Annotated in this window: 107 protein-coding genes, 6 tRNA genes and 1 riboswitch (2 of these 114 cut by a window edge); of the genes, 38 read left to right on the plus strand and 75 right to left on the minus strand. The window is 66.2% G+C overall.

The features are described 5' to 3' along the window. Positions 1-280: the 3' portion of an alpha/beta fold hydrolase gene (locus ASG79_RS10210; RefSeq protein WP_082581720.1), read on the plus strand. The gene continues 668 nt to the left of window position 1, outside the view; only the last 280 of its 948 coding nucleotides appear in the window; its start codon lies off the left edge, out of view; its stop codon occupies positions 278-280. Positions 281-311: 31 nt separating this feature from the next. Here the strand turns inward: ASG79_RS10210 and ASG79_RS23065 are convergent, their stop codons facing one another. Continuing rightward, the gene (locus tag ASG79_RS23065; RefSeq protein WP_186447719.1) at positions 312-464 is read right to left on the minus strand and encodes a hypothetical protein; all 153 of its coding nucleotides are present in this window, start codon (positions 462-464) and stop codon (positions 312-314) included. Between the two features lie 30 nt (positions 465-494). On the opposite strand from ASG79_RS23065, the gene ASG79_RS10215 reads away from it, so the two are divergent. The 4 genes from ASG79_RS10215 to ASG79_RS10230 all read left to right on the plus strand — a co-directional run bounded on the left by ASG79_RS10215 (position 495) and on the right by ASG79_RS10230 (position 2,941). Next, positions 495-1,199: a DUF2087 domain-containing protein gene (locus ASG79_RS10215; protein ID WP_235509781.1), complete on the plus strand. Its 705-nt coding sequence runs from the start codon at positions 495-497 to the stop codon at positions 1,197-1,199. A gap of 72 nt (positions 1,200-1,271) precedes the next feature. Further along, on the plus strand, positions 1,272-1,550 hold the full coding sequence (locus ASG79_RS10220; RefSeq protein ID WP_056390581.1) for a YciI family protein: 279 nt from the start codon (positions 1,272-1,274) through the stop codon (positions 1,548-1,550). 69 nt (positions 1,551-1,619) lie between these two features. Continuing rightward, entirely contained in the window at positions 1,620-2,219 is a 600-nt protein-coding gene (locus ASG79_RS10225; protein WP_018769411.1) for a TMEM175 family protein, read from the plus strand. A 158-nt stretch (positions 2,220-2,377) separates the two neighbouring features. Beyond that, the gene (locus ASG79_RS10230; protein ID WP_056390585.1) at positions 2,378-2,941 is read left to right on the plus strand and encodes a hypothetical protein; all 564 of its coding nucleotides are present in this window, start codon (positions 2,378-2,380) and stop codon (positions 2,939-2,941) included. 97 nt (positions 2,942-3,038) lie between these two features. Here ASG79_RS10230 and ASG79_RS10235 read toward each other — a convergent pair whose 3' ends face one another. Then, on the minus strand, positions 3,039-3,254 hold the full coding sequence (locus tag ASG79_RS10235) for a hypothetical protein (protein ID WP_018769413.1): 216 nt from the start codon (positions 3,252-3,254) through the stop codon (positions 3,039-3,041). A gap of 262 nt (positions 3,255-3,516) precedes the next feature. On the opposite strand from ASG79_RS10235, the gene ASG79_RS10240 reads away from it, so the two are divergent. Beyond that, positions 3,517-3,690, plus strand: a complete 174-nt coding sequence (locus ASG79_RS10240) for a CsbD family protein (protein ID WP_018769414.1) — start codon at positions 3,517-3,519, stop codon at positions 3,688-3,690. Between the two features lie 283 nt (positions 3,691-3,973). Next, positions 3,974-4,150, plus strand: coding sequence for a hypothetical protein (locus tag ASG79_RS23505; RefSeq protein ID WP_018769415.1), 177 nt, complete (start codon positions 3,974-3,976; stop codon positions 4,148-4,150). Positions 4,151-4,276: 126 nt separating this feature from the next. Here ASG79_RS23505 and ASG79_RS10245 read toward each other — a convergent pair whose 3' ends face one another. The 5 genes from ASG79_RS10245 to ASG79_RS10265 form a co-directional block, all read right to left on the minus strand. Then, positions 4,277-5,014 carry a PspA/IM30 family protein gene (locus ASG79_RS10245; protein ID WP_056390588.1) on the minus strand — a complete coding sequence of 246 codons (738 nt, stop codon included), beginning with the start codon at positions 5,012-5,014 and terminating at the stop codon, positions 4,277-4,279. A gap of 93 nt (positions 5,015-5,107) precedes the next feature. After that, positions 5,108-6,340, minus strand: coding sequence for an ABC transporter permease (locus ASG79_RS10250; protein WP_056390591.1), 1,233 nt, complete (start codon positions 6,338-6,340; stop codon positions 5,108-5,110). An 8-nt stretch (positions 6,341-6,348) separates the two neighbouring features. Further along, a complete protein-coding gene (locus ASG79_RS10255; RefSeq protein WP_026265790.1) occupies positions 6,349-7,281 on the minus strand; it encodes an ABC transporter ATP-binding protein in 933 nt (310 codons plus the stop codon). A 68-nt stretch (positions 7,282-7,349) separates the two neighbouring features. Beyond that, positions 7,350-8,159, minus strand: a complete 810-nt coding sequence (locus tag ASG79_RS10260; RefSeq protein WP_018769419.1) for an IclR family transcriptional regulator — start codon at positions 8,157-8,159, stop codon at positions 7,350-7,352. A 37-nt stretch (positions 8,160-8,196) separates the two neighbouring features. Continuing rightward, positions 8,197-9,042: an NAD-dependent epimerase/dehydratase family protein gene (locus ASG79_RS10265; protein WP_235509783.1), complete on the minus strand. Its 846-nt coding sequence runs from the start codon at positions 9,040-9,042 to the stop codon at positions 8,197-8,199. Between the two features lie 87 nt (positions 9,043-9,129). Here ASG79_RS10265 and ASG79_RS10270 point away from each other — a divergent pair, with 87 nt between their 5' ends. Genes ASG79_RS10270 through ASG79_RS10290 form a run of 5 tightly spaced genes read left to right on the plus strand, consistent with a single transcriptional unit; the run spans position 9,130 to position 14,824 of the window. Beyond that, a complete protein-coding gene (locus ASG79_RS10270) occupies positions 9,130-10,461 on the plus strand; it encodes an ABC transporter substrate-binding protein (protein ID WP_056390595.1) in 1,332 nt (443 codons plus the stop codon). Then, entirely contained in the window at positions 10,458-11,408 is a 951-nt protein-coding gene (locus tag ASG79_RS10275; RefSeq protein ID WP_056390598.1) for a carbohydrate ABC transporter permease, read from the plus strand. Before ASG79_RS10270 ends, ASG79_RS10275 begins: the two co-directional genes overlap by 4 nt. Continuing rightward, complete coding sequence (locus ASG79_RS10280) at positions 11,405-12,316, plus strand: carbohydrate ABC transporter permease (protein WP_018769423.1); 912 nt, start codon at positions 11,405-11,407, stop codon at positions 12,314-12,316. Before ASG79_RS10275 ends, ASG79_RS10280 begins: the two co-directional genes overlap by 4 nt. Before the next feature lie 40 nt (positions 12,317-12,356). Beyond that, positions 12,357-13,646, plus strand: coding sequence for a glucarate dehydratase family protein (locus ASG79_RS10285; RefSeq protein WP_056390601.1), 1,290 nt, complete (start codon positions 12,357-12,359; stop codon positions 13,644-13,646). Between the two features lie 11 nt (positions 13,647-13,657). Next, the gene (locus ASG79_RS10290) at positions 13,658-14,824 is read left to right on the plus strand and encodes a hypothetical protein (protein ID WP_018769425.1); all 1,167 of its coding nucleotides are present in this window, start codon (positions 13,658-13,660) and stop codon (positions 14,822-14,824) included. Positions 14,825-14,847: 23 nt separating this feature from the next. On the opposite strand, the gene ASG79_RS10295 is transcribed toward ASG79_RS10290, so the two are convergent. Next, positions 14,848-15,723 (minus strand): hypothetical protein, encoded by an 876-nt coding sequence (locus ASG79_RS10295; protein ID WP_056390603.1) that lies wholly within the window; start codon positions 15,721-15,723, stop codon positions 14,848-14,850. Beyond that, a complete protein-coding gene (locus ASG79_RS10300) occupies positions 15,707-17,458 on the minus strand; it encodes an FAD-dependent oxidoreductase (protein ID WP_056390606.1) in 1,752 nt (583 codons plus the stop codon). Before ASG79_RS10300 ends, ASG79_RS10295 begins: the two co-directional genes overlap by 17 nt. Positions 17,459-17,692: 234 nt before the next feature. On the opposite strand from ASG79_RS10300, the gene ASG79_RS23070 reads away from it, so the two are divergent. Beyond that, the gene (locus ASG79_RS23070; protein ID WP_082581721.1) at positions 17,693-18,067 is read left to right on the plus strand and encodes a UBP-type zinc finger domain-containing protein; all 375 of its coding nucleotides are present in this window, start codon (positions 17,693-17,695) and stop codon (positions 18,065-18,067) included. Between the two features lie 173 nt (positions 18,068-18,240). After that, entirely contained in the window at positions 18,241-18,795 is a 555-nt protein-coding gene (locus ASG79_RS10305; protein ID WP_056390609.1) for a DUF3090 domain-containing protein, read from the plus strand. A gap of 31 nt (positions 18,796-18,826) precedes the next feature. On the opposite strand, the gene ASG79_RS23725 is transcribed toward ASG79_RS10305, so the two are convergent. Beyond that, positions 18,827-19,225 (minus strand): DUF4259 domain-containing protein, encoded by a 399-nt coding sequence (locus ASG79_RS23725; protein WP_056390613.1) that lies wholly within the window; start codon positions 19,223-19,225, stop codon positions 18,827-18,829. A gap of 174 nt (positions 19,226-19,399) precedes the next feature. On the opposite strand from ASG79_RS23725, the gene ASG79_RS10315 reads away from it, so the two are divergent. Beyond that, entirely contained in the window at positions 19,400-20,902 is a 1,503-nt protein-coding gene (locus ASG79_RS10315; protein WP_056390619.1) for an HNH endonuclease signature motif containing protein, read from the plus strand. 76 nt (positions 20,903-20,978) lie between these two features. Here ASG79_RS10315 and nrdF read toward each other — a convergent pair whose 3' ends face one another. The 8 genes from nrdF to ASG79_RS10355 form a co-directional block, all read right to left on the minus strand. Then, entirely contained in the window at positions 20,979-21,953 is a 975-nt protein-coding gene (gene nrdF, locus ASG79_RS10320; protein ID WP_018769429.1) for a class 1b ribonucleoside-diphosphate reductase subunit beta, read from the minus strand. A gap of 91 nt (positions 21,954-22,044) precedes the next feature. After that, a complete protein-coding gene (gene nrdE / locus ASG79_RS10325; protein WP_018769430.1) occupies positions 22,045-24,165 on the minus strand; it encodes a class 1b ribonucleoside-diphosphate reductase subunit alpha in 2,121 nt (706 codons plus the stop codon). 20 nt (positions 24,166-24,185) lie between these two features. Beyond that, a complete protein-coding gene (gene nrdI / locus ASG79_RS10330) occupies positions 24,186-24,656 on the minus strand; it encodes a class Ib ribonucleoside-diphosphate reductase assembly flavoprotein NrdI (protein ID WP_056390622.1) in 471 nt (156 codons plus the stop codon). A 127-nt stretch (positions 24,657-24,783) separates the two neighbouring features. Next, positions 24,784-25,029 carry a glutaredoxin-like protein NrdH gene (gene nrdH / locus ASG79_RS10335; RefSeq protein ID WP_013601222.1) on the minus strand — a complete coding sequence of 82 codons (246 nt, stop codon included), beginning with the start codon at positions 25,027-25,029 and terminating at the stop codon, positions 24,784-24,786. Between the two features lie 366 nt (positions 25,030-25,395). Next, the gene (locus tag ASG79_RS10340; protein ID WP_056390624.1) at positions 25,396-25,929 is read right to left on the minus strand and encodes a TspO/MBR family protein; all 534 of its coding nucleotides are present in this window, start codon (positions 25,927-25,929) and stop codon (positions 25,396-25,398) included. A gap of 36 nt (positions 25,930-25,965) precedes the next feature. Further along, positions 25,966-27,342 carry a class I SAM-dependent methyltransferase gene (locus ASG79_RS10345; RefSeq protein ID WP_200953160.1) on the minus strand — a complete coding sequence of 459 codons (1,377 nt, stop codon included), beginning with the start codon at positions 27,340-27,342 and terminating at the stop codon, positions 25,966-25,968. Continuing rightward, positions 27,339-28,070, minus strand: coding sequence for a DUF1365 domain-containing protein (locus tag ASG79_RS10350; protein WP_056390628.1), 732 nt, complete (start codon positions 28,068-28,070; stop codon positions 27,339-27,341). The genes ASG79_RS10345 and ASG79_RS10350 overlap by 4 nt, the downstream gene beginning before the upstream one ends. Continuing rightward, a complete protein-coding gene (locus tag ASG79_RS10355) occupies positions 28,067-29,464 on the minus strand; it encodes an NAD(P)/FAD-dependent oxidoreductase (RefSeq protein WP_026265794.1) in 1,398 nt (465 codons plus the stop codon). Before ASG79_RS10355 ends, ASG79_RS10350 begins: the two co-directional genes overlap by 4 nt. 96 nt (positions 29,465-29,560) lie before the next feature. On the opposite strand from ASG79_RS10355, the gene ASG79_RS10360 reads away from it, so the two are divergent. Genes ASG79_RS10360 through ASG79_RS10370 form a run of 3 tightly spaced genes read left to right on the plus strand, consistent with a single transcriptional unit; the run spans position 29,561 to position 31,795 of the window. After that, positions 29,561-30,478 (plus strand): LysR family transcriptional regulator, encoded by a 918-nt coding sequence (locus ASG79_RS10360; RefSeq protein WP_026265795.1) that lies wholly within the window; start codon positions 29,561-29,563, stop codon positions 30,476-30,478. 45 nt (positions 30,479-30,523) lie between these two features. After that, positions 30,524-31,030, plus strand: coding sequence for a DUF2004 domain-containing protein (locus tag ASG79_RS10365; RefSeq protein ID WP_018769437.1), 507 nt, complete (start codon positions 30,524-30,526; stop codon positions 31,028-31,030). 48 nt (positions 31,031-31,078) lie between these two features. Continuing rightward, positions 31,079-31,795: a hypothetical protein gene (locus ASG79_RS10370; protein ID WP_018769438.1), complete on the plus strand. Its 717-nt coding sequence runs from the start codon at positions 31,079-31,081 to the stop codon at positions 31,793-31,795. Positions 31,796-31,822: 27 nt separating this feature from the next. Here the strand turns inward: ASG79_RS10370 and metE are convergent, their stop codons facing one another. The 7 genes from metE to ASG79_RS10405 form a co-directional block, all read right to left on the minus strand. Next, on the minus strand, positions 31,823-34,162 hold the full coding sequence (gene metE, locus ASG79_RS10375; RefSeq protein WP_056390631.1) for a 5-methyltetrahydropteroyltriglutamate--homocysteine S-methyltransferase: 2,340 nt from the start codon (positions 34,160-34,162) through the stop codon (positions 31,823-31,825). Positions 34,163-34,269: 107 nt separating this feature from the next. Next, positions 34,270-35,235, minus strand: a complete 966-nt coding sequence (locus tag ASG79_RS10380; RefSeq protein WP_018769440.1) for a methylenetetrahydrofolate reductase — start codon at positions 35,233-35,235, stop codon at positions 34,270-34,272. A 330-nt stretch (positions 35,236-35,565) separates the two neighbouring features. After that, positions 35,566-36,282 (minus strand): hypothetical protein, encoded by a 717-nt coding sequence (locus ASG79_RS10385; RefSeq protein WP_321165884.1) that lies wholly within the window; start codon positions 36,280-36,282, stop codon positions 35,566-35,568. Further along, the gene (locus ASG79_RS10390; protein ID WP_056390635.1) at positions 36,279-38,234 is read right to left on the minus strand and encodes a vWA domain-containing protein; all 1,956 of its coding nucleotides are present in this window, start codon (positions 38,232-38,234) and stop codon (positions 36,279-36,281) included. Before ASG79_RS10390 ends, ASG79_RS10385 begins: the two co-directional genes overlap by 4 nt. Beyond that, positions 38,234-38,713 carry a hypothetical protein gene (locus ASG79_RS10395; protein WP_056390638.1) on the minus strand — a complete coding sequence of 160 codons (480 nt, stop codon included), beginning with the start codon at positions 38,711-38,713 and terminating at the stop codon, positions 38,234-38,236. Before ASG79_RS10395 ends, ASG79_RS10390 begins: the two co-directional genes overlap by 1 nt. Then, on the minus strand, positions 38,703-39,605 hold the full coding sequence (locus ASG79_RS10400) for a DUF58 domain-containing protein (protein WP_018769444.1): 903 nt from the start codon (positions 39,603-39,605) through the stop codon (positions 38,703-38,705). Before ASG79_RS10400 ends, ASG79_RS10395 begins: the two co-directional genes overlap by 11 nt. Positions 39,606-39,611: 6 nt before the next feature. Continuing rightward, entirely contained in the window at positions 39,612-40,619 is a 1,008-nt protein-coding gene (locus tag ASG79_RS10405) for an AAA family ATPase (protein ID WP_018769445.1), read from the minus strand. A 109-nt stretch (positions 40,620-40,728) separates the two neighbouring features. Here ASG79_RS10405 and ASG79_RS10410 point away from each other — a divergent pair, with 109 nt between their 5' ends. Beyond that, on the plus strand, positions 40,729-40,962 hold the full coding sequence (locus tag ASG79_RS10410; RefSeq protein WP_018769446.1) for a hypothetical protein: 234 nt from the start codon (positions 40,729-40,731) through the stop codon (positions 40,960-40,962). On the opposite strand, the gene ASG79_RS10415 is transcribed toward ASG79_RS10410, so the two are convergent. The 6 genes from ASG79_RS10415 to ASG79_RS10440 form a co-directional block, all read right to left on the minus strand. Continuing rightward, entirely contained in the window at positions 40,959-41,792 is an 834-nt protein-coding gene (locus ASG79_RS10415) for a carbohydrate ABC transporter permease (protein ID WP_018769447.1), read from the minus strand. The genes ASG79_RS10410 and ASG79_RS10415 overlap by 4 nt on opposite strands. A 74-nt stretch (positions 41,793-41,866) precedes the next feature. Continuing rightward, complete coding sequence (locus ASG79_RS10420) at positions 41,867-42,748, minus strand: carbohydrate ABC transporter permease (protein WP_018769448.1); 882 nt, start codon at positions 42,746-42,748, stop codon at positions 41,867-41,869. A gap of 2 nt (positions 42,749-42,750) precedes the next feature. Then, positions 42,751-44,103, minus strand: a complete 1,353-nt coding sequence (locus tag ASG79_RS10425) for an extracellular solute-binding protein (RefSeq protein WP_018769449.1) — start codon at positions 44,101-44,103, stop codon at positions 42,751-42,753. A gap of 8 nt (positions 44,104-44,111) precedes the next feature. Continuing rightward, positions 44,112-45,314 carry an ROK family transcriptional regulator gene (locus tag ASG79_RS10430; protein ID WP_056390641.1) on the minus strand — a complete coding sequence of 401 codons (1,203 nt, stop codon included), beginning with the start codon at positions 45,312-45,314 and terminating at the stop codon, positions 44,112-44,114. Positions 45,315-45,515: 201 nt separating this feature from the next. Next, positions 45,516-46,658, minus strand: a complete 1,143-nt coding sequence (locus tag ASG79_RS10435; protein ID WP_056390644.1) for a class I SAM-dependent methyltransferase — start codon at positions 46,656-46,658, stop codon at positions 45,516-45,518. Between the two features lie 50 nt (positions 46,659-46,708). Continuing rightward, positions 46,709-47,791, minus strand: a complete 1,083-nt coding sequence (locus ASG79_RS10440; RefSeq protein WP_056390647.1) for an FAD-dependent oxidoreductase — start codon at positions 47,789-47,791, stop codon at positions 46,709-46,711. 46 nt (positions 47,792-47,837) lie between these two features. Between ASG79_RS10440 and ASG79_RS10445 the strand changes: the two genes are divergently transcribed. Further along, entirely contained in the window at positions 47,838-49,175 is a 1,338-nt protein-coding gene (locus ASG79_RS10445; protein WP_018769453.1) for a class I SAM-dependent methyltransferase, read from the plus strand. A 99-nt stretch (positions 49,176-49,274) separates the two neighbouring features. Here the strand turns inward: ASG79_RS10445 and mctP are convergent, their stop codons facing one another. The 15 genes from mctP to ASG79_RS10520 all read right to left on the minus strand — a co-directional run bounded on the left by mctP (position 49,275) and on the right by ASG79_RS10520 (position 65,123). After that, entirely contained in the window at positions 49,275-50,951 is a 1,677-nt protein-coding gene (gene mctP, locus ASG79_RS10450; protein ID WP_018769454.1) for a monocarboxylate uptake permease MctP, read from the minus strand. After that, a complete protein-coding gene (locus ASG79_RS10455) occupies positions 50,948-51,319 on the minus strand; it encodes a DUF3311 domain-containing protein (RefSeq protein ID WP_018769455.1) in 372 nt (123 codons plus the stop codon). Before ASG79_RS10455 ends, mctP begins: the two co-directional genes overlap by 4 nt. Positions 51,320-51,544: 225 nt before the next feature. Further along, positions 51,545-51,617, minus strand: a tRNA-Ala gene (locus ASG79_RS10460). Between the two features lie 209 nt (positions 51,618-51,826). Next, positions 51,827-51,899, minus strand: a tRNA-Ala gene (locus ASG79_RS10465). A gap of 132 nt (positions 51,900-52,031) precedes the next feature. Continuing rightward, entirely contained in the window at positions 52,032-52,433 is a 402-nt protein-coding gene (rsfS, locus tag ASG79_RS10470) for a ribosome silencing factor (protein ID WP_018769456.1), read from the minus strand. A gap of 38 nt (positions 52,434-52,471) precedes the next feature. Then, entirely contained in the window at positions 52,472-53,770 is a 1,299-nt protein-coding gene (locus tag ASG79_RS10475) for a hypothetical protein (protein ID WP_056390650.1), read from the minus strand. Between the two features lie 7 nt (positions 53,771-53,777). Further along, on the minus strand, positions 53,778-54,449 hold the full coding sequence (gene nadD / locus ASG79_RS10480) for a nicotinate-nucleotide adenylyltransferase (protein ID WP_377204418.1): 672 nt from the start codon (positions 54,447-54,449) through the stop codon (positions 53,778-53,780). Between the two features lies 1 nt (position 54,450). Then, the gene (locus ASG79_RS10485; protein ID WP_018769459.1) at positions 54,451-54,690 is read right to left on the minus strand and encodes a hypothetical protein; all 240 of its coding nucleotides are present in this window, start codon (positions 54,688-54,690) and stop codon (positions 54,451-54,453) included. A gap of 79 nt (positions 54,691-54,769) precedes the next feature. After that, positions 54,770-56,134 carry a glutamate-5-semialdehyde dehydrogenase gene (locus ASG79_RS10490; protein ID WP_056390655.1) on the minus strand — a complete coding sequence of 455 codons (1,365 nt, stop codon included), beginning with the start codon at positions 56,132-56,134 and terminating at the stop codon, positions 54,770-54,772. Positions 56,135-56,160: 26 nt separating this feature from the next. After that, positions 56,161-57,297: a glutamate 5-kinase gene (gene proB / locus ASG79_RS10495; protein ID WP_018769461.1), complete on the minus strand. Its 1,137-nt coding sequence runs from the start codon at positions 57,295-57,297 to the stop codon at positions 56,161-56,163. A gap of 4 nt (positions 57,298-57,301) precedes the next feature. Continuing rightward, positions 57,302-58,891: a GTPase ObgE gene (obgE, locus tag ASG79_RS10500; RefSeq protein ID WP_018769462.1), complete on the minus strand. Its 1,590-nt coding sequence runs from the start codon at positions 58,889-58,891 to the stop codon at positions 57,302-57,304. A 119-nt stretch (positions 58,892-59,010) separates the two neighbouring features. Then, a complete protein-coding gene (gene rpmA / locus ASG79_RS10505) occupies positions 59,011-59,274 on the minus strand; it encodes a 50S ribosomal protein L27 (RefSeq protein WP_009372867.1) in 264 nt (87 codons plus the stop codon). Positions 59,275-59,335: 61 nt separating this feature from the next. Beyond that, the gene (rplU, locus tag ASG79_RS10510) at positions 59,336-59,644 is read right to left on the minus strand and encodes a 50S ribosomal protein L21 (RefSeq protein WP_003803420.1); all 309 of its coding nucleotides are present in this window, start codon (positions 59,642-59,644) and stop codon (positions 59,336-59,338) included. A gap of 263 nt (positions 59,645-59,907) precedes the next feature. After that, positions 59,908-61,428 (minus strand): bifunctional hydroxymethylpyrimidine kinase/phosphomethylpyrimidine kinase, encoded by a 1,521-nt coding sequence (thiD, locus tag ASG79_RS10515; protein ID WP_056390658.1) that lies wholly within the window; start codon positions 61,426-61,428, stop codon positions 59,908-59,910. 7 nt (positions 61,429-61,435) lie between these two features. Further along, a riboswitch (TPP riboswitch) is annotated at positions 61,436-61,533 on the minus strand. A gap of 149 nt (positions 61,534-61,682) precedes the next feature. After that, positions 61,683-65,123, minus strand: coding sequence for a ribonuclease E/G (locus tag ASG79_RS10520; protein ID WP_056390661.1), 3,441 nt, complete (start codon positions 65,121-65,123; stop codon positions 61,683-61,685). Between the two features lie 438 nt (positions 65,124-65,561). On the opposite strand from ASG79_RS10520, the gene ASG79_RS10525 reads away from it, so the two are divergent. Continuing rightward, positions 65,562-66,230 (plus strand): vitamin K epoxide reductase family protein, encoded by a 669-nt coding sequence (locus ASG79_RS10525; protein ID WP_056390664.1) that lies wholly within the window; start codon positions 65,562-65,564, stop codon positions 66,228-66,230. Between the two features lie 63 nt (positions 66,231-66,293). Here ASG79_RS10525 and ndk read toward each other — a convergent pair whose 3' ends face one another. The 4 genes from ndk to ileS all read right to left on the minus strand — a co-directional run bounded on the left by ndk (position 66,294) and on the right by ileS (position 71,922). Beyond that, positions 66,294-66,713: a nucleoside-diphosphate kinase gene (ndk, locus tag ASG79_RS10530; RefSeq protein ID WP_018769466.1), complete on the minus strand. Its 420-nt coding sequence runs from the start codon at positions 66,711-66,713 to the stop codon at positions 66,294-66,296. 65 nt (positions 66,714-66,778) lie between these two features. Then, on the minus strand, positions 66,779-67,240 hold the full coding sequence (locus tag ASG79_RS10535; protein ID WP_026265799.1) for a DUF4233 domain-containing protein: 462 nt from the start codon (positions 67,238-67,240) through the stop codon (positions 66,779-66,781). A gap of 2 nt (positions 67,241-67,242) precedes the next feature. Next, positions 67,243-68,601: a bifunctional folylpolyglutamate synthase/dihydrofolate synthase gene (locus ASG79_RS10540; RefSeq protein ID WP_056390666.1), complete on the minus strand. Its 1,359-nt coding sequence runs from the start codon at positions 68,599-68,601 to the stop codon at positions 67,243-67,245. 3 nt (positions 68,602-68,604) lie between these two features. Continuing rightward, on the minus strand, positions 68,605-71,922 hold the full coding sequence (gene ileS, locus ASG79_RS10545; protein WP_056390669.1) for an isoleucine--tRNA ligase: 3,318 nt from the start codon (positions 71,920-71,922) through the stop codon (positions 68,605-68,607). A 454-nt stretch (positions 71,923-72,376) separates the two neighbouring features. Between ileS and ASG79_RS10550 the strand changes: the two genes are divergently transcribed. Then, positions 72,377-73,411, plus strand: coding sequence for an endonuclease/exonuclease/phosphatase family protein (locus tag ASG79_RS10550; RefSeq protein ID WP_056390673.1), 1,035 nt, complete (start codon positions 72,377-72,379; stop codon positions 73,409-73,411). A gap of 36 nt (positions 73,412-73,447) precedes the next feature. On the opposite strand, the gene ASG79_RS10555 is transcribed toward ASG79_RS10550, so the two are convergent. Together ASG79_RS10555 and ASG79_RS10560 are read right to left on the minus strand one after the other, a co-directional pair. Beyond that, positions 73,448-74,206, minus strand: coding sequence for an SDR family oxidoreductase (locus tag ASG79_RS10555; protein ID WP_026265800.1), 759 nt, complete (start codon positions 74,204-74,206; stop codon positions 73,448-73,450). An 18-nt stretch (positions 74,207-74,224) separates the two neighbouring features. Beyond that, positions 74,225-74,605 (minus strand): DUF488 domain-containing protein, encoded by a 381-nt coding sequence (locus ASG79_RS10560; RefSeq protein WP_082581724.1) that lies wholly within the window; start codon positions 74,603-74,605, stop codon positions 74,225-74,227. A 72-nt stretch (positions 74,606-74,677) separates the two neighbouring features. Between ASG79_RS10560 and valS the strand changes: the two genes are divergently transcribed. Beyond that, positions 74,678-77,299 (plus strand): valine--tRNA ligase, encoded by a 2,622-nt coding sequence (valS, locus tag ASG79_RS10565; RefSeq protein WP_056390681.1) that lies wholly within the window; start codon positions 74,678-74,680, stop codon positions 77,297-77,299. A gap of 360 nt (positions 77,300-77,659) precedes the next feature. On the opposite strand, the gene ASG79_RS10570 is transcribed toward valS, so the two are convergent. The 6 genes from ASG79_RS10570 to ASG79_RS10595 form a co-directional block, all read right to left on the minus strand. Further along, complete coding sequence (locus ASG79_RS10570) at positions 77,660-78,274, minus strand: DsbA family protein (protein ID WP_200953161.1); 615 nt, start codon at positions 78,272-78,274, stop codon at positions 77,660-77,662. Positions 78,275-78,287: 13 nt separating this feature from the next. Continuing rightward, positions 78,288-79,568, minus strand: a complete 1,281-nt coding sequence (clpX, locus tag ASG79_RS10575; RefSeq protein ID WP_018769475.1) for an ATP-dependent Clp protease ATP-binding subunit ClpX — start codon at positions 79,566-79,568, stop codon at positions 78,288-78,290. A gap of 177 nt (positions 79,569-79,745) precedes the next feature. Then, positions 79,746-80,405, minus strand: coding sequence for an ATP-dependent Clp protease proteolytic subunit (locus tag ASG79_RS10580; RefSeq protein WP_018769476.1), 660 nt, complete (start codon positions 80,403-80,405; stop codon positions 79,746-79,748). A gap of 36 nt (positions 80,406-80,441) precedes the next feature. Beyond that, positions 80,442-81,065: an ATP-dependent Clp protease proteolytic subunit gene (locus tag ASG79_RS10585; RefSeq protein WP_056390687.1), complete on the minus strand. Its 624-nt coding sequence runs from the start codon at positions 81,063-81,065 to the stop codon at positions 80,442-80,444. A 233-nt stretch (positions 81,066-81,298) separates the two neighbouring features. Beyond that, positions 81,299-82,693, minus strand: a complete 1,395-nt coding sequence (tig, locus tag ASG79_RS10590; RefSeq protein ID WP_056390690.1) for a trigger factor — start codon at positions 82,691-82,693, stop codon at positions 81,299-81,301. 79 nt (positions 82,694-82,772) lie between these two features. Further along, positions 82,773-82,847 (minus strand) — tRNA-Pro (locus tag ASG79_RS10595). A gap of 131 nt (positions 82,848-82,978) precedes the next feature. On the opposite strand from ASG79_RS10595, the gene ASG79_RS10600 reads away from it, so the two are divergent. Next, a tRNA-Gly gene (locus tag ASG79_RS10600) sits at positions 82,979-83,052 on the plus strand. A 51-nt stretch (positions 83,053-83,103) separates the two neighbouring features. Here ASG79_RS10600 and ASG79_RS10605 read toward each other — a convergent pair. The 3 genes from ASG79_RS10605 to ASG79_RS10615 all read right to left on the minus strand — a co-directional run bounded on the left by ASG79_RS10605 (position 83,104) and on the right by ASG79_RS10615 (position 85,655). Next, positions 83,104-84,063: an Fpg/Nei family DNA glycosylase gene (locus ASG79_RS10605; protein WP_056390692.1), complete on the minus strand. Its 960-nt coding sequence runs from the start codon at positions 84,061-84,063 to the stop codon at positions 83,104-83,106. Next, positions 84,063-84,557, minus strand: coding sequence for a ribose-5-phosphate isomerase (locus ASG79_RS10610; protein WP_018769480.1), 495 nt, complete (start codon positions 84,555-84,557; stop codon positions 84,063-84,065). Before ASG79_RS10610 ends, ASG79_RS10605 begins: the two co-directional genes overlap by 1 nt. Positions 84,558-84,626: 69 nt before the next feature. Continuing rightward, the gene (locus ASG79_RS10615; protein WP_056390695.1) at positions 84,627-85,655 is read right to left on the minus strand and encodes a hypothetical protein; all 1,029 of its coding nucleotides are present in this window, start codon (positions 85,653-85,655) and stop codon (positions 84,627-84,629) included. Positions 85,656-85,830: 175 nt separating this feature from the next. Between ASG79_RS10615 and pepN the strand changes: the two genes are divergently transcribed. Then, positions 85,831-88,404, plus strand: a complete 2,574-nt coding sequence (gene pepN / locus ASG79_RS10620) for an aminopeptidase N (protein WP_056390698.1) — start codon at positions 85,831-85,833, stop codon at positions 88,402-88,404. Continuing rightward, positions 88,401-88,874: an OsmC family protein gene (locus ASG79_RS10625; RefSeq protein WP_056390700.1), complete on the plus strand. Its 474-nt coding sequence runs from the start codon at positions 88,401-88,403 to the stop codon at positions 88,872-88,874. The genes pepN and ASG79_RS10625 overlap by 4 nt, the downstream gene beginning before the upstream one ends. Positions 88,875-88,891: 17 nt before the next feature. Here ASG79_RS10625 and ASG79_RS10630 read toward each other — a convergent pair whose 3' ends face one another. Next, on the minus strand, positions 88,892-89,890 hold the full coding sequence (locus ASG79_RS10630) for an NAD-dependent epimerase/dehydratase family protein (protein ID WP_018769484.1): 999 nt from the start codon (positions 89,888-89,890) through the stop codon (positions 88,892-88,894). A 67-nt stretch (positions 89,891-89,957) separates the two neighbouring features. Between ASG79_RS10630 and ASG79_RS10635 the strand changes: the two genes are divergently transcribed. Together ASG79_RS10635 and ASG79_RS10640 are read left to right on the plus strand one after the other, a co-directional pair. Then, entirely contained in the window at positions 89,958-90,641 is a 684-nt protein-coding gene (locus ASG79_RS10635; RefSeq protein ID WP_018769485.1) for a mechanosensitive ion channel family protein, read from the plus strand. Position 90,642: 1 nt separating this feature from the next. Continuing rightward, a complete protein-coding gene (locus ASG79_RS10640; RefSeq protein ID WP_056390703.1) occupies positions 90,643-91,137 on the plus strand; it encodes a globin in 495 nt (164 codons plus the stop codon). Positions 91,138-91,180: 43 nt separating this feature from the next. Here the strand turns inward: ASG79_RS10640 and ASG79_RS10645 are convergent, their stop codons facing one another. Then, positions 91,181-91,840 carry a hypothetical protein gene (locus ASG79_RS10645; protein WP_018769487.1) on the minus strand — a complete coding sequence of 220 codons (660 nt, stop codon included), beginning with the start codon at positions 91,838-91,840 and terminating at the stop codon, positions 91,181-91,183. Positions 91,841-91,903: 63 nt separating this feature from the next. Between ASG79_RS10645 and ASG79_RS10650 the strand changes: the two genes are divergently transcribed. Beyond that, positions 91,904-92,824, plus strand: coding sequence for an acyl-CoA thioesterase (locus tag ASG79_RS10650; RefSeq protein WP_056390708.1), 921 nt, complete (start codon positions 91,904-91,906; stop codon positions 92,822-92,824). Positions 92,825-92,972: 148 nt separating this feature from the next. Here the strand turns inward: ASG79_RS10650 and ettA are convergent, their stop codons facing one another. The 3 genes from ettA to ASG79_RS10665 all read right to left on the minus strand — a co-directional run bounded on the left by ettA (position 92,973) and on the right by ASG79_RS10665 (position 96,052). Then, a complete protein-coding gene (gene ettA, locus ASG79_RS10655) occupies positions 92,973-94,655 on the minus strand; it encodes an energy-dependent translational throttle protein EttA (protein WP_018769489.1) in 1,683 nt (560 codons plus the stop codon). A 61-nt stretch (positions 94,656-94,716) separates the two neighbouring features. Continuing rightward, positions 94,717-95,286: a DUF6993 domain-containing protein gene (locus ASG79_RS10660; RefSeq protein ID WP_018769490.1), complete on the minus strand. Its 570-nt coding sequence runs from the start codon at positions 95,284-95,286 to the stop codon at positions 94,717-94,719. Positions 95,287-95,500: 214 nt separating this feature from the next. Then, positions 95,501-96,052 carry a single-stranded DNA-binding protein gene (locus ASG79_RS10665; RefSeq protein ID WP_056390711.1) on the minus strand — a complete coding sequence of 184 codons (552 nt, stop codon included), beginning with the start codon at positions 96,050-96,052 and terminating at the stop codon, positions 95,501-95,503. A gap of 206 nt (positions 96,053-96,258) precedes the next feature. Between ASG79_RS10665 and ASG79_RS10670 the strand changes: the two genes are divergently transcribed. Then, a tRNA-Arg gene (locus tag ASG79_RS10670) sits at positions 96,259-96,331 on the plus strand. A 49-nt stretch (positions 96,332-96,380) separates the two neighbouring features. Here ASG79_RS10670 and ASG79_RS10675 read toward each other — a convergent pair. Next, positions 96,381-97,607 carry an ROK family protein gene (locus ASG79_RS10675; protein ID WP_056390715.1) on the minus strand — a complete coding sequence of 409 codons (1,227 nt, stop codon included), beginning with the start codon at positions 97,605-97,607 and terminating at the stop codon, positions 96,381-96,383. A gap of 144 nt (positions 97,608-97,751) precedes the next feature. Between ASG79_RS10675 and xylA the strand changes: the two genes are divergently transcribed. Together xylA and xylB are read left to right on the plus strand one after the other, a co-directional pair. Beyond that, positions 97,752-98,939, plus strand: coding sequence for a xylose isomerase (gene xylA, locus ASG79_RS10680; RefSeq protein ID WP_056390717.1), 1,188 nt, complete (start codon positions 97,752-97,754; stop codon positions 98,937-98,939). Between the two features lie 3 nt (positions 98,940-98,942). After that, positions 98,943-100,376 carry a xylulokinase gene (gene xylB / locus ASG79_RS10685; protein WP_056390720.1) on the plus strand — a complete coding sequence of 478 codons (1,434 nt, stop codon included), beginning with the start codon at positions 98,943-98,945 and terminating at the stop codon, positions 100,374-100,376. Between the two features lie 126 nt (positions 100,377-100,502). Here the strand turns inward: xylB and ASG79_RS10690 are convergent, their stop codons facing one another. Genes ASG79_RS10690 through ASG79_RS10700 form a run of 3 tightly spaced genes read right to left on the minus strand, consistent with a single transcriptional unit; the run spans position 100,503 to position 103,722 of the window. Beyond that, a complete protein-coding gene (locus ASG79_RS10690) occupies positions 100,503-101,342 on the minus strand; it encodes a sugar phosphate isomerase/epimerase family protein (RefSeq protein ID WP_056390723.1) in 840 nt (279 codons plus the stop codon). After that, positions 101,339-102,553: a dihydrodipicolinate synthase family protein gene (locus ASG79_RS10695; protein WP_056390726.1), complete on the minus strand. Its 1,215-nt coding sequence runs from the start codon at positions 102,551-102,553 to the stop codon at positions 101,339-101,341. The genes ASG79_RS10690 and ASG79_RS10695 overlap by 4 nt, the downstream gene beginning before the upstream one ends. Continuing rightward, the gene (locus tag ASG79_RS10700) at positions 102,553-103,722 is read right to left on the minus strand and encodes a Gfo/Idh/MocA family protein (RefSeq protein WP_018769497.1); all 1,170 of its coding nucleotides are present in this window, start codon (positions 103,720-103,722) and stop codon (positions 102,553-102,555) included. The genes ASG79_RS10695 and ASG79_RS10700 overlap by 1 nt, the downstream gene beginning before the upstream one ends. Before the next feature lie 168 nt (positions 103,723-103,890). Here ASG79_RS10700 and ASG79_RS10705 point away from each other — a divergent pair, with 168 nt between their 5' ends. After that, complete coding sequence (locus ASG79_RS10705) at positions 103,891-104,976, plus strand: LacI family DNA-binding transcriptional regulator (protein WP_018769498.1); 1,086 nt, start codon at positions 103,891-103,893, stop codon at positions 104,974-104,976. Beyond that, positions 104,976-105,809: an alpha/beta hydrolase gene (locus ASG79_RS10710; protein ID WP_056390729.1), complete on the plus strand. Its 834-nt coding sequence runs from the start codon at positions 104,976-104,978 to the stop codon at positions 105,807-105,809. The genes ASG79_RS10705 and ASG79_RS10710 overlap by 1 nt, the downstream gene beginning before the upstream one ends. Here the strand turns inward: ASG79_RS10710 and ASG79_RS10715 are convergent. Next, positions 105,771-106,673, minus strand: coding sequence for an aldose 1-epimerase family protein (locus tag ASG79_RS10715; protein WP_056390732.1), 903 nt, complete (start codon positions 106,671-106,673; stop codon positions 105,771-105,773). The genes ASG79_RS10710 and ASG79_RS10715 overlap by 39 nt on opposite strands. 81 nt (positions 106,674-106,754) lie before the next feature. On the opposite strand from ASG79_RS10715, the gene ASG79_RS10720 reads away from it, so the two are divergent. Continuing rightward, on the plus strand, positions 106,755-107,462 hold the full coding sequence (locus tag ASG79_RS10720; protein WP_056390735.1) for a DNA alkylation repair protein: 708 nt from the start codon (positions 106,755-106,757) through the stop codon (positions 107,460-107,462). Positions 107,463-107,486: 24 nt separating this feature from the next. On the opposite strand, the gene mptB is transcribed toward ASG79_RS10720, so the two are convergent. Beyond that, positions 107,487-109,043, minus strand: coding sequence for a polyprenol phosphomannose-dependent alpha 1,6 mannosyltransferase MptB (gene mptB / locus ASG79_RS10725; RefSeq protein WP_200953162.1), 1,557 nt, complete (start codon positions 109,041-109,043; stop codon positions 107,487-107,489). 154 nt (positions 109,044-109,197) lie between these two features. Here mptB and orn point away from each other — a divergent pair, with 154 nt between their 5' ends. The 3 genes from orn (at position 109,198) to def (ending at position 110,735) form a co-directional block, all read left to right on the plus strand. Further along, complete coding sequence (orn, locus tag ASG79_RS10730) at positions 109,198-109,827, plus strand: oligoribonuclease (protein WP_081620198.1); 630 nt, start codon at positions 109,198-109,200, stop codon at positions 109,825-109,827. A 129-nt stretch (positions 109,828-109,956) separates the two neighbouring features. Continuing rightward, positions 109,957-110,029 (plus strand) — tRNA-His (locus ASG79_RS10735). A gap of 133 nt (positions 110,030-110,162) precedes the next feature. Further along, positions 110,163-110,735 carry a peptide deformylase gene (def, locus tag ASG79_RS10740; RefSeq protein WP_018769504.1) on the plus strand — a complete coding sequence of 191 codons (573 nt, stop codon included), beginning with the start codon at positions 110,163-110,165 and terminating at the stop codon, positions 110,733-110,735. A gap of 37 nt (positions 110,736-110,772) precedes the next feature. Here def and ASG79_RS10745 read toward each other — a convergent pair whose 3' ends face one another. From ASG79_RS10745 to ASG79_RS10755, 3 genes are all read right to left on the minus strand, one after another. Beyond that, the gene (locus tag ASG79_RS10745; protein WP_018769505.1) at positions 110,773-111,570 is read right to left on the minus strand and encodes an HNH endonuclease family protein; all 798 of its coding nucleotides are present in this window, start codon (positions 111,568-111,570) and stop codon (positions 110,773-110,775) included. Between the two features lie 127 nt (positions 111,571-111,697). After that, on the minus strand, positions 111,698-111,907 hold the full coding sequence (locus tag ASG79_RS10750; RefSeq protein WP_018769506.1) for a hypothetical protein: 210 nt from the start codon (positions 111,905-111,907) through the stop codon (positions 111,698-111,700). 74 nt (positions 111,908-111,981) lie between these two features. After that, positions 111,982-112,582, minus strand: partial view of a glyceraldehyde-3-phosphate dehydrogenase gene (locus tag ASG79_RS10755; RefSeq protein ID WP_081620199.1) — the final stretch only. 878 nt of this gene lie beyond the right edge of the window; only the last 601 of its 1,479 coding nucleotides appear in the window; its start codon lies beyond the right edge, outside the window — the gene reads right to left on this strand; the stop codon is at positions 111,982-111,984.

The following is a 112,582-nucleotide window of genomic DNA, read 5'->3' on the forward strand; positions in this document are numbered from 1 at the left end:
CTACCGGTTCCGCTTCACCCGCCGCGCCTCGGTCCGGGACATCTATACGCTCATGCAGAACGTTCCGGATCTTCGGCAAAAACTGGCGGAGGCGCCCCTTCCCAAGTTTGTGGCCGTGGGCGAACACGACCTGTGGCCGCTCCAGCTTCACCGCGTCTTCGCCCAGTCAATCCGGGCCCGGATCGGCGTCTACAGGGGTGGCCACAGCCCCAGCGAAACGTCGCCCCACGAATTCAGCCGCGACCTCCTGGCTCTTTATGCCAAGGCCGGGAAGCGGTAACCGACGGCCCGTGCTTGCGCCGCCACTGGGCTCATTCCCGCCGGTGGCGCAACGAAGGCTGGTCCTTGAACTCGACGCGGAACGTGACAAGGGACATCTCGAGCCGGCGTCGGAACGCGGACCAGCTGGCGAAGGGGCGCGCGGATACGCCCACTTTGAGCGTGGGATCGTAAATGACGTCCATGTCCGGCCGGAGTCGGTGTGAGATTCCCTAGTGGCGTTGAAGGCTGGTTTCGGCACGAGGTTATCGCCGGGCAGGGGACGGGAGACCTCGTCGGGCGTTGCGCCCCAGCTGCATGTCCCCGGCGCCTGTGCTTCCTGGAACCAGGGCATCGGCGCTACTATCTCCCAGCACGCCGCGACGCAGCGGCGTGGGCCAGCGGTTGAGGGGAGCGTGGACGTGGGCGGAGGCAGGGGAACTAGCGGCCCGCACTGGCGGCGTGTGCTGGCGACGCTTGGCAACAACGATGCCAGGACCGCTTACGCCCAAATCGTGCTTGGAGCTGCGGCGCCAGACGTACTGCCCAACGTGAAGGAACAGCGGCGAAACCGGGCCATCGATAGTCTGCTTGAATCCGGACTCGTGGAACAGCACGCGCCCGGGCGGCTGGTGGCGGCCCAGACGATTTTTCGCGACCTTCTCGCCCAACAGCCCAAGCGTCAACCACAAATCGGGACAGATCGGTTCATGCGGCTTGGACGCATCGAAAGGTACCCGTCAAACTTGGCGCAACGGCGGGAACTCCTTGCCCGGATCGCGGACGAGGTCATGGCGCCCGGAGAACAACTCACTGAGAGGCAGGTCAACGAACGGCTTCTCAGTTACACGGACGACGTGGTGCTGCTGCGAAGGTACATGGTTGACTTCGGACTGCTGCAGCGAACCCCCTCGGGCTCCTCCTACACCCGCCACGTCTAGTTCCGCCTAGTGGGGTGCTCCTCACCGGATTCCTGCCGTGCCGTAGGTGCAGGAGGTGGTAAGTTCGGCCGCATGGAATGCGTCGTCATCTACACCGTCCGTGAAGGCATCGACCGCTCGCGTGTCATGGAGACGTACCCGCGCCACAAGGCCTACTACGAGGCGTTCCACGCGGAAGGCGGGGGGCTCGTGGCCCTGGGTCCATTCCAAACGGCTGACCCGGAGCTTAGTGCCATGGGCATTTTCACTTCCCGACGGGAGGCCGAGCGTTTCGTCGCTGCAGACCCTTTAATTACCGAGGGACTGGCCGAATGGCGGCTCTTGGAGTGGAACGCTGTACACCTCGGGTAGTGGCGCTCCATGGCGTGTCGCACGCAGCCACATAAGAAGTCGCAGAGTCACCCGAAGGAAGCATGCCCAATGAACAAGAACCGGCTGGAAGCGTTCAGCGACGGTGTCCTGGCGATCATCATCACCATCATGGTGCTGGAACTCCATACCCCGGAGGAACCAACGTGGGAAGGTGTGGCCAGCGTCCTGCCCACCCTCTTCAGCTACCTGTTGAGCTTCGTGTATGTCGGAATCTACTGGAACAACCACCACCACATGATCCATTTGGCGAGCCGCGTTAATGGAGCCATCCTGTGGGCGAACCTCCATCTGTTGTTCTGGCTGTCGCTGTTTCCTTTTACAACCCGATGGATGGATGAGTCCGGCTTCGCGCAGGTCCCTGTGCTGCTGTACGGGATCAACCTGCTGTGCGCAGCAATCGCATACTTCATCCTGGAGCGCCGCCTGATTGCTGCTCAGGGCAAGGACGGGGCCCTCGCCAGTGCTGTCGGCCGGGACTGGAAGGGCAAAGCGTCGCCGCTGATCTATCTCCTTGGCATTGCGCTAACCCCTGTCCAGCCCCTGCTCGGGCTCGCCGTTTACACCATCGTGGCCCTTATCTGGCTGGTCCCGGACCGCAGGGTCGAACACTTTGTAACCCGGTCACATCAGAATGGGGCCCACGATTAGCCCGATGGAGATTGGCGCCAGATTCGATGGCCGCCTCCACCATTGGAGCCGTCATACCTCCGTGGTGCGCCTTGCCGCCGAGAAGACGGCCGGGCCGGGTAGGCGAATTCCGCAGGGTCGTGGTTGATTTGAACCGCGGGCGTGGCCACCATGGAACCGTGGAAACGAAAGGCCTCCGGCGCCGGCTCGCCTTTCCCCTGTGCCTGCTGGTAACGGCAGCCGGCACGGCAGGGTGCTCCTATGACTTCCCCGATCCGGCACACGCCCCGGCAGCCGAAGCTGACCGCACGGCCGCACCTGAACCCTCCCGGATGACGGCATCCGCTACCCGTCCCACTGACCCCCTGGTCCTTGAGCGGGAGGCCAGAAACTACCAGGACCTGGACAGCTTTCTCCTGGCCGTGCAGGGCCCGGTTCTCCTTTTTCAAAAGGGTCCGCTGGACGGCCCCGGCAGGGGCTTTGGCACGACGGAAGAAGTCCCCGCGGCGGGCACGTACACGGTCACTGCTGCGTGCGTCGGTGCTGCCAACGCCAAAGTCTTCATCCGGCAGGAGAATCCCAAGGTTATACTCTGGCCCGTCGAGCTCACAGTGGATTGCCCAGGGTCCACGTCCCAAGTCATCACGCTTCAACAGGGCTACGTTTCCGCACACCTGTCCCTGCCCGCGGCGGGAGACGCACCCTGGACGGGAGCTGTTGCCGGAGTACGGGTGACCGGCTGAGGCTGTCACCCCTGCCCGCCGTCAGCATCCCCGGCCTCCCCCGGGCGACGATCCGTTCGGCTGGAGCGCGCTGCCCGGTGAGAGCTAAGAGCCCTTGTCAGGCCATGGAGGCGCCTTTTATCTTCGAGCGGATGAAGTCGTGATCCTCACCGGAGACGAGCGCCTGCCCGTGCTGCCCTGTGGCCAGGTCCTCCCCGGTTTCCTTCGAGATCACCGCCGTGATGGTCCTGGGCAGCATCTGGCACCCCGGGTTGTCGATCAGCCACTTCTGCGTGGCAGGGTCAAGGCGGTCCCAACGGTCTTTGAGGTTCATTAGCGGGGCATCTCCGTGCTCGGTCCTGCAGAGCCACAACGCTCTGCAGACAGGCTTCGCCTGTCCCAACGCACCAGTAAACCCCGCCCTTCACCGGGAACACAGGGACCAAAGTCCCCACCTCAGGCGGGGCTTCCGGAACGCCTCCTTGTTGCCCGGCCGGTGCTGCTGTGGATACCCATCACTTGCCAACCCATTGGTAAGCATGCTTATTATGAGCGAAGCCGAATGCGAACGGCTGCCAACCAGAGGAGGAGACACCATGGGACTAGGCGACAAGATTGAAAACGCTGCCGAGAAAGCGGGCGGAAAAGGCAAGGAAGCTGCCGGTAACGCCACGGGCGATGACAGCCTGAAGGCGGAAGGCCAGGCGGACCAGGCCAAGGGCGATGTGAAGCAGGCCGGCGAAAAGGTCAAGGACGCATTCAAGCACTGACACCGTTTACGGGAAGGGCGCGCTCAGCGAACGGGGCGCGCCCTTCGTCGTGTCGGGGTGCACTCCAGCCACCCCTGATTGACCTGCGTGCTCGCCCCCTACGTGTTTGGTGCCGCCTGGCTTGCCCTGTTTATCACGGCCCGCCGGCTCCACTTGGCCAGCCGCGCACCGCCCCGAACCAGGCCGCCCCAGCCCCGACCCATGGGTGGCTTGTACAATCTTTCGGCTCTTCGGTGCGGAGTTGCTTCCGCAACTCCCAGTTGCGCCGTCCTAAACTTTGGCCATGCACCCCTTAGCGGCAATAGGGCTGGTTTTTCTCGCCGGGCTTGCCTGGTTGGGCACCGTCCTGACCCTGCTCGTTGCCTTGGCCAAAGCCCGACGCCGGCTGCCGGCTGACGTCGGGCAGGCAGCCCAGAGCGTGGAGACGCAAGGCTCCGCTGGCAGTGGGGCCATAACGTAAACGGCATGGCACATTGCTGCCGACGGCGACCTGTCGCCGGCCTGACGCGACCGCCCGGTATTACCTGGCGGCCGCGGCCCAGCAGTCAGCCATGCCCCGACGGTGGACCGGCGGGATCCCGGGGCTTCAAGGAGCCTGGGAGTCAATGGCCTTCCGGTCGATGGACTTGAGGGCGGCCAGACGTGCTTCCACTTCGGTCTGCTCTCCGAGGTCTTCCAGGGAGGCGAACTGGGCATCGAGGGATGAGGCTGCGAGTTCCTGCTGGCCGCGAACGGTGGCCTCTTGGCGTCGGATCCGCTCCTCATACCGCCCGATGGCCGACGTCGGATCACCGGCGTCCAGGGATTTGAGGGCATCGTGGACCTGGGACTGCGCGGCCGCCGTCCGGGATCTGGCTACCAGCTCGTTGCGCTTGGCCGTCAGCTCGTGCAGCTTGCCCTTCATCTGGTCGAGCCCGCCCTTGAGCTTGTCGACCACTTCGTTCTGGGCCGCAAGCCCGGGTACGGCGTCTTTCACGAGCTTCTCGGCGGCCATCTGCCGCTGCAGGGCAACCTTGGCGAGGTTGTCGAACTTCTGCGCATCGGCGAGGTTGCCGGCGGACCGGAACTCGTCGCCCTTCCTGGACGCGGCCAGAGCCTTGCGGCCCCATTCGTTGGCGTCGGCGACGTTACGTTTGTGGTCCTCCTCCAGCATCCGGAGGTTGCCTATGGTCTGGGCGATCGCGGCCTCGGCTTCGCGGATATTCTCCGAGTAATCCCGGACCATCTGGTCCAGCATTTTCTGCGGATCCTCCGCGGAGTCCAGGAGGGCATTGAGGTTTGCCTTGGCCAACTGGGCCACGCGGGCGAAAATACTCTGCTTCACGGGATTCTTTCTATCAGTAGTGGAATTCGCATCCTATGTGTTCGGCACCGCAGGGGACCAGATTCCCTACGCTATGCCTGCCACCCGCCCCGCCTACTTGGTGGCCAGGTCGTGGCGGCGGAAGGTTCCGGCGATGGAGAGTTTCCGGCCGTATTCGATGGACCCGTACCGGAACAGGTGGACAGCCAGCCGCAGGATAATAAGGCCGACGACGAAGAGTTCGACGATGACGATGGCGGATTCAACTGGGTTCAGGGTGCCGAACCCGTTGCGGAGCAGGGCGGTCACCGGAGCGGTCAGCGGGAAGTAGGTGAAGATCTGCACGATCAGCGCGCCCGGGTTGGAGATGATCAGGCTGAATGTGTAGAAGGGGATAAACATCATGGCCACAAGCGGGCCGAAGACGGTCCCGGCTTCCTTGGCGGTCGGCATGATCGCCCCTATAGCCACCAGGACCCCGGTAAAGACGGCGAATCCACCCAGCGTGAGAAGGGCCCCTGTGATCATGGGGCCGGGTTCGAAGACCAGGGATGACAGGTCCACCTCGGGCAGGGCAAGGCGGTTCCGGAATAACAGGTAGGCCAATCCGACCGGGGCCAGGAACACCAGGATCTGGACCAGGCCGACGGCGAACAGCGAGATGATCTTGCCGGTGATCAGGGTGGTTGGATTTAGGGTGGTCAGGATCATTTCAGTGACCCGGTTTTCCTTCTCCTCCAAGGTGGAATTCAGCATCTGGTTCGAAAGAAGGATCATCGAAAAATAGAAGATGACCAGGAACAGCAGTGGTGGAATGATCCCGCCGACGCCCGCGGCGGCCTTGCCGTCCTTGAATATTTCGGAGTCAAATTTTACGGTCCCGGTCAGGGCCGCCGTCAGCTGGGGTGAGCCGACTTGGTGCTGGGCCGAGACCGCGAGCAGCTGCTTGGCCACGGCCTCGTACTTGTCGTTCTCAAACGTGCCTTTGTCCGCACCGTACACCTTCACCGGCTCTTTGGCCGGATCGGCAGGGTAGGCGAAGTATGCCTCCGAGGCGCCGTCCTTCACGGCAGCGATCGCGGCTTCGGGGTCGCTGGCAGTTGTTCCGCCGGCCAACTCGGCGGCAGACGCCATGATGATTCCAGAGGCGTCCGTGTACATGAAAGCGAACGTCGCACTCTTCTGGGCGGCGGCGCTGTCCTTTGTGCTGGCGTTGGACGCGTACACGAGGGCGAAGATAATGATGAGAATGACCGGCAGCGCCAGGGTTGCGATGACGAAGCCCCGTTTCTTGATGGTCCGGAAGAACTCGAACGCGATCACGGTCCCAAGGTTGTGCTGTCCCAATGCCCTGTTCAGCCTTCCGCCAGTTCGTGCTGTTCGCCGTACACCTTGATGAAGATCTCATCCAGGGAGATCCGGGCCGGCGTGAATGACCGGACCACGGCCCCGGCTTCGACCAGCTCGCGCAGCACCGCGGCCTCACTGGACCCGGGGCGCGGCGCCAGTTCGGCGACCCCGTCCACGTCGTCGACGACGTCGAACAGTGCCGATGCGGGCAACGGTCCGTCGTGGGTGACCCGGTAGACGGTGCCGCCGAACTCTTCCTGGACCTCTTCCACCGTCCCGTAAGCGTGGGAGACTCCGTCTTTGAGCAGGATTACCCGGTCACACAGCCGTTCGACTTCTTCCATCTGGTGGGTGACCATGATGACGGTGGCGCCGGCCCGCTTGTGCTCTTCGATAATGTCCATCAGCAGCCGCCGGTTCACGGGGTCAAAGCCCTTGGTCGGCTCGTCCAAAATAAGCAGTTCGGGATCGTTCATGATCGTCACGCCCAACTGGACCTTTTGCTGTTGGCCGCTGGAGAGCTTGTCCAACCGGGACTTTGCCTTGTCGGCCAGACCCACCCGCTCCAAATAGTGTCCGGACCAGGACCGGGCCGCGGCCTTGGACAGGCCCTTGAGCCGGCCGAAGTAGACCATGACATCCAGGACGTGTTCCTTTTTGTACAGGCCGCGCTCTTCCGGCAGGTATCCGAGACGGGCCCCGTCGCGGGGCTCAAAGGCTTTGCCCCCTATGTGCAGGATCCCCGCGGTGGGCTGGTAGATGCCCAGCAGCGCCCGCAAAGTGGTGGTCTTCCCGGATCCATTGGACCCCAGGAAACCGAACGTCTCCCCCGCGTGCACGTCGAAGGACAGATCCCGGATGACCGTGGTGTCCCCGAAGTCCATCCGGAAGTCCTGAATGTGCACCAGCGGCTCCTGCGCCGTGTCCCCCATCGTCATGGTTTCAGACTAGCGGTTACCGATCTGCTCGTGTCGCGCAAGTGCCCGGTTGGGCTCAGACTCCGGACCTACCGGATCCCCGCGGCACGAAGGGTCCGGGCCAGTTCACCTGCGGCTGAGTGGAGCGTCTCCACGGTTTTCGAGATGACGTCGTCTGTGGCAAGTTCCACCGGCATGGAGCAGCTCATGGCGTCCGTCCCGGGGATGCGGTACGGAACCACCACGCTAACGCAGCAAAGCCCCACCGTGTTTTGCTCCCACTCAATGGCATGGCCCGTCTTCCGGAACTCAGTCAGCTCGGCCTGAAGCGCCTCGAAATCAGGGACGCTGTTCGGGGTCAGCTGGGGATAGGGCCCGCCGCCAAGCCGCTGCCGGACCTCCGTATCCGTGTACTCGGAGAGGATGGCTTTGCCCAGGGCCGTCACTTGGGCCGGAAGCTTGCGCCCTACCCTTGAGGACAGCCGGCGCCGGTCTACAGCCTGCCGGGTTGCAAGATAGATGACGTCGGACCGGTCGATGCGGGCGTAGTGGGTAGTGAAGGTCGTGGCATTGCGGACCTTTTCCAGAATGGCCGAAACGTGTTCCATCACCGGATCCCTGTCCAGGTACGCCGTACCGCACAGCAGGGCATGCGTGCCGATCCTATAGGCGCCCTCCGGTGTTTGCTCGATCCAGTTGAGCTCCAGGAGCGTCAACAGCAGCCAGTGCAGGCTGGAACGGGGATACCCGGTCTGCTTGAAGATCTCGGCGGTGGTGAGCGGCTGCGGAGCGGACGCCAGGAGCTCAAGGATGGCGATGGTCCGCTCTGCGGACTTGACCAGTTTGACGTCGCCGGGCGCGTCCCCCCGCGTGCCGGCCTGTACATCCAGCGGTGCCATTACCGCTCCCCCTTTCGCCGCACCGGACTGCGGCAGCTCATTTCGCGGCCAGGTGCGGGTAGTTGTCCATACCTACCCTATGACCATCGCTGGCCCAAAACCCGCCAAGGAGTCCCGTTTCAGCGTTCCCCCCGGAAGTATCGACCTCATTGGCATAGAGCTCCGCGTCGTCCTGCGGGTCGTAGCCGATGCGCCGTCCTGCCTGGAGGTTCGCCCAGCCGCGGGTGTTGGCCGAGACAGCCCACACCACGTGATGGCCCGGGGCACCGAGGTCGTTCAACGCCGCCTCCACGAGCCTGAACGAATCCGCCGGGGAAAGCCACGAACCAAGGGTCCTGGCGTTGCCCGGGCGCTGGCCGCCGGTACCTATCCGGGCACTGACCACTTTCATTCCGTACTTGTCCGCATACAGGCTGCCGAGCGCTTCCGCGGCCACTTTGCTGACCCCGTAGTACGTATCGGGCCGCGGCGGAAGTACAGCATCCGCCGCGGCATCAGCAAGGTCGTGGAAGCCCACGGCGTGCGTGGAACTGGCCAGCAATACGCGTTCGACGCCGTTGCGGCGGGCTGCTTCCAGCGTCACCTGGGTGCCGGTGATGTTGGTGGCAACGATTTCCTGCCAGGTCATTTCCCGGTGGAGTCCGCCCAGGTGGACAACCCCGGATGTGGCCCTGAGGGACGTGTTCATGAAATCTGGATCAGTTACGGATCCCACCAGGGCAACCTCGTTGGGACGCAAATTCCGGGCTTCCACCAGGTCCAGCAGCCGGACTTCATATCCGGCATCAGCAAGGTAGGGACGCAGCAACGTGGCCATCATGCCGGCACCACCCGTCATCGCGATCGCCTGTGCTTTCTGTGCTGCCGGCAAGTTTCCTCCCATGGTTGACAGCCTGTGATGCTAATCATACTCTCATGAAGTATGTTTCACATGGTAGCAGATGTTTATATATGTAAAAGGAGAATCAAAGTGGATTCGAAGCTCAAGGCACGCTCCCGTGCGGCTCTGGCATTGGCGGTGACCTCAGCCACCCTGCTGACGGGCTGTGGCAGCGGGTCGTCCGCCCCTGCGGCCAAGGATGACGGCCAGCCCATCGAGGTCTGGGCGCGCGCCGGCACCGACGCCTCCACGACCTACGCGGCGCTGTTCAAGGAATTCACGGCAAAGACCGGTATCCCGGTCAACTTCCAGGGGGTGCCGGACCTGGACCAGCAACTGCAGACCAGGGCGGCCTCCAAGAAGCTTCCGGATATCGTCATCAACGACTCCGCGGCTCTTGGCAACTACACTTCCCAGGGCTACCTGCAGAAACTGGACAAGTCAGCGGTGGACGGAGGCGACAAGATCTCCGACTCCCTGTGGAATGAGGCAGTGGGCCAGGACGGGGCTACTTACGGGGTCCCGTTCTCTCGCCAGACGATGGTGACCATGATCAGGAAGGACTGGCGCGAGAAGCTGGGTCTCCCCGTTCCCAAGACGCAGGAAGACCTCGCGGCGCTGGCCACCGCATTCGCTACACAGGACCCGGACGGAAATGGCCAGGCAGACACTTTCGGGATGACCGTTCCGGGATCCACCGAACGTGGATACCTGGGTTGGTGGGCCTCATCGTACCTTTGGCAGGACGGCGGCGCCTACCTGAAGGACAACGGCAACGGAAAGTACACCGCTTCCGCCGCAAGCAGTGAAAGCCAGAAAGGCGTCACCTGGATCAAGCAACAGTTCTGCACGCCCGGCAACACGCAGCCGGGCGCACTGACGGCGGCCACCAGCGCTGCGTCACCCTTTTTCCAGACCGGAAAGACCGGGATCATTCTCACCGGCCCCTACAACTTCTCCTCGTTTGATACGGCGCTGGGCAAGGACCGGTACGAAGTCATCGAAACTCCCAAGGGTTCGGTGGACAACACAGTCCTGGCCGAAGGCGAGAACATCTATGTCACTGCCACCAACGGCAAAAAGGACCAGACAAAGCAGGTTATCGACTACCTCGTGTCCGCCGACGGGCAAAAGGCGGGCATGACCGCCGGCAAGCAGCCGATTGTCCGCGTACCCGTCAATTCCGACGTCGATGCTGCCGCCGTCTACAACGATCCCCGGTGGACCGTCGTCCAGGACGCGCTGAAGAACTCGTCAAAGTCCTTCCCCTCGGCCATCAACTTCGTGCCGATCAAGCAGGCAGCCGCCGAATCCCTGAACAAGATCTTCTCGGACTGCGCGGCGGATAACGTGGCGTCCGGCCTTAAGGATCTCGACTCGGCCATCACCAACGAACTGACAAGCCAGAACGCCAAGTCATGACCGCAACACCAACGAAACCGGCAGGTGCCTTGACGGCGGAGCCGGAGTCAGCGCCACCGGCCCCCCGCAGCAAACGCCGCAACGGCAGACAGACCATGGCCATCTGGTTGTTCCTGGTGCCGGCCGCCGTCCTGGGCCTCTACTTCAAATTCATCCCCATGGCCGAAGGCATTCGGCTGAGCTTTTTCAAAGTGCAGCCGTTCCTGGGTGACGTTTTCGTCGGCTTCGACAACTATGTTGGCGTGCTGACGGATGCACGCTTCTTGGAGGCCCTCGGACACACTGTGGTCCTGGGCGTCACCCAGACCCTCGGCGCACTGGTGGTGGGCTTTCTTCTGGCCCTGCTCCTGGAAGGGCAGGCACGGTCACTGTGGATCCTCCGCACCACCATTTTCCTGCCTGTCGTCACGGCGCTGGCTGTGGTGGGCGAAATCTGGCGCCTGTTGTACTTCCCCACACCGGACGGACCCCTCAACAGCATCCTGGGCTGGCTAGGACTCGGCCCGCTGCAGTTCCTCAACGGTACGGACACGGCACTGTGGTCCATCGCCGTCGTCGGCATCTGGAGCGGCGCGCCCTACAACATGGTGATCATCCTTGCCGGGCTCACCGGGGTGGACCGCTCCCTATATGAGTCTGCGGGCGTGGACGGAGCCACGGTCTGGCAGCGACTGCGGTACATCACGCTGCCGGCCCTTCGTCCTTCACTGGTGATCGTCCTGACGTTGGCAGCCATCCGCAGCCTGCGCAGCTTCACGGAAGTGTACGTACTTACCGGAGGCGGCCCGGCCGGCTCAACAGAGGTGTGGATGACCCGCATGTATTCCCTGGGATTCCAGCGGAACGATATTGGCGTGGCCTCTGCCGCGGCAGTCCTGCTCCTGGTGGCCACCCTGCTCCTGACCGTTGGAACCCAGCTCCTGGCCAAAAGGAAGGCAGCACGATGAGCCAGACACTGACCCGAAAGAACTCCCGCACGGCCAGGCCGTCGTCCTCCGCCAGGTTCGACACGGCCCTGGGATGGTCGCCCCGTTTTGGACCCAACATGGTCCTGCGGATGCTGCTCTGCGCACTGGTGTTCTGCATTTTCGCCCTGCCGTTCCTGGCCATCATCTCCGGCGCTTTTGACCGGAACTCCAGCCCGACCGAGATTTCGCTGCTGCCCAAGACATTCACGCTCCAGAACTTCCAGGCAGCACAGCAGCAGGGTCTGTGGGGTTACCTGCTGAACTCCCTGGTGGTGGCCGGCGGAGGGCTCCTGCTCCAAATGACCGTTTCCGTGTTCGCCGCCTACAGCCTCAGCCGCAGGAAATTCCGGGGACAGGCCCTGGTCCTCCTGCTGGTCCTGATGACCATGATGCTCCCCGAGGAGATCATCGGCATCCCCCTGTCCCTGGTGTTGGGTGACCTCCCGCTGCTGGGCATCAGTTTGCGGGGAACCGTCCTTGCCGTCATCCTGCCGGTGGGCATCTGGGGCTTCTCCATCTTCATCATGAGCGAATTCATGAAGGAGATTCCAGCGGAAATCGAGGAGGCTGCCCGGCTTGACGGGGTGGGTGAGTTCCGCATGCTCTTCACCATCATCCTGCCTCTGTGCAAGCCGGCGCTGGGCGTCATCGGGATTTTCGGCTTCATGATGGTCTGGGACCAGTACCTCCTCCCCCTCATCGCGGCCAATGACCCCGGAGACTACACCCTGACCGTGGCACTGGCGGTACTTCGCAACGACACCACAGTCGGACCCGGCGTGCTGCTGGCGGGTGCCCTGATGGCCATGATTCCCAGCCTCCTGGTGTACCTCTTCCTGCAAAGCTCCATGATCCGCGGCATCACCTCGGGCGCAACCAAGGGCTAGGGAAGGCCCGGCCTCCCCAACCCTCCACGAAAGAATTTCCATGAATATCAGCTCAATTGTTCCTGCCACCGCGGCACCCACCGCGGCAGACCTGACGATCAACGACATCACCATCACACCGATCGCCTTTTCCGATCCGCCGCTCCTGAACGCCGTCGGCGTCCACGAGCCCCTGGTCCATAGGGTGGTCATTGAAGTCCGCACCGCCAACGGGCTCCTGGGCCTGGGCGAATGTGCCGGCGGCCAGAGCCGCCTGGACAACCTCGCCGCCGGCGCCAATGCCATCAAGGGCGTCAGTATCTTTGAAACCTCCACAATGGAGCGGCTCATCAACCAGGCGCTGGACCCAAATCTCTCTGCCTTTGAACGGGCTGCCGTCTTCTCCGCCTTCGAAGTCGCTGCCCTGGATATCCAGGGGCATGCAACGGGCAGGACCGTGAGCGAACTGCTCGGCGGCACTGTGCGGGACGAGGTCCCCTTCAGCGCCTACCTCTTCTACAAGTGGGCTGAACACCCTGCTCACGATGGACGCCCGGCCATTTCCGACGGCTGGGGCGAGGCGCTGGATCCGGAGGGCATCGTCCGGCAGGCTCGCCGGATGATCACCGAGTACGGATTCAAATCCATCAAACTCAAGGGCGGCGTCTTTCCACCCGCCCGTGAAATTGAAGCTATCCGGGCTTTGCGTGAAGCGTTCCCGGACCTTCCGCTCCGGCTGGACCCCAACACTGCCTGGACGGTGGAGACCTCGAAATGGGTGGCGGCCGAAACGAGCGGGCTGCTTGAGTACCTGGAAGATCCGACGCCGGGCCTGGAGGGAATGGGCCAGGTCGCGGCTGCTGCCCCCATGCCGCTTGCCACCAATATGTGCGTCGTGGCCTTCGACCACATCAAAAAGAGTGTGGAACTCGATTCCGTCCAGGTAATCCTCGGTGACCATCACTACTGGGGCGGCCTCCGCCACACCCGGGAACTGGGCACCATCTGCGAAACCTTCGGAATAGGATTGTCCATGCATTCCAATTCCCACCTTGGCATCAGCCTTGCTGCCATGGTCCACGTCGCCGCCGCAACGCCCGCCCTGACGTACGCCTGTGATACCCACTATCCCTGGAACGGGCACAACGACGTGGTCAAGCCCGGAGTCCTGAAGTTTGTGGACGGCAGCGTGCCGGTTCCCACCGGCACCGGCCTTGGCGTGGAGCTGAACCGGGAGAAACTGGCTGAGCTCCACCAGCAGTACCTGGACGCCCGCATGACGGCGCGGGATGACACGGGCTACATGCAGCGTTTTGTCCCCGACTTCACGGCTGCCCTCCCCCGGTGGTAGGTCCGCAGGTGATGCAGGTTACCGGCTATCTCTATCCGTGGGATGTACTGGGCGACCCGAAGGCGGTGTCATGGGTCAGGGACACCGGCGTTGACCGCGTGGCGCTTGCGGCCGCATACCACTCGGTGCGGGCCGGAACCCCACGGCATCCCACCCGGCGCGTCGTGGACGCCCGGTCGGCAGCCCTCTACGTTCCGGAAGGCGGTGCTTTCGCAGGCCGGCAGCTGATACCCGGCAACGCGAGGGAATGGACCGGGACGGAGAACGGATTCGGCGAGGCCGCAGCGGCATTTCAGGCGGAGGGCCTTCCCGTGGACGCGTGGACGGTGCTGACCCACTCCAGCGCAGTGGGCGGAAACAGCCCCGGCCTCTGCGTACAAAATGCCTTCGACGAGGTCTACAGGTACGCGCTGTGCCCGTCGCAGCCTCAGGTCCGCTCCTACGCTGCGTCCCTGGTGCGCCAAGTCCTGGAGATGGGACAGCCGGACGGGTTAATCCTCGAAGCGGCGGGTCCGCTGGGTTTCAGCCACCAGAACCGGCATGAGAAGACCGAGGGAGCCGAGTACTCAACCTGGGTGCAGGCGCTGTTGTCGCTGTGCTTCTGCGATGCATGCGCCACCGGGTACGAGGCCCGCGGGTTGCCCGCCGCCGGGTATCAAAGCCGGGTCCGCTCTGCCGTCGCGCAGGCCGATGATGCCCGAATGACAGCTGCATTTGCGTCCGGGGCAGCGGCGTTCCTTCCCCTCCTGGAGGTCCGGTGGGATGCAACGGCGATGCTGCTGGATGAGTGCTTGGCAGCGATCGAAGCCACCGGCTCCCGCCCCCGGCTGTCGCTGCACGCCACGCCGGACCCCTGGGCCACGGGGCCCTTCGTTCCGGTGGAGGCGCTCCGCAGGAGCAGGCTCTGGGGGCACCGGGGTGACCTCACCGCCGTCGTACCTTGCTGGGGCGAGCCCAGCGAAGGCGCCGTGACGGTCGAAGCCATGTTGGCCGCCGGTTTGCGGGTGGGTGCGTATGTCCTGGCGCTGCCGCCGAAGACGGCCGACGGCGGCAGGCTGGCAAGCGAGTGGCAGGTGCTTTGTGCAGCGGGAGCCAGGGAACTGCACGTGTATCACCTCGGGCTTGCCTCCTCCCGGCGCCTCTCCGCTGTTGCGGGAGGACTGATGAGTCTGCGCTGAGGTTTCAGCGCTGCCGATCAGGCTCACGCCGATGGAACGGGACCCCGGGAAGAAGTCGCCGAACGGGAAAGCCCGAGTGCCCATCCGCCGGCAACTCCAATGGCAAGAAGCATGGTGACGAAGCCGATTGCGGGGGCGCTCTGCCATGCCAGGGCACCGCCGTACCGCAGCAAGGCAAGCGCCTGCAGAATGACGAAGACAACGGAGGTCAGGGCCACGGGCCGGACGGTATGGAGGTAGCGGCTCGACTGGCCCTGCGCCGCAGACCACCCAAGACCGATCAGCCACGCCCCGATCGCCCTCGCAGTGAGCTCGGACAGTGGCCACGGCCACCACTTCGCGGCAGGAATGGGTGCCGCCAGGAGTGCCAGGCCGTAAATGAGCAGCACCCCGGCGATACCCACCATGAGCATTCGGAGCGCAGGCGGCAGCACTGGCAGTCCCGCCGTTACGGATTTGGGGGCAGGACGCCGGGACCGGATCTGCATCCAGCTGGTGACGGCCATTGCCACGGGCACGATGGCGTAGATTGCCAGCCACGCCCAGGTGGCTATTTGGGCGGTGGGGGCCGTGTCCGGTGACAGGTGGAAGCGGTTGAGATGCAGCAGGGTGACTCCCAAGGTCAGTGTCGTGAAGACGAACACGGGCCATACTGCCAGCCTCGCCGACTCCCAACCTGCCGAACGGGCGCCCGCCACCTCCAAGCCGGCGCTCGACCAGTATGCCGCCCCGAGGAAGACCGCCGTCATGGGCGGATTGACCGTCCATGCAAAGAATTCATCGGTCCGGAGCGGAAACACGAACAGCACGAGCCCGGCAAGAAACACCAGGAATGCAGCGACGTAGAGCAGCCACCGCATCGGTGCAATCAGTGGAATGGCCTCAGTTGAAGCGGACATCACCGGGCTGCTCCTCGGGTGCGGCCGGCCCGCCAGCGGCAGGGGGCGAGGCCGGGAGGGGGTTTTCGGCCAGGTAGGCGTGAAGCATTGAGACCACGGTGGCACCGTCCCCGACTGCGGTGGCCACTCTTTTGATGGAACCGGCCCGCACGTCACCGATCGCGAAGATGCCGGGCATGCTGGTTTCCAGCGCCAGCGGAGCCCTGTCCATCCCGGCGTCACTGACAGCCCTGGCACCTGTAAGGAGAAAACCGGCCGGATCACGCTCTACGGTGTCGGGCAGCCAGGAGGTCCGCGGCACTGAACCGATCAGCACGAACAAGCCGCCCGCTTCGATCTCCTCGCCCGCGATTGCTTCGGCTGCTCCGGATGCGGCGACCCTGACGGCGGCAAGGAATCCGTCCTGGTCCCGGGCCCCCACGATTGCGGTGCCAAAGCGGATCGCGACGTTCCGGGTGGCTTCAAGTTGGGAAATGAGGTATTCCGACATGCTGGCGGACAGGGTGGGTCCACGCACCAGCAGCGTTACCTTTTTCGCATACCTCGCAAGGTGCAGAACCGCCTGTCCGGCCGAGTTGCCGCCCCCCACGACACAGACATGCTTTCCGGCCATCGACGGCGCTTCGGAGACTGTGGCCCCGTAGAAGACGCCTCTGCCCACCAGATCCTCCAGTTGGGGTATGCCGAGGCGGCGGTAGTCCACACCGGTGGCCACCACTACTGCGCGGCACCGCACCGCACTCCCATCGGAAATCGACACAGTGTACAGCGGGCCGTCCGCGCTGAGCCCCGCCACCTTCCGCAGGAACAGGAAGTCAGCGCCCAAAGTCCAGGCCTGGTGAAATGAACGGTAGGCCAGGTGGGCGCCGCTCACACCGCGTGAAAAGCCAGGGTAGTTGCGGATCAACGAGCTGGTGCCGGCCTGGCCTCCCACAGCCTCCCCCTCCACCACCATGGTCGAAAGGCCCTCGGAGGAGGCATACACGGCGGCCGCGAGACCGGAGGGGCCTGCTCCCACAACCACCACATCGAAGATCTTGTCCGCCGGAGGAGGCCGCGTTACCCCCATCGCTTCGGCGATCTCCAGGTCACTGGGGTTCTCAAGGACAACTGGTGAAGCAGTGAACTCCAGCACCAGGACCGGCAGCGCGGGATGGCGCAGGCCCAGGCTCTTCAGCGTCCGTTCCGCCGTCTCGGACCCAACTGGGTGGAAGCCCACCGGGATGTGGTTCCGGCTCAGGGAGTCGCGCAGCGTATGCGTCCTTTCGTCGCCTATGTCCCCGATCAGCCGGACCGCCTCAAACCCCACCCCTTGGGCCAACTGCCAGTCATCAAGGGCGTCGGTTATCGCCCCATGGAATTCTTCGTCGCGTGAACGTTCCGGACGTATGATCACCAGCTCGGCGTACCCCTGCCCTACCGCCCGGAACACAGTCGGGGCGCTTTCGAAGTCACCCCATGTCACCACAACACCGCGTTTGGCGGCCGGGTGGAAGCCGTAGGCACGCCGCAAGAAATCAAGTCCCCCGCGGTCAGCCGGACCGTAGCACCCGAGAATGAGGGCGACCTGGCGGTTCCAGCGACGGAGCCCCTCCAGCACCGCCCGTCCGTGGGCGTGGCCGTCGCAGGCCACCTCGTAATCGGCACCGTACCGTCGGCGCAACTCATCTCCGAGCATGCGCCGGGAGGTCGCGTCGGTGGTGGCAATCAGCATGATCGGAACCGGGTCATCCATGGCCGCCGTCTTTCCGGTTCTATGGTTCGGTGGCGCTCACGATACTCGCGCAAGGACATTGGGGACAAGGGTTCTCCCTTGCCTCCGGGACGTTCCTTCGCCACCGGGGACGGAGTTGTCTGGGACCCCGGTTTTACCTCGATTCTGTCATTCCGGGGGCGCGCGAATTCTGCCAGAATGGCTCCGACGGCAGGCAAGCAGGGACCCGAACCTGAGCAGTACCGGAGGGATGAAATGGAAGACCCCGAGGAAAACCGCCCTCCTCCTGGAATCAGCCTCGCCGCCAAGCCCAGCGGATCAGGGTGCCTGGACTGCCTCAACGGTGACGGCCAAGGCTGGTGGCTGCATCTTCGCCGCTGCGCCCAGTGCGGCCACATTGGATGCTGCGATTCATCTCCCTCGCAGCATGCCAGTGCCCACGCGCGCGCCACCGGCCACCCTGTCGTACGGTCTTTCGAACCCGGGGAGGAATGGTTCTACGATCACACCACGAAGAAGTTCTTCCGTGGTCCAAGGCTTCCGGATCCCCAGTCCAGGCCACCTGAGCAGCCAGCACCTGCACCGCCAGACAAGGTACCCGCAGACTGGCGTGAGCGCCTGCACCGGTAACCACGGACCGGGTATCACCCCTGCTGTCACCGGGGCAGGCGAGAATTCCGTTGAGGCTGGGTGGATGGCAACCTCTTTTGTGGCCCTCGAAAGGCACCAACATCGTCGATGCGCGGGTCGGCGGCGCCGCCGGGCAAACGGCGCACGAAGCCTGATGTGCCTAAACTACTGACATGCCCACACGTGTTCATGAGTTTGCCTGGCCTGACCGGGTCGTCATCGGCACCATTGGTGTTCCAGGGGCGCGAACGTTCTACCTGCAGGTACGTGCAGGTAGGCAAATTGTGAGCATCGCACTGGAGAAGCAGCAGTCTGCCCAGCTCGCCGAAAAGATTGACGAAATCCTCGACGAGCTCATCGCCCTTGACGGCAATCCCTTCAGTGTTCCCACGGGTACTCCCATCGAGCTCGTCGACAATGACCAGCTCGAGGCAGTCCAGGAGCAGTTCAGGGCCGGCGCCATGAGTTTGGGCTGGGACCCGACAACGGCGCAGGTTGTGATAGAGGCCTACCCGATCATTGAAGTCGGTGCTGATGAAGACGTCGAATTGCTTGCTGGGAACGCCGCTGACGTGGCCGAAATGTTGCTGGTGCGGATGCCGGTGGGCACCGCCCGCGCATTCGCCAAACGGACCCGGGAGGTAGTGGGTGCCGGGCGTCCGGCATGCCCGCTCTGCGGTTATCCCATGGACGCCGACGGGCATACCTGCACTCTTCCTGAAGTCTGATGCCAGGGAGCCTGGACGGTAACTGGCGGGTCTACCGCAAAGCTGTCCGCAGCCGTTCCTTGAGGTCTTCAAGTGATTCACGCCATTCCGGTTCGTCAGCGTCGTCCCACAGTTCAGCAAGCTCGGACTTCTCCCCGGCAACCCGTTCAACTGCTTCCAGTGCCATCTCCACGTCTTCGGCGGTGACCTCTGCCCCGCGGGCAGCCACCCAGGTCGCCACGGTCTCCGGGAGATCGCCCAGCGGGTTGCCTTGGCTGGCGGAGGTCACTTCGGCGGCGGCGATAGCGACAGCCCCTTCGGGTGCCTCGACATACCTGTGACCTGCCTTCGCCAACGCCTGGCGCACGACGTCGACCCCTCCGGTCCCCAGCTCGTCCAGCCAGTCCAGCGCGTCGTCGTTCTCAAACGGCAGGTAGCCCCATGCACCCACGTGGTTCCCCTTCCGGTTAACGGCTAGTGGCTCCAAATATGCCAGACCGCGCCGTTGCAGGTCATACACGCGGTGGATGCCTGCAAAGCTTTTCGAGAGTGCGTGCTGAAAGTGCGGTTGTTGGCGCGGAGTGGTGGCCCGCAAAATGTCACACCCCCCTTGGATGATGAGTACATGGGAAGCGAAGCGGTGGTTAAGGCTTTTGAGGCGATCGACGCCTCGATTGCCCTGCTCCGCGCCGAGGTGGCTGAGTCCCGTAACGGGTTCCCCCAGCACACCGACCCCTTGGCCGCCGTCGCTGACGGGTGCCTGGACATCCTTGCCGGAATTTCACGAACCGAGGCCCGGGTCGCTGCGTTGAAGGCGGAGGCAACGGCCAGATATGCGGATTCCGCGCGATCTGCCGCGCCTCCTGACATGCCCGTCCAGGCGCAGGAAATGGCAATAGCGGCCGAGGTGGGCTGTGTACTGGCCATCGGCGATCGGGCTGCAGGCATGCTGTTGGAGCAATCCCATGCTTTGGCTACGTTCTTGCCACTCACCCTGGCAGCATTGCAGGCGGGAACTGTCTCGTGGCAACACGCCAGGGTGATGGTGGACAAGACCGCCACCCTTGACTGTGACGCAGCGCGGGTACTCGAGGCACACTTCCTCGGCGCTGACGCGGCCAATCCTGCCCGCGGCTGCCCGGCCGGCGAGATGCCCGCCTTCAGGTTCCGGCGGAAGGCCAGGACCTGGCGCGAACGGCACCACCCGGACAGCATCGAAAAACGCCATGCTAAGGGAGCGCGGGACAGGTGCCTGGAATATACCCCGGAGCAGGACGGCATGGCGCGGGTGTCTGCCTACCTGCCCGCGGACCAGGCGGCTGCGATCTGGAACCGCATTACCGCCATCGCCCGGGGCCTGCAAGGGCCCCACGAGAACCGGACGCTCACCCAGTTACGGGCAGACGTATTTGCTGCGGCAGTCCTGCGAAGCGACAACGGCATCAGCGGCGGCGGGGCTGAGGCCGGAGGACCCGGCATGGCCGATGTCCCTACGCCCCGGGCCGAGGTCCTGATCACCGTTCCCGTCTTCTCACTGCTGGGGCTGACAGAGGAACCGGCCACGCTGGACGGGTTCGGACCCATCCCTGCCTCCATGGCCCGGAATCTCCTAACCAATGGAGCGGATTCGTTCCATCGGGTGCTCATAGATCCACGGGACGGGGCCCCGTTGGAAATCGGCCGCACAAGCTACCGGCTGACGAAGGCCATGCGGAACTGGCTACGAATGCGCGACGGCAGATGCCCGTTCCCCGGGTGCAGCAACCAGTCCCTGGACAACGAAGCAGACCACCTCCTGGCCTGGCATCACGGCGGAACCACCGGGATCAGCAACCTGGGACAGCCTTGTCCCCGGCACCACAGACTCAAACACGCCAGCGGCTGGACACCGACCCCCGCATCACAGAACGAGCCGCCCGACTGGATTTCACCATCAGGGCGGAGATACAAAAGCGAACATCAGGACTGGGAAGCACCTCACTGGCCGTGTTCATTGGGGCAGCAAGCCACAGAACGGCAACATCCATATCCTCCTATGCCCACCGCGGTGAGGGGGACCGTGGACTATTTTCGGGAACCACCATCTGCGGGAGACGAATTCCTTCGTACCTACCTCGATGCCAAATGAACTGCCGGATATGACAGCAAGGGACCCCGCACAAAGCGTGCGGAGTCCCTTGCTGTCGGATCCTGAAAAGAAGAAACTAGAAGTCCCAGTCCTCGTCTTCCGTGTTGACGGCCTTGCCGATCACGTAGGACGAACCTGACCCCGAGAAGAAGTCGTGGTTCTCGTCAGCGTTCGGGGACAGGGCCGACAGGATGGCCGGGTTCACGTCGGTGACGGACGCCGGGAACATCGCCTCGTAGCCCAGGTTCATGAGGGCCTTGTTGGCGTTGTAGTGCAGGAACTTCTTGACGTCCTCGGCCAGGCCCACGCCGTCGTACAGGTCGTGGGTGTACTGGACCTCGTTTTCGTACAGCTCGAACAGCAGTTCGAACGTATAGTCCTTGATCTCCTGGCGGCGTTCCTCGGAGACCTTTTCCAGGCCCTTCTGGAACTTGTAGCCGATGTAGTAACCGTGAACAGCTTCGTCACGGATGATCAGGCGGATCAGGTCGGCGGTGTTCGTCAGCTTGGCGCGGGAGGACCAGTACATGGGCAGGTAGAAGCCCGAGTAGAACAGGAAGCTTTCCAGCAGCGTGGAGGCCACCTTCCGCTTCAGCGGATCGTCACCCTGGTAGTAGTCCATGACGATCTGCGCCTTCTTCTGAAGGTTCTCGTTCTCGGTGGACCAGCGGAATGCCTCGTCGATCTCCTTGGTGGAAGCCAGGGTGGAGAAGATGGAGGAGTAGCTCTTGGCGTGCACTGACTCCATGAAGGCGATGTTCGTGTACACAGCCTCCTCGTGCGGAGTGAGGGCATCCGGAATCAGGGACACCGCACCGACCGTGCCCTGGATGGTGTCCAGCAGGGTCAAGCCGGTAAATACGCGCATGGTGAGCTGCTGCTCGGCCGGCGTCAGCGTGTTCCAGGACTGGACGTCGTTGGACAGCGGCACCTTTTCCGGCAGCCAGAAGTTGTTGACCAGGCGGTTCCAGACGTCGACGTCCTTGTCGTCCTGGATGCGGTTCCAGTTGATGGCCTCGACGTGGCTGAGCAGCTTGACCTTCTCGGTCATGTCATCCCCTATGCGTTGGGTGGGTTTTCTCTAAGTTAAAGCGTACGACGGCGGGCGGGCGCCCGCCGTCGTACTGTCGCGTTGGTTGAAGCTACAGCATGCAGCTGACGCAGCCCTCAACTTCGGTCCCTTCCAGCGCGAGCTGGCGGAGACGGATGTAGTAGATGGTCTTGATGCCCTTCTTCCAGGCGTAGATCTGGGCCTTGTTGATGTCGCGCGTGGTGGCGGTGTCCTTGAAGAACAGCGTCAGGGACAGGCCCTGGTCCACGTGCTGGGTGGCGGCGGCGTAGGTGTCGATGACCTTCTCGTAGCCGATCTCGTACGCATCCTGGTAGTACTCCAGGTTGTCGTTGGTGAGGTACGGCGCCGGGTAGTACACGCGGCCCAGCTTGCCTTCCTTGCGGATCTCAATCTTGGACGCCACCGGGTGGATCGAGGAGGTGGAGTTGTTGATGTAGGAGATCGAGCCCGTCGGCGGCACGGCCTGCAGGTTCTGGTTGTAGATGCCGTGCTCCATGACCGAAGCCTTCAGAGCGCGCCAGTCTTCCTGCGTGGGGATGTGCACGTTCTTGAAGAGCTCACGGACCTTCTCGGTCTGCGGAACCCATTCCTGCTCCGTGTACTTGTCGAAAAACTCCCCCGACGCGTACTTGGACTTCTCGAAGCCGCCAAACGTCTGGCCGGTTTCGATGGCCAGCAGGTTGGAGGCGCGGACGGCGTGGTACACCACCGAGTAGAAGTAGATGTTGGTGAAGTCCAGGCCCTCTTCAGAGCCGTAGTGGACCCGCTCCCGCGCCAGGTAGCCGTGCAGGTTCATCTGGCCCAGGCCAATCGCGTGGCTCTGGTCGTTGCCCTTAGCGATGGACGGCACCGAGGTGATGTTGGACATGTCCGAGACAGCCGAGAGGGAACGGATGGCCGTCTCGATGGTCAGGCCGAAGTCCGGCGAGTCCATGGTCTTGGCGATGTTCAGTGAACCAAGGTTGCAGGAGATGTCCTTGCCGGTGTCGGCGTAGGACAGGTCATCGTTGTACGTGGTGGGCTGGGAAACCTGGAGGATCTCCGAGCACAGGTTGGACATGATGATCTTGCCGTCGATCGGGTTGGCCCGGTTCACGGTGTCCTCGAACATGATGTACGGGTAGCCGGATTCGAACTGGATCTCGGCGAGGGTCTGGAAGAACTCGCGTGCCTTGATCTTGGTCTTCTTGATCCGGGAATCGTCAACCATCTCGTAGTACTTCTCGGTGACCGAAACGTCCGAGAACGGCATGCCATAGACGCGTTCGACGTCATAGGGCGAGAACAGGTACATGTCCTCGTCCTTCTTGGCCAGTTCGAACGTAATGTCCGGAATGACGACGCCCAGGGAGAGGGTCTTGATGCGGATTTTCTCGTCCGCGTTCTCGCGCTTGGTGTCCAGGAACCGGTAGATGTCCGGGTGGTGCGCGTGCAGGTACACGGCGCCGGCACCCTGTCGGGCACCGAGCTGGTTGGCGTAGGAGAAGCTGTCTTCGAGGAGCTTCATCACGGGAATGACGCCGGAGGACTGGTTCTCGATCTGCTTGATGGGCGCGCCCACCTCGCGGATGTTGGTCAGCGCGAAGGCCACTCCGCCGCCGCGCTTGGACAGCTGCAGGGCGGAGTTGATGGAGCGTCCGATCGACTCCATGTTGTCTTCGATGCGGAGAAGGAAGCAGGAGACCAGCTCGCCGCGCTGCTTCTTGCCCGCGTTCAGGAACGTGGGGGTGGCGGGCTGGAAACGGCCTTCGATGATTTCATCCACCATCTGCAGGGCCAGCTGCTCGTTGCCGCGCGCCAGGTGCAGTGCCACCATGCAGACGCGGTCCTCGTAGCGCTCCAGGAAGCGCTTGCCGTCGAACGTCTTCAGCGTGTAGGAGGTGTAGAACTTGAAGGCACCCAGGAAGGTCTCGAAGCGGAACTTCTTCTTGTAGGCGCGGTTGAACAGCTCACGGATGAAGTTCATCGTGTACTGGTCCAGCGTCTCGCGCTCGTAGTACTGGTTCTTCACCAGGTAGTCGAGCTTCTCCTCCAGGTCATGGAAGAACACCGTGTTGTTGTTCACATGCTGCAGGAAGTACTGGTGCGCGGCCTCGCGGTCGGCGCCGAACTGGATTTCGCCGTTGGGACCATAGAGGTTCAACATGGCGTTCAGCTCGTGATAGCCCAACCCCTTGTACGCGGCGGGCATCTCAGGCTTCCGGGACCTGGTTACTTCTGTGTCTGCGACAGTCGTGTCCAAAACGTGTCCAATCCTTGGTTGACCCGGGTAACGTCTTCCGGCGTTCCCATAAGTTCGAATCGATAGAGGTGGGGTACGTGGCATTTGGCGGCGATGATGTCCCCGGCCATGCAGTAGTTGTCCCCGAAGTTTGTGTTTCCGGCGCCAATCACGCCGCGGATCAGTTTCCTGTTCTGCGGGTTGTTGAGGAACCGGATGACCTGCTTGGGAACGGACCCCTCTCCCCCGGTGCCACCGTAGGTGGGCACCACCAGCACGAATGGCCGGGTAGCGAGGAGGGGTGCGTCCTTTGGATAGAGCGGGATCCGGGCAACCTCACGGCCAAGCTTCGCGACGAAGCGGCTGGTGTTCTCGGATGCTGAGGAAAAGTAGATGAGCTGGCTGCCGGTGCGGACCGGTTCAGCCTGGTCCTGCGGCCCGGCCGGCGGGGACACCTCCACGCGCTGAGCCGCGTGGATGGGAACAACCTGGTGAATTGGTAAGGCCTCGCGGTCATGCTGTGCTGCTGGTGCTGCCACGTGAGTCACCTCAGCTGGTTGCTGGTTGCCGGCAGGAGAAGCGGAACTCCTAAGCCACGGAGGAAACGGCGGAAAGTGCGAGTTCCTCGATCTTGTCGGGGCGGAAGCCGGACCAGTGGTCCTGGTCGGTGACCACAACGGGAGCCTGCATGTAGCCAAGTGCCTTCAGTCGCTCGAGTGCCTCGGCGTCCTGGGAGATGTCAACGCTCTGGTAGGTGATGCCCTTCTTGTCGAGCGCGCGGTAGGTGGCGTTGCACTGAACACAAGCAGGCTTCGTGTAAACCGTTACGGTCATTGTCCCTGTCCCCTTAGTTGAAATCTTGCCGGCCCGGTGTCCCCGTCCAGCTGTATGTAGATACTACATGTAGTGCAGACGCCTCTTTGGAACCCCAAGATGATGTATTACAAGTATGTCATTTAATGCACCGTTAATCCACAGGCAGGGGCGGGAAAAATGCCCGGAATCGCGGGTTTTTTGCGGGCTGGGTCCACACCCTGTGGAGTACTTAGCCACATTTAAAGGACCGCGTGTCGCACGGCTGCGGCGTGTCGCGCCCTGTTTCCTTCCGCATGAAAAGGGTCCGTGACCACTACATGTAGTGGTCACGGACCCGGGTTCCGCTCCCTGCGGCGAAGGTGTGTCCAGCTTGCCCGGGGTTTCCTACCGCTTGGCGGAGTTGAGGTTGGCGATGGCGGTGGACAACGCCGTGGCGAAGCCGCACCACGCCGCGTAGGGAGCCAGCGATACCCCGGCCGCACGGTTCAGCCGATAGGTGCGGCGCACCAGATCGGCGCTGCTGGCGGCGAGCAGGGCGGCCTCGGCCGCCGCAAGCCAGGGCCTGCGTGAGCGCCAGAAGAACCAGCTCCACGATGCATTGAGGACCAGGTTGGCAGCCAATGCACCCCGGTAGGTGCGGAGCTCCCGGCGGGAGCCCTTGCCACCCGGGTCGGATGTGCCGGCCGGGGTGGCAGCAGCCCGGTCCAGTTCAGCAGCCCGGTCCAGTGCGACGGCGGACGTCACCGCGAGGTCTGCATACAGGGCCGTCCACACCAGCGGGAAGGCGATGGCCGGCGGCTGCCAGTCCGGCTTGCGCAGCCGCAGGTACCAGCTGCCCTGCGGATCCGTGGCCACTCCGCCCGCGGCGGCTGTGGCGGCCGTCGCCGCCGTCGTCCATGCCACTGTCTTCAGTTTCATGCCTGAACCCCCGATTCCCCTTGCTTCTGCCGAATGCTATAGCTGCGCCTCCCGGCGGTCCAGCACGATCTGCTGGACATCCAGGTAACCGGACTGGAAACCGGCGCGCGAGTAGCAGAGGTAGAACAGCCACATCCGCTGGAACACTGCATCGAAGCCGAGCTCCCCCACTTCCCGGGACCGGGAAAGGAACCGTTCCTCCCACAGCCGCAAGGTGGCGGCATAGTGGTCACCCATCCCCATGCGCTCCCTTACCCGAAGGGTGGTGTGCTGCTGGGTCACGCTCTCGATGGCACGGACGGACGGCAGGAACCCGCCGGGGAAGATGTACTTGTGCACCCAGGTGTAGGCGTTGCGGGTGGCCAGCATGCGGCCGTGCGGCATGGTGATGGCCTGGATGGCCACCTTTCCGCCGGGTGCCAGCACGCGGTCGATGGTCTGGAAATAAATGGGCCAGTACTCGTACCCCACGGCCTCGATCATTTCCACCGAGACCACGGCGTCGTACTCGCCTTCCACCGCCCGGTAGTCCTGCAGGGCAACGGTCACGCGGTCCGCGAATCCGGCATCCTCAATGCGTTCCTGCGCCAGCGCCTGCTGCTCGCTGGACAGCGTGACGCTGTAGACCGTGGCGCCGCGGGCGGCGGCACGCAGGGCAAGCTCGCCCCAGCCGGTGCCGATTTCCAGCAGCCGCGTCCCCTCGCCCACGCCGGCCTTGTCCAGCAGCCGGTCGATCTTGGCCCGCTGGGCCTCGGCCAGGAACTCCCATGCAACGGTGGACAGCGGACCCGCCTTCTCCGGGAACAATGCCGAGGAGTAGCTCATGGTGGAATCCAGAAAGTTGAAGAACAGGTCGTTGGACAGGTCGTAGTGCCGGGAGATGTTGCTGCGGGTGTTTTGTTCGGCGTTGCGTTCCTGGCGGGGTGTCCGGGGCAGGTACAGCGAGCGCAGCTTCTGCAGCGGCATGGGGATCAGCGTGTCCACGGAGGCCGCGAAGACTTCGAGCAGCGCGGCGAGGTCCGAGGCTTCCCAGTCGCCGGCCATGAAGGATTCGCCCAGACCGATCAGGCCGTTGTCGCCGATCCGTGCCTCGAAGGCGTCGGGCCGCAGCATGGTCATCACGGGGGCCTCCGGACCGCCCGTTCCGAGCACGGACCCGTCCGGATATTCGACGCGGAGCGGCAGCCGCTTGACCGCACCCCTGAACAGCAGGCCGGCTGTCCTGCCGGCCAGTCCGGCTTTCATGCCCGACGGCGGTTGGGCAACACCTGGCCACAGGTCGGGATTGATGATGGCGGGCGACGCCGGCACCCCGGTTGCGCCCCAGGCTGCGGGCACGTGTCCGGCGGATGGTCCGCCGGCCTTGCCTTCGACACGGCCTGCGGTGGTGCCGTTATCGTCCGTCATGGTCATTGAACTGCCTCCTGTGAAGTGTGGGGTGGTCTGGCAACGACGGGCAGGTGTCTTGCCCAGAGTTTAATGCCCTGTATCCGGATCAGGGCGGATACCAGCAGCGGCGCGGCAGGCACCGCGAAAGCCGCCGCCAGGATGTTCGGAACGGTGGCGGGGCGGCGCCGTCCGTCCATGGTGGCCACGAAGGGCCGGTGCCCCTCCCGCTCCAGGATGATTGATACGGCAAGCCTGTCCCCCGGGGCCGGGAGCTTCATCCGGTACTCGCCGTCGACGTCGTTGAAGGGTGACACGTAGAACGCCTTCGGCACCGAGGCCCGCCCGGAGGGATCGGTTCGCAGCAGGTAGCAGTGCCGCTCCCCGTAGGTGTTGTGGACTTCGGCCACCACGCACTGCAGTTCCCCGGTGGAGCGGTAGCACCAGAACAGGGTGAGCGGGTTGAAGACGTAGCCAAAAACCCTGGCACTGGTGAGCATGTGGATGGGTCCGCCGTCGGGCTCCACCCCCTGGGTGCGCAGGTAGCGCTCCACGTTGGCCCGAATGCTTGCGCCGGGATCGCCCAGGTGGTCTCCGGCGCGGAACACTGCCAGCGGCCGGAGCAGGAACGGCAGGCGCGGCATGTGGTCCAGGTCCACGAACCAGCTGTAGCTGCGGTAGGTGAACGCATTCTTCAAGGGGCTGCGCCGGACATGGGAGATGGACGTGCGGAAAATCGAGGCGTCCATGGTCATGCCCGTTCCGTGGACAGCAGTTCCCGCTCCCCCTCGCCGGAGGAGTTGCCCGGTTCATCCGCGCGGGCCTCCGGCCAGGTGCGGCCCAGTTTCTCGGCCGCCCGCACCCCGGAGAGGGCACCGTCCTCATGGAAGCCCCAGCCAAGGTAGGCCCCGGCGTAGGCGATCCGGTTGTTGCTCAGCGCGGCGATGGCCTGCTGGGCCTGGAGGGATTCCGGCGTGTATTGCGGATGTTCGTACACCATGCGCTCCAGCACGGCGGTGCCGGCAATCAGTTCCGACTCCCCCAGGCTCACCAGGTACGGCTTTCCGTCCACGGGATGCAGCCGCTGCAGCCGGGTCAGGTCGTAGCTCACCAGAACCTTGTCGGGTCGCGCGTCGCACGCCGGGAGCCGGTAGTTCCACGACGCCCTGGCGTTGTCCGCGGCAGGCAGGACTGCCGGGTCCCGGTGGAACACGGTGTGGTTCACCGAATACGGCATCCCGCCCAGCGCTTCCTTCTCTTCCGGTGTGGCGTCGGACAGGAACCGGAGAGCCTGCGCGGGATGGGTGGCGACCACGACGGCGTCAAACTCTTCCGGCCCGCCGGCCGTTGCGAGCTCCACGCCGTCGGGCACGCGCCGGATGGCAGTGACGGGCGTGTTGAGCCGGACGTCGGCCAGCGTGGCGGCGAGCTTTTCCACGTACCGGGCAGAGCCGCCGGTGACGGTGCGCCACTGCGGCGAACCCTTGATCCCCAGCATGCCGTGGTGGCCCAGGAACGTGAAGAGGTACCGCACGGGGTAGGCAAGGGCGGTGGTGGGGTCGCAGGACCAGACTGCACTGACCACGGGGGTCATGAAATGGGAGATGAAGTAAGGGCTGAACTTCTCCCGTTCCAGGAACGCGCCAAGTGTCAGTTCCGGCACCGGCACCTCGCCGCTGACGGCCGACGGCGGCGCGGTCCTGAGCAACTCCCTCGCCTTCCGGTAGAAACGGGTCACCTCCAGCAGCATCAGCAGGTAGCGGCCGCGGAGCAGGCTGGAGGGTTTGGCGATGATGCCGCGGGCGCCGTCCCGTGCCCCCGCGTATTCCAGCCCGCAGCCGTCGCAGCGGATTGACATGCTCATCTCGGAGTCCTGGGTCTCGACGCCGAGTTCGGCGAACAACCGCAGCAGTGTGGGATAGGTCCGTTCGTTGTGCACGATGAACCCGGTGTCCACCCCGATGACGCTGCCGTCGGGCTGCGGCATGTCGTGGGTGTGGGCATGGCCTCCCAGCCGTGAGTCCGCCTCGAACAGGGTGACGTCGTCCTGCCTGTTCAGCACGTAGGCGGCCGTCAATCCGGCCACGCCGCTGCCGATCACGGCGACGCGCCGCCGCCCGCCTGGACTTCCTGCTGGGTTAGGTGACAATTCATGCTCCTCTGCTGAACATTTGCCGCTGGGCTGCGTATACAACTGGCTATTCGGTGCCGTGCCGGCTGTGGATGGGTGAAGTACTGTGGGCTGGTGTTAAACCCGGTGCACCTGAAGACCCTCCTTGAAGTCACGCGGCTGGGATCGTTTGCTGCCGCAGCGGCAACGCTCGGCTACACGGCCTCCGCCGTGTCCCAGCAGATGTCGGCTTTGGAGCGGGAAACGGGCACCATCCTGTTCCAGCGTTCGGCGCGCGCCGTGATTCCTACGGAAGCCGCCGTCGTCATGACGCGGCACGCCGCAAAGGTGCTCACGGATATCGAGGCACTGATGGCCGCCGCCTCCAGGACCCAGGCCACGGAAAGCCAGGAACTGCGGCTGGGGATCTTCCCCAGCCTGGCCACGTATGTCCTGCCGCGGATCCTGAAGAACCCGGCGTGGAAGAAACTTGGGATCGACCTGCGGGTGTCCGTGGCTGAACCCGGCCAAACCATCCAGGGGCTGCGTACCGGCGGCGACCTGGACCTGGCCGTGGTGTTCCAGGTGGGCCAGACCGGCTTCGCCTGGCCCAACACCATCAACAGGCAATGGATTGGCGACGACGATTTCCGGGTGGTGCTGCCTGCCGGCTGGGGTTTCCGGGCCGACGCGAAGGTCGCGGCCGACCACCTCTCGGAGATGCCGTGGATCATGCACCATCCCGGCACCAGTGACGCCATGGTGATCGAGCGTCTGTTTGCCGGCTGCAACCTGCACCCCAGGGTGGTGGCGCACAGTGACGATTTCCATGCCAGCCTGGAGATGGCCGCCGCAGGACTGGGAGCCGCTTTGGTTCCGGAACTCGCGCTCCGGAACAAGCCGGCAGGCGTTGTGGTGCTGGACGTCCCGGAGATCCGGCTGGCCCGGAACGTGTTTGCGCTGCTGATCAATGACCGGAAGACGGCACGGGTGCAGCTTTTCGTTGACCTCCTGGCCGAAACCCTTGCCGGGATGCGCACGGCAGTGAATTAGGGCAGAACGCTGGAATGGTCTGCCCTTCGGGTCTATGTTGAGAATATGAACAAGGTAGCGAGCCAGCACTTTGGGGAGATCGAGCTCAACCACGGCATGGATCATCTCTTTGCCGCCAAACATGAGCTGCGTGGCCACCCGCTGGAACTCGACCTGAACATCAACGCCCACGACAACTTCGATGAAGCCGCGCTCCGCAAGGTCGAGTACCGGCTGCGCTTCCTGCCGGAACTGGTGGACGAGGTCCGCGAGATGATCGCTGAGGAACTTGAGCAGGAGGGCACCAGTCCGCAGGAGTATCTGCACTTCCACTGCAACGCCCTCAAAGACGAGCACCTGCACAAGGTGTTCGGTGTCCAGGACCGCAGCCAGCTCACCAACGAGGTCTTCCTCAAGGCCCTCAAACTTGGCCATGTGGGCATTTACCCCGGCCAGCCCGAGCGCTACTTTGTCCTGGATTTCACCCTGGGCGAGCACTTCACGGACGAGGTCCTGGTGGCGTCCGCCGACCAGGACGGCGTGGTGGACGACGAGATCGTCTGGGAGTCCTAGGCCGTCGACCGGTCGACAGCGCCCGGGCACCAAGGAGGGTGGGCGGCCATGGATGTGGTTGATGACAGGCGTGGCATCTGGCGGCTGGCTTCGTCGCTGCTCCTCGCCGGCGTGCTTGTTTCGATTCTCGCCGGCATCCTGCATGCTGAGTCCCACGACGCCAACGACCACGTGGCGTCCTTCACCGCCTATGCGAACAGCGGAATCTGGACCGCCGTGCACCTGGGCCAGTTCGTGGGAATGGCGCTGGTGGGGGCCGGACTTGTTACGTTGGGCACCGCGCTCGGCGTCCAGCGCCGCCCGTTGGCCTGGGCCGCACGGTTTGGTGCTCTGTCCGCCGCTGCTGCAGTTGTGCTCTACGCCGCCCTGCAGGCAGTTGACGGGGTGGCCCTGAAACAGGCGGTGGACGCGTGGGCTGCTGCCCCGGACCCGGAAAAGGCGCCCCGTTTTGCCACAGCTGAAGGCATCCGCTGGCTGGAATGGGGAATGCGCAGCTACCAGAGCATCCTGCTGGGTGCCGCCTTGGTACTGGTTGGTGTTGCTGTGGCCGCAGCCCGCCACGCCTCCCGGATTGTTGGCTACCTCATGGCGCTGTCCGGGCTGGCGTATGCGGCGCAGGGGTGGATCATCGGGGAATCCGGATTTTCGGCAGCCAATTCGTTGCCCACGCTGGTGGGCATTGTGGCCATTGTTGTGGCGGCCGTGTGGCTGGCCGTCAGCGGGTGGCGGACGACGCAGACGACGGCGGCCGGCCACCTGGGGTGACCGGCCGCGGTTGCGTCGTTTCCCGTCTTACTTGGCCGCCTCCAGCAGGCCGGCCCGGACCGTCTGCGTGGCCTTGACCAGGTTGCGCAGGGACTCTTCGGTCTCGGCGTAGCCCCGGGTCTTCAGGCCGCAGTCCGGGTTGACCCACAGCTGGCGGGACGGAACGTGCTTGACGGCGGTGGCCAGCAGCTCGGTGACTTCCTGCTCGCCCGGAACACGCGGCGAGTGGATGTCGTAGACGCCCGGGCCCACACCGCGGCCGAAGCCGTGCGACTCGAGGTCGTGGACAACCTCCATCCTGGAGCGCGCAGCCTCGATGGAGGTGACGTCCGCGTCCAGCCCGTCGATCGCGTCGATGATCACGCCGAACTCGGAGTAGCAGAGATGGGTGTGGATCTGCGTGGAGTCGGCGGCGCCGGCGGTGGCCAGGCGGAAGGAGTCAACAGACCACTTCAAGTAATCCGCCTGGTCCGCCCTGCGCAGCGGGAGCAGTTCGCGCAGGGCGGGCTCGTCCACCTGGATGACCTTGATGCCGGCAGCTTCCAGGTCGGCGATTTCGTCGCGCAGGGCCAGGCCAACCTGGTTGGCGGTCTCGCCGAGGGGCTGGTCGTCGCGGACGAAGGACCAGGCCAGGATGGTGACGGGGCCGGTGAGCATGCCCTTCATCGGCTTGCTGGTCAGGGACTGGGCGTACTTGGCCCACTCAACGGTGATGGGGGCGCTGCGGGTGACGTCGCCCCAGAGGATGGACGGACGCGTGCAGCGTGAACCGTAGGACTGCACCCAGCCGTGGACGGTGACATCGAAGCCCTCGAGGTTCTCGGCGAAGTACTGGACCATGTCGTTGCGCTCCGGTTCGCCGTGCACCAGGACGTCGTAGCCGAGCTCTTCCTGCAGCTCCACCACACGCTTGATTTCGTCCTTCATCAGCTGCGCGTACTGGTCGTCGGTGAGCTCACCCTTGTTGTTCCGGGCGCGCGCCGACCTGATGTCCGAGGTCTGGGGGAAGGAGCCGATGGTGGTGGTGGGCAGGGGCGGCAGGTGCAGTGCTTCCTCCTGCGCCGCTTCACGGACCGCATAGTCGGAGCGGGTGAAGTCGGCTGCGGTCAGTGCCTCGGTGCGGGCCCGGACGTCAGCGCGGTGGACGCCCTCTGCGGAAGCGCGGGAAGCGATCACGGCGGTTGCCTGGTCAATGGCGGCCTTGGCGGAAGCGGGGTCGGCCAGGTAGGACGCGAGGGTTTTGACCTCCACGGCCTTCTGGTCCGAGAACGCCAGCCAGCTGCGGAGCTGCTGGGAGAGCTGTGTCTCCTCCTCGACGTCATGGGGAACGTGCTGGGTGGAGGTGGACGTGGAAACGGTGACCCTGCCGGCAGCTGCCGTCAGTTCATCCAGCTTGGCAGCCGAAGCGGCGAGGTCGTTGCGCCAGATGTTGTGGCCGTCCACGACGCCGGCAACCAGGGTTTTGTTGCCCAGCGCGGCGAGTGCCGCTGCGGAGGGGACGGCGCCCTTGAAGACATCGATATGCAGGGCGTCGATGTTGGTGGCGGCGAGGGTCCCAAGCTGTCCGTCGAGGGAACCGTATGGGGTGGAGACGAGGATCTGCGGGCGGTTGGCCGCAGCGGTGAGGACCTCGTAGGCGCGGGCCACGGCTGCTTCGATTTCGACGGCCGGGGTGTCCTGGTCAACAACGAGTGCGGGCTCGTCGAGCTGGATCCAGCCGGCGCCTGCTTCGGCGAGCTTTTCGAGCAGCTGCACGTAGACGGGCAGGATGTCTTCGAGGCGGGACAGCGGCGCGAAGCCGGCGGGGGCGTCGTCGGAAGCTTTGGACAGCAGCAGGTAGGTGACCGGGCCCACGATGTAGGGGCGGGTCTCGATGCCGTTGGCCAGCGCGAAGGCGAACTCGTCAACCTTGGCGGTGGACGCAAGGGTGAACTTGGTCTCCGGGCCGATCTCCGGAACCAGGTAGTGGTAGTTGGTGTCGAACCACTTGGTCATCTCCAGCGGCTGCTGTTCCTTGTTGCCACGGGCCAGCGTGAAGTAGCCGTCGATGTCCAGCTGGCCCCCGGCGTTGAGGAGCTTGCCGAACCGGGCCGGTACCGCGCCAAGGTGCGCGGTGGTGTCCAGGACCTGGTCGTAGTAGGAGAACGTGCCCGGGACCGCGGCGGCTTCGGTGAGGCCCAGTTCCTGCAGGCGTTTGGCGATGCTGAGCTGGATGTCCTTGGCGGCGGCGTCCAGGGCGCCGGCGTCGATCCTGCCGGCCCAGTAGGCCTCAACGGCCTTCTTCAGTTCGCGGCGGCGGCCGATCCGCGGGTAGCCGAGGAGTGAAGCTGCCGGAAACGGCGTGCGGGCGGTGTTCTGTTCAGTCATGGGGTTACTCCTGATGTCGAGGGCGTGCGCGGATGAACGCAGCACGGATGAACGCGGCGTGTACGAACGCTGCGTGGGTGAAGGAAAGCTGGTGAGGTGGGCGCCGGTCAGCTGGCGAGCTGGCTGCGGGCGATCGATTCGCGGCGGGTGCCGGGACGGCTGCGCCGCGGCAGGGCCAGCTTGTCCAGCACTTCCAAGGCACTCTGGTGCTCGTTGAAGGTGTAGATGTGGATGCCGGGTGCACCCGCATCAAGGGCGGCGTTGGCCAGGTCAACGGTGGCGTCGACACCAATGTGGAGGCGTTCGAGGTCGGAGTCCGCTGCGGCCAGGCGGGCCATCAGTTCCGGGGCGGGTTCCACGCCCGTCAGCTGGCCCAGCCGGTTCAACCGGCGGAGGCTGGTCAGCGGCATGACGCCCGGGATGATCGGGATGGTCACCCCGGCACGGCGGGCCCGGGTGAGGAGGTCGGCGTACTGCCTGGTCTCGAAGAACACCTGGGTGATGGCGAAATCCGCGCCGGACCGCTGCTTGGCAAGCAGCACCTCGACGTCGTGCTCCTCGCTGGGCGACTCCGGATGCCGGGTTGGGTATGCCGCCACGCCCACTGCGATCTTTCCTGCGCACAGCAGGGCCGACCGGCGCTGCTCCACGCGGCGGATGAGTTCGATCAGGTCCTGGGCGTACCGGAGCGAGCCCGTGGCCGGGGCGCTGGCGTCCTTGGGAAGGTCTCCGCGGAGGGCGAGGATGCCCCGAACCCCGGTGTCCAGCAGTTCGCCGACGATCGCGGCAAGTTCCTGCGGCGTGTTGCCCACGCAGGTGAGGTGGGCCAGCGGCCGCAGCGTGGTTTCCAGCAGGAGCCGGTTGATGAGTTCGACGGCGGTGTCCCGGTTGGATCCGCTGGCGCCGTACGTGACGGACACGTAGTCCGGTTCAGTGGCTTCCAACTCGCGGATGGTGGTCCAGAGCGTCTCCGCTGCCGCGGGAGAGCGCGGCGGGAACAGCTCATAGGAAAGCGCCACCGGAGCGGTGTCGGAGAGGTTGGGATGTGCGTCAATCAGGCTTGGTGGTGACATTTGCGTCCTTGGCTTTGGGCCATTGGGGTTCCCTGCCACGAAACAGGACAGGAAACCGGCAATGAATTTGAGTTTGGGGAACACGGAGGGACTCCACGAGGACGCAGCCGCGACTGTTACGCCTTGAATGAAGTAGTCCGTGAGCAAATGTCAGGCCCACATGGGGGCACCCACACCCTCCGGAACGGAGGATCGCTGACACGTTACCGCGGTAACTTGTCTATGACTCTATGGGGCCGGGCGGGGCCGGGACAAGTCGGGGCCGAATTAAGACGCACTTTTACGGGCTGTTTCCTGCGGCGGCAGAATTTTCTTCGCCTGGCGGGGTTCCTACCAAGGGCGGTCCGGCGCCGTGCCAGTGCCGCTGTCCAGGTATTCTTCCCGTTCGCGCCCGCTGTTCCGCTCCCGCTGGGCCTGCCGTGAATTCTCCTGGAGCCGGTCCAGCTGGCTTTGCTGTGCAGCCGCTGACCCGTCCTGCGGGGATTCATTTCCCGGCGCATCCTCCGGGTCCTCCGGCCGTCCGGCGGCGCCAAGCTTTCCTTCCAGCCGTTCCCGCGCTTCGGCCAACCTCCTGTCCGCTCCTGCTGCCGCGTCCGGGGACAGGCAGCCTTCCGGTGCCTGCCCGGCGGTTGCCAGTGCTTCGTTGAAAAGCGGAACGGCCGACGACGGGTCCCCGGCCTGGAGCCGCTGGTCGCCCAGGCGTTCGGTCACCAGGACAAGGTTCACCAGGACCAGGCATTCATCGCCGGCTCCGTCCGGGACCAGTCCCAGCGCCTGTTCGAACAGGGCCTTCGCCTCCCCATAGTCACCTGCCAGCACCGCGGCGTCACCGGCAGCGAACGGCGCCTTGTGCGGTTCCACCAGGTTGGCCAGGCCAAGGCCCTCTGCTGCGGAATCCACGGCGGGCGCATTCCCTGCCGCAAAACCGGTCGCGGCACGGTCCGCAAGAACATTGAGGCTCAGGAGTTTGGCGGCGACGCACAGCAGCAGCATTACGGGCACCGCCGACCAGAGGAGCAGGCGTTTCCTGCGGGCCCTGGCAGTCACCGGTCCCCTCCGCTGCGGCGCATGCGGGGCAACCCGCACAGCTGCCGGACGATGCCCACCGCCTCCGGCAGGGCCAGCAGGAAGGCGCCGGCGGCGAAGATCCAGTACAGCTCGGCTGCGGCCGCCGTCGGGCCGTCTCCATCCGCACGTTCCACCCTGCCGGGGCGTGCCTGCTGCATCATGTCCCCCACGGGATCGCCGGCGGCGCGGTGGACGTAGGGCACGCCGAGCTGGCCGGCGATGGTCCGCAGCCTCCCCTCGTCGATGACCGACAGTGCGTCTCCGCTGGTGCCGGCGCGGTTGTCCTGGACATACGTGCCGCCGTCGTCCTCCTGCCCTGAGTTGTCCTGTCCTTTGTTCTCCTGTCCGGTGATCTTCTGTCCGCTGTTCTCCTTCATCCGGCCGCCCGCCGCCGTCCCGTAGCCCAGCACCGCTCCCCCGGCCACCAGGCCGCCGTCGAATGTCATTGCCCCGGGTTCCCTGCCGCTGGTCTGTTCGCCGTCGCCCAGGTAATACACCAGCCGGGGCCGGCCCGGATGGCCGTCCCTGGCGGCGGCCAATTGCTCTGCGAGCACCTGCCTCGCCGCGGTGATGCTGCTGCCTTTGGCGTACGCAGTCACCTGGGGTTCCAGGACATCCGTGATGGTCTCGAGTGCCAGCGTATCCGTGCTGAGGGGCATGCGGACGTGGGCGGTGGTGTCGAACGTGATGACTGAAAAGCGGGCGCCGGGCAACTGCCCGGCGATGGCCATGATGTCCTTCCGGACGCCTTCCAGCCGCGGGCTGCCGTTGCCGTAGTCCTCGGCCACCATGCTGGTGGTGGTGTCCACCACGAAGAACACGTTGAGGTCGGCGGCGGCAGCCTGGACCGATCCGCCGGGCAGGCCGGGCCGCAGGGCGGCTGCCATGACCAGCAGCACCACGGCGCCCCGCCGCAGCCACCCCCTGCTGCCGCGGCGGCCCCGCTGCAGCCGCCACAGGACTGCGCACAGGGCCAGGGCGGACAACAGCCCAGCAGCCAGCGGCAGGTCAGGTACCTCCGAGAACACAGCACGCGGCGCGCCCTGGATGGCCGCCGTTTCAGTTCTCTCCACGGCGGTGACTATTCCGGCCACGGCAGCAGGGCTGTCCAGGGCGTAATACGAGCCGCCCGTGGACTCCGCTGCCGCCCGGAGCTGGGCACCGGGCTGGCCGGTCCCGCTGCCATAGTCCAGGTCCCCCGGGTTCAGCGCGTGGACGTGCACCGATCGGTCCTTGGCCAGCCGCGCCGCCTGGTCCAGGGTCATGATCGGTTCACCGGAGAGCAAGTTGTCCGTGGCCAGCACCACCGACCGCGAGCGCCGGGGAGCGTTGCTTCCCGCAGCGTCGGAGCCGGGAAAGCTGTTGATGCACGATGCCAGGCCGTCGCCTATCAGTGACGAACCCCTGCCGCTCCATGTGCCGTCGAAGAATCCGGAGCTGCCCTGCTTGCCGTCGAACGCGTCCCTCGCGAGGTGGAGCTGCTCCTGGGCGTAGTGGTAGTCGTCGGTCAGTGGAAAGACCTGGATGGCGGTGCTGTCAAAGATGGTCAGGCCGATCCGTTCACCGTCGAACTCCCGTGCCAGGCCGGCAAAGACGTCCGCCACTGCCGCGTCGGCACTGCTCATCGATCCGGAGGTGTCCAGGCAGAGCATGATGTCGCGGTTGTGCTGCTCCGGACGGAGGGTGGACACGTCAAGGGGGCGGGCCGCCGCAACCGCAGTGGAAACCAGCAGCACGCCGCAGGCGGCACCGGCCAGGACCAGCCACCGCCGGTGCCGGCGAAGGGCTGCCTGGTATTCGGGCAGCGCGGTCAGCCTGTCGGCGTGGGCAACCGGCCGCCGTCGTCCGTTGGACAACCGGTTGCTGCGCAAGGCAGCCCATACCGCCGCTCCTGCGGCAGCGGCCGCAACCGGCAGCAGCCACCAGAACATCAGCTCCACGAGCGCACCGCCGCCGAAGCTTTTGCTGCGGACACGCTCACGGACTGCAGCGGACCGGGGCCGAATTCAGCGGGGTACAGAGCTTGGACGACGTCGGCCGCCGCCGGGAGCGGGTGGCGCGCCAAATCGTGGTGCGTCATCCTGGTGGCGTCCACTCCGGTTGCATCGCGGACGAACCCGCGCAGCAGCAGGCTGAGCTGCTGGTGCGCTCCGCGTGCCTCGAGATGCCCGGCCGCCGCTGCCTCCTCCACCTCGTTGATGCGCTGAAGGTAGGCGGCTTTGAGGGCCGGCAGGTCGGTCAGGGCGGACCTGCCGGGCGCGGAGCTGCGCCGCGCTGAGCGTTCCGCCTTGCGGGTGGAGGCAAACACGTAGGCGTACCACCCGGAAACCAGTGCCAGGAGCGCTGCGCCGCACCACAGCCAGGCGGGGCTGTACTGCAGCGGGCCATAGAATCCGGGATCAGCCTGCACGCCGGTGCCTCTCCAGCAGGGCGAAGAGACCCGTGATGACGTCTCCGCTGCCTGCCACCTCCCCCTCAGTAATCCCCGCGGCCCGGAGCATGGCCCTGCGCGCCGCGTCGCGCTCTGCGGTGGCCCTGGTGTAAGCGGCCTTCACCGCGGCGGACGCAGCAGGCTGCCATGGCAGCAGGGCGGAATCGGCCACGCTGCAGTAGTCCACCTCCGCGCTTGGAACCTGACCGGTCAGGGGATATGGTGCCAGGTCTGCGTCCCTGACGGTCAGCCAGAGGATCTCGTGCTGGGCGCGCAGCCTGCGGAGGAGTTGGGCCATGGCATCGTCTGCGGCAATCTCGTCCGCGACGACGAACAGCAGGTGGCGTCCCTTGATGGTGCGCGCCGTGTACTCGAGCTGTTCCTGGATCCGGCTGGGCGCCGCGTCGAGGCTCGTGTGGGAGTCCACGTGCCCCAGCAGCCGCTCCAGGTGGGCCTCGCCGCCCTTTGCGGGCAGGGAACGCGTGGCCGTTGAATCACCGCAGACGAGCCCCACCAGGTCCCCGTGCCGGTGGGCCAGGTAGCCAAGGACCCCCAGGGCGAGCACGGCAATGTCCTTCTTCGCCTCCCCTGACCGGGCCTCCGCCGCCATGTTGCGCCCGGTATCGGTGACCAGGAGGACAGTCTGCCGGCGGACGGCGGCGTAGCGCCTGATCAGGGGTGAGCCGTGGCGCGCGGTGGCCTTCCAGTCAATGTCGCGCACTTCGTCCCCGGGCACATAGCCGCGCAGGTCATCGAAGTCCAGGCTGCGGCCCTTGAACACCGAACCGTATTCGCCGTCGAGCATGCCGCGGGCTTTGCGGTGGGCGAAGATGGCCATCTTCGATTTCACCCGCTGGAGGAGGCCGGCCATAGGGGTTCAGGGAGTCTGGACAGCGGCGACGACCGCGTCGATTACCGATTCCACCGGAACCTGTTGGGCCACCGCGTCAAAGTTCAGGATCAGGCGGTGCCGCAGCACCCGATGGGCCAGCGCCTTGACGTCCTCGGGAATGACGTGGTCGCGGCCGTTCAGCAGTGCCACGGCGCGGGCGGCCTGGCTGAAGGCGATGCTCGCACGGGGGCTGGCGCCGAACTCGATGAACCCGGCGAGCCGGGCGTCAATGTACTGGGCCGCGTTCCGTGTCACGTACACCAGGCCCACAATGTAGTTGATCACCGCCGGGTCAATGTAGATGCGCCTGGTCAGTTCCTGGATCTCCAGGATGGCATCAAGGGAAGCGGCCGCCGCCGGTTTCTGTTCCGGCGTGAAGACGCCGGCGTCGATCCGGGCGATGATCTGCGCCTCTTCCGCAGGACTGGGGTAGTCCAGGACGTCCTTGAGCATGAAGCGGTCCATCTGGGCCTCGGGCAGCTGGTATGTACCCTCGTGCTCGATGGGGTTCTGCGTTGCCAGGACCAGGAACGGCGACGGGAGGCGGTAGTCCTGGCCGCCGATGGACGTCTGGCGTTCCTGCATCGCCTCCAGCATGGCGCTTTGGGTTTTGGCGCTGGACCGGTTGATTTCATCGAGCAGGACGATGTTGGCGTGGACCGGCCCCAGCTGGGTGCGGAACGTTCCCTTGGCGGCGTCGTAGATCTGGGTTCCCACAATGTCGCTGGGCAGCAGGTCCGGGGTGCACTGGATCCGGCGGAATTCGGCGCTGACGGCTTCGGCCAGCGTTTGGGCCGCAGTGGTTTTGGCCAGTCCCGGTACGCTCTCAAGCAGGATGTGGCCGCCGGTCAGCAGGCCCACCAGCAGCGATTCCCGCAGCCGGGACTGGCCCACCACCTTGGCATCGAAACTGCGTGCGACGCCGGCGGCCACCCGCTGCGCCCTGGCCAGCTCCGCAGGCTGGATTCTTGCGGGCACGCTGGTCGAAAGCACTGGATCTCCCCCTGAAGACGGTGATGGGCGCGCGGTCCGGAAGGCCGTGTCCCGCCCGCCATCCTATCCAAGCCCGGCGCCCGGAACCCGGCAATGGGCACCCCTCCCCATGCGGGGTCTGCAGGTCTATCCTTTTGCCATGATCGAGCTTCCAGCCACCTACAAGGAATACCTCGCCGACAAGAGCCAGATGTTCATCGATACGGTCCGGCCTGTCCTGATGCAGTCTGCGGCGGAAAAGCTGCACGGTGTCCGGGTGGTGTACAACCCGGGCTCCACCGGGCACCAGGCCCACCTCGACGACACCCTGCCGTTCGGCGTGGTCTTTGAGGACATCGACTAACCCCTGACTGCGCCCGCAAGGGCCAGCGAGTTGCCGGAGCCGCGTGCCACGAAGACGTAGAGGGCCAGGACCGGGACCGAATAGAGGATCGAGAATGCGGCCAGCTGGCCGTAGGCCACTGCCCCGTGCTGGCCGAAGAAGCTGAAGATCGACACTGCCGCCGGCTGCCGGCCCTCGGACAGCAGGAGTACGAACGGAACGAAGAAGTTCCCCCAAGCCTGGATGAACACAAAGATGAACACCACACCCAGGCCCGGGCGCATGAGCGGAAGCACGATCGATCGCAGGGCGGCCAGCCTGGAGGCGCCGTCCACCCAGGCCGCCTCCTCCAGGGCCAGAGGCACGGCGTCCATGAAGTTCCTGGTCATCCAGATCGCCATCGGCAGGCTGGTGGCGGCCAGGAAAAGCACCGTGGCGGGCAGGGAATCCAGCAGGTGCAGCTGCACGAACAGTCCGTAGACCGGCACCATGATGGCGGTAACGGGAAGGCAGGTGCCAAACAGGATGCCGTACAGGAACGGCTTGTTGAACCTGGACTGGTAGCGGGAGAGCGGGTACGCCGCAAGCACGGCCGCCGCCAGGGTAACCGTTCCGGTCCCCGCGGACAGCAGCAGGCTGTTCCACAGCGGACGAAACAGCAGTTCGGGGGTCAGGACGGCAGCAAAATTGTCCAGGCCGGGCTGCTGCGGAACCCTGGTGCCGTGTCCGGCGGCCGGATCCACGGAACCGAACACCAGCCACAACAACGGCAGCAGGAAGCAGGCGCCAATCAGCACCAGGACCGCGTCCGCCCACGCGTTGCCCCGGGTACGGCCGCGCCTGGGCTGCACTCGGCGTGGACGGCTGGGGCTGGGCTGGCCGGGCTGTTGCTGCGGGAGCCGCCGTCCCGCCCATTTCGGTGCAGTCACGGCTTCTGCTCACTGAGGAGGCGGAGATAGGCTGCGCCAAACACGGCGCCGATCAGGATGAGGACGGACGCTACGGCGGTGCCGTAGCCGATGTCACCGAATTTGAAGGCTTCCTGGTAGGCCAGGACAGGCAGCGTGGTGCTGCCGTTGGCCGGTCCGCCCGCAGTCATGACCCAAATCAGGGTGAAGACAGCCAGGGTCTGCAGGGTAACCAGCATCAGGTTGGTGGCGATGCTGCCGCGGATCACCGGCAGCGTGATGAACGCCAGCCGCTGCCAGGCACCGGCCCCGTCCATGTGCGCGGCCTCGGTCAGCTCTGCCGGGACGCCGTTGAGCGCTGCCCGGTACACCAGCATGGAAAAGGCGGTCCCGCGCCACACGTTTGCCAGGATCACGGCGGCCATGGGCACGGTGTAGAGCCAGTCGGTTTCCCCCGCACCGAAGCGGCCCAGCAATTGGTTAAGCGTGCCGTCGCGGCTGAAGAAGGCATAGGCGGCGAACGCGGCCACGATTTCCGGCAGGACCCAGGCGGCAACGACGGCGGTGCCAACAGTTGCCGAGACGATCGGACGTGCGCGGCGCATGAGGACGGCGAGGGCCAGTCCCAGCACATTCTGGCCCAGGACTGCCGAGCCTGCGACAAACAGGACCGTCAGCGCCAGCGAGAGCGGGAAGACGGGGTCCTCCAGCAGCCGCTGGTAGTTCTCCAGCCCCACCCATTGGGGGTTCCTTGCGTTGCGGCCGGTCAGTCCGGCGTTGGTGAGCGAGGCGTGGAAGGCCCACAGTACCGGGCCGGCCAGGAAGACGAGCAGCAGCAGGACGGCAGGCAGGACGGGCAGGTAGCGGAGCAGCTGCCGTGTCCGGTGGTGGGCCGCCAACGCTACTTCCGGACGGTCTTGTCGCCGCCCACGATGCCGGCCACGGCTGTGTCATAGTCGGCCGCTGCCTGTTCAGGGCTCCTGCTGCCGGTGATCACGGCCTCGGTGGCTTCCTGGACGGCAGCGGAAATCCGCGGATAGTCGGAGGTGGCAGGCCGGAATTTGGTGACGGCCACCAGGCCGGACACGTCCTTCACGAACGGGTTGGCGGACTGGTAGGCGGGGTCGGCGGCCACGTCGGTCCGGACGGCGATCTGTGAGCTGGCCACCGTGAAGGCCAGCGAGTTCTTGGCATTGAGTGCCGTGGTGAGGAAGTTGAAGGCAAGGTCGGGCTGCTTGGTTTCCGCCCCGACGGCAAGGGTCCACCCGCCGGACATGCTGACCGCGCCGGGGGCGCCGCCGTTCTGCGTCGGGAACGGGGCCACGCCCATGTCCTGTTCGTAGCCCGGCCACGCGTAGCTTCCACCGGCCTGCCAGAACGACGGCGCGTAGGAGCCTTCCACGGTTGCCCCGAGCTTTGCTTTCGGGAACCATTCACCGAACACCTTCTTCCAGATGTTCGGGTCCAGCGCCTCGGCCGGGGCCACTGCGAGGTTCTCGCCGTAAAGGGTCTTGAGGAAGGTCAGCGAGTCCTTGAAGCCGGCAGACCCAACGACCCACTTTTTCGAATCCGTGTCATAGAGGCTTGCCCCGGTTCCATAGAGGAGCTCATAGAAGCCCTGCATCACGGTCCCTTCACCTGTGCCCTTGCCGGCATACATGTTGAAGGGGATGACGTCCGGGTTGGATGCCTTGATCTTCCTTGCGGTGTCCAGGATGTCCTGCCAGCTGGACGGGCGCCACGGCAACCCAATGCCGGCGGCCGCAAAGACCTTTTTGTTGTACCAGATGGCCCTGGTGTCGGTGCCCAGCGGCACCGCGTACGTGCCGCCGTCGTCCGCTTTCCCGGCCTCCTTGGCGCCGTCGCTGAACTTGTCCCAGTCACCCCATCCGGCCAGCCGGCTGTCCAGCTTCAGGAGGTACCCGGCGTCCACGTCGGAGCGGACCTTGAAGGTGTCTTCGTAGAAGACGTCCGGAGCAGTGGCAGGCGAGCGAAGGGCCAGGGCCAGCTTTGTGCCGTAGTCGTCGTCGTTCGCCTGGATGGGCTGCAGTTCGATGGTGACGCCCTGGTGTGCGGCTTCGAACTCTTTTTTCGCATCCTGGAACATGGTGTCCAGGGTCTTGAACGAATCCGTTTTCTGGTAGGCCACCTTGATGGTCTTGTTTCCCTCGGCTGGGTTTCCGGGAGTGCAGGCCGCAAGGGCAAGGACCACGGCGGCCAGCAGGGAGACGGTTTTCGATGTCCGGCGAAGCATGCTGTTCCTCAGCTTTCCAGCAGGAGCCGTTGGGCCCGGGGCGCGAGGGTATGTTCCAGGACCAGCGAGGCGGCGCCGATGGCTCCCACGTCCTCCCCGACGCCCGTGCCAACAACCTCGATGGGGTGGATCAGCCTGACGTCGCTGTTGGCATCCAGGAGTGGCGGAATCAGCTCCAGGTAGCGCTCCGCCAGTCCGCTCCAGAAGGGGCCGCCGAAAACGACGCGTTCCACGTCGAGGGTGTTGGTGACAACGGAGACCGCCCGGGCCACCAGGACGGCGGATTTGTCCAGGATGGCAGCGGCGCGTTCGTCCCCGCCGTCGGCGAGTGCGCACAGCCGGGCGAAGCTTTGCTGGACTTCGGCGCCGCTGTTACCCGCGCGGGATCCGTCCAGGATGCCCGCTGCTTCCGCCTCCGCCACCAGGACCTGCGGGATGCAGGAGGATTTCACGCAGCCGCGCAGGCCGCAGTCGCAGGGTTGGCCGTCGGGATCGACGATGATGTGTCCTATCTCCCCGGCGTTGCCGGACGTGCCGCGGACCACTTCGTCGTTCAGGACGATGCCGCAGCCGATGCCTGTGCCCATATACATGAAGACGAAGCTGCCGGCGCCGCTGGGCCCGCCTGCCCATGTCTCCGCCACGGCGGCGCTGGTGACGTCCTTGTCAACGAGTACCGAGTAACCGGTGGCCCCGGCCAGCGCTTCGCGCAGCTCCACCCTGTCCCAGCCGGGCAGCAGTGGTGGATCCACGACCGTGCCGTTGTCCAGGTCGATGGGGCCGGGCGCAGCCACGCCCAGGCCGGCGATGCGGCTGCGGTCCACGCCGGAATCGGCGACGAGCTGGTCGATTTCCGCAGCGATGGTGCTGATCACGGCGGAGGGATCGTTTCCGCCAGGGGTTTTGATCCGCGAGTGCCGGACAACAGATCCCACCAGGTCCAGCACCACGAACGTGGTGACTGCGGGGTCCAGGTGGACACCAAGGGCGTACATGCCGCCGGGATTGAGGCGGAGGATGGTGCGCGGCTTGCCCGGGCCGGTACCCTCCTTGCCGGCCTCGACAATCAGGTTCTGGTCCAGCAGGCGGCGCGAGATGTTCGAAATGGTCTGCGGGGACAGGCCCACGATCTGGGCCAGTTCAACGCGGCTCAGGCCACCGGACGTCCTGCGGATTGCGTCAAGGATGACGGTGAGGTTGAAATCCCCCATCCTGGGCAAGTTGGTTCCGCGTCTCGGAGAGGATTGGCGGATCTCAGACACTGTGTCCCCTAAACGTCTTCGGCTACCTCGTGATGGTGATGCTTTGAATCGTACGTTAAGGGTGGTCCCCCGCCCATATGCGCGGGCGGCGGCGCGGCGCGGCACCCGCGGTTCCCGGCGGTGGACCCCCGGTGGCCGGGCGCGTTCCAGTCAGAGGGGGCGGCGGCTGCTTCGGGTGACGGTGAACTTGGGGTTCCGCCCCTCCACCACGGTGGGCCCCACGTACCGTTCCAACGCCGGCAGGTAGGCGAGGTGCCGGTTGAAGACCGTCCACAGCTCGCCGCCGGGAGCCAGCACCCGCCCGGCTGCCTGGATCATCTTGAGGCCGGCACCGGCGTGGACGCCCGCACCGACGTGGAAGGGCGGGTTGAGCAGCACGGTGTCCACGGCGGCGTCCGGGAAGGTGCTCAGCGCATCGTCCTGCAGAACGCTGATGCGGTCTGCCAGGCCGTTTGCGCGGGCGGTGGCAAGGGCGGACTGCACTGCGGCCGCGGACTGGTCGGTGGCTGTCACGGCGGCTCCCGGGAACTGCCGCGCGTACATCGCGGCAAGGATTCCGGTACCGCAGCCGAGGTCGACGGCGTGCCGTGCCGGTTTCATCCGGGGCAGGAACGCCAGGAGGAAACGCGTGCCGATGTCCAGCCTGGGGCCGGCAAAGACTGCGCCGTGGGCTGCCACGTCCAGGTCCAGGCCGGCAAGGTGCTCCAACACCGGGAAGCGGGGCGCCGCGGTGGAGGGTTTGGGGCCCGCGGCAAGGAGGACCCGGGACTTTTGCCGGGCGAGCTGCGGCTGCACCGAAACGAAGTACCGTTCAAGGACGGCGTTCATGCCCAGCGACATGTGCTTCACCCGGCCTCCTGCCAGCAGCTGGACGTCCGGTGCGGCATGCAGGGCCACGGCGGCAGCGATTTCTTCCAGTTCCGCGAGGGTTTTGGGGAGCTGCAGCAGGATGGTGTCTGCTCCCGCCAGCAGCTGGTGCCCCAGGGGCAGCTGGACAAACTCCGCCCCGGGCCCGTCCCCCAGTTCGGCCGCGTTGAGCCGCAGTGCCCTTTCCCCTGTGATCAGGTCCTGGTGCACGCGCAGCGCCGCCGGGGCAAGCACTGCCGAGGCGCCGAGCGTCAGGGCCCCGTAGCGGTCATTGATCACCGCCACGGTACCGCCGGCCCGCCCCAGCTGCACTGCGGTCTCCAGCAGCAGCCGGTCCGTGGCATCCCAGGCCTGCAGGTTGGGGGCTTCGACATCGGGCCGCCGGCGCAGGACGTTGAAAATGTCCGCCAGGGTGTTTGCTGCCACCGGTGTCCTGCCGCCTTCTGTTGCCTTCGTTCGCCCCGCGTCCCGGGGCATCACCCCCACGTTACCGTTTTCGCCGCCGTCGCCATTCCAGGCAGCTTCAGGATCCCGGTCACTGCCGCGCGGCCCGCACGGTTGGCGCCAATGGTGGACGACGACGGCCCGTAACCTACCAGGTGGACGCGCGGCTCGGCCGCCACCCGGGTTCCGTCCATGGCGATTCCGCCGCCGGGCCCGCGCAGGTGAAGCGGGGCGAGGTGTTCCAGTTCCGCCCTGAAGCCGGTGGCCCACAGGATGACGTCGGCCTTGCGGAGGCTTCCGTCGGCGCGGCGGACGCCGTCCGGTTCGATGGACGTGAACATCGGCTCCCGGTCGAGGGCGCCCCTTCCCCTGGCCGCGCGGAGGGCTGGTGTCCAGATGAGGCCCGTCACGGACACGACGCTTTGCGGCGGAAGTCCCTGCCGGACACGGTCCTCCACGAGCGCCACGGCCTCGTGGCCCGCTGTGGCATCGAACGGCGCGTCGCGCCACACCGGTTCCCTTCGGGTGAACCAGCTGGTGGTGGTGACGCGGGAAATTTCTTCCAGCAGCCCGACGGCGGAAATGCGGCCACCCACCACCACCACATGTTTGCCGCGGAACTCCTCCGCGGAGACGTAGTCGGCGACGTGCAGTTGCCTGCCGCGGAACGAGGACTGGCCCGGGTAAATGGGCCAGAACGGGCGGGTCCACGTACCGGTGGCGTTGATGATGGCCCTGGCCGTCCAGTCCCCGCGTGTGGTTTCGACCCGCAAGCGCCCGGCCGGGTCATCATCTTCGCGCCTGACGGCCCGTACCTTGACGGGCCGGAGAACGGACAGACCCAGCTCAGCCTCGTAGCTTCCGAAGTACCGGGTCAGGAATTCCGAGCTCGGTTCCGCCGGATCCACCTCCGGTTTGGCGATGCCCGGCAGATCGCTGATTCCGTTGACCGTGGCCATGCGCAGGCTCCTCCAGCGGTGCCGCCATGCACCGCCCGGCCCTTCCTCGGCGTCCAGCACGGCATAATCAATTCCCCGGCGCTGCAGGTGGTAGGCAGCCGAGAGGCCGGCTTGGCCCGCCCCGATTACCACCACGTCGGTTGGGTCAGGACTCACCTGCCCATGATAGTCGCGGAAGCCAACACGGCCTTAGGGTAGGCGCATGGAAACTGGAGCAGCCGAACGGACAGGAAACGGAAGCACCGGGCACGCTGCCCGGCTGGAAAAGGCCCTGGGGGTGGTGCTGGGGACCGGGCAGATCCCGTTGCGCCTGCGCGCGTGGGACGGCTCGGAAGCGGGACCCGTGGACGCACCCGTCCTGGAGTTCAGGTCCCGAAAGGCTCTGCGCCGCATTCTGTGGTCGCCGGGACAGCTGGGACTGAGCCGCGCCTACGTGGCAGGTGAAATCGACACCCCGGGGGACATCTTCGCGGCGTTCACGGCATTGAGCTCGGCCGGCAAGTTCGCCGAGCCCGGGCCGTTCCGCCCGCTGACCGCAGGCGAGCTCTGGCTGCTGTTGCGCACCGCGGTCCGGCTCGGCGCCATCGGGCCCAACCCTGCCCCGCCACCGGAGGAGGCGCGCATTGCCAAAAAGGGCAGGATGCATTCCCGCCGCCGGGATTCGGCCGCCATCTCGCATCATTACGACGTCGGCAACGACTTCTACGCCCTGGTGCTGGGACCGTCGATGGTCTATTCCTGCGCGGTATGGGCCGCCGGCGGCGCCGAAGCCCCCGGGAGTGGCCCTGACTCGGGGCTGGACGCCGCTCAGGAGGCCAAGCTGGACCTGGTCTGCCGCAAGCTGGGGCTTCAACCGGGGATGCGGGTGCTGGATGTGGGCTGCGGCTGGGGCAGCTTCGCCCTCCACGCTGCCGCCAGGTACGGCGTCAGCGTAGTGGGCGTGACGCTCTCCAGGGAACAGGCCGCCCTGGCCCGCAAGCGTGCAGCGGACGCCGGCCTGACGGACAAAGTGGACATCCGGGTCCAGGATTACCGGGATGTCAGCGACGGGCCATTCGACGCCATCAGTTCCATCGGCATGTCCGAACACGTCGGGCGCGCCCAGACCCCCGCCTACGCCTCGGCCCTCTACGGGTTGCTCCGGCCCGGCGGGCGGCTGCTGAACCACGCCATCTCCTGGAACGCCGGCCCCACCAGCCCGGACCCGGACTCATTCATTCCCCGGTACGTGTTCCCCGACGGGGAGATGATCAGCCTCGGCGAAATGGTGGCCGCCCTGGAAACGGCGCGGTTCGAAGTCCTCGACGTGGAGGCCCTCCGCCGGCACTACGCGCTCACGCTCCGGGCATGGGTAAGCCGGCTTGAGGAAAACTGGGACGAGGCGGTGAAGCTGGCCGGTGCGGGACGCGCCCGGGTGTGGCGGCTCTACATGGCCAGCAGCGCCATTGGCTTCGAAACCGGGCTGACCGGAGTCAACCAGGTGCTGGTGCGCCGCCCGGGTGGAGAGGAACCGCCGCTGCGGCGCACCGCCTGGATGTGAGCCGTTTTACTCCCGCCAACACTCCACGTACAGCGCCCTCCTGCCGGGACGTAACCCGGCAGGAGGGCGGCCTAATCCCGGGGAGGACCCGGGCTTCCTTCAGGCCACCGGCGGAGGTCCGCCTGGCCGGGTGAAAGGCTGGATTTTCTCGATCTGGACCACCTTCGGGTCTGTCTCGTCGGCGGCGTAATCCGTGGGCCGGGTGAGGTCCTCCCCCGTGCGGACCTTCAGGGCCCGCAGCACCAGGGTCAGGACGGCGGCGACAATCAGGTTCAGCGCGAACGCGGACACCGCGATGTAAACGGTGAAGTCCGTCCCGGGGATGGGGGCCAAAGAGCCGCCAAAATGGGCCTTGGTCGCCGGATTGACCACGTTGTATGCGGAGATTGTTCCGAAGATGATGCCCACCGCCCAGCCGACAAGCAGCGCCCAGCGGTCGAACCACCGGGTGTACAGGCCGGCCACCACGGCCGGGAAGGTCTGCAGGATCCAAATGCCGCCCAGCAGCTGCATGTTGATGGCCGCGGACTGGTCCATGGCGATCACGAAGACCAGCGCGCCCACCTTCACCACCAGCGAGACGATCTTGGAAACCTTCGCCTCTGTCCTGGCATCGACGTCAGGCCGGATGAAGTCGCGGTAGATGTTTCGGGTGAACATGTTTGCCGCCGCAATGGACATGATCGCCGCGGGGACAAGCGCCCCGATGGCGATGGCAGCCAGGGCCACCCCCGCAAACCAGGCCGGGAAATGGTCAAGGAACAGCTGCGGTACCACCAACTGCGGATTGACCGATCCGTCCAGGTCGATGGGCTTGGTGCCCGCCTTGATGGCCACGAAACCCAGCAGGGCCAGGAAACCAAGCATCAGCGAGTACAGGGGCAGGATGGCGGCGTTGCGGCGGATGGTATTGCGGGCCTTGGATGCCAGCACCGCCGTCACGGAGTGGGGATACATGAAGAGCGCCATGGCCGAACCCAGTGCCAGTGACCAGTAGGCGGAGTAGTTGGCAGCACCCGGAATGAAGACCCCTGCGGGCTTTCCGGTGGCCTGGTTCACCGTGCCCAGTTTGGCCTGTGCCGAACTGAAGATGGTGTCCCAGCCGCCGAACTTGATGGGCAGGTAGATGACGGCCACGATCACCGCAAGGTAGATCAGGAGGTCCTTGACGACGGCAATCATCGCCGGCGCGCGGAGTCCCGATGTGTAGGTGTACGCGGCCAGGACCACGAAGGCCAGGATCAGCGGCAGGTCGGTCAGGAGCACATTGCCTGAGCTGCCCAGGCCAAGGACCGTGAGGACGGCCTTGATGCCTACCAGCTGCAGCGCGATGTAGGGCATGGTGGCCACGATGCCCGTGACGGCGACGGCCAGCGAAAGCCAGCGGCTGCCGTAGCGGCCGCCCACGAAGTCCGCTGAGGTGACGTAGCCATGGCGGTGGGACACCGACCACAAACGGCTCATGATGATGAAGATGATCGGATAGAGGACGATGGTGTAGGGCACGGCAAAGAAGCCGCTGACGGCGCCCGTGGCCCACATCGCTGCGGGCACTGCCACGAAGGTGTAGGCGGTGTAGAGGTCCCCGCCCAGCAGGAACCAAGTGATCCAGGTGCCGAATCCGCGGCCGCCCAGGCCCCACTCGTCCAGGCTGTGCAGTCCTTCCACCTCTCCGCTGCGGCGCCATTTGGCGGCCAGGAAGCCCATGACGGCAACAACGACGAACAGCAGCACAACAATGATCAAGGCAATCCAGTTGATCTCGCGCCCGTTCATGGCCGGTCCCCTCCCAACCCGGCATCAGCGGAGGCTGTGCCTGCCCGTGGCGGGCCGCCTGGACGTGCCTCAGCCCGCCGTCGTCGGTCTTCCTTGGTTACCAGCCAATAGGCCGTGCCGGTCAGGATGGCCGAAATGGGCACCCAGAGCAGCTGGTACCAGTAAAAGAACGGCAGCCCGGCCAGCCTGGGCGCATCGAAGGAGTAGAGCTGCGGCATGAGGGGGAAGAGGATGGCGGCGGCCAGGATGATGCCGGCACCGATGTATGGAGCGGGCCTCGCAGGCCCCCGGATCGCGGTATCGCGTGTCAGGCGCGATTCCTCTGGAACAGCATCGCCGTTGTAGCCGGAACCATCTGCGTGGGACATCTGTGACCTCCTCGTCAGCCTGTCCCGCGTCCCCGCTCTTGGGTGAAAGCGGCCGGGCGGCGGGACGATGTGCCCTCAACCTCAGTTGTACCCCGCTTTGACCTGCGCGGGAAGGGTTTTTCCACCGGCTGCAGGTCCCCATCCGGAGAGAAAAGGACCAGGCCCCCAACAACGACGAAAAAGGGAACCAGCACAAATGTGATGGTTCCCTTTTCCGAGTATCGGTGGAGCTGAGGGGACTCGAACCCCTGACCCCCTGCATGCCATGCAGGTGCGCTACCAGCTGCGCCACAGCCCCGTACTCTTGTTCCTTCCGGTCGAATTCGCCGGAGCAACCTGACCAGAGTAATGCACTTTTCCGCTGGACGCCAATCGGCGGTCAACGGCCCCGGAACCGCGCTCCTCCGCCGCGCAGTCCTGCAGGCATTCAGCCGTCGTCAGCTGCGCGGGAACGGCTGGAAACGAAAAAGTCCGCCGGAACCAGGATGGTTCCGGCGGACCCGCCGGTGGAGCTGAGGGGACTCGAACCCCTGACCCCCTGCATGCCATGCAGGTGCGCTACCAGCTGCGCCACAGCCCCGGATTGTTGCTGCTCCAAGGAGCTCTCTCCGGGGTCTCCCCCGAAGCAACTCAAATATCTTAGAACAGCAATTCCGAAAATTCCAAATCGGGAATATTCACTCTCCGCACACGTTCACGGCGCGGGCGCGGCCTACTCGCTGTCGGCTATTGCGCCGGCTTTGGCGGATGCGTCGTCCCCGAGCTGCAGGTCCACCACGGGGCAATCCTTCCAGAGCCGCTCCAGTGCGTAGAACACCCGGTCCTCCTCATGCTGGACGTGGATGACGACGTCGGCGTAGTCCAGCAGGACCCACCGGCCGCCGGAACGGCCCTCGCGGCGCACCGGCCGCAGGTCCTGTTTGGCAAGTTCTTCCTCGATGCCGTCAACGATGGCGTTGACCTGGCGTTCGCTGGGTGCCGAGGCGATGAGGAAGACGTCGGCCAGGGCCAGGCGTTCACTCACGTCCATGGCGACGATGTCCTGCGCAATCTTGTCGGCGGCGGCCTTGGCGGCCGTACGGGCTATTGCAATGGACGATTCTGTTGCAGTCACGGGACTCCTTGTTTGGTGAAAAGTTGATGCCGGTGCGGTCAGCGGGACATGCCGCTGACGATCAGGATGATGCCGGCAATGAGGGCCAGGATCCCGAGCGCGAGGATGCAGAACTGAAGGATGCGGTTCCGCCGCGCCCTTGTCAGGCCGGCCGTTGCGGCGTCCAGGGGGTCAAGGCCATGGGCGGCGCGGGCAGGGACGCGGGGAAGATCCTCGAAGAGATCCTCTGAGGGGTTCTCCGTCTGGTTGTCCGGGAGCGATACCCGTTTGGGACGGCTGGCGGCTTTGGCCGCTGCCTCGGCACGGGCTATGACCTGGGACCTGCCGCTGGCGGATTCGGGCGCTGGCGCCTTGGGGCGGTTGGCAGGTTTGCGTTTTCCCGGAACTTTGGTGCCGGGCCTGGTGGTGACCGGGACATGCGAGGTTGCCGGCGGCTTCATCACCGGACGTTCGACGCCGGGCACCTGGACGAACTCGAGCGGCGTCACCATCGCCAGGTTGTTGGCGGTGGACGGGCCGGGCTTGTCTTTGGCGGCGGCTTCCCTGGCCGGGGCGGGAGGATTCCCCGCCTGTTCGGCGAGCTTCTGCCGGGCCATTGCCCTGCGGTTCAGGACCGCGGCCCGCTCCGCCAGGGCGATCTGTTCGGCCAGGATCTCCGGATCGACGGCCTCCGGATCCACAGACGCGATGTGCTCCATTTTGGCGATCTGGTTCCTGGCCTGCGCGGCGATCAGCGCCCGCGCTTCCAGTGCCTGTTCCACCGTCATCCCCTCCGGGGCGCCTCCTGGAGCCGGTGCAGGACGTTCAGCGGCGGCTGCGGGCCCTGGTTTCGCCGGGGCACCAGTTTTTACCGGCGCGCCGGTGTTCGCTGCAGGGGCCGGGGCAGCAGTGTCCGCTCCTGACGACGCGGTGGGGGCGGGCGCAGCGGCTGGTGGCACAATCGGATTGGCGGCCGTCAGTGCCTGCTCTTTGAGTTGCTGCAACCGCAGCTGGCGCCGGGTGGGCGGTCCCCCGGCAGCAAGCTGGCCTTCCTTTTCCTCAAGTTCCTTGATGGTGCGAAGCGCGGCCCGGTCGCGGGCGCGGATCTGGGACGAACGCTGGGTGGGCGTCTGGTCTTCAGGCGTCCGGTCGGCAGGCGTGTCGGCGGGGGCCGGCGGAGTTGTTACTGCGGAGCGGGAGCGGGCCGTCGCATCCTGTCCCGCCGGTGCGGGTGCGCCGTCGGCCGGCCGGTTCGCGGCAGGCGGGCGCTGCCCGGTGGCGGGCGGGGTGGCCTGTTGGGCGTCCCTGGCCTTCCGGAGTTCCCGGCGGCTGCGGATTGGGGGCTGTTCCTGACTCATTGAGAACTCATTCAGTACTGGCTGGTTCGCGTGCTTCGGAAGTTATTTCATCCGCGCTTGCAGGCGGCGGGTCCGAATACAGGCCGTACTTGGCGATGTATTGGACCACCCCGTCGGGGACCAGGTACCAGACCGGGTTGTTCGCTGCCACACGGGCCCGGCAGTCCGTTGACGAAATGGCCATGGCCGGAACTTCCAGGAGGCTGACGTCGTCGCGGCCCATCCCGTCCAGGACGTGCCCGGGACGTGTCACGCCCACGAAGTGGGCCAGCGACCACAGCTCGTCAATGTCCTTCCAGGACAAAATCTGCGCCAGGGCGTCCGCGCCGGTGATGAAGAAAAGGTCGGCATCGGGGCGCTGGGCCCGGAGGTCGCGGAGGGTGTCGATGGTGTAGGTGGGACCCGGACGGTCAACGTCGACACGGCTGACGGTGAAGCGCGGATTGGATGCCGTGGCGATGACGGTCATCAGGTAGCGGTGTTCGGGCTCGCTGACCTGTTTATGGGACTTTTGCCATGGCTGCCCGGTGGGGACGAAGACCACCTCGTCGAGGTCGAACTCCGCCGCGACTTCGCTGGCCGCGACAAGGTGGCCGTGGTGGATGGGATCGAATGTCCCGCCCATCACGCCAAGCCGCAGCCGCCCCCGGGCACCATTGCGGTGCAGGTTGTGGGAAATCTTAGTGGCCCTGCCCGCGATCGTGCTTATTGGGGTGCTGGCGGTGCGGATCGGCGTGCTCGTCCGTGGCGGCGTGGCGGTTGCCCAGGTTGGTGTAGGACCAGGCAATGAACATCAGGACCACCAGGATGCCGAACATGGAAACGCCAAAGACCCACGGTTCGGCCCACAGCGGCGCAAGCTCCTCATGGCCTGATTCACCTGCGGCGGCGACGGACGTGGCAATCTGCTGGAGCAGCATTTTCTCCCCTATGTTCAAGGATTTACGGGCAGCGGAACCTTCCGCTGCTTTCCGGGTTCTGGTCTATGTTACCGCGTTGCTATGCGCGGACCTGGCCTTCGCCCTGGACGATCCACTTGGTGGTGGTGAGCTCGGTCAGGCCCATGGGCCCGCGGGCGTGCAGCTTCTGGGTGGAAATGCCCACCTCGGCACCGAGGCCAAGTTCCCCGCCGTCGGTAAACCGCGTGGAAGCGTTCACGATCACCGCCGCCGAATCCACCTCGGCGATGAACCGTTCAGCGTTGGCAAGGCTGTTGGTGAGGATCGCTTCGGTGTGCCCGGTGGACCAGGTGCGGATATGTTGCACGGCCTCATCGAGGCTGTCCACCATGGCCACGGCCAGGTCAAGGTCCATGTACTCGGTTCCCCAGTCCACATCCGTGGCCGGCTGGGTCTCGATCCCGGGCAGCGCGGCGCTGATGCGCCCGTCCACGTGCAGGCGGACACCGGCGCCACGCAGGGCGGCGGCCACGGCGGGCAGGACGGTTGAGCGCGAATGCACCAGCAGGGTCTCGACCGTATTGCAGACACTGGGCCGCTGGGTCTTGGCGTTGAGCAGGATCTCCACGGCCATGTTTTCGTCGGCGGACTCGTCGAGGAAGATGTGGACGTTCCCCTCCCCCGTTTCGATGACGGGCACGGCGGAGTTGGTCACCACGGTCTGGATCAGGTCGCGGCCGCCGCGGGGAATCAGCACGTCCACCCTGCCGCGGGCCTTCATCAGGACGTTGGCACCGGCGCGGCCGTACTGGTCCACGGTCTGCACGGCGTCGGCCGGAAGGCCCACAGATTCGAGGGCTTCGCGCAGCACCCGGACCAGGACCTGGTTGGTGGCCTCGGCAGCGCTGCCGCCGCGCAGGATGACGGCGTTGCCGCTCTTGAGGGCCAGCCCCGCGATGTCCACGGTGACGTTGGGCCGTGCCTCGTAGATGGCCGCCACGACGCCCATGGGCACGTTGACCTGGCGGAGGCGGAGCCCGTTGGGAAGGGTCTGGCCGCGCACCACATTGCCCACGGGATCCGGGAGGTTGGCCAGGTTCTCGAGGGCGGCCACCAGCCCTGCCACGCGGGCCTCGGTGAGGGTGAGCCGGTCCAGGAGCGCGGCGGAGGTGCCGTTGGCCTTGCCTTTTTCCACATCCATGGCGTTGGCGGTGAGGATGGCCGGCACGTTCTCCTGCAGGGCGGCTCCGACAGCCCGGAGGGCGCGGTCCTTCCAGGCACGGTTGGCAGTGGCCATCCGGCGGGCAGCGTGGCGGGACCGGTCCGCGAGGGCGTGGACAGCCGCTTCAACCTCCGCAGCGGATAGAGGCGCAGCAGCTGATCCCTGTTCTGCCACGGCACCCGGCTGCGCCTGCGCAGCAGTGGTTCCGGAATTTTCAGCAGTGTGGATCAGGGCTTCAGTCATGCTCCAAGTTTAGGCGAGCCCTGGGCTCAGACCAGCACCAGGTCATCAACATGAACAACTTCGCGGTCATAGCCGCTGCCCAGTGCCTCGCCCAGCTCCCGGGTGGAACGCCCCAGCATGCGGGGCAGCTCCTCCGACGAGTAGTTCACCAGGCCGCGGGCCACAACGATGCCGTCGGTTCCTGCCAGCTCCACGGCGTCGCCCGCTTCAAAGTCGCCCTGCACCGCGGAAATCCCTGCCGGCAGCAGGGAGGTGCGGTGGTGCCGCACGGCACGCACCGCCCCCTCGTCCAGGACCAGGCGGCCCTGCACCGAGGCAACGTGCGCCAGCCACAGGAGCCGGACGGGCTTGCGGGAACCGTTGACGGAAAACCACGTGCCCACGTCCTCGCCATTCAGGGCTGCGGCGGCGTTGGACGTGGAGGTCACCAGGGCGTGAATGCCCGAACCTGCCGCCATGCTGGCAGCTTCCACCTTTGTCATCATCCCGCCGGTTCCCACACCGGCCTTGCCCGCTTTGCCGATGGAAACGCCCTCGAGGTCGTGCGCGCCCGTGACCAGGGGGATGCGCTTGGCACCCTGGGCGGGCGGCCCGTCATAGAGGGAGTCGACGTCGGACAGCAGCACCAGTGCGTCGGCGCGCACCAGGTGCGCCACCAGGGCGGCGAGCCGGTCGTTGTCGCCGAAGCGAATTTCGTGGGTGGCCACGGTGTCGTTCTCGTTGACCACGGGGACCACACCGAGGTTCAGCAGCCGGTCCATGGCGCGGAGGGCGTTGGTGTGCTGGCTGCGGCGCATCAGGTCCTCGGCCGTGAGCAGGACCTGGCTGACGGTGACGCCGTGCGCGCCGAAGGCCTGGGTGTACCGGGCCATCAGCAGCCCCTGGCCCACGCTGGCGGCGGCCTGCTGGGTGGCGAGGTCGCGGGGGCGCTTGGCCAGTCCCAGCGGGGCCAGTCCGGCCGCGATGGCGCCGGAGGAGACCAGGATGATCTCGGCGCCCGCGTTGCGCTTGGCCGCGAGTGCGTCCGCCAGGGCGGTCAGGGATTCCTCCGAGATGCCGCCCTTGATGCTGGTCAGAGACGAGGAGCCCACCTTCACGACGATCCGGCGGGCGCCTGCCAGTGCGCTCCTGTCCGCCGTCCGCCCGGCGGGTTCCGCGGTCATGCCCCTAGAGGTCATCGTCCGCTTCCAGTCCGCTCTCCTTCACAGGGTGGGCAGCGCGGCGGCCACTGACGGATTCGGTCCAGATACCGGCTTTCCGTTCCGCCTCGAGCTCGGCCCGGGCGGCGGCCTTGGCGTCACGGCGCTCCTGCTGCTCATCGCGCTTCTGGCTGCGGGTGGGCCGATCCCCAATGTCTGCGAACCGCACATCGGTGCCGCGCGGTGACGCCAGGAGCTCGGCCCCTGCCATCATGGTGGGCTCCCAGTCGAAGACGACACCGTCGTCCCCGCCGATGACCACGGTGTCGCCCGGCTTGGCGCCCTGCTTGAACAGTTCAGTCTCCACGCCGAGCTTGGCGAGCCGGTCCGCAAGGTAGCCGATGGCTTCCTCGTTGGTGAAGTCGGTCTGCTTGACCCAGCGTTCGGGCTTTTCGCCGAGGACGCGGAACAGCGGCTCCAGGTTCTTTTCCTCGCGCCGGATCTTGAAGCCGGCCTCGTTGACGGCGCGGGGACGCAGTACGGCGGGCTGGACCTTGGGCGGTGCCGCAGCGACGGCGTCGCGGGCCGCCTTGACGATCTCCGCCATGGCGAAGCCCAGCTGGCGCAGGCCCTCATGGCTGGTGGCGGACACCTCGAACACGCGGTAGCCGCGGGATTCGAGTTCCGGACGCACGAATTCGGCCATGTCCTTGCCGTCGGGCAGGTCTACCTTGTTCAGGGCCACCAGCCGGGGGCGGTGGTTCAGGGGTACCACTTCGCCGTCCTGGCCTGCGTAGCTCATGTCGACGGCGTACTTCTCCAGCTCGCCCTCGATGATGGCGAGGTCCGACAACGGGTCGCGCTCCGATTCCAGCGTGCCGCAGTCCAGCACGTGCACCAGGGCTGCGCAGCGCTCCACGTGCCGCAGGAAGTGGTGGCCCAGGCCGCGTCCCTCGCTGGCACCTTCGATGAGCCCGGGTACGTCGGCGATGGTGAACCGCACGTCTCCGGCCTGCACGACGCCGAGGTTGGGAACCAGCGTGGTGAACGGGTAGTCAGCGATCTTGGGCCGGGCCGCGGACATCGCCGCGATGAGGCTGGACTTGCCGGCCGACGGGAAACCCACCAGCGCGATGTCGGCGATGGACTTCAGTTCCAGGACGATGTCGCGGGACTCGCCTTCGATGCCCAGCAGCGCAAAGCCGGGGGCGCGGCGCTTTTGCGAGGACAGGGCGGCGTTGCCGAGTCCGCCAATGCCGCCTGCGGCGGCCACGTACTCGGTGCCCTCGCCGACGAGGTCAGCCAGGACGGTGCCGTCCTTGGACTTCACCACGGTGCCGTCCGGGACGGGCAGGATGAGGGTTTCACCGTTTTTGCCGCCGCGCCAGTCACCCATGCCGGGGCCGCCGTTGCTGGCGTGCCGGTGCGGTGCGTGGTGGTAGTCAAGAAGCGTGGTGGTCTGGTGGTCGACGCGGAGGATCACGTCGCCGCCGTTGCCCCCGTTGCCGCCGTCGGGTCCGCCCAGCGGCTTGAACTTCTCGCGGTGGACGGAGACGCACCCATGGCCGCCGGTACCGCCGGATACGTGCAGTACTACCCGGTCTACAAAGCTGGCCACGTGGATCTCCTCAGAAACTGTTTACCTGGCGGCCCAGGGGACGCCACATCGATTGTAATGCGGTTAAAAGAACAGTGGAGCGGACCCTCAGGCCCGCTCCACCGTTTCAGAACTTGTTGTTACTCTGCAGCTGCAGCAGCAACGATGTTGACTACGCGACGACCGCGGCGGGTGCCGAATTCAACGGCGCCCGGGGTCAGGGCGAACAGGGTGTCGTCGCCGCCACGGCCAACGCCGGCGCCCGGGTGGAAGTGGGTGCCACGCTGGCGGACGATGATCTCGCCGGCCGAAACAACCTGGCCGCCGAAGCGCTTGACGCCGAGGTACTGAGCGTTGGAATCGCGACCGTTGCGAGTGGAGCTCGCGCCCTTTTTATGTGCCATCTGAAATGCCTGCCTCTAAATTCTGGGGAATCTGTTGAAATGCCTGAACAGTAACCGGTGGTTACTTGATGCCGGTGATCTTGACCTTGGTCAGTTCCTGGCGGTGACCCTGGCGCTTCTTGTAGCCGGTCTTGTTCTTGAACTTCTGGATGACAATCTTAGGACCACGCAGGTCCTGGAGGATTTCAGCCGTAACAGTTACCTTGGCCAGGTCAGCGGCGGCGGAGGTGACCTTGTCACCATCAACCAGGAGCAGTGCGGGCAGCTCAATGGTGCTGCCGGCTCCACCGGCGACGCGGTTCAGGGTAACGAAGTCTCCAACGGAAACCTTCTCTTGGCGGCCGCCTGCGCGGACAATCGCGTACACCACTTGGGAACTCACTTCTCTCGACGTTTATTACAAAATTTGCGTGCGGAACCGACTTGCTAAAAGCTTGGTTTCTCGCTGTGCCTCAACGCCGTGGGGTCGTAACCCAAGTGTTGGCGTAAGCACCGAAGATCAAGAATACGCTAAATCCATCTTCGGCCGCAAATGAGGCTGGTTCAGGCGGGCCGGCTGTGGTAGTAACCACAGCCCGGCAGGAACCGCCGCAACCGTGCTCCACCATCATAGCCGGGCCCGGCCCGCGGGGGTCAGGAATGCAGCCTCGGCGCGTCGAAGAACTCCACTTCCAGGCGGCAGGACTGCTTGAACGCCGTCACCATCGCCGCCCTCTCATGGTCCGGCGCGGTCCGTCCGGCTGCATCCACGATGGCGATGGCTTTGCGGGTTGCTTCGGCGAAGCCCTCGTCGGCGTACGTCCGGAGCCAGGCCGCGTAGGCATGGCCGTCCGGTTCGCCCGAGGCCAGGAACCGGGCGTGGAGCTTCCCGCCGACTTCGGCGTAGAGCCAGAAGCAGGGAAGCACGGCGGCGGCGAGGACGGCATAGCTGCCCGACGCCGACGCTGCCGTGAGGTGGTCCACGTATGACTTGGTGACGGGGCCCAGGCCCTTCGGGGCCGGGCGGGTGCTGAGCCACGAGCGGTGGAGTTCCGATTCCACCTCAAGGCACTGCTGCGCGGATCCGGCCCAGAAAAGCTGCTCGGCCTCCGAGGGGGCCAGCGCGCTGGCCCGTGCCAGCACCCTGGAGTAGCCGTTCAGGTAGAGGGCATCCTGCGCCAGGTAGTAGGCAAAGTCCTTCTCCGGAAGGTCTCCGGACGCCAGGCCGTGGATGAAGTCCAGTGCGTAGATGTCCGCCAGGTCCTGTTGGGCTTCCGACCACAACCGGGCCGCGAAGCCGCCCTCCTCCAGGACCGGCCGCACGTGGTGGAAGTGGTGTACGGGGCCGTTCCCCTGGCCCACCTCCAATTGGCCGGAGTTCTCAAGTGCGCCGGCCAGCCAGGGCTTGACCGTTCGCAGTGATGCCTCCCAATTGCCCAAACGGGCCTGGACTGTTGCCATGGCAGAGGACAGGGAACAGCCCGTCCCGTGGCTGTTCCGCGTGGAAACCCGCTTCCCCTGCACTTCCACCACGTCCGGCCCCAGGAGGCCCGAAGTGTTGACCAGCGCATCCGGGCAGTCGAGGCCTGAAAGGTGGCCACCCTTGACCAGCACGGTGGCTCCGGTGGCTTCCGCCAGGCGCCTGCCCTGGTCCAGCGCGGTGTCCCAGTCCTTCGCCGGCTCCGTGCCCAGCAGCAGCGCGAGCTCGGGAAGGTTGGGGGTGATGAGGTGGGCAAGGGGCAGCAGTTCCCGGAGCGCGGCTTCGGCGGATTCCTTCAGCAGCCTGTCGCCGCTGGTGGCCACCATGACGGGGTCCAGGACCACGACGGCGGGACGGGCCTTTCCGAGCCACTGGCGGACAGTGCGGATCACCGACTCGTCGCCCAGCATGCCGATCTTGACGGCGTCGATGCTGATGTCGTCACTGACCGCGTCCAGCTGCTGGGCCAGGAAGCCGGCCGGCGGGACGTGGACGGACTGCACGCCCCGGGTGTTTTGCGCCGTGAGTGCCGTGATCGCGGCCATGCCGTATCCGCCATGGGCGGCAATGCTTTTGAGGTCCGCCTGGATCCCGGCCCCGCCGGACGGGTCGGAGCCTGCAATGGAGAGGACGCGCGGGACATCGCGGCCCCCAGGCAGCGCGGGGGCCACGCCGGACGCTGTGGGCAGGGGCATGGAGAGGGTCGAAGACAACAGACATCCCTTCGCCGGTACTAGCCGGACAGGTTCAACGGGTGTGGATCTCAGCCGGCCTTCTGCGCGGCACCCCGTGTCGGGTTCCAGAGTAGCCGCTGGGGCGTACCCGGCGGAAAGGTGACAGCACCCGCGCATGCAGGAAGTCCCCGCCCGTGGACTGTTCCCCCTGGATTCATGGGGGAACAGTCCGCACGACGGGGACTTCCTGGGTGGCGCGTTGGCTGCGCCCTGGCTTAGAGCTCCGAGGCGGGGACGCCGACGCCGAGGATGATCGGTTCCCCTGCCGGCTTGCCGGGCTCCGCCGCAGCGGGCTGTGCTTTGGCGGTGTCCGGGGCCTTGGCTGCGTGCGAGTGCCCCGCGCCTGTCGCCTGGACGTTCTCGTGGTGCTGGACAACGGTTTCATTTGCGGCACCCTGGGCACGGCTGGCAGCGCGGTGGCGCCGCGGCCTGCGTTGCCGGGACTGCTCCAGCGTGTGGTCGGAGTAGTCCTTTTCCGCCGGAGCTTCCACGGCGGCACGCGCCTCCGCTCCCCCGCCGGGCTGCTGTTCGGGCACCGACTGTTTGGGCGCTGACTGTTCGGCCGGCTTCACCGTGTCTGCGGCCTTGGCGGGCGCGTTCTCCACGGGGGAAGCCGGCTGGCCGAGGTGGGCAAAGGCTTCCGCGAGCCGGTCCAGCGTGAGGGCGGGCCTGGGATGCTGGTCCTCAGCGTGCTCCACGAAGGGAAGCGGGACTTCCTCGCCGCCGAAGGTCAGGACAGCTGCGGGGCGTGCCGGGCCATCGGCGTCGTGCTTCTCTTCAATAGGGGCCTGCGCAGGCTCGGCGGACGGTGCCTGCCGGGTGGCTGCCACCTCATCGTCATGCAGGTGGGCCGCATGGGCGGCAGCCGCGATGTTCGCCAGGGCAAGCCGGGTGGCCTCTGCCTTTGCGTGCCGCTCTGCGTCTGTGGGGTCCGGAAGGACGGTGTGGACGTGGACAGCAGGCGCCGGGGCAGCCTCGGGCTGCTGGCCGCCGCGTCCCCGCCGCCGTTTGCGCTCGGGACGGACTCCGGGCTGGCCGCCATCGGCCCGCTGCCCTTCGGGGCGGTGGGCTTCCCCGCGGGCTTCGGGGCGGCTGTCGGCGCGCTGGACGTGGTGCTCGGCCGCCACAATGTTGGCGCGGCGGTGCTCCACGGGATCGTCGTGCGTCACTACGCCCCGGCCGGCGCAGGCCTCACACTGCTCGCCGAAGACTTCCAGCAGGCCCGTCCCCATGCGCTTGCGGGTCATCTGGACCAGGCCCAGCGACGTGACCTCGGCAACCTGGTGCTTGGTCCGGTCGCGGCCCAGGCATTCCACCAGGCGGCGCAGGACCAGGTCGCGGTTGGATTCGAGCACCATGTCGATGAAGTCGATCACGATGATGCCGCCGATGTCGCGCAGCCGCAGCTGGCGCACCACTTCCTCGGCAGCTTCCAGGTTGTTCTTGGTGACGGTTTCCTCGAGGTTGCCGCCGCTGCCGGTGAACTTGCCGGTGTTGACGTCCACCACGGTCATGGCCTCGGTGCGGTCGATGACCAGGGAGCCGCCGGAGGGCAGGAACACCTTCCGCTCAAGGGCCTTGTGGATCTGCTCGTCGATGCGCCAGGCGGAGAAGATGTCCTGGTCCTTGGTCCACTTCTCGAGGCGGCCCACCAGGTCCGGCGCCACGTACGTGACGTAGGCCTCGATGGTGTCCCAGGCCTCCTCACCGGAGACGATCAGTTTGGAGAAGTCCTCGTTGAAGACGTCCCGGACCACCTTGATGGTCAGGTCCGGTTCGCCGTACAGCAGCTCCGGGGCCAGGATCTTGGTGGACTGGGACTGGCTTTCGATGCCTTCCCACTGGGCGCGCAGGCGGTTGATGTCGTGCGTCAGTTCCTCTTCCGAGGCACCTTCCGCGGCGGTCCGGACGATGACGCCGGCGTGCTCGGGCAGGCGGTCCTTGAGGATGCGCTTGAGGCGGTTGCGTTCGACGTCGGGCAGCTTGCGGGAGATGCCGGTCATGGAGCCGCCGGGCACGTAGACCAGGTAGCGGCCGGGAAGGGAGATCTGGCTGGTCAGCCGGGCGCCCTTGTGGCCGACGGGATCCTTGGTCACCTGGACCAGGACGGTGTCGCCGGATTTGAGCGCGTTCTCGATGCGGCGCTGCTTGCCTTCGAGGTTGACGGCTTCCCAGTTGACCTCACCGGCGTACAGCACGGCGTTGCGGCCACGCCCGATGTCCACGAACGCAGCTTCCATTGACGGCAGCACGTTCTGGACCTTGCCCAGGTAGACGTTGCCGATGAGCGAGTCCTGCTGGGTCTTGGATACGAAATGCTCGGCCAGGACACCGTCTTCAAGGACGGCGATCTGGATTCTGTCGTCGCGCTGGCGGACGATCATCTGCCGGTCCACGGATTCGCGGCGGGCCAGGAACTCGGCCTCGGTGATGACGGTGCGGCGGCGGCCGGTGTCGCGGGATTCGCGGCGGCGCTGCTTCTTGGCCTCAAGGCGGGTGGAGCCCTTGACGCTGGTGACCCGGTTGTTGACCGGCGCTTCACTGACCGCGCGCGGGGCACGGACCCTCGTCACCGTGTTGGGCGGGTCGTCGCCTTCCCCGCCGGTCAGCTCCAGGTCCTGGTCACCGCGGCGGCGGCGACGGCGGCGGCGGGACGTCACGCCGTCCTCGGCTTGTGTGGCGCTGTCCTCGTCGGCCTCGTCCTCGGCGTCAGCCTCGGCGCTGCCACCCTCGATGTCCTCGTCCGCCTTGTCGCCGACGCGGCTGCGGCCCCTGCGGCCGCGGCTGCGGCGCCGGCGGCGGCTGGAGGAATCGTCGCCGTCGTCGGTTTCTTCCTCTTCAGGTTCCTCGACGGCGGGTGCTGCGGGACGGACCACGGTGCTGAGGTCCGGGGCCTGGAAGAGCACGGATGTGGGCGATGCAGGCTCCAGGAAGAGGGAACCAAAGGGGCTGGCGGCCGCGGCGGGGGCGGTCTGTTCCTTGACCGCAGCGTGCTCTTCCTTGGCCACAGCGGGGGTTTCCCGGGCAGGCCCGGGGGCTCCGGCAGCCTCGGCGGCCGCGACGGGTTCCTGGGGCTGCTCCTGCGCAGGAGCTGCTTCCTGGGCGGCAGCTTCCTCCCGGGCCGGTTCCTGTGCCGGGGCTTCCGGGATTGCTGGTTCTGCAGCGACGGCGTCCGCTGCCGCGGCTTCCGCCGCGGGCGGGGCAGCCGGGGACGCGGCCTTGCGGGTGGCTACCCGACGGCGGCGAACAGGTTTGGTTTCGGCGTCCGCCGTGGCAGCAGGTGCTGCGGCAGCGTCTTCACCGGCCACGGCCGGTGCCGGGGCATCAACGGACGCAGCATCAACAGGCGCAGTGCCGGCGGCAGCGGTTGCCTCTGCGTCATCAGCGAAGGCGGGCAGGGGTTCGGGGGCGTCCGCTTTCCTGCGGGCGCGGGTGCGGCGGGCCGGGGCCTTGGTCGCCGCGGCGGCTTCCGCCGACGGCGAGTCGCCGCTTACTTCAGGGGCGGCTGCCTCCGGCGCCGTGGCCGCTGCATCCGTCACGGCTTCTTCGGTCTTGGGAGCCGTTTTCCGGCGGGTACGTACAGCCCTCTTGGGTGCAGCAGCAGCCTCGGCAGCCGGTGCATCATCGTTAACGGCCAGTTCCTGATCATTGTCCATATGTGGCAACACTCCTGCCCCTGACGTACCGCCACATCCGGCACCCATTGGGGCACATATTGTCAAAACCCGCAGGCGTTGACAGAAGTCACGTGGATACTCCCAGGTTCGCACCGTCATTGGGGTGCGGCAGCCCGTGGGAGCCGGTGGATGTTCTGAAAACCCGTTGTTCTGCGTGCCACAACCAGGTGCCGCCCAATGGAGTGGCGGGAGTGCCGGAAGAATCCGAAGCCTGCCCTGCCCATCATTGGCGGTCTTGGGAACATACCACCGGACCGGAGTCCGAATGTGGATCGGCTTCCAGCCACGTTCATTCTCTCATACCCGCGCCGGATCGCCGCGGAGGCAGGCACTTCCGTTCCCATTCCTGTGTGGCGGCACCAGCCGCCGGCGTTACAATCAGGCTCAGGAGCACCGGACGAAAAGGACGCCACACCCATGCCCAGCATCTCCCCCGTCAGCGCCCATGAAACGGAAAGGGCCACGGATCCGCAGGCCACTGCGGCCGCAGGCGTTCCGCGGATGGCCCGGAACCGGCCCTTCGGCTGGCTGCTGGTCATCACCGGAATCGTGGGCTGGCTTGCCTCCGGAACCCTGGTCCTGGAAAAGCTCGAAGTCCTCAAGGACCCCAACCACACCACCGTCTGCGACGTGAACCCCTGGATCTCCTGCGGCCAGGTCATGCAGACGTGGCAGAGTTCGCTGTTCGGTTTCCCCAACATGTTCATCGGTATCGTCGCGTTCGCCGTCACCATAACCGTGGGCATGGCGTTGCTGTCCGGTGCCGCGTTCGCGCGGTGGTACTGGATGGGGCTTCAGGTGGGCGTCACGCTCGGCTTCGCCTTCGTGGTGTGGCTGTGGTCCCAGGCCCTGTATTCGATCCACATCCTGTGCCCGTTCTGCATGATCGTCTGGGCGGCCATGATTCCGCTCTTTGTGTGGACCACCATCAGGAACATCACGGCCGGAGTGATCCCAATGCCCGCGGGGGCGGCCCGCGTGCTGGGTGATTCCGGCTGGATCATCACGGCACTGCTGTACGTGGCCGTCGTCGCCACCATCTTCTTCGCGTTCATCCAGGTCTTTGCGGGCACGTCAGGCTTCTGAGCTGCGGACGGCAAAAGGCCCCTGGTTCCGAAGAACCAGGGGCCTTTTGCTGTCCTTGGACTGTCAGCCCTGGAACCAGATCTTGATCTCGCGCTCGGCGGAGTCGGTTGAGTCGGAGCCGTGCACCAGGTTCTGCTGGACCTTCAGGCCCCAGTCCCGGCCGAAGTCGCCGCGAATGGTGCCCGGGGCCGCGGTCGTGGGGTCCGTGGTGCCGGCCAGTGACCGGAACCCTTCAATGACGCGGTGGCCTTCGAAGATGGCCGCCACCACGGGTCCGCTGAGCATGAACTCCACCAGCGGCTCGTAGAACGGCTTGCCTACGTGCTCCTCGTAATGCTGCTCCAGCAGCTCACGGGTGGCGTCGACCTTTTTCAGCTCAACAAGGCTGTAGCCCTTGGCTTCAATGCGGGCCAGGATGGCGCCGGTCAGGTTACGGGCGACGCCGTCGGGCTTGATCAGGACGAGGGTGCGCTCTGTAGTCACAACTGCTCCAATGCGTTCGTGGGGTTTCGGGATAAGTCTACGGGGACTGGCTTACGGGGACTGGTTTACGGGGACTGGGGCTGGGCGGGACCGGCCCCGTCCGGGTGGGCGGCTTCCCATTCGGCCTGTTCGCGTGCCCGCTGCGCAGCCTCGCGGTCCAGCCGGATGCCGGTGCGGATTCCGTACCACCAGGCCGCGGCGAAAAGCCCACCCACCAGGAACATGGCCGGCTCGAAGATGCCTGTGAGGATCAGGACCAGCTGCAGGATCCAGCCCAGGCCGATGCCCCAGGGCCTGTTGAGGACCGCGCAGGCGAAGATCATGACCACGCTGAGTGCGATCCCCACGCCGAGGATCAGTGCCGGCGGAAACTCCCCGCGGCGCAGGCCAAACACCACCAGGGTGGCGAAGAACATGACGAACGCTTCCAGGAGCAGCACCGTGGAAGCGAACATCACCTTGGTGGAGCGGCGCTTCTTGGGCATGCCGGGACGCCACTCGCGCTGGGCCTTGGTCAATCTGGCCACGCTTACGCCTCCGTTTTTCCGAGCAGGATCCGCGCCTCTGCCACCAGGGTGATGGAGCCGGTGACCAGCACGCCGCCGGAAAGGTCGTCATTGGCTTCGGCCCGTTCCACGGCCCATTCGAGTGCGTCGTCCAGCTTTTCGGCGATGTGGACGTTGTCCTCGCCAAATCCCAGGTCGATCGCCAGCTCCGCCAGCTCGGCGGCCGGAACCGCCCGGGGAGAGTTGGACTGGGTGAAGCAGTACTCCACTGCCATGTCGCCCAGCGACTCCCTGATTTCGCGCAGGATCTCCTCCGCGTCCTTCTCCTTGAGCACGCCCACCACCGGAACCAGCCTGGTGAAGGTGAATGCTTCCCGCAGGGCGGCGGCGGAGGCCTTGATGCCGTCGGGGTTGTGGGCGGCGTCCACGATGATGGTGGGTGCGGTCCGCACCACCTCAAGGCGGCCGGGGGACGTGACGGCCGCGAAGCCTTCCTGCAGCACGTCGAGGTCGAGTTCCTTTTCACCGCCGAAGAACGCCTCCAAGGCGGCCACCGCGACGGCAGCGTTCTGTGCTTGGTGGGCGCCGTGCAGTGGCAGCATGAGGTCCGGGTAGCGGCCGGCGATGCCCTGGATAGTCAACACCTGCCCGCCAACAGCCACCGTCCGTGACTCGACACCGAACTCAACGCCCTCGAAGCGGAACGGTACGCCCACCGCCTTGGCCTTCTCCAGCAGCACCTGGGCCGCATCGAGGGGCTGGGCCGCGCTGATGAGGTAGCCGCCGGGCTTGATGATGCCGGCCTTTTCGCGGGCGATGTCCTCCGTGGTGTCGCCCAGGAGGTCGGTATGGTCCAGCGAAATCGGCGTCACCACCGAGACCTGGCCGTCGCCGACGTTGGTGGCATCGGTAATGCCGCCCAAACCCACCTCGATGATGGCCACGTTGACCGGCTGGTCAGCGAAGATGGCGAAGCCCAGGATGGTGAGGCACTCGAAGTACGTCAGTCTCGGCTCCCCCTCGGCTTCGAGTTCCGAGTCCACAATCTGCAGGTAGGGCCTGATTTCGTCCCAGATCCTGACAAACGTCTCGTCGGATACCGGATGGCCGTCGATGCTGATCCGCTCGGTGACCTTGGACAGGTGCGGGCTGGTGTAGCGTCCGGTGCTCAGGCCGTGGGCGCGGAGCACGGACTCGATCATCCTGGATGTGGACGTCTTGCCGTTGGTTCCGGTCACATGGATGATCGGGAACGCCTTGTTGGGCTCGCCCAGCACGTCCATCGCACGGAACAGCGGAGCCAGCCGCGGCTCCATCTTGTTTTCCGGCGCCCGTCCCAGCAGTTCGGCGTAAACGCTTTCCACGGAAAATTCGTCGCTCATGTCCTAGGCCTCCACTTTTTCAACCGCAACGGCGGGTTCGGACACGGTGCCCGGCTCTGCCACCAGGTCCACCGTCAGTGTCTCGCCCTTGACCAGTTCGGCGTTGGCCAGCAGGGCATCAACGACGTTCCCGGGAGCGGTGACGGTGGTACGGATGCGGTCGCTCACGTTGAGCCCGGCGTCCTTGCGGGCCTGCTGGATTGCCCGCACCATGTCGCGTGCCAGCCCTTCGGCTTCAAGCTCCGGCGTGACTTCCGTGTTCAGCACGACGAAGCCGCCGCCGGGCAGCACGGCCACAGCCGCGGAAGCACCGCCGGACCCGGCAACCACTGTCTCAAGCGTGTACTCCTGGGGTTCCAGCTGCAGCCCGCCGGCGGTGACCACACCGGCGTCGTCCACCGACCAGTCCCCTGACTTGGACCCCTTGATGGCAACCTGGACGTTCTTGCCCAGGCGCGGCCCGGCAGCGCGGGCGTTGACCACCAGCTTCTGCTGGATCCCGAACTCCTCCGGGGAGGCGGTGGCGGCGTCCAGCAGGCGAACGGAACGGAGGTTCAGTTCATCGGCGACGACGGCGGCGAAACCCTGCAGGGCGTCCGCTCCGGGTGCCACAACCGTCAGCTCCTGCAGCGGCAGGCGGACACGCAGGTTGGCTGCCTTGCGGAGCGAGGAACCGGTGGAGCAGATCTGCTGGATCCGGTCCATGGTTTCCACCAGGGAGGGGTTGGCGGGGAACAGGTCCGCCTCCGGCCAGTCGGCCAGGTGCACGGACCGGCCGCCGGTCAGGCCGCGCCAGATTTCCTCGGAAACCAGCGGCAGCAGCGACGCGGCGGCACGGGTGACGGTCTCCAGGGCAGTGAACAGCGCATCGAAGGCGTCCTGGTCCTCGTCGAAGAACCGCTGGCGGCTGCGGCGGACGTACCAGTTGGTGAGCATGTCCAGGTAGCTGCGCAGCGAGTCGCAGGCGCCGGAGATGTCGTAGGTGTCCAGCTGTGCCGTCATGCTGCGGACGAGGTCGCCCGTGTTGGCCAGCAGGTACTGGTCCAGGGTGTCCCGGTAGCCCTCGTAGCGCAGTTTGGCATCGTAACCGGCGCCACCGTTCGCGGCGTTCGTGTACAGGGTGAAGAAGCTGTACACGTTCCAGAGCGGCAGGATCACCTGGCGGACGCCGTCCCGGATGCCCTGCTCGGTGACGATCAGGTTGCCGCCCCGGAGGATGGGGCTGGACATGAGGAACCAGCGCATGGCGTCGGAGCCGTCGCGGTCCAGGACCTCGGAGACGTCCGGGTAGTTGCGCAGGCTCTTGGACATTTTCTGGCCGTCGGATCCAAGCACAATGCCATGGCTGATGACGTTGCGGAACGCCGGCCGGTCAAACAGTGCGGTGGACAGGATGTGCAGCATATAGAACCAGCCGCGGGTCTGGCCGATGTACTCCACGATGAAATCCGCGGGGTTGTGCGTGTTGAACCAGGCTTCGTTTTCGAACGGGTAGTGCACCTGTCCGTAGGGCATGGAGCCGGAGTCGAACCAGACGTCCAGGACGTCCTCGACGCGGCGCATCACGGACTGGCCCTCTTCGGGGGTGCGGGGATCGTCCGGGTTGGGCCTGGTGAGCTCGTCGATGAACGGCCGGTGGAGGTCCACCTCGCCGTCCTTGTTCAGGGGCAGCCGGCCGAAGTCCGCCTCGATCTCGGCCAGGGAACCGTAGACGTCGGTGCGCGGGTATTCGGGATCCGTTGACTGCCACACGGGGATGGGGCTGCCCCAGAAGCGGTTCCGGCTGATGGACCAGTCGCGGGCGTTCTCCAACCATTTGCCGAACTGGCCATCCTTGACGTTCCCCGGGATCCAGTTGATCTCCTGGTTCAGTTCGGACATCCGGTCCTTGAACTTGGTGACCTCCACATACCAGGAGGACACCGCACGGTAGATCAGCGGGTTGCGGCAGCGCCAGCAGTGCGGGTAGCTGTGCTCGTAGCTGGCCTGCCGGACCAGCCTGCCCTGGGCGCGGAGCACTTGGGTGATGGGCTTGTTGGCCTCGAAGACCTGCAGGCCCGCGATGTCGTGGAGGTCGCCGTGCTTGAACAACGGCAGGAATTTGGCACCCTCGTCCACGGAGAGCACCACGGGAATGCCAGCCTCCTCGCAGACTTTCTGGTCGTCTTCACCGTAGGCGGGCGCCTGGTGCACCACGCCGGTTCCGTCGGTGGTGGTGACGTAGTCAGCCACTACGAACCGCCAGGCGTTCTCCATGCCGTACTTTTCGTTGTCGGCAAAGTCGTCCCAGAGCCGCTGGTATGCCAGGCCTTCCAGTTCGGCGCCGGAGTGGGTGGACACCACGGCGGCTTCCGCGTCCTCGAAGCTGTCGTAGCCGAGGTCCTTGGCGTAGGCGCCCAGGAGGTCCGCCGCGAGCAGGAAGCTGCCCGTGACCGGGGCGTCGGCCGAGGCGGCCTTGATGCCGTTGGGACCGGCGGGCAGCACGGCGTACGTGATGGAAGGCCCGACGGCGAGCGCGGCGTTGGTGGGCAGCGTCCAGGGGGTGGTGGTCCAGGCGAGCGCCTGCACGCCGGCAAGTTCCTTGGACAGTTCCGAATCCCCGGCAAGGATGGGGAAGGTGACGGTGACGGTCTGGTCCTGGCGGTTCTTGTAGACGTCGTCGTCCATTCGCAGCTCATGGTTGGACAGCGGGGTTTCGTCTTTCCAGCAGTACGGCAGCACCCGGTAGCCGTTGTACGTCAGGCCCTTGTCATGCAGCTGCTTGAACGCCCAGAGAACCGACTCCATGTACTCGACATTGAGTGTCTTGTAGTCGTTGTCGAAGTCCACCCACCGGGCCTGCCGGGTGACGTAGCTGCGCCACTCATCGGCGTACTTCATGACGGACGCTCGGCAGGCGTCGTTGAACTTGTCGATGCCCATGGCCTCGATCTGGGTCTTGTCCGTCATCCCCAGCTGTTTCATGGCCTCCAGCTCGGCGGGCAAGCCGTGGGTGTCCCAACCGAAACGGCGTTCCACGCGCTTGCCGCGCTGGGTCTGGTAGCGGCCAACCAAGTCCTTGGCGTAGCCGGTGAGGAGGTGGCCGTAGTGGGGCAGGCCGTTGGCGAACGGCGGGCCGTCGTAGAACACGAATTCGTTGCTGCCCGGCTCCCCGCCGGGGACGTCGGCGCTGCGCTGGTCAATGCTGGCCTGGAAGGTGCCGTCCTGGTCCCAGTACTTCAGGATGCGCTCTTCGATCTCCGGGAACTTCACGGAGGCGGAAACGCCGGCGCTGCCTTTGGAGGAGGTGCTGGAGGCTGAGGCCTTGGGGTAAAACGTCATGTTCGACATCCTGGGTTGAGCGTGGTGAGCCCCCGGCACGGCCGGAGGTTCCGTTCAGGATGCGAGGACGGCTGCCGTGCCGTCCCGAAGACTGCACGCCCACCGCGGTACCACCTCACTTACCGGCGCCGCGTGGTTCCCAAAGGAACACCCGCCGCCCCGGCCGCTTCATTACTGCTGTGACGGGCTTACCCGTCCGGTTCTACTGACGCGGGCCCGCCTTGCGGGGCGCGGCCTGCGTGTTCTTCCGGAAGCTCACCGGTGATTGCCGGGTCATAGCCACTGCAGAGTCTACTATCGCCGCGGCATCCAGTGCCATTCCGGGCGCAACGCGGTTCCGGCGGGCAGTGCCGTTCCGCCGGGGTGTGCCGTTCGGGGCGGGCCGGGCCATTTCCGGGCGGCCTTCTCCGTCCGGGGGCTGCCGCCGTCACCGTGCATTGCCTAGACTCGCGTCATGACGGCTTCCGGGCGCCCCGCGGGATGGAGGCGTACGGCCACCGCGTGCAGGTGGCTGTTCATCCCTGCTGCCCTGCCGGTGGCGGCGGTCTCCGCCGTCCGCGCGGTGCCTGCCGACTGGCCGGTACTCGGTGTCCAGCTGGTGGCATTCACGCCCTGGCTCGCCGTTCCCGCCGCCGCAGCGCTGCTCATGGCCTTCGCTGGACGGAGCCGGTGGCAGCAGGTCCTGGCCACGGCACTGGCGGCCTGCCAGGTGTTCTGGCTTTTCCCGCTCGATATCCGCGCACCGGCCGCCGGGGCAACCGCCGGGGCAGCGGCCGGGGCTTCCGGCACGTCGGTCTCCCTGGTTGCCATGAGCATCAACACGGAACTGGGCGGGGCTGATGCCGGCAGCATCGTGGCCCTGGTCCGTGATTTGCATGTAGACCTGTTGGCGGTTGAGGAGTACACACCCGAAATGGCGCGAAAGCTGATGGCGGCCGGACTCGACGACCTGCTCCCCCACCGGGTTGCCCAGGCCCGTGACCGCGCCGCAGGCTCCGCCATCTACTCCTCCTACAACCTGACAGCCACCAGCGTCCTCCCGGACACGCGGTTCGCCATGCCCGTGGCACGCCTTGACCTCGGCAGCGGTGCCGGCCTGCGTGTGGTGGCAGTCCACGCCCTGGCGCCAGTGGGAAAAGGCCTCAGTCAATGGCGCAGCGACCTGGCTGCCGTGGCCAGGGCTGCCGACGGATCCGGTCCCCTGCTGCTGGCGGGAGACTTCAACGCGACCTACGACCACCGGGAATTCCGGGACCTGTTGGCCGGAACGGGCGGCAACCTGCCCCTGGTGGACGTGGCTGCCGCCGTGGGCAGCAGGCTGGTGCCCACGTGGCCCATGCGCGGCTTCCGGCTGCCGGGGATTGCCCTGGACCATCTGGTGACCAGCCCGGACATCAGAGCATCGGATTACTCGGTCCACCGGGTTGGCGGGACGGACCATGCCGCCGTGGCAGCCACCCTGACCGTCCGGGTCTCCCAGTGTTCCTGACCGGTCCAGCCACGGGATGGGCAGGCCCCGCCCGGCTCAGCCCTTCCTGACCAGCTTGTGGGTGGCTGCCTGCGCCACCGGCCGGATGACGATCTGGTCCAGGTTGACGTGGTGCGGAACCGTGACGGCATAACGGACCACGTCGGCCACGTCCTCTGCGGTCAGCGGCTTCTCAACCCCCCGGTAGACCTTGTCCGCCGCCTGCGCGTCCCCCAGGCGGTTGAGCGCGAATTCCTCGGTCTGCACCAGGCCCGGCGCCACCTCGATGACGCGGACGTTGTTCTCCACCTCTTCAAGCCGGAGCGCGTTGGTCATGGCGTGCTGGGCGAACTTCGCGGCGTTGTAGCCGCCGCCGCCCTCGTACGCGTCCAGTCCCGCAGTGGAGGTGAGGTTCAGCACGGTACCTTCGCCGTTGGCGCGCAGCATGGGCAGGAAGGCGCGGGTGAGCTTCATGGTGCCCAGGACGTTGACCCGGTACATCCACTCCCAGTCCTCCGTGCTGGCATCTCCTACCCTGTCGGCGCCGCGGGCGCCGCCGGCAATGTTGATGAGCGTATCGATGCCGCCCGAGTCGGTGACCTGCGCGAGGAGCCGGGACACGTCGTCGTCCTCTGCAATGTCAGCAGGAATCGCCACGGCGCCTGTCCCGCTTTCCAGGGCGGCCAGGCGTTCGGCGCGGCGTGCCACGGCGAAGACCGTCCACCCGTCGGCGCGCAGCGCGCGCACAGTGGCCTCCCCGATTCCGCTGCTTGCTCCGGTCACCAGTGCCGCTTTTTTCTGCATGTCCTTCGTCATGGCACCACCCTAACGGGATCAGCCGGCAGGACGTCCCCGGAGGTAATCAAGCAGGACAAGGGCGTGGTTTGCCTCCGTGTTGCGGGCAGCGTAGAGCAGGGTGATCCTGGGGTGGCCGGCGGCCAGTTCCAGCAGCGTCTCCACCGCCGGATTGGAATCCAGTTCCACCTGGTAGCGTTCGCTGAATTCCGCGAACCGTCCGGGGCGGTGGTTGAAGTCCTTGCGCAGCCCGGTGGACGGGGCCACGTCCTTGAGCCACATATCGATGGCCGCGTTCTCCCTGGACATCCCACGCGGCCAGAGACGGTCCACCAGCACCCGGCAGCCGTCGTCGTCCGCCGGTGGATCGTAGATGCGCTTGATGCCAAAGGTGCCCCGCTGTTGGACCATACGCCGCATGCTACCCGCCTTCGCATGCGGCGTAGCGGGACCGGTTGGGTGGGATGGAAGCGGGCATGAAAGAATTGCCCAATGGCTGAAGACACGCAGGGTACAGACACGCCCACCACCGCCCCCATCAACGTTCCGGACAAACCGGCCCTCGAAGGCCTCGAAGCAGCGCTCACCCAGCGCTGGCTGGCCGAGGGAACCTACAAGTTCAACCGCGACACCACCCGGGAGCAGGTCTACTCGATCGACACTCCCCCGCCCACGGCGTCGGGATCCCTGCATGTGGGCCACATGTTCTCCTTCACCCAGACCGACGTGCAGGCGCGCTACATGCGCATGACCGGCAGGAACGTCTTCTACCCCATGGGCTGGGATGACAACGGCCTCCCCACGGAGCGCCGTGTCCAGAACTACTACGGTGTCCGCTGCGATCCCGCCATCCCCTACAACGCCGACTACCGGCCGCCCGCCCAGCCTGCCAAGAACCAGCGCGATTTCGACGTCGTCTCACGCCAGAACTTCATCGAGCTCTGCGAGGAACTGGCTGTCGAGGACGAGAAGGTCTTCGAAAACCTGTTCCAGACCCTGGGCCTGTCCGTCGACTGGGACCTGACGTACCGCACCATCGACGACACCTCCCGCGCCGTGTCCCAGCGTGCCTTCCTTGCCAACCTGGCCGCCGGCGACGCGTACATGGCCGAAGCACCCACACTGTGGGACGTCACCTTCCGCACGGCGGTTGCGCAGGCCGAACTGGAGGACCGTGAGGTTCCGGGCGCCTACTACCGGTACCCCTTCTTCACCGAAGACGGGGACAAGGTATTCATCGAGACCACGCGTCCGGAACTCCTGGCTGCCTGTGCCGCGCTGGTGGCAAACCCCGACGACGAGCGGTACCAGCCGCTGTTCGGCAAGACCGTGAAGTCCCCGCTGTTCGACGTTGAACTCGAGGTCAAGGCCCACCCGCTGGCCAAAGCGGACAAGGGCTCCGGCATCGCCATGGTCTGCACCTTCGGTGACCTGACCGACGTCACCTGGTGGCGGGAACTGCAGCTGCCCACTCGCGCCATCATGGGCCGAGACGGCCGCATCATTGCCGAGACCCCCGACTGGATCACCAGTGAGGCCGGCAGGGAAGCGTACGCCGCGATCGCCGGCAAGACGGCCTTCTCCGCCAAGGAAGCCGTGGTGGAACTGCTCAAGGAAGCGGACCTGCTGGACGGTGAGCCCAAGAAGATCACCCACCCGGTCAACTTCTTCGAGAAGGGCGACAAACCCCTGGAAGTGGTCACGTCCCGCCAGTGGTACATCCGCAACGGCGGCCGCGACGAGGACCGCCGCGAACGCCTGATCGGCCGCGGCAAGGAGATCGACTTCCACCCGTCCTTCATGCGCTCCCGCTACGAGAACTGGATCGCCGGCCTGAACGGTGACTGGCTGGTCTCCCGCCAGCGGTTCTTCGGCGTGCCCATCCCCGTCTGGTACCCGCTCGACGCCCAGGGCAACCCGGAGTACGACAACCCCATCCTGCCCTCCGACGAACTGCTGCCCGTTGACCCCGCGGCTGACGCTGCCCCCGGCTTCGACGAGGCGCAGCGCGACCAGCCCAACGGCTTCACGGGCGACGCCGACGTCCTGGACACGTGGGCCACCTCCTCGCTGACCCCGCAGATCGTTGGCGGCTGGAGCCGCGACGAGGACCTGTTTGCCAAGGTCTACCCGTTCGACCTCCGCCCCCAGGGGCACGACATCATCCGGACCTGGCTCTTCTCGTCGGTGGTCCGCGCCGATGCCCTCCAGAACTGCGCGCCGTGGAAGCACGCTGCCATCTCCGGCTGGATCCTGGACCCGGACCGCAAGAAGATGTCCAAGTCCAAAGGCAACGTGGTGGTCCCCACCGACGTGCTGAACGAGTACGGCTCGGACGCGGTCCGCTACTGGGCTGCCTCCGCACGCCTTGGCGCCGACACCGCCTATGAGATTGCCCAGATGAAGATCGGCCGCCGCCTGGCCATCAAGCTCCTCAATGCCTCCAAGTTCGTGCTGAACCTCGGTGCCACCGAGAACTCGGTGCTGGCCGGCGATCTCTCCGTCCTTTCGAACCCCCTGGACCGTGCCCTGCTGGCCCAACTGGCCGACGTCGTCACCCAGTCCACCAAGGCGTTCGACAACTACGACTACGCCCGCGCCCTGCAGCTCACGGAGACATTCTTCTGGCAGTTCACGGATGACTACGTGGAGCTGATCAAGGACCGCGCCTATGGAGCGGCAGGCGAAGCCGAGCAGGCATCCGTGCTGGCAGCCCTGGCCACCACCCTGGACACCCTGCTGCGCCTCTTCGCCCCGTTCCTGCCCTTCGCCACCGAGGAAGTCTGGAGCTGGTGGCGCAACGGATCGGTGCACCGGGCGGCGTGGCCGGCCGCGCTGGAGATCCCCGGCGGAGACACCACCATGCTGGCAACCGTGGGCGTGGCCCTCAGCGGTGTCCGCAAGGCCAAGTCCGAGGCAAAGGTCAAGCAGCGCACCGAGGTCCTCTCCGCGACGATCACCGCTCCGGAGGCACTGACGGCGCAACTGCAGGCTGGCCTGGCCGACCTGAAGGCGGCGTCCAACGCCCGGCAGATCACGTTGGTGGCGGGCGACGGAGATCTTGCCGTCACGGACGTTGCCCTCGCCGCTAGCGACGAACCCGCCAAGGCCTGACAGCCGGTCTCATCCGAACGGGCCCGTTTCCGGGCAAAGGGGAAGCCCCATCAGCGTTTTGCCGTTGGTGGGGCTTCGACTTTTCGGCCATCTTGTGACGTTATTTCGATGGTCTGGCAGGATCCTCCGAAACTCCAGGTCTTACTACACCGTCACTGGTAGCTTGCACTCAACTTTGCCGATGGCTGCGTCAAATTACATATCACTGGATCTTTGGTTCCTGCGTCCCGCCTCTTTCGAAGTGGGTAAGAACCATTGTTCTCCTGCCCCAAGGCATGCACAAGGGCCCCGCAGGAACTACACGCTGGTAGTTTCTGCGGGGCCCTTGGCGCGGCCAGCCAATGGCAGGCGGCCCGGCGCTTAGTTGAATTCCGGGCTCTCCGTGCGGCTGCGCTTGAGCTCGAAGAAATGCGGATAGGCGGCGATGGTGGTGGTGGCGTCCCAGATCCTGCCGGCTTCTTCACCGCGGGGGATGCGGGTCAGGACCGGTCCGAAGAACGCCGTTCCGTTGAAAGCGACCACGGGCGTTCCCACGTCCTGGCCCACGAGTGAGATGCCTTCTTCGTGGCTGGCCCGGAGCTGCCGGTCATAGGCGTCGGTGGTGGCGGCATCGGCCAGGGAGGCGGGCAGGCCACACTCGGCGAGGGCTTTGGTGATGACCTGTGCGCGGTCCTTTTCCCCCTGGTTGTGGATCAGCGTGCCCATGGCGTCGTAAAGCGGCTTGATGACCTGCGGGCCGTGCCCTTCGCGGGCCGCAATGATCACGCGCACCATGCCCCAGGCGTTGTCCATGGACTCCCGGTAAGCGGGCTCCAGGTCGCGTCCCTCATTCAGGACGGCGAGGCTCATGACGTGCCATTCGGTCTCGATGTCCCGGACGGCCTCCACCTCGCCGAGCCAGCGGCTGGTGACCCATGCGAACGGGCAGAGGGGGTCGAACCAGAAGTCGGCTTTGTTCTTGGCAGGTACAGTCACAGGGTCCTCTCGGTCAGGCAGACTTACGGCGCTTGGCCACGTGCGGAATCATGGTGGGTTCGGCCCCGCGCAGGACCACGTCCTCGGTGATCACCACGCTGGCGACGTCCTCGCGGCTCGGGAGATCGAACATCACGGGAAGCAGGACTTCCTCCAGGATGGCGCGAAGACCGCGTGCACCGGTGCCACGCTCCAGTGCCTGGTCGGCGATGGCTTCCAGGGCGGGCTCGTCAAACACCAGCTCCACGCCGTCGATCTGGAACATCTTCTGGTACTGCTTCACCAGGGCGTTCTTGGGGGTGGACAGGATCTGGATCAGGGCGTCACGGTCAAGGTTGGACACCGTGGTGATCACCGGAAGGCGGCCAATGAACTCCGGGATCAGGCCGAACTTCAGCAGGTCCTCCGGCATGACTTCGCCGTAGGAGTCCACCTTCTTGCTGGCGTCGTTCAGTGGGGCGCCGAAGCCGATGCCCTTGCGGCCGGAGCGGGAACCGATGATCTCCTCCAGGCCGGCGAAGGCGCCGGCCACGATGAACAGGACATTGGTGGTGTCGATCTGGATGAACTCCTGGTGCGGGTGCTTCCGTCCGCCCTGGGGCGGGACAGAGGCAACGGTGCCTTCCAGGATCTTCAGCAGGGCCTGCTGCACGCCCTCACCGGATACGTCACGGGTGATGGAGGGGTTTTCGCTCTTGCGGGAGATTTTGTCGATCTCGTCGATGTAGATGATGCCCTGTTCGGCCTTCTTGACGTCATAGTCTGCGGCCTGGATGAGTTTGAGGAGGATGTTCTCCACGTCTTCACCCACATAGCCGGCCTCGGTCAGGGCGGTGGCGTCCGCGACGGCGAACGGGACGTTCAGGCGCCGGGCGAGGGTCTGGGCCAGGTAGGTCTTGCCGCAGCCGGTGGGGCCGATGAGGAGGATGTTCGACTTGGCGATTTCGACGTCGTCGTGATGCCCGCCGTCCCCCAGGCTTCCGGACTTGGGCGCGTGGCCCGCCTGGATGCGTTTGTAGTGGTTGTAGACCGCGACGGCGAGGGAACGCTTTGCGGGTTCCTGGCCGATGACGTATTCCTGCAGGAAGTCGAAGATTTCGCGCGGCTTGGGCAGTTCAAAGCTGCCGAGGTCTGCCACCTCCGCGAGCTCCTCTTCGATGATTTCGTTGCACAACTCGATGCACTCATCACAGATGTAGACACCGGGCCCGGCAATGAGCTTGCGCACCTGCTTCTGGCTCTTTCCGCAGAAAGAGCACTTCAGCAGATCCGTGCTCTCGCCAATCCGAGCCATATGTGAACCCCTTAGTATCCTGCTGCCAGGCAGCCCTGCACCGTTGCTGAAATCTTCGGCCGGCCCGCGGGGGCCGGTTTGTGACAACATCCACTCTAGGTCACATTCGCCCCCAAGGGTGGAAAGAAAAGGCCGGTGCGGCCAAATGAAGCTGGGCCGCACCGGCTTTCCGCACTGTTACCTCGTGATTGCCTGGGGCTTGATCTTGCGTGAATCAAGCACCTGGTCGATCAGGCCGTATGCCTGCGCCTCTTCGGCGGTGAGGATCTTGTCGCGCTCGATGTCGTTGTTGACCTGCTCCGACGTGCGGCCGGAGTGGTGGGCCAGCGTGTCTTCGAGCCAGGAGCGCATGCGCATGACCTCGGCCGCCTGGATCTCCAGGTCGGAAGCCTGGCCGCCCTGGCCGCCGGACAGGGCCGGCTGGTGGATCAGGACGCGGGCGTTGGGCAGTGCCAGCCGCTTGCCGGGGGTACCGGCAGCCAACAGGACAGCAGCCGCGCTGGCGGCCTGGCCCAGGCAGACCGTCTGGATCTCGGGACGGATGTACTGCATGGTGTCGTAGATGGCCGTCATGGCCGTGAACGAACCGCCAGGGGAGTTGATGTAGAGGGTGATGTCGCGGTCCGGGTCGGTGGACTCAAGGACCAGCAGCTGGGCCATGATGTCGTCGGCGGAGGCGTCGTCAACCTGCACGCCGAGGAAGATGATGCGGTCCTCGAACAGCTTGGTGTAGGGGTCCTGGCGCTTGAAGCCGTAGGGCGTGCGCTCCTCGAACTGCGGCAGGACGTAGCGGCTGGACGGAAGATTGCCGGCGGACCACCCGAAGTTGTAGTTCATTGTTTTTGCTCCTGATCGAAGTGTTCTGGTTGCCGGTTAGTTCTGGGAGGCTGACTCGCCGGAGGACCCGTTGGACGTTCCGCCGCCACCGGATACCGAACCGGCGTGCGCGGCGATCTTGTCGAAGAAACCGTACTCGAGGGCCTCTTTAGCCGTGAACCACTTGTCACGGTCGTTGTCCTTGAGGATGGTCTCAACGGTCTGGCCGGTCTGCTCGGCCGTCAGTTCCGCCATGACCTTCTTCATGTGCAGGATGAGCTCGGCCTGGATCTTGATGTCCGAGGCCGTGCCGCCGATGCCGCCGGAGGGCTGGTGCATCAGGACGCGGGCGTTGGGCGTGGCGTACCGCTTGCCCTTGGTGCCCGAGGAGAGCAGGAACTGTCCCATGGACGCGGCCAGGCCGGTGGCGACGGTCACGACGTCATTGGGGATGAACTGCATGGTGTCGTAGATGGCCATGCCTGCGGTGACGGAGCCGCCGGGCGAGTTGATGTAGAGGTAGATGTCCTTTTCCGGGTTCTCGGCCGAGAGCAGGAGCAGCTGCGAGCAGATCGCGTTGGCGTTGTCATCACGCACCTCCGAGCCCAGCCAGATGATCCGCTCCTTGAGGAGGCGGTTGTAAATGTAGTTGTCCTGGGCTGCAGGATCGACGGTCGCCATCCGGGGGGCCTCTGAGTGCTGTGACATGTTTACTTACCTCTCACTGGTGACGGTGACATCACTGAAAATCACTACTTGGACACTAACCGGTTTCCCCGGCGTTTTGTTCGCGCACTGACGGCTGTTCGCTGACGGCGCACGATCGCCGAACCAGCGCTGCGGGGTTTCGGGTCCAACGCGAACGGCCCCCGGATCGGAAGGATCCAGGGGCCGTTGCTGCGGGTTGTTAAGGACTAGGCCTTGGCGTCTGCCGTGGCGTCCTCGGCGTCGACAACCTCCGCCTCGGCGGCTTCGGTCGCGTCAGCGTCGGCTGCCTCTGCAGCGGGGGCTTCCTCGCCGCCGGGGCGGACGAAGTCGCTGAGGTCAACGGTGTTGCCCTCGGTGTCGGTCACGGTGGCCTGGCCAAGGACGACAGCCAGTGCCTTGCGGCGGCGGACCTCGGAAACCATCATGGGGACCTGGCCGCTCTGGTCGATGATCTGGGCGAACTGGTTGGGATCCATGCCGTACTGGCTGGCGGTGGTGACGATGTAGTCGATCAGCTCGTTCTGGCTGACGTTGACTTCTTCCTTTTCCGCGATGGCGTCGAGGATGATCTCGTTCTGGAAGGCGCGGGCCGTGTTGGCGCGGACCTCTTCGCGGTGCTCCTCGGTGTCGTGCTCGCCTTCGCCGTGGCCGTTGCCCTCCTGGAAGTGGGCTTCGAGCTGCTCCTCGACCACCGAGTCAGGAACAGGAACCTCGACCATTTCGACGAGCTTGTCCAGGACCTTGTCGCGGGCTTCGACGCCCTGCTCAACGATCTTGGAGTCGGCAGCCTGCTTGGCCAGGTCTTCGCGGAGTTCGGCAAGGGTGTCGAATTCGGAGGCGAGCTGGGCGAAGTCGTCGTTCGCTTCCGGCAGTTCGCGTTCCTTGACGGCCTTCACCACAACCTTGACCTGGGCGGCTTCGCCGGCGTGGTCGCCGCCCACCAGGGTGGTGTCGAAGATGGCGTCCTCGTCAGCGCTGAGGCCGGTCACGGCCTCGTCCATGCCCTCAAGCATGGTGCCGGCGCCCACCTGGTAGGACAGGCCGGCGGCGGAGTCGACTTCCTCGCCGTCGATCGTGGCGGTGATGTCGATGGTGAGGAAGTCACCGTCGGCAGCCGGGCGGTCCACGGACTTCAGGGTGCCGAAGCGGCCGCGCAGTTCGTCCAGCGCCTTGTCCACATCAGCTTCGGAGGATTCCGCAGCCGCAACCTGGACCTCGATGCCGGAGTAGTCCGGGAGTTCGATCTCGGGGCGGACGTCAACCTCAGCGGCGAACTTCAGGCCGCCGTCGGTCGCGGAGGGATCGGGCACCTCGGTGATTTCCACCTCGGGACGGCTCAGGGGGCGGATGCCGGACTCCTGCACGGCAGCCTGGTACCAGCCGTTGAGGCCGTCGTTGATGGCCGTCTCCAGGACGTAGCCGCGGCCGACGCGCTGGTCGATGAGCTTGGCAGGAACCTTGCCCTTGCGGAACCCGGGAACCTGGATCTGGGACGCAACGGTCTTGTAGGCCGAGTCGATGCTGGGCTTCAGTTCCTCAAAGGGGACCTCAACATTGAGCTTGACCCGCGTGGGGGTGAGGTTCTCGACAGCGCTCTTCACGGTCTAAGTACTCCTGGGTTGTGGGATGGGTTTCTGCAAACGCAATGGATGTCCAGGCCTGACGGTCCTGGCCGCAGAGTCGGGGTGACAGGATTTGAACCTGCGACTTCCTGCTCCCAAAGCAGGCGCTCTAGCCAAGCTGAGCTACACCCCGTAAGTGCACAGGCAAGTCTACGGTGATACGCGTCGCGATTGCACATTTGACACGTAGGCCATGGATTAGGTTTAGTTGTATCCGGCTTGAACAGCCAGCCCGGAGTTTCCGCGAAAAACGGATCTTCCTTCGGGGACGTAGCTTAATGGTAAAGCCTCAGTCTTCCAAACTGATTACGCGGGTTCGATTCCCGTCGTCCCCTCCACAACACGAAGAAGGCCCCTCTCCGGAGGGGCCTTCTTCGTGTTTCGCCTTCCTACTCCCCCGGTTGCTGGCAGTAAGGGCACCAGTAGAGGTTCCGCCCGGCCAGGTCGGCGATGAGCACGATGGTGCGGCAGACGCGGCAGGGCAGGCCGTGCCGCTTGTAGACGAAGTGGGCATCGTCGCGGCCGGGAAAGTGGGCGCTCCTGGGCGGCACCGGCGCGCCGGCCGCGGCGGCTTTGGCGGCGGTGGTGCCGTCAAGCGCCCAGTACTTCGGCGGCGTGGTGATGATCCGCCCGTCCGTCACGCCGTCGCCCATGACGGCCACGATGTCGCGCCACAGCTTGCGGGCGTCGTTGTCCGGCAGGGCAGTGCCGGGCAGCCAGGGGTCCAGGCGGCGGCGGAACAGGACTTCCGCCCGGTAGACGTTCCCGACGCCGGCAATCACCTTCTGGTCCATGAGCAGGGCAGCCAGGGGCGTCTTCCGCGCCTGGACGTTGGCAGCAAAGCGCCCGGCATCGCCGCGGAGGTTCCGCAGTGGGTCAGGTCCCAGCCGTGCCAGCACGGCGCGGACTTCCGCCCCGGTGATGGTTTCGCAGGTGGTGGCACCCCGAAGGTCCGCCCAGCCATGGCTCCCGGCGAGCCGCACCCGCACGGCCCCGACGGGCGCCGGCGGACCGGCGTAAGGCGCGCCGCCGTCGTCGTCCCCGTCACCGAAGGCCTCCCGCTCCCCGACGCGCCGGGGGGCACCAATGCTGGAGGCGCCGGCGAAGGTGCGGTCCCCGCCGAAGCTCCAGGCCCCGTACAGTCCAAGGTGGACGTGCAGGACCAGGGCGTTGTCGAAGTGCAGGAACAGGTGTTTGCCGTGCGCCTCGGCGGCAAGCAGGGTATGCCCGTCCAGCAGCGCCGCACCTCCGCTGAACCTGCCCTGGGGACTGGAAACAGCCAGTGCCTCACCGGCGAAGACATCGCCGAACTGCCGGGCGAGCCTGCGGACGGAATGGCCCTCGGGCACTACTCGATGACCTCGCCTGTTGCCTCGTAGACCGCGATTTTTTCGATCCTGCGGACGTGGCGCTCATCATTGCTGAACGGCTCGGACAGGAACGCCTCGACCAGCGCGGTGGCTTCTTCGAACGTATGCTGCCGCCCGCCCAGGGCAACCACGTTGGCGTTGTTGTGCTCGCGGGCCAGGGTGGCGGTGGAGAGGTTCCATGCGAGGGCCGCGCGGATGCCCTTGACCTTGTTGGCGGCGATCTGCTCGCCGTTGCCGGAGCCGCCCAGCACGATGCCAAGGGCGTGGACGCCTGCCTGCTGGTCGGCAACGACGGCAAGGGCAGCGTTGATGCAGAAGGACGGGTAGTCGTCCTGGGCGTCGTAGACCTGGGGCCCGTGGTCCACCACCTCGTATCCCTTGCCGGTCAGGTGGGACACCAGGTGGGCGCTGAGCTCCATGCCTGCGTGGTCGGTGGCGATGTGGACCCGCGGGTAGGCAGGGGAAGTGGTCACGTGCAAAGTCCGTTCGGTTGTGGGGCTGGCGGGTCGCCGGTGGAGGCCGGAATGTCACCGATAAGGATACTAGGACTGCCCGCCCTCCGGGTGCTGGCCCCCGGCCGGCGGCCCTCCGCCGCGCCGGGCCCTCGCGGCCACGCGGGTGAGGACTTCGGCCAGCCGCGCCGCGGAGGCCTGGCTTCCGCCGCTGACGGCCAGGCGCTGGCCGTCAGTCTTGCTCACGACGACGGCGGGCCCGCTGCTGACCAGCATGGCTGCGGTTCCGCCGTGGTGCCGGTAGCCCCACCCGCCATAGTCGGCGGCTTTGACGTCCTCGGCGCTGGCATCGGAGATGGCGCCGGCCGGCACATTCATGACCGGCACCACCCCGGCCAGCAGGACCTTCAGCCCGCGCCGGTCCGCCCGGATGCGGGCAAAGAGGAACGCGGCGCCCACGAGGGCCAGGACAACGAGCAGGATGCCCAGCCACGGCACCACCACGGCGATAAGGGCTGCCGGGAACAGGGAGGCGATGGCGATCATGACAAAGACCGAACTCCTGGCGTGGACCCATAGCCGGACGGTGTCCAGGGCAAGGTCGGGGTCCAGTTCCCTGGTGATGGCGGCCTGCAGCGCACGGTCGTCATCGGGCGACCATTGCCGGTCGGCTTTGTACACCATGGCCATGGCGACGCCGAGCGACACTGCCGCACCGCTGCCGAGGGCAAGGACGGTCATGTCCACCCGCGACTGCCGGGCGTCGGCCAGCCCGGTTTGGCCGATGAGCCCCGCGGCCAGGGCGGAGGTGATGAAGAGGCTGAGGAACAGCCCGGCCCCCATCATGATCCTGCGCATCATCACCGGCCTGCTGAGGGGCACCGCCTGCAGCAGGACCAGCCATCCGGCGATGACGATGATCGCCGCGCCCACGCCCACGTAGGCGGCGAAAGGCGCAAAGGCGGCACCGCCGTCGTCCGTCCACCGGACGGCGACCGGCTCCGGAAGGTCCGGGCGCAGCAGCGACGCGCAGTAGGCGAAGGCAGCGGCCAGGACGACCGGGAACCCCACGGCGAACCTGAGTGCCTTGGTATCCACCGAATCCAGCAGCTTTCCCATGCAATTAACGCTACCCCTGCGGCCGCCCGGCCAACCGCCCAGGCGGCAACGGCCGGCCGCTGTGAGCTGCGCAACTTGCCAAGGATCCCAAGGATGGAAGAATGCAACACAGTGCCGGACCCGGGACCACCGGCCGGCAGCCGAAAACTTCTCTGGAGGACCTCCTTTGCCAGGCATGAACCTGACGCGCGCCGAAGCCCGTGAGCGCGCCGAACTGATCACCGTCGAGTCCTACGATGTCAGCCTGGACCTGACGCGCGGCGGAGAGGTCTTTGGCAGCACCACCACCGTGAAGTTCACGGCGTCGCCGGGATCGTCCAGCTTCATTGATGCGGTCACCCGCACCGTGCACAGCGTGACCCTGAACGGCCGCAGCCTTGACCCCGCCACCGTGTCCGACGGCGTCCGGATCCAGCTGCCGGACCTGCAGGAGCACAACGAACTGACCGTCGTGGCCGACCTGCCGTACATGAACACGGGTGAGGGCCTGCACCGGTTCGTGGACCCGGTGGACAGCGAGGTCTACCTGTACACGCAGTTCGAGGTTCCGGACTCGCGCAGGATGTTCGCCGTCTTCGAACAGCCGGACCTGAAGGCAACCTTCGCCTTCACCGTCACGGCGCCGTCCCACTGGGACGTTGTCTCCAACTCCCCCACCCCCCACCCCGTGGAGGCGCCTCCCGCGGAAGACGGCACGGCCAGGTCCGTATGGGCGTTCGCGCCCACGCCGCGCCTGTCCTCCTACGTCACGGCCCTGATCGCGGGCCCTTACCAGTCCGTCCGCAGCGAGGTCACCAGCTCGGACGGCCGCATCATCCCCCTTGGTGTCTTCGCCCGGAAGTCGCTGATGCAGTACCTGGATGCGGACAACATCTTCGAACTGACGCGGCAGGGCTTCGGGTTCTTTGAGGCGCAGTTCGGCTGCCCGTACCCGTTCGAGAAATACGACCAGCTGTTCGTTCCGGAGTTCAACGCCGGTGCCATGGAGAATGCCGGTGCCGTGACCATCCTGGAAGGCTACGTCTTCCGCAGCAAGGTCACCGGGGCCCAGATCGAGCGGCGCGCCATCACGGTCCTCCATGAACTCGCCCACATGTGGTTCGGTGACCTGGTGACCATGCGCTGGTGGAACGACCTGTGGCTCAACGAGTCCTTCGCGGAGTACATGTCGCACCTGGCGGCGGTGGAGGCCACGTCCTTCACCAGCGCCTGGACCACGTTCGCGTCCGTGGAGAAATCGTGGGCGTACCGGCAGGACCAGCTGCCCACCACGCACCCGATCTTCGCCGAGATCAACGACCTCCAGGACGTGGAGGTCAACTTCGACGGCATCACCTATGCCAAGGGCGCCTCGGTGCTGCGGCAGCTGGTGGCCTGGGTTGGCCCCGACCAGTTCATGGCCGGTGTCCGGGAGTATTTCGCCAAGCACTCCTGGCAGAACACTGAACTCCGCGACCTGCTGGTGGAGCTCGAAAAGGCCAGCGGCCGCGACCTGGATGACTGGGGCCGGCAGTGGCTGGAGACCGCAGGCGTCAACACACTGAGCCCGGAGCTGGACGTGGATGCCGACGGGAAGCTGCGTTCCTTCGCCATCCTGCAGTCCGCGGTCCCGGAATGGCCCACTATCCGCCCGCACCGCCTGGCCGTGGGCTTCTACAACCTGGACAGCGCCGGAAAGCTCGAGCGGGTGCACCGCGAAGAGCTGGATGTGGACGGTGACCGCACAGAGGTGCCGGGAGTGGCCGGCATGGACCAGCCGGACCTGATCCTTATCAATGACGACGACCTGGCGTATGCCAAGGTACGGCTGGATCCCAAGTCGCTGGCCACCGCCACCGCCCACCTCAAGGATTTTGGCGGCAGCCTGCCCCGGACCCTGGTCTGGAATTCTGCATGGGACGCTGCCCGTGACGGCGAAACGCCGGCCCGGAAGTACGTGGAGCTGATCCTGTCCAACGTCGCGGCGGAAACGGACTCCTCCGTGATCCTGGTCCAGCTCCGCCAGCTGGCCACCACCCTCAATTTCTATGTGGCCGAGGAACACCGCGAAGCCACAGCGGTTGCGGCGGTGGACCGGCTGTGGGACCTGGCCTCGGACGTCCCGGGCGGCTCCGATGCGCAGCTGCAGTTCATCAAGTCCTTTGCCCTCCTGGCCCGCAGTGCGTCCCAGCTGGACCGGGTGGCCGGCCTCCTGGACGGGTCGGTTGTCCTGGACGGGCTGGCGGTGGACCAGGACCTGCGCTGGGAGCTCGTGGAGTCCCTGGTGGCCGGAGGCCGGATGGGACAGGAAGGCATCGACGCCGAGCTGGAGCGGGACAACACCTCCAGCGGACAGAATGCTGCGGCCCTGGCCAAGGCCGCCATCCCCACCCCGGAGGCGAAGGCCGCGGCCTGGGAATCGATCGTGGTCAAGGGGGAGCTGTCCAATGCGCTGCAGGGATCGGCCGTAACGGGCTTCATGCGCGTGCTGGACCGTTCGCTGCTGGAACCGTACGCCGAAAAGTACTTCGCGGCTGTGCCGGGCATCGTGGCCACCCGGACCCACGCACTCGCCCAGCAGATCGTCGTCGGCCTCTACCCGGCGCTGCTGACCACGCAGGCCACCATTGACCGGACGGACGCATTCCTGGCGTCGCTGCCGGCGGAAAGCGCCGCGCTGCGGCGGATGATGCTGGAGAACCGCGACGGCGTTGCCCGCGCCCTGCGTGCCCGCGCCGCCGACGTGCTTCCGGACGGCAGTCCCCAGTGAGTCTTGATGAACACCGGTATTCACTGGCAGTCCAGTGGACCGGCAACCGGGGGGACGGCACCTCGTCCTACCGGGGCTACTCACGGGACCACGACGTGCTCATCCCCGGCCTGCCGGTCCTCAAAGGCTCGGCGGATCCGACGTTCCATGGGGACCGCGGGCGCTACAACCCCGAGCAGCTCCTGCTGGCCGCGCTGGCGCAGTGCCACATGCTGTCCTACCTGCACGTGGCGGTGAAGAACGGGGTGGTGGTCACGGACTACCGGGACGAGGCCACCGGGCTGATGCGGCTCAGCAGGGACGGCAGCGGGCAGTTCGAGCGGGTGGTCCTGCACCCGCGCGTGACGGTGGCCGACGCCGGACAGGCCGAACTGGCGGCCGGCCTCCACCACGAGGCGAACCGGCTCTGCTTCATTGCCCGCAGCGTGAATTTTCCGGTGGAGCACCAGCCGGTGACGGTGGCGGGTTAGGCCCTGCCGGATCCGCGTCAGGCCCGGCTTTCGCCCTGGAGCATCGCCACCAGGCGCTGTTCCGTTGCCGGTGAGAGGCCTGCTTTCCGCTGCCGGTCCAGTCCGCGGAGGCGTTCATCTGCCAACGTGGCGGCCAGCGTTTCCTGCCAGGGCCGCAGGACCATTCCCGCGGCCCTGGCAGCCTGGTTGCTGCGGGCCATGAAGCCGTCGTGGCCGGGCGGAAGCCAGAGCGGAAGGGAGTCCGGCCCGGACCAGTAGTTCACGCCCTGGTCCACCAGCCACTCCCCGCCGGCGGTAATCGTGGTGCTGCTGGAGGCGGACGCTTCGTGGCAGGCGCTGATGAGTTCCGCAAACGGCACCTGGTCACCAAGGGCGTTCAAGGTTCCGCTGATCCCCTTCCCCGCGGCGAGCAGGATCCAGGCCGCAAGGTCCCGGACATCCATGACCTGCGTGGGGTTCTCCCCGATGTCCGGAACCAGCACAGGTCCGGAGTTCCTGGCAATGCGGGCGGGCCAATAGCCGTAGCGGTCGGTGGGGTCGCCGGGGCCGCTGAGCAGGCCTGCCCGGCACAGGTGGGCCTTGCCAGCAGCGGCCTCCAGGGTCGCTTCTTCGATGGCCACCTTTGACTCGCCGTAGGTTTCCGGCGTGGACTGCACCCCCGGCGGCAGCGCCGGCAGCAGCGCCGCGTCTTCCGCCGCTCCCGGGACGGAATGGCCGGCGTAGGCCGAGCAGCTGGAAACAAAGGTCCAGTGCCCGGCCCTGCCGGCAAGGCCGGCGAGAGCCTGCCGGGCGGGCCCGGGGTCCCGGGCCACCTCGATCACGGCATCCCAGTCGCCCACCAGGCCCGAATATGCAGCCGGTCCCGTCGCGCGGTCCGCCCTGACCCAGTGGGCGCCCGGCGGCGGCTCACCCGATATTCCCCGCGCCAGGCACGTCACGTCATGCCCCGCGGCAACCGCCTGCCCGGCGATTTCCCTGGAGAGGAAGGCGGTTCCGCCGAGGATGAGAATGCGCATGGCCCCACGCTACGGGGGCTAGTGTTGAAAGAGAACCAAGCAATATCCCAAGGAGCTACTTCCACCCATGGTCAGCATGTTGTCCATCCTTCCCAACGCCACAACACAGCCCGATGGCGTGAGCGTCCCGGGCATCGTCATCAGCCTGGGCATCGGCGTCGCCGTCTGGCTCGTGGCCACGTTCGTCATTTCGCGCATCACCAAACGGGTGGCGGCGGGAAGCAACTTTTTCAAGAAGCCCACGTTTAGGTGGGCGGCCCCGGCCTTCCGGGCCCTGGACCACGAACGGCGCGTGCAGCGCGCGGAAACCATCGGCTCGCTGCTGAACAGCATTGTGGGCGTGCTGGTGGTGGTCATCACCGGCATGTACGTCCTGCAGAACCTGGACATCAACATCGCCCCGCTGCTCACCAGCGTGGGTATCCTGGGTGTGGCCATCGGCTTCGGCGCCCAGCAGCTGATCCGCGACTTCCTGGCCGGGATTTTCATTACCATTGAAGACCAGTACGGAATCGGTGACGTCATCGAAACCAGCGAAGTGGTGGGCGTAGTGGAGTCCATGGGTCTGCGGATCACCCGCGTCCGCTCCGACGACGGCGCCATTTGGTACCTGCGCAACGGTGAGATCCTCCGCGTGGGCAACCGCTCGCAGGGACGGTACGTTCCGCTGCACGAGTCCGACGACGGGACCACCGACCAGGGGTCGGCCCATGTTGAGACGAAGAAGACTGACCAGAAAGCCGGGGAATAGCATGTCGCTTCCGATTGAACCGCGCCCTGTTGAGCCCCAACCTGCCAAAGCAGGACCCGACCGGCAGCAGCGGCCCCAGTTGATGCAGAACGATCCCTTCAGCAAGCCGGCCTACACAGACAGCTTTTACGATGCGGTGGGCGGCCACGAGACCTTCGTTAAGCTCATCGATGTCTTTTACGACGGCGTTGCCACCGATCCGCTGCTGCGGCCCATGTACCCCGAGGAGGACCTTGCCCCGGCAAAACGCCGGTTCCTGATGTTCCTTGAGCAGTACTGGGGCGGGCCCACAACGTATGGCGAGGAGCGCGGCCACCCGCGCCTGCGCATGCGGCACATGCCGTTCAAGGTGACCCACGAGGCGAAGGACCGGTGGTTGTTCCACATGCGCACCGCCGTAGACGCCCTGGAACTGCCGCCGCTCTACGAAGGCACGCTGTGGGAGTACATGGAGCGGGCGGCGCTGTCCATGGTGAACAGCGCTTCCGAGGCCTGACGCCTGCCGACCGGAACCTGGAAGGGGCCCGGGCCGCCTTCAGCTACAGCAGGCCGCTGCCGGTCCGCGCCAGCACATGGCCGCGCGGACCGGTCAGCCGGAACCAGCGGCCGGCGCGGTAGAGCTTCTGGTCGCCGTCGGCGAGGAAGCCCAGGGCGAACGCTGCGAAGGCCGCTCCGGCGGGCAGGCCTGACGCGTCCAGTTCCCGTCCCCAGACAGCCGCCCGGGCGTTGTTGACAATCAGGGCACCCGGTTTGTCCGGCACGATGCCCGCCACCTCCGCCATGCCTGCTTCGGCCGCCGCCTTCAGGCCGGCGTCGCTGACAGCGCCCAGCAGCTCCCATCCGCCCCTTGGGGCGCCCACTCCTGTCCAGGATTCGGTGACGGTGCTGGGCGGAACCGGCAATTCGACGTCGTCCTCCCCTGCGCGTGCCAGCCGGTCCAGGACGGCGGACAGGGCAACAGTGACATCTGTTCCGGACGGTTCGGCGAGCGCCATGGTCCGCAGGCCCAGGATGGTGGGGGTGGCTTCGCCCAGGAGCCTGGGCCGCAGGACGCACACGTACGCGGCCAGGACGGAACCGGCTGCCTGCAGCCGGATGGCGCCGTCATCGATGGCTTTGGCCCTGGTGGCAAACGTCTTCAGGTCGGCGAGATCCCGGGGATCGGCGAAACGGAAGGACGAGGTGAGAAGTTCAGACACACCTAAACACTACCGGCTGCGCTCCGGTTGAGTGGCTCCCCGGGCGCCGTCTAGAGTCGGACCATGACTGAAGCCGAAGCCGGACTCCTGGCCCCGCCAAGCGGAGACCCCACCTCATCACTGATCGAACTGCTGGACCTCGGTGAACTTGAGGGCGCCCGGACGGACGAGGACATCTTCCTGGGGCCCTCACAGCGGCAGCCACACCACAGGGTGTTCGGCGGACAGGTGCTGGCGCAGTCACTCGTGGCGTCCATTCGAACGGTGGATCCTGAACGGTTTGTGCATTCCATGCACGGCTACTTCCTGCGGCCCGGTGACGCCAACAAGCCCATTACCTTTGGTGTGCAGCGGCTGCGTGACGGCCGGTCGTTTTCCGCCCGGCGCGTCCACGCCTACCAGGACGGTGTTCCCATCCTGTCCATGATTGCCTCTTTCCAGGGTGAGGACGAAGGGATCGAGCACGCGTCGGCGATGCCGGCGGGCATCCCGGACCCCGAATCGCTGCCCAGCACGGCGGACCTGCTGGGCAAGTTCGACCATCCTGTGGCCCGGCACTGGGCGTATGAGCGGCCTTTCGACATCCGGCACGTCGATCCGCCGCTGTACGTTACCGCGACCGGCCCGCGGGAGGCCCGCAACGCGGTCTGGATGAAGACGTTCGGGCCGATGCCCGACAACTCCAACCTGCACCGCGCCGCCCTGGCCTACGCCAGCGACTACACCCTGCTCGAATCCATCCTTCGGCGGCACGGCCTCAGCTGGATCACCCCGGGCATGAATGTTGCCAGCCTTGACCACGCGATGTGGTGGCACCGCCCGGCGCGCGTGGATGAATGGCTGCTCTACGTCCAGGAGTCCCCCAGCGCGCAGGGCGCACGCGGCCTGGCCACCGGCAAAATCTTCAACCGGGACGGCCAGCACGTGGCTTCCGTGGCGCAGGAGGGCATGGTGCGCGTTCCCGCCGAGGCGTCGCACACGTAGGATCCGCACACGTCTGCGATCCGGCGCTGGTGCGCCGGGCATGGGAAAGGCCGGCATCCGGGGAGCAATTCAGCCCGGGTGCCGGCCTTCCGTTTTCCTGCAAACGGGCCCGCAGGCGTCCTGTTGACGAGCCCTTGGGCCCGGCAGGTCAGTCGCGGGTCAGGCGCCGGTGGGTGACGCGGTGCGGCTTGGCCGCGTCGGGGCCCAGCCGCTGGACCTTGTTCTCCTCGTAGGATTCGAAGTTGCCCTCGAACCAGTACCACTTGGAGGGGTTCTCGTCGTCACCTTCGTAGGCAAGGATGTGCGTGGCCACGCGGTCCAGGAACCAGCGGTCGTGCGAGACCACCACGGCGCAGCCGGGGAACTCGAGCAGCGCGTTTTCCAGGCTGCTGAGGGTTTCGACATCGAGGTCGTTGGTGGGCTCGTCGAGGAGCAGCAGGTTTCCACCCTGCTTCAGGGTCAGTGCCAGGTTCAGGCGGTTCCGCTCACCACCTGACAGGACACCTGCCTTCTTCTGCTGGTCCGGGCCCTTGAAACCGAAAGCGGCCACATAGGCACGGGACGGCATCTCAACATTGCCCACCTGGATGAAGTCGAGTCCGTCGGAGACAACCTCCCACAGGGTCTTGTTGGGGTCGATGCCGCCGCGGCTCTGGTCAGCGTAGGAAATCTTGACCGAGTCACCGATCTTGAGCTCGCCGCCGTCCAGCGGTTCCAGGCCGACGATGGTCTTGAAGAGGGTGGACTTGCCCACACCGTTGGGGCCGATGACCCCCACGATGCCGTTGCGGGGCAGGGTGAAGGACAGCCCATCGATCAGGACACGCTCATCGAAGCCCTTCTGGAGGTTCCTGGCCTCCAGGACCAGGCCACCCAGGCGGGGTCCCGGCGGGATCTGGATTTCCTCGAAGTCAAGCTTGCGGGTGCGGTCGGCCTCGGCGGCCATTTCCTCGTAACGGGCCAGGCGGGCTTTGGACTTGGTCTGGCGGCCCTTGGCGTTGGACCGGACCCACTCGAGTTCCTCGGAGAGGCGCTTGGCCTGCTTGGCGTCCTTCTTGCCCTGGATCTCGAGGCGGGCGCGCTTCTTCTCCAGGTAGGTGGAGTAGTTGCCTTCGTACGGGTAGAGGTGGCCGCGGTCCACTTCCGCGATCCATTCCGCCACGTGGTCCAGGAAGTACCGGTCGTGGGTGACGGCGAGGACGGCGCCGGGGTAGCTGGAGAGGTGCTGCTCGAGCCAAAGCACGCTTTCGGCGTCCAGGTGGTTGGTGGGTTCGTCGAGGAGCAGCAGGTCGGGCTTCTGCAGGAGGAGCTTGCAGAGTGCCACGCGGCGCCGCTCACCGCCGGAAAGGTTGGTGACATCGGCATCGGCCGGCGGGCACCGGAGGGCGTCCATGGCCTGTTCCAGCTGGGAATCGAGGTCCCAGGCGTCGGCGGCGTCGATGGCCTCCTGCAGCTTGCCCATCTCTTCGAGGAGGGTGTCATAGTCAGCATCGGGGCTGGCCATTTCCTCGGAGATTTCGTTGAAGCGCTGGATCTTGCCGTAGATCTCGCCAACGCCTTCCTGGACGTTGCCCAGGACAGTCTTTTCTTCGTTAAGCGGCGGTTCCTGGAGCAGGATGCCCACGCTGTAGCCGGGGCTGAGCCTGGCCTCGCCGTTGGAGGGCGTGTCCAGCCCGGCCATGATTTTGAGGATGGTGGACTTACCGGCACCGTTTGGGCCCACAACACCAATCTTGGCGCCCGGGAAGAAGGACATGCTTACGTCATCAAGAATGAGTTTTTCGCCAACGGCCTTGCGGGCCTTGGTCATTGTGTAGATAAATTCCGCCATGGTCTCAAATCTAGTGGGTTGGCGGGCAGATCTCACATTTGCGGCGGACAGCTCAGCCGGATCAGGAGCCCACGAAGCATTTGCCGCTGGCAAGTACCGGAAGGACTGTGACGGTCACCGCACCTTCGCGAACCTGCCCGATGACGCAGTCCTTGCCCTGCAGCACGGCGGCTTCGATGGCGTCCGCCTCCAGCCCGGTGGGTGTGCGGCTTTGCGAGACCTGAAGCGCGGCCGGCGCGATGCCGGCCCCGGTCAGGGCGTCGCTGACCTGGGCAGTGGCAGGTTTCGGCGTTCCCGTGGCCAGTTTGGTCAGGGTATCCGTAACCGTCCGTTTCACCGTTTCGGTGGCGGCGGCAGCTGCGGCCGAAACCGCGCCGCCGGACGTGTTGGCCAGCGGTTCCCCGCCGGCATTACTGCCCGGCGTCGCGGAGTCCTTGGCCTGGACCGGTTGTCCGTCCGCACCGGGACCGGCAGCCGGGGCCGCCGGTGAGGGCTGGTTGCCGCTGCCACCGGCTGCAGGTCCGGTTCCGGACGGAGCAGCGGTGCACCCGGACAGGAGGCAGGCCAGCACTGCACATGCCAGGGCTGCGCCGGCGCGGTTGTACTGCCGTTTACGGGGGATGGGACGCATGGTGTCATTCTGCCATGGGTGATGGGACGGCCCGGCCCGGAAAACGGGCAGTGCACCAGAGCTCCCCTGGGACGCAGTGTCCGTCAAGGGCCTGCGGATGTGGGATGTTGGCGGGCGGACGGGTGTTGGCGGGCGGACGGAGGGCGGCCGGGGGGTGCCGCCATTCCGTCCGCCCGGGACTGGATGGGCAACGCTGATACCTGATACGTGGTTCCTAGACTTCGGCGAGTTCCCCCGTTTCCAGGTCAAGGGAGGCGAGACCGCCGTCGCTGTCCTCAATGACGACGGCGGGGTGGCCGGGATCCCCGGGGTGTTCATCTTCGCGGTCCTCCGGCTCGTCCGGGTCCTGGTCCAGCCCGGGGACGTCATCGGGGGCCGGCGGCTGCTCCACGAGGGAGAGCGCCGGCCTGGAAGCGGTGCGGATAAAGTTTGCCGACCCAAAGGAGAGGTCGTGCCCCACGGCATCGGCGTCAATGATGGCGGAGTGGTACACCCGCCCGTCCTTTTCCCACGTGCGGATCTTCAGTTTGCCCACCACGATGACCGGCTGGCCCTTCCTGATGCTGCACCCCAGGGTTCCCGCCAGCTGGCGGTAGCCCTGCACGGTGAACCAGTTGGTGTGCCCGTCGCCCCAGGTCCTGGATTCGCGGTCGAAGCGGCGGGTGGTGGAACCGATGCGGAAGGAAGCTGTTGCCACTCCCCCTGGCGTGGTGGAACTGGTTATCTCGGTGGCCACGAAGCCCCGGATGGTGATGGTTTCGCTCATGTCTACGTCCTGTCTGGATGGTGGCGCCTTTAGCAGGCATGACCAGCATCGCGCCGGACCACGTCGGGCAGGAGGGACGGGTTTGCCTATGTGGACAACGTCCGGGGGAAAGGCCGGTGTGGAGGATGAGTGGCGGCTGGATGACACCGCCGGCAGCCGGGCAATGTAAACTTTTTGAGGCGCCGGCCTGCAGGCCGGAAGCCAACGCCTCAGTAGCTCAGGGGATAGAGCAGCGGCCTTCTAATCCGCCGGTCGGGGGTTCGATTCCCTCCTGGGGCACCGCAGTGGATGGCGCCCCGGTCTTCGGACCGGGGCGTTGTGCGTGGCGCTACGCGTGCAGCCGGTGCGGCGCTTCCATCAGGGAGCGGATCACGCTTCCGGCTGCCCCCAAAAGGGCGCCCGACTCGCCAACGGCGGACATCGTCACCTGGCTGGATGCATATTTCCCTGGCGCATATTTGTCCAGGCTCGCCAGCAACGGGGCACGCAGCCATGGTTCGAGGACCGCGAAGTGGCCCCCAAGGACCACGGATTCGATGTTGACCACCCGCGCCGTCGAGGCGAGTGCTATCCCCAGGCAGCGTCCCGCACGTTCGACGGCGGAAACAGCCCGGGGCTCCCCGGCCCGCAGCGCCTGCAGCAGGGCGGACATGTCCGCGGAGCGGGAACCCCGATCCAGGGCCAGGCCGGCCGCGGCGAAAATGGCGTCCTGGCCGGCAACGGTCTCCAGGCAGCCGGTCCCGCCGCATGAACAATGCCCGCCGTCGGGGTCAACCACAATGTGCCCCACCTCGCCCGCGTGGCCGTGCGGACCGGTGAATAGCTCTGATCCGATGACTATCCCGCCACCGACGCCCACCTCGCCGGAGACGAAGAGGAAGTTCGACGCCCCGTCCGGCCGGTGCCGCAGTTCGGCGAGGGCTGCGGCGTTGGCTTCATTGAACAGCGCCACTCCAAGGGGAGCTTCGGGCAGCAGCGCCTCCAGGTCCAGGTCCGCATTGACCCAGCCCAGGTTCGGAGCGGTGAGCACCCGCGCCAGGGCCGGGTCAACGAGCCCGGGCACGGCAAGTCCGCCACCCAGGACCTCGACGCCGTGCTCCCCCGCCGTGCTCCTGACCCGGGCGGCCAGGGCTGCGAGCGCGGACAGCACCGGCGCGTCCGGGCTGTTGCGGTTGTCGCGTTCCTCTTCCTCCCGGACGAGGACGGTTCCGGCGAGGTCCACCACTGCCGCGGAGATGTAGTCGACGTTGATTTCCATCCCCATGACCGCCCGGCTGGGGCTGAGTTCCAGACCCACGCCGGGACGGCCCCGCCCCTGCGGGTTGAGGCCGATTTCGCGGACGATCCCTGCGTCAAGGAGGTCCAGCACCAGGCTGGACACTGATGCCTTGGTCAGTCCGGTGGCTCCGGCCAGCTGGGCGCGGCTGGGATGGACGCCTGGCGGAAACTCGGCGATTGCGCCAAGGACCAGTGCCAGGTTGCTGCGCCGGACATCCGCCACGCTTCCGGGGGCTGCGCCTCCGGGTCCCGCCACTGCAGGCGCCGGCATCACCATCACAAACCTCCCCGTCCAAGTTCCGACAGATTTTCCGGCTGTTTTCCAGCCGGGACTCTTGACCCAACCCTACGACGGCTCATATAGTTCAGGCAATAAACTAAAGCTTCGCACCTCCGCGGAGCCCGATCGCAAGGACGCATCATGACTCTTACGCCCACCCCCGCCGACAAATTCACTTTTGGTCTCTGGACCGTCGGCTGGACCGGCGCCGATCCGTTCGGCGTCGCCACCCGTGCCGCGCTGGACCCGGTGGAGGCCGTGCACCGCCTGGCAGAACTGGGCGCGTACGGCATCACGTTCCACGACAACGACCTTGTCCCGTTTGATGCCTCCGCCTCGGAGCGGGACCTGATCCTGAAGAACTTCCGCGCGGCCCTGTCCGAGACCGGGCTGAAAGTTCCCATGGTGACCACCAACCTGTTCAGCCACCCGGTCTTCAAGGACGGCGGCTTCACCTCCAATGACCGCTCGATCCGCCGCTTCGCCCTCTCCAAGGTCCTGCGCAACATCGACCTCGCCGCCGAACTCGGCGCCGAAACCTTTGTCATGTGGGGCGGCCGGGAAGGCAGCGAATACGACGGCTCCAAGGACCTGGCCGCCGCCCTGGACCGGATGAAGGAAGGCGTGGACACCGCCGCCGGCTACATCAAGGACAAGGGCTACAACCTGCGGATCGCGCTTGAGCCCAAGCCCAACGAACCCCGCGGCGACATCTTCCTGCCCACCGTGGGCCACGGCCTGGCCTTCATCGCCCAGCTCGAGCACGGCGACATCGTGGGCTTGAACCCCGAAACCGGCCACGAGCAAATGGCCGGGCTGAACTTCACCCACGGCATCGCCCAGGCCCTGTGGGCCGGCAAGCTCTTCCACATCGACCTCAACGGCCAGCGCGGCATCAAGTACGACCAGGACCTCGTCTTCGGACACGGGGACCTGACCAGCGCCTTCTTCACCGTGGACCTGCTCGAGAACGGCTTCCCCGGCGGCGGCCCTACCTATGACGGCCCCCGGCACTTCGACTACAAGCCCTCCCGCACCGATGGCTACGACGGCGTGTGGGAGTCGGCCAAGGCCAACATGTCCATGTACCTGCTGCTGAAGGAACGCGCCCTGGCCTTCCGCGCCGACCCGCAGGTACAGGAAGCCCTCCAGACCTCCGGCGTCTTCGAACTCGGCGAACCCACCCTCAACGCCGGCGAAACCACCGCCGACCTGCTGGCCGACGCCGCAGCATTCCAGGACTTCGACGCCGACAAGGCAGCCGAACGCTCCTTTGCCTTCGTCCGCCTCAACCAGCTCGCCATCGAACACCTCCTCGGCGCCCACTAGGCCATGGTGCTCGTCGCAGGCATCGACAGCTCCACCCAGTCCTGCAAGGTGGTGATCCGCGACGCGGATACCGGAGCACTCGTCCGCCAGGGCCGGGCCACGCACCCTGCCGGCAGCGAGGTTCATCCGGACCATTGGTGGACTGCCCTTCAAAAGGCGGCGGCCGACGCCGGCGGGCTGGATGACGTCAGCGCCGTCTCGGTGGGCGGGCAGCAGCACGGCATGGTCTGCCTGGACAGCGACGGTGCCGTCATCCGCCCGGCGCTGCTGTGGAACGACACCCGCAGCGCCGGCGCGGCCGTGGAGCTCATCAAGGATGCCGGCGGCGGCGATCCAGCCGCCGGCGCCGAGTATTGGGCCCGCACCACCGGAACTGTCCCCGTTGCTTCCCTCACGGTGACCAAGCTGCACTGGCTGGCGGAAAACGAACCGGAGAATGCGTCAAAGGTGGCCGCTGTCTGCCTTCCGCACGACTGGCTGACGTGGCGGCTCGCCGGCTTCGGCCCGGGCAGCGGCGCCGAAGGGCTTGCCGCCTTGGCCACAGACCGCTCCGACGCATCAGGCACGGGGTACTACTCGACGGCGGAGGACAACTACCTTCCGGACGTCCTGTCCGCGGCGCTCGGCCACGTTCCTGTCGTCCCCAGGGTTCTTGGCCCGTTGGAGGCGGCCGGACGGACTCCCGCAGGCAGCGTCCTGGCAGCGGGTGCCGGGGACAACGCGGCCGCCGCGCTTGGCGCAGGGGCGGGGTTGGGCGACGTCGTGATGTCCCTGGGCACATCCGGCACCGTTTTCGCCGTCTCGGAAACACCGGCGGCAGATCCGTCCGGACTGGTGGCGGGGTTTGCCGACGCTGCCGGGCACTACCTGCCGCTGGTCTGCACCTTGAACGCCACCCGGGTCTTTGATGCCACGGCGGCGCTGCTGGGCGTGGACCTGCCGGAGTTCAACCGGCTGGCCCTGTCTGCCGGTTCCGGCGCCGGAGGGCTCACCCTGGTGCCCTACCTTGACGGGGAACGGACACCCAACCTGCCGGACGCCACGGGTTCCCTGCACGGCATCACCCGTGCCAACTACACCCCGGCCAACCTGGCGCGCGCCGCCGTCGAAGGCGTGGTCTGCTCCCTGGCCGACGGCCTGGCGGCGCTGCAGGCCCAGGGCGTGTCTGCCCGCCGGATCCTCCTGGTGGGCGGGGGCGCCCAATCCACCGCCGTGCAGGAAGTCGCAGCGGCCCTGCTGGGAACACCCGTCACAGTGCCGGAGCCGGGTGAGTATGTTGCCGACGGCGCGGCACGCCAGGCAGCGGCGGCCCTCACCGGACGTTTCCCTGCATGGGCTGCTGGCGCCGTCGACCTTCCACTGGGGAAGGACGACGGCGGCGTGCTGGCCCGGTACCGGCGGTTCGCCTCGCTGTATACCCAGGGCAGCAACAGGTAACAAAGAAACAAAGGGACCCGGACCCGCGGTGGGCATCCACCGCCGGTCCGGGTCCTTTCCATGTGGGGCGCAGGCTCCTGCCAGTCATGTTGGGAACGTGGCAGGAGCCCGCGGTCTTGGGTCAGGTCAGGCGTACGGGAGGACGAGCTCCGCGTAGCGCTCCTTTACCGTGGCCAGGACGGTATTGCCGTCCGTGTCCCAGATCTCCTGATTGAAGATTTCCACTTCGATGTCGCCGGTGTACCCGGCATCCCGCACCCAGGTGCCGATGGTGGCAAAGTCCACCACGCCGTCGCCCATGTAGCCTCGGGACAGCAGCGGATCGGCCGCGATGGGCATGTTGAAGTCGCACACCTGGTAGGAGGCGATGCGGCCCTCCCGGCCGGCCCGCTCGATCTGCGCCTTCAGTTCCGGGTCCCACCAGACGTGGAAGGTATCGACGGCGACCCCCACCGTTGAGGCGTCGAAGGGCGCTGCGAGGTCCAGCGCCTGGCCCAGGGTGGAGATGAGCGCGCGGTCAGCCGCATACATCGGGTGCAGCGGTTCCAGGACCAGGCGTACGCCGTTTTCCTGCGCAAACGGAACCAGGTCGGCGAGCCGGTCGGCGACGCGCTGGCGGGCTGCCACCACGTCCTTCTCCCCCGGGGCCAGGCCGCCGACCACCAGGAAGAGCTCCCTGGTGTCCAGTGCCACGGCTTCCAGGATGGCTGCCTTGTTGTCCGCGAGCGCGGCCGCCTGGCCCTCTGGATCGGGGGCGGTGAGGAATCCGCCGCGGCACAGCGAGGAGACACGCAGCCCGGCGTCCTTGATCAGTCGGGCGGCCTTGTCCAGGCCGGCCTCCTCCACCCGGTCCCGCCACGGTCCGATGGCGGGGATCCCGGCGTTGACGCAGCCCTCGACGACCTGGGCGAGCGTCCACTTCTTGGTGGTGGCACTGTTGATGGAGAGGCGGGAGAGGTCGCTCATACTCCCACCCCGTTGATCCGGAGGTAGTCCGACATCCGGAAGGCTGCCAGCGCCGGGTCCCTGAGCAGGCCGGCCTGGTCGGCGAGTTCGAAGGTCCTGGCCAGGTGGCATACCGAGCGGCCGGAGTGCAGGCCGCCCACCATCTGGAAGCCGGGCTGCTTGCCGTTGAGCCAGGACATGAACGCGATGCCGGTCTTGTAGTAGAACGTGGGGGCGCTGAAGATGTGCTTGCCCAGTTCGCGGGTGGAGTCCAGGATCTCCCGCGCCTTCGCCGGGTTGCCGGCGTCATAGTTCTGCAGGGCCACCGAGGCGGCGGGATAGATCGCCGCGAAGATGCCCAGCAGGGCGTCCGAGTGGTGGCTGCCGTCGCCGTCGATCAGTTCGGGGTAGTTGAAGTCGTCCCCGGTGTAGAGGCGGACGCCCTCGGGCAGTGCCGCCCGCAGGGCAACTTCGTGGCCGGCATCCAGCAGCGAGACCTTGACGCCGTCCACCTTGTCCGCGTGGTCCCTGATGAGGCCCAGGAAGGTTTCGGTGGCGGTTGCGACGTCGTCCGAGCCCCAGTAGCCGGCGAGCGCGGGATCGAACATGGTGCCCAGCCAGTGCAGGATGACCGGCTGGTCCACTTCCTGCAGCAGGGTGGAGTACACCCGCAGGTAGTCCTCCGGGCCGCCGGCGACCCTGGCCAGGGCCCGGGAGGCCATCAGGATGACCTTGGGTCCGGCCTCGGCAACCACGGCAATCTGCTCGCGGTAGGCCTCGAGCACCGCCTGGATGCCTGCTTCGCCGGTGGGCAGTGCAGCGGTGTCCAGCTGGTCGGTTCCGGCGCCGCAGGAGACGAGGTCACGGACGGACTTGCCGGCGGTGGCCGGGTTGTTGGCGGAAACCACGGATGCGGCTTCCACTCCCGTGCGCTTGATGAGCTGCTGCGTCGCTGCCCAGTCCAGGCCCATGCCGCGCTGGGCTGTGTCCATGGCATCGGCGACGCCCAGCCCGTAGGACCACAGTTCGTGGCGGTACGCCATGGTGGCGTCCCAGTCCAGGCGGGCCGGGGCACCGGGCGTATTGTCCGCCAGCACCTCGGGGATGACATGGGCGGCCGCATAGGCGCGCCGTGCAGTCAGGGGCGCAGTGGGCCGGGCCCAGGCGGTGCCGCCCTGAAGGCGGTACTCCCTGGTTCCGCCGTCTTCGGAGGGAAGGATGAGGGACGTCATTAGAGGGTGATCTCCGGGATATCGATGGTGCGGCGTTCGCCGCTGGACTGCAGGCCAAGTTCGGCGAGCTGGACGCCGCGGGCGGCGGACAGCAGGCCGAAGCGGTGCTCGCGGCCGGCCACGACGTCGCGGAGGAACTCTTCCCACTGCAGTTTGAAGCCGTTGTCCAGGTCGGCGTTGGCGGGAACTTCCTGCCACTGGTCCCGGAAGGATTCGGTGACGGGCAGGTCCGGGTTCCATACGGGCTTGGGGGTGTGTGCGCGCTGCTGGGCGACACACTTATTCAGGCCGGCGACGGCGGAACCGTGCGTGCCGTCCACCTGGAATTCCACCAGTTCGTCGCGGTACACGCGCACTGCCCAGGAGGAGTTGATCTGGCCGATGACTTCGTCTCCGGCCGGAGTCTCGAGTTCGAAGATGCCGTAGGAGGCGTCGTCGGCGGTGGCCTTGTATTCCTTGCCGGCCTCGTCCCAGCGGGTGGGGATGTGGGTGGCCGTCTTGGCGTTGACGCTCTTGACCTTGCCGATGATGCCCTCGAGGACGTAGTTCCAGTGGCAGAACATGTCCGTGGTCATGCCACCGCCGTCCTCCTTGCGGTAGTTCCAGGACGGACGCTGGGCTGACTGGATGTCGCCTTCGAAGACCCAGTAACCGAATTCGCCGCGGATGGAAAGGATGCGGCCGAAGAAGCCTTCATCCACCAGGCGGCGGAGCTTGACCAGGCCGGGCAGGTACAGCTTGTCGTGGACAACACCGGCAGTGACGCCGGCTTCCTTGCCGACGCGCGCCAGTTCAATGGCCTCCTCCAGCGTTTCCGCCGTGGGCTTCTCCGTGAAGATGTGCTTGCCGGCCAGCATGGCCTTCTTCAGGGTGGCGGCGCGGAGGCTGGTCATCGAGGCGTCGAACACGACGTCGACAGTGGGGTCGCTGATCACGGCGTCCAGGTCGGTGGACCATTCGGAGACCTTGTGCTTTTCCGCCAGCTCGCGGATCTTGGCCTCGTTGCGGCCCACCAGGATGGGTTCAACCTGGACCCTGGTTCCGTCCTCGAGGGTGAAGCCGCCGGCATCGCGGATGGGCAGGATGGAGCGCAGCAGGTGCTGGCGGTAGCCCATCCGGCCGGTAATGCCGTTCATGGCGATGCGGATCGTTTTGGTTTCGTAGCCCATGTGTCCTCCACGGTGAGTGAGCAATGTACTGAAGTTGTCTGGGAAAGCGCGTTCCCGCTGCTTCAATAATGCACGGCGCGCTTTCCGTTGGCAAGCGCTTTCCGGAAGTAGTTTGAACTGTCATAATGTGCTTAGCCTTTGAGCCCGTACCGACCACCAGGAGATGCAGTGGCTGCAAGTACCCTTACCGAGGTGGCCCGCCTGGCCGGCGTCTCGCCCGCCACCGCTTCCCGCGTGCTGAATGGCTCGGCCCGTAAACCGGGCAAGGACATTGCCGACCGCGTCCGGCAGGCAGCTGAATCGCTGGGCTATATCCCCAACGCCCAGGCGCAGGGCCTGGCGAAATCCAGCTCCGGCCTGATCGGCCTGATTGTGCATGACATTGCCGACCCCTATTTCGCGGCCATCGCCAGGGGCGTGCAGGAAGCCGCCCGGGAACAACGCAAAATGGTGCTGCTCGCCACCACCGGAGGCGGCCCGGCCGAAGAGAAGGAAGCAGTGGCCGCCTTCGCGGCGCGGCGCGCGGACTCCATTGTGATCGCCGGTTCCCGTTCCTGCCGGGAAGAGGACCGGGAGGGCAACGCCGAACTGGCTGCCGAACTTGACCGCTACTGCCGCAACGGCGGCCGGGTTGCCGTGGTGGGACATCCCGTCGTGGGTGCAACCGCTCCGGAGGGGTACCACGTGGTGAAAGTCCCCAACCAGGAGCTGGCCGGGCAGCTCGCCGCCGGGCTTGCGGAAGGCTGGGACGGCGACTTCGTGATCATCGGCGGCCCTGAGGGCCTCCTGACGTCCGACGACCGTGTCCGCGGCTTCCAGGAAGGGTTGGAGCGCGCCGGGCGGCGGCCGGCCGAGGTGCTCCGCACGGCCTTCAACCGGTCCGGTGGATATGAGGCAGGACTTCAACTGGCCGCCAGGATCAAAGCAGCCCAGTCCGGGGACGGGGCCGCACCCAGGCTGTGTATTTTTGCGGTCAATGACGTCATGGCCATCGGCGCCGCAGCAGCCCTGCGGTCCGAGGGGCTGCGGATCCCCCGCGACGCAGCCATCGCCGGCTTTGACGACATTGAAACCCTCCGCGACTTCCGCCCCGCCCTGTCCACTGTCCGGCTGCCCCTGGAAGACATCGGGCGCCTTGCCACCAGGGCCACTGGCCGGAATCCGGCCGACGGCGACGGCGGCGAGGTGGAGGCCGCTCCCGGCGGCATCACCGGAGAGGTAACCCTGCGGCGCAGCACGGAAGCGGCAGCCTGATGGCACCGCGGGGACTTACCGCGGTGGCCGCCCGTTCCGGCGCCGCGGGCCCGCGTCCTGCCATCCTGGTCCTGCCGGGCGGGGGCTATGCCCGCCAGGCAGACCACGAAGCCGAGCCGGTGGCAGAATGGCTTGCCGCACTGGGGATCCACGCCTTCGTCCTCCGCTACCGGGTGGCCCCGGACCGGCACCCGGCCCCGCTGGAAGACGCCAAGGAAGCCATGCTCCACATCCGGAACGGGGAGCACGGGCTCCCCGTGGACGCGGAGCGCATCGGCGTCCTGGGATTCTCCGCGGGCGGGCACCTGGCCGCCACCTTGTGCACGGCGGCTGCCACGGGGAAGCCGGACCTCGACAATCCCGCGGCGGTGCCGGATCTTTCGGTGCTGTGCTACCCCGTGGCGTCCCTGACCCACGAAGCCCACCAGGGCTCGGTGGCCAACCTCCTTGGCGACGCACCGCCGTCGGCCCTCCTCACGGCACTCTCGGCGGAGCTGAACGTCACGCCCCGCACACCGCCAGCATTCATTTGGCACACCGCCGACGACGAGGCCGTCCCGGTCAGCAACAGCCTGGACTATGCCAGGGCACTGATTGCTGCCGGCGTTCCGGCGGAACTGCATGTTTTCCCGGAAGGACGGCACGGGCTGGGACTCGCGGCCGGCGAACCAGGGCCCGGGCAATGGACGTCCCTGTGCACGGCGTGGCTGCAGCGCGCCGGATGGGCCGGCTCCCGGCCGGCACGGCAGCAGGAAACTGAGACCGGCCCTGCCGGTGGCCGGAAGGGCGGCCTGCTAGGGCAGCGCCCGGATGATCCAGTCCGCGGAATGTGATGCGCCGGGCTGCAGGTGCACCAGGTCCGTGCCGGAATGCAGTGCATCCGGAGGGCACGTCATGGGCTCAACGGCCAGGCCGAGCCGGTCCGGGCCGGCAGGCTTGTCCCCCGTATGCACCTGGACCCAGGGCCACTCCGCCCCCCATTCCAGTTCCACGCCGGTCCCCGACGGATCCAGCACCCGGACGCGTGCCAGGCCGGCGGCATCCCGGGAGATGTCCGTGAAGGCGTGGTCGATCTTCACCTCTCCCAGCCGGCGGGGCGAGCGGAAGTCAAAGGCACCTGCGCCCACCTCCCGCATCCCCACGGGAAGCAGCCGGTCCGGCGTGACCTCCAGGTAGGCAGCGGCCGGAAGTTCCAGCGACCAGTCATCCAGCGGGGAGGGCCCGGCCACCAGGTAGGGATGCGGGCACACCCCGTAGGGCGCGGCAACGGGGCCGGCATTGACGGCCAGGACGGTGCTGTGGAGCCCGTCAGCGGAAAGCGAGTAGGTGACGCTGAGGTCCAGGTCGGCCGGGTACTCCGGGCCTGACGGGATGCGGCAGCCCAGGACCGCCCGGTCCGCGGCCGCCTCCAGCACCCTCCACGCCTGATGGATGGCCAGGCCGTGCAGCGCGGCGCCGCGTTCGGGTTCGTTGACGGCGGCCGTGTACGGTTTCCCGGCATAGGTGTAGGTGCCGTCGGCCAGCCGGTTGGGCCAGGGCGCGCAGATGACGCCGCGGTAATCAGGCACGGGGCCTTCGGGCCCGAAGCCCACCACCAGGTCCCGGTTCCCGTGGCGCAGTTCGCGGAGCGCCCCGCCACGCCGGGTGACGACGGCGGAGTAGGGTCCGTGGGCGAGGTGGATCTCGGTGCCGGGCATGGATTCCCCCAGGTTCTGATTGTGTTAGCGCTCACCAGCGTACCCCACCCCGGCCCTTGGCGGGTGGCTAAAGTTGGCCCCATGGACACCGCCGCCGACCAGGAGCTCATCGCCGCCGTCAAAGGCGCGCTCCGGGAACTCGCCAACCCGGAGCGTGCCACCGGCGCCCAGGCCTACATGAGGTCAACGATTCCCTCGCTGGGCGTCCGGGTTCCGGACGTGCGGCGGATCGCGGCCCGGGCTGCGGCTGACTTTCCGCCCGCCTCTGCCGGGCAACTGCGCGCCACCGTACTGGAGCTTTGGCGCACCTCCACCTTCCGGGAGGAACGGTATGCGGCCATAGACCTGACCGGGCACCGGCTGGTGGCCCGGGACCTGGACATGCTGCCCGTCTACGAGGAGATCATCCGCACCGGCGCCTGGTGGGATTTCGCGGATGGCGTGTCCGGCCGGATCTGCGGGCTGCTGCAGGCGCACCGGGCCCCGGTGTCGGCAACCCTGAGGCTGTGGAGCCACGACCCCGACCGTTGGATCCGCAGGGCCTCCATCACGTCGCAACTGCGTGCGAAGAAGGACACTGACACCGCGTTGCTGGCGGCCGTCATTGAGCCGAACCTGGCGGACCGGGAGTTCTTCATCCGGAAGGCGATCGGCTGGGCCCTGCGCGAATATGGCAAGACGGCGCCAAAGTGGGTGGAAGCCTTCGTCGCCCGGCAGGGACCCGCCATGAGCGCGTTGTCACGCAGGGAGGCCCTGCGCGGGATCGCCGCCGTACCGGCGCCGCAGTAGTGCGCCTGGCAGATGGGCGTACGGCTAGATCACGGGACGTTCGACGACGGGCTCGTGCGTTTTGCGGAACAGCCTGCGGGTGCCGGGGTCCCAGAAGATCAGGTACAGGGCGAACAGGAGAGCCGTCAGCGCCGCGGCGATCCGTGCCAGGGCAAGGGCGAAGCCCAGATCCTGGGTCTGCAGGTAGGGGAAGACGTCCAGCTGGTCCGAAATGGCGTAGATCATGAAGAACGACACCACGAAGTACAGGGCCTTGACCTGCCAGTCATTGCGGATCCCGGTCACGGCGAAGAGCGGGATCAGCCAGACGACATACCAGGACTGGATGATGGGGGCCAGCAGCACCACGGCGGCGAAACCGAGGGCCAGCCGGCGCATCAGCCGGTCGTAGTCCCCCTTGAGGATCTGCCAGGCGACGATGCCCACGGCAAGCAGCTTCCCGGCGTCGAACACCCAGCCCGCCGGCACCGACCCGTCCAGGCCGAACGCGTTGGCCAGCGATCCCACCATCATGCCGATCAGCCCCACCGGGGCATACCAGATGGAGATGCTGCCGGGAGCGGACAGCCCGTTGATCCAGCCGAAGCCGAATCCGTTGACCAGGCTCATCGCGGCCAGGAGCGCGAGGCTGATGCCGGCCGTCAACGCCCAGAAGGCAGCCTTCCGCAGCCAGCCAGCATTCTTCCCTGCCCAGAGGAGGCCGATGAACGGCAGGAAGACGATGGTGATGGGCTTGACGGCGATGGACAGGGTCACGATCACGATGCCGAGGATTTCCCGGCGGGTGGCGGAGTAGTACAGCCCCGCCAGGGCCAGCCCGATCATCAGGGAGTCGTTGTGCACGCTGGCGATGAAGTTGGTCAGGAAAAGCGGGTTCGCCACGGTCAGCCAGAGGGCACGGTGCGGGTTGACGCCGTGAAGTTCCGCGAGCCGGGGCACGTAGATGACGCACAGGACCACGCCGGCCACCGCCACCAGCCGGAACAGCATGACGCAGGCCTCCGGCTGGACGTTGGTGGCCCAGACGACGAATTGTTCAATCCACAGGAACAGCTGGCCGTAGGGAACCGGGGCTTCGGTCCACATCTTGTCCGCGCCGAGCTGGAAGTAGTTGGACAGGGCGGAGATGCCGTTTTCGTAGGGGTTGAAGCCCTCCACCATCAGCCGCCCCTGCCCGATATAGGCGTAGACGTCACGGCTGAAGAGCGGCACGCTGAACATCATGGGAAGCCCCCACGCCGCAAGCGCGGCCAGGGTGGCCCGCCGCGCCTGCGGTCCCCACACCCGGACCTTCTGGCCAAGGCGCAGCCAGGCGCGCACCAGCAGCATGCCCCCCACCGCCACCAGGACGATGGACAGGGCCACGCCGGGGGCTTCAGTGCGCATCCAGATAAACAGGGGCATGCGGCGCAGTTCCGATACCGGGGCCAGCCAGCCCACGCCGAAGGATCCGAACAGCATGAACACGGACCCCAGGAAACCGACAAGCAGTGGCGAGCGCGGATTGTCCACCTCGGCACTGCCCGTTCCAGCACTGCCGGCCGCCGCCATCTCCCCCGTTGCGGGCACAGGCGCCGTCATCTCAGGATTGTCCAATCTTCTTGCGTTTCCGCGGTTTGCCCGGCGCGCCGCACGGGCCGGCCAGGACATGGTTCAGGGCGGAAGGGCGACCCGCCGCGTACCCGAAATCCTAGCATCGGCAGGGGGTCCGGGAGTGTAACGGTAGGCTGGTCCGGTGCCTATATCTAACGAACGAATCGTCTGGATCGACTGCGAAATGACCGGTCTGGACATCAAGAACGACGCCCTCATCGAGGTGGCAGCCCTGGTCACCGATTCGGAACTGAACATCCTGGGTGACGGCGTTGACGTGGTCATCAAACCCGACGACGCCGCGGTTGCACAGATGTCCGACTTCGTCCGGGACATGCACACCAAGTCGGGGCTGCTGGCGGAACTTCCGCACGGCAAGACGATGGCAGAAGCCGAGGCCGCGGTAATGGAGTACATCTCCGCCTGGGTTCCGGATCCACGCAAGGCGCCGCTGGGCGGCAACTCGGTGGGCACGGACCGCGTGTTCCTGTCGCGGGACATGCCCGCCGTGGTGGAACATCTCCACTACCGGGTCATCGACGTCAGCACCATCAAGGAGTTGTCGCGCCGCTGGTACGCGCGTGCCTACTTCCAGTCACCGGCCAAAAAGGGTGGACACCGCGCACTCGGGGACATCAAGGATTCGATCGATGAACTGCGGTACTACCGCGAAGCCGTCTTCGTCCCCGCGCCCGGACCTGACAGCGCCACCGCCCAGAAGATCGCCCAGGGGATCACCACCGGCGGGTCCGCCGGGCAGTCCGGGGAGTAATCTGCGCCACGTTTCGGTGAAATTTGGCGAAAATCGCTAAAAGTGGACAAAGCACCCCTTCCGAACAGGTAAGCTATTTGAGTTGCGTTTCCAGGGAGCCGCTAAGGCGGATTTCACTTGAAGCACATGGTGGGCGTAGCTCAGTTGGCAGAGCGCCTGGTTGTGGTCCAGGAGGTCGCGGGTTCAACCCCCGTCGCTCACCCTCACGGGGCGGCACATGCAGCCGTCAACATGGGAGGCCGCACCGGATATCCGGTGCGGCCTCCTTTGTTGTGCCCCACCGGGGGTACGCGCAGGAAAACCGGGGACACCGCGAAAGCCGAGGGACAACTGATATGACCGTTCTGCCAATCACCATCTGGGGCGAGCCTGTCCTGCACCGGCGCGCGGCCGAGGTGGAGGTTTTCGACGACGAACTGCGCACCCTCATTGCCGACATGTTCGAAACCAACGAAGCCGCGCATGGCGTGGGCCTCGCCGCCCCGCAGATCGGCGTGGGCAAGAGAATCTTCGTTTACAAGTACGCCAACGACGATGGCGCTCCCCCAAGCGGTGTACTGGTGAATCCCGTGCTGACACTGTCCAAGGTCTCCGGCGCGGCGCCCGACCCCGACGAGGAGGAGGAGGGCTGCCTTTCCTTCCCCGGTGAGCAGTATCCGCTCAAGCGGGCCGAATGGGCCCGGGTGGAGGGGTTCGACGGCTTTGGAAACCCGGTGAAGTTTGAGGCAACGGGCTGGTTCGCCCGGGTAATCCAGCACGAATACGACCACCTGGACGGAAAGCTGTATGTCAACCGGCTGATTGACCGCTATTCCCGCAAAGCCAGGAAGCAGGCGAAGAAAAACGGGTGGGGCGTGCCGGGGTTGACGTGGATGCCCGGCGTGGACCCGGATCCGTTCGGCCACTGACAAGTTCGGCCACTCATCCCTTCCGGGCAGGTCCCCGTCAGCGGGCAGTGATGGTTTCCTGCCGGGGGCAGGAGCCGAGGACACGCTTCATGGCGTCCTTCTCGGCAGCCGTCACCCACAGGCCGTAGGCGGCCTTCACAGAGATCTGGCGGGCCACGTAATGGCAGCGCAGTGCGGTGTTCTTCGGCAGCCACGTGGCGGCGTCCGCTGCGCTCTTCTGCTGGTTGGCAGCGCCGTCCGCGGCAATCAGGTTCAGGGGGTCGTTGGCCAGGCTCTGGCGTTCCTTGGGCGCCAGGCCCTGGGCCCCCTTCTGCCAGGCATCCCCGAGCGCCACCACATGGTCGATCTGGACAGCCCGGCTGCTGTCTGAACCGCGCTGGAAGTCCACGTCCTGGCCTGTATAGGGTTCCCGGAAGTGACCGGCCGTTACCTTGCAGGTGGAGCCTTCGGCGAACATCACGCCGGCAAGGTCCCGTCGCAGGATGTCATTGCGGGTATCGCAGCCGTTCCTGTCGACATCCAGCCACGCCGGGCCGAAGGCCTCGCGGCTGTAGCCGGTGTTCGGTGCCCGGCCCTTCACGGCGAGGCCGTCGAGTGCAGAGAGGGCACTGCCCGCCGGTACAGGGTTTGGTTCCTGCACCGGTTTCATCCACGCGGCATCGAAGACCGGCGCCTCGGTCGGGCCCTCCGGCGCCGGCCCTGCGGCTGCAAACTGTCCTGCGGTGAAGAACCACGACAGGGCAGCGACGATGCATACTGTGGCCGTTGCCAGCAGCGCCCAGGCCTGCCGGGAACGGCGGCGTGCGCGGCGGTAGGCAGCCCAGTGGACGGTCAAGGCGTCGACGCCGGAAGGGGAAAGTCAGGCACCCCAAGAGCCTAGGACAAAGGGCACCCCAAGCCGGTGATATCCACACTGTTGAGGACGAGTGATGGCTCACACGGCCGGCGCGGCCGCCTTTGGGCTACTGCTCCCTGGTGACCCTTCGAAGGTCTTCCTCGGCAATGGCCAGCAGTCCCTCGAGCTGGCGCACGCGGTCTTGGCTGACATCCCCGGCCGCGTGTGCGGCGCGGGCGCGTTCAAGCAGCCGTACGGCTTCCTTGTGGTTCGCCTTGGCCACGTCCAGGGCGTGTTCGAGGGTGGTGTCGTGCTGAAGAGTCGATTCGTTGTCCATGCCACCAGTGTGGTCCCCTTTCCCGGCTGATTCCAGAGAACCAGCCGGGAATTCGCTGGACGTGGCGGACAGGGTCAGACCGCGATGGCGGCCAGGGCGGCGGCGCTTTCCTTGGCGGGGAACGACGGCGGGTTCACGCCGGCCATTTCCTCCATAACGCGCACCACCTGGCAGCTGTAGCCAAATTCGTTGTCGTACCAGACGTAGAGGACCAGGTTCTTGTCCGTGGAGACCGTAGCGAGTCCATCAACAATGCCGGCGCGGCGGGAGCCGACAAAGTCGGTGGAGACAACCTCGGGTGAGTCGATGTAGTCGATCTGCTTGCGGAGGTCCGAGTGCAGCGACATTTCACGGAGGTAGTTGTTGACCTCGTCCTTGGTGGTGCCGTTTTCCAGGCTGAGGTTCAGGATGGCCAGCGATACGTCCGGGGTGGGGACGCGGATGGAGCTGCCCGTCAGCTTTCCGAGCAGTTCGGGCAGGGCTTTGGCCACTGCCTTGGCGGCGCCGGTTTCGGTGATGACCATGTTCAGGGCTGCAGAGCGGCCGCGGCGGTCGCCCTTGTGGAAGTTGTCGATCAGGTTCTGGTCGTTGGTGAAGGAGTGGACGGTTTCCACGTGCCCGTGCACCACGCCGAACTTGTCGTTGATGGCCTTCAGCACGGGGGTGATGGCGTTG

Origin of the sequence: Arthrobacter sp. Soil761, from assembly GCF_001428325.1 — a bacterium.
Taxonomy (GTDB): Bacteria; Actinomycetota; Actinomycetes; order Actinomycetales; family Micrococcaceae; genus Arthrobacter.

What these genes read in the sequence shown, in the direction of transcription:
- ASG79_RS10445 (WP_018769453.1), top strand. Translation starts at nt 47,838, where the DNA reads ATGGAAACTGGAGCAGCCGAACGGACAGGAAACGGAAGCACCGGGCAC.
- ASG79_RS10255 (WP_026265790.1), bottom strand. Translation starts at nt 7,281, where the DNA reads ATGACGATGGGGGACACGGCGCAGGAGCCGCTGGTGCACATTCAGGAC.
- ASG79_RS10640 (WP_056390703.1), top strand. Translation starts at nt 90,643, where the DNA reads ATGTCGCTTCCGATTGAACCGCGCCCTGTTGAGCCCCAACCTGCCAAA.
- ASG79_RS10380 (WP_018769440.1), bottom strand. Translation starts at nt 35,235, where the DNA reads ATGTCACCACCAAGCCTGATTGACGCACATCCCAACCTCTCCGACACC.
- ASG79_RS10280 (WP_018769423.1), top strand. Translation starts at nt 11,405, where the DNA reads ATGAGCCAGACACTGACCCGAAAGAACTCCCGCACGGCCAGGCCGTCG.
- ASG79_RS10635 (WP_018769485.1), top strand. Translation starts at nt 89,958, where the DNA reads ATGGTCAGCATGTTGTCCATCCTTCCCAACGCCACAACACAGCCCGAT.
- ASG79_RS10715 (WP_056390732.1), bottom strand. Translation starts at nt 106,673, where the DNA reads ATGCCCGGCACCGAGATCCACCTCGCCCACGGACCCTACTCCGCCGTC.
- ASG79_RS10410 (WP_018769446.1), top strand. Translation starts at nt 40,729, where the DNA reads ATGCGGGGTCTGCAGGTCTATCCTTTTGCCATGATCGAGCTTCCAGCC.
- ASG79_RS10300 (WP_056390606.1), bottom strand. Translation starts at nt 17,458, where the DNA reads ATGGATGACCCGGTTCCGATCATGCTGATTGCCACCACCGACGCGACC.
- ASG79_RS10720 (WP_056390735.1), top strand. Translation starts at nt 106,755, where the DNA reads ATGGACACCGCCGCCGACCAGGAGCTCATCGCCGCCGTCAAAGGCGCG.
- thiD (WP_056390658.1), bottom strand. Translation starts at nt 61,428, where the DNA reads ATGCCCCTGCCCACAGCGTCCGGCGTGGCCCCCGCGCTGCCTGGGGGC.
- ASG79_RS10235 (WP_018769413.1), bottom strand. Translation starts at nt 3,254, where the DNA reads ATGAACCTCAAAGACCGTTGGGACCGCCTTGACCCTGCCACGCAGAAG.
- rpmA (WP_009372867.1), bottom strand. Translation starts at nt 59,274, where the DNA reads ATGGCACATAAAAAGGGCGCGAGCTCCACTCGCAACGGTCGCGATTCC.
- ASG79_RS10665 (WP_056390711.1), bottom strand. Translation starts at nt 96,052, where the DNA reads ATGAGCGAAACCATCACCATCCGGGGCTTCGTGGCCACCGAGATAACC.
- ASG79_RS23065 (WP_186447719.1), bottom strand. Translation starts at nt 464, where the DNA reads ATGGACGTCATTTACGATCCCACGCTCAAAGTGGGCGTATCCGCGCGC.
- ASG79_RS10555 (WP_026265800.1), bottom strand. Translation starts at nt 74,206, where the DNA reads ATGACGAAGGACATGCAGAAAAAAGCGGCACTGGTGACCGGAGCAAGC.
- ASG79_RS10225 (WP_018769411.1), top strand. Translation starts at nt 1,620, where the DNA reads ATGAACAAGAACCGGCTGGAAGCGTTCAGCGACGGTGTCCTGGCGATC.
- ASG79_RS10275 (WP_056390598.1), top strand. Translation starts at nt 10,458, where the DNA reads ATGACCGCAACACCAACGAAACCGGCAGGTGCCTTGACGGCGGAGCCG.
- ASG79_RS10490 (WP_056390655.1), bottom strand. Translation starts at nt 56,134, where the DNA reads ATGACTGAAGCCCTGATCCACACTGCTGAAAATTCCGGAACCACTGCT.
- ASG79_RS10285 (WP_056390601.1), top strand. Translation starts at nt 12,357, where the DNA reads ATGAATATCAGCTCAATTGTTCCTGCCACCGCGGCACCCACCGCGGCA.
- xylB (WP_056390720.1), top strand. Translation starts at nt 98,943, where the DNA reads ATGGTGCTCGTCGCAGGCATCGACAGCTCCACCCAGTCCTGCAAGGTG.
- ASG79_RS10630 (WP_018769484.1), bottom strand. Translation starts at nt 89,890, where the DNA reads ATGCGCATTCTCATCCTCGGCGGAACCGCCTTCCTCTCCAGGGAAATC.
- xylA (WP_056390717.1), top strand. Translation starts at nt 97,752, where the DNA reads ATGACTCTTACGCCCACCCCCGCCGACAAATTCACTTTTGGTCTCTGG.
- ASG79_RS10700 (WP_018769497.1), bottom strand. Translation starts at nt 103,722, where the DNA reads ATGGGCTACGAAACCAAAACGATCCGCATCGCCATGAACGGCATTACC.
- ASG79_RS10550 (WP_056390673.1), top strand. Translation starts at nt 72,377, where the DNA reads ATGACGGCTTCCGGGCGCCCCGCGGGATGGAGGCGTACGGCCACCGCG.
- ASG79_RS10240 (WP_018769414.1), top strand. Translation starts at nt 3,517, where the DNA reads ATGGGACTAGGCGACAAGATTGAAAACGCTGCCGAGAAAGCGGGCGGA.
- ASG79_RS10390 (WP_056390635.1), bottom strand. Translation starts at nt 38,234, where the DNA reads ATGTTCTGGTGGCTGCTGCCGGTTGCGGCCGCTGCCGCAGGAGCGGCG.
- ettA (WP_018769489.1), bottom strand. Translation starts at nt 94,655, where the DNA reads ATGGCGGAATTTATCTACACAATGACCAAGGCCCGCAAGGCCGTTGGC.
- ASG79_RS10475 (WP_056390650.1), bottom strand. Translation starts at nt 53,770, where the DNA reads ATGAGTCAGGAACAGCCCCCAATCCGCAGCCGCCGGGAACTCCGGAAG.
- ASG79_RS10350 (WP_056390628.1), bottom strand. Translation starts at nt 28,070, where the DNA reads ATGACCATGGACGCCTCGATTTTCCGCACGTCCATCTCCCATGTCCGG.
- ASG79_RS23505 (WP_018769415.1), top strand. Translation starts at nt 3,974, where the DNA reads ATGCACCCCTTAGCGGCAATAGGGCTGGTTTTTCTCGCCGGGCTTGCC.
- ASG79_RS10370 (WP_018769438.1), top strand. Translation starts at nt 31,079, where the DNA reads ATGGATGTGGTTGATGACAGGCGTGGCATCTGGCGGCTGGCTTCGTCG.
- def (WP_018769504.1), top strand. Translation starts at nt 110,163, where the DNA reads ATGACCGTTCTGCCAATCACCATCTGGGGCGAGCCTGTCCTGCACCGG.
- clpX (WP_018769475.1), bottom strand. Translation starts at nt 79,568, where the DNA reads ATGGCTCGGATTGGCGAGAGCACGGATCTGCTGAAGTGCTCTTTCTGC.
- ASG79_RS10400 (WP_018769444.1), bottom strand. Translation starts at nt 39,605, where the DNA reads ATGGCCGGCCTCCTCCAGCGGGTGAAATCGAAGATGGCCATCTTCGCC.
- ASG79_RS10295 (WP_056390603.1), bottom strand. Translation starts at nt 15,723, where the DNA reads ATGTCCGCTTCAACTGAGGCCATTCCACTGATTGCACCGATGCGGTGG.
- ASG79_RS10690 (WP_056390723.1), bottom strand. Translation starts at nt 101,342, where the DNA reads ATGAGCGACCTCTCCCGCCTCTCCATCAACAGTGCCACCACCAAGAAG.
- nrdE (WP_018769430.1), bottom strand. Translation starts at nt 24,165, where the DNA reads ATGCCCGCCGCGTACAAGGGGTTGGGCTATCACGAGCTGAACGCCATG.
- ASG79_RS10525 (WP_056390664.1), top strand. Translation starts at nt 65,562, where the DNA reads ATGCCCAGCATCTCCCCCGTCAGCGCCCATGAAACGGAAAGGGCCACG.
- ASG79_RS10340 (WP_056390624.1), bottom strand. Translation starts at nt 25,929, where the DNA reads ATGAAACTGAAGACAGTGGCATGGACGACGGCGGCGACGGCCGCCACA.
- ASG79_RS10615 (WP_056390695.1), bottom strand. Translation starts at nt 85,655, where the DNA reads ATGGGAAAGCTGCTGGATTCGGTGGATACCAAGGCACTCAGGTTCGCC.
- proB (WP_018769461.1), bottom strand. Translation starts at nt 57,297, where the DNA reads ATGACCGCGGAACCCGCCGGGCGGACGGCGGACAGGAGCGCACTGGCA.
- ASG79_RS10430 (WP_056390641.1), bottom strand. Translation starts at nt 45,314, where the DNA reads ATGGGGGATTTCAACCTCACCGTCATCCTTGACGCAATCCGCAGGACG.
- ASG79_RS10365 (WP_018769437.1), top strand. Translation starts at nt 30,524, where the DNA reads ATGAACAAGGTAGCGAGCCAGCACTTTGGGGAGATCGAGCTCAACCAC.
- ASG79_RS10540 (WP_056390666.1), bottom strand. Translation starts at nt 68,601, where the DNA reads ATGAGCGACGAATTTTCCGTGGAAAGCGTTTACGCCGAACTGCTGGGA.
- metE (WP_056390631.1), bottom strand. Translation starts at nt 34,162, where the DNA reads ATGACTGAACAGAACACCGCCCGCACGCCGTTTCCGGCAGCTTCACTC.
- ASG79_RS10265 (WP_235509783.1), bottom strand. Translation starts at nt 9,042, where the DNA reads ATGGGAGGAAACTTGCCGGCAGCACAGAAAGCACAGGCGATCGCGATG.
- ASG79_RS10560 (WP_082581724.1), bottom strand. Translation starts at nt 74,605, where the DNA reads ATGCGGCGTATGGTCCAACAGCGGGGCACCTTTGGCATCAAGCGCATC.
- pepN (WP_056390698.1), top strand. Translation starts at nt 85,831, where the DNA reads ATGAACCTGACGCGCGCCGAAGCCCGTGAGCGCGCCGAACTGATCACC.
- nrdF (WP_018769429.1), bottom strand. Translation starts at nt 21,953, where the DNA reads ATGACCGAGAAGGTCAAGCTGCTCAGCCACGTCGAGGCCATCAACTGG.
- ileS (WP_056390669.1), bottom strand. Translation starts at nt 71,922, where the DNA reads ATGACGTTTTACCCCAAGGCCTCAGCCTCCAGCACCTCCTCCAAAGGC.
- nrdH (WP_013601222.1), bottom strand. Translation starts at nt 25,029, where the DNA reads ATGACCGTAACGGTTTACACGAAGCCTGCTTGTGTTCAGTGCAACGCC.
- ASG79_RS10660 (WP_018769490.1), bottom strand. Translation starts at nt 95,286, where the DNA reads ATGCGTCCCATCCCCCGTAAACGGCAGTACAACCGCGCCGGCGCAGCC.
- ASG79_RS10580 (WP_018769476.1), bottom strand. Translation starts at nt 80,405, where the DNA reads ATGAACTACAACTTCGGGTGGTCCGCCGGCAATCTTCCGTCCAGCCGC.
- valS (WP_056390681.1), top strand. Translation starts at nt 74,678, where the DNA reads ATGGCTGAAGACACGCAGGGTACAGACACGCCCACCACCGCCCCCATC.
- ASG79_RS10425 (WP_018769449.1), bottom strand. Translation starts at nt 44,103, where the DNA reads ATGCTTCGCCGGACATCGAAAACCGTCTCCCTGCTGGCCGCCGTGGTC.
- ASG79_RS10585 (WP_056390687.1), bottom strand. Translation starts at nt 81,065, where the DNA reads ATGGCGACCGTCGATCCTGCAGCCCAGGACAACTACATTTACAACCGC.
- ASG79_RS10485 (WP_018769459.1), bottom strand. Translation starts at nt 54,690, where the DNA reads ATGCTGCTCCAGCAGATTGCCACGTCCGTCGCCGCCGCAGGTGAATCA.
- ASG79_RS23070 (WP_082581721.1), top strand. Translation starts at nt 17,693, where the DNA reads ATGGAAGACCCCGAGGAAAACCGCCCTCCTCCTGGAATCAGCCTCGCC.
- ASG79_RS10675 (WP_056390715.1), bottom strand. Translation starts at nt 97,607, where the DNA reads ATGGTGATGCCGGCGCCTGCAGTGGCGGGACCCGGAGGCGCAGCCCCC.
- mctP (WP_018769454.1), bottom strand. Translation starts at nt 50,951, where the DNA reads ATGAACGGGCGCGAGATCAACTGGATTGCCTTGATCATTGTTGTGCTG.
- ASG79_RS10305 (WP_056390609.1), top strand. Translation starts at nt 18,241, where the DNA reads ATGCCCACACGTGTTCATGAGTTTGCCTGGCCTGACCGGGTCGTCATC.
- ASG79_RS10650 (WP_056390708.1), top strand. Translation starts at nt 91,904, where the DNA reads ATGACTGAAGCCGAAGCCGGACTCCTGGCCCCGCCAAGCGGAGACCCC.
- ASG79_RS10520 (WP_056390661.1), bottom strand. Translation starts at nt 65,123, where the DNA reads ATGGACAATGATCAGGAACTGGCCGTTAACGATGATGCACCGGCTGCC.
- ASG79_RS10455 (WP_018769455.1), bottom strand. Translation starts at nt 51,319, where the DNA reads ATGTCCCACGCAGATGGTTCCGGCTACAACGGCGATGCTGTTCCAGAG.
- ASG79_RS10750 (WP_018769506.1), bottom strand. Translation starts at nt 111,907, where the DNA reads ATGGACAACGAATCGACTCTTCAGCACGACACCACCCTCGAACACGCC.
- ASG79_RS10290 (WP_018769425.1), top strand. Translation starts at nt 13,658, where the DNA reads ATGCAGGTTACCGGCTATCTCTATCCGTGGGATGTACTGGGCGACCCG.
- ASG79_RS10345 (WP_200953160.1), bottom strand. Translation starts at nt 27,342, where the DNA reads ATGACCATGACGGACGATAACGGCACCACCGCAGGCCGTGTCGAAGGC.
- ASG79_RS10315 (WP_056390619.1), top strand. Translation starts at nt 19,400, where the DNA reads ATGGGAAGCGAAGCGGTGGTTAAGGCTTTTGAGGCGATCGACGCCTCG.
- ASG79_RS10260 (WP_018769419.1), bottom strand. Translation starts at nt 8,159, where the DNA reads ATGGCACCGCTGGATGTACAGGCCGGCACGCGGGGGGACGCGCCCGGC.
- ASG79_RS10695 (WP_056390726.1), bottom strand. Translation starts at nt 102,553, where the DNA reads ATGACGTCCCTCATCCTTCCCTCCGAAGACGGCGGAACCAGGGAGTAC.
- mptB (WP_200953162.1), bottom strand. Translation starts at nt 109,043, where the DNA reads ATGACGGCGCCTGTGCCCGCAACGGGGGAGATGGCGGCGGCCGGCAGT.
- ASG79_RS10220 (WP_056390581.1), top strand. Translation starts at nt 1,272, where the DNA reads ATGGAATGCGTCGTCATCTACACCGTCCGTGAAGGCATCGACCGCTCG.
- ASG79_RS10710 (WP_056390729.1), top strand. Translation starts at nt 104,976, where the DNA reads ATGGCACCGCGGGGACTTACCGCGGTGGCCGCCCGTTCCGGCGCCGCG.